Source organism: Fructobacillus cardui (assembly GCF_963580785.1).
In the GTDB taxonomy this organism is placed as follows: domain Bacteria; phylum Bacillota; class Bacilli; order Lactobacillales; family Lactobacillaceae; genus Fructobacillus; species Fructobacillus cardui.
Genome location: NZ_CAUZLS010000004.1, coordinates 1 through 115,343, shown reverse-complemented (window position 1 = coordinate 115,343; position 115,343 = coordinate 1). Strand labels below are relative to the sequence as shown.

112 protein-coding genes, 3 tRNA genes, 1 other RNA gene, 2 pseudogenes and 1 other annotated feature (1 of these 119 running past the window's edge) are annotated in these 115,343 nt (G+C 44.4%); of the genes and pseudogenes, 31 read left to right on the top strand and 87 right to left on the bottom strand.

Annotated elements, in window-relative coordinates; genetic code table 11:
* The 8 genes from AABI20_RS04995 to AABI20_RS04960 all read right to left on the bottom strand — a co-directional run.
* Nucleotides 1-44: the 5' end (the start) of a GNAT family N-acetyltransferase gene (locus AABI20_RS04995; protein WP_338345310.1), read on the bottom strand. It extends 433 nt beyond the left edge of the window; only the first 44 of its 477 coding nucleotides appear in the window; the start codon lies at nt 42-44; its stop codon lies beyond the left edge, outside the window.
* Entirely contained in the window at nt 34-585 is a 552-nt protein-coding gene (gene rimI, locus AABI20_RS04990; protein ID WP_047974669.1) for a ribosomal protein S18-alanine N-acetyltransferase, read from the bottom strand. The genes AABI20_RS04995 and rimI overlap by 11 nt, the downstream gene beginning before the upstream one ends.
* Nucleotides 569-1,354, bottom strand: a complete 786-nt coding sequence (gene tsaB, locus AABI20_RS04985; protein ID WP_047974668.1) for a tRNA (adenosine(37)-N6)-threonylcarbamoyltransferase complex dimerization subunit type 1 TsaB — start codon at nt 1,352-1,354, stop codon at nt 569-571. Before tsaB ends, rimI begins: the two co-directional genes overlap by 17 nt.
* Before the next feature lie 136 nt (nt 1,355-1,490).
* Nucleotides 1,491-1,760, bottom strand: a complete 270-nt coding sequence (locus AABI20_RS04980; protein ID WP_047974667.1) for a phosphocarrier protein HPr — start codon at nt 1,758-1,760, stop codon at nt 1,491-1,493.
* A gap of 82 nt (nt 1,761-1,842) precedes the next feature.
* On the bottom strand, nt 1,843-2,853 hold the full coding sequence (locus tag AABI20_RS04975) for an L-threonylcarbamoyladenylate synthase (protein WP_338346956.1): 1,011 nt from the start codon (nt 2,851-2,853) through the stop codon (nt 1,843-1,845).
* Nucleotides 2,850-3,785 carry a peptide chain release factor N(5)-glutamine methyltransferase gene (prmC, locus tag AABI20_RS04970; RefSeq protein ID WP_338346954.1) on the bottom strand — a complete coding sequence of 312 codons (936 nt, stop codon included), beginning with the start codon at nt 3,783-3,785 and terminating at the stop codon, nt 2,850-2,852. Before prmC ends, AABI20_RS04975 begins: the two co-directional genes overlap by 4 nt.
* Entirely contained in the window at nt 3,785-4,864 is a 1,080-nt protein-coding gene (gene prfA / locus AABI20_RS04965) for a peptide chain release factor 1 (protein WP_047974664.1), read from the bottom strand. Before prfA ends, prmC begins: the two co-directional genes overlap by 1 nt.
* Nucleotides 4,865-4,873: 9 nt before the next feature.
* Nucleotides 4,874-5,464: a thymidine kinase gene (locus AABI20_RS04960; protein WP_047974663.1), complete on the bottom strand. Its 591-nt coding sequence runs from the start codon at nt 5,462-5,464 to the stop codon at nt 4,874-4,876.
* A 140-nt stretch (nt 5,465-5,604) separates the two neighbouring features.
* Here AABI20_RS04960 and AABI20_RS04955 point away from each other — a divergent pair, with 140 nt between their 5' ends.
* A complete protein-coding gene (locus tag AABI20_RS04955; protein WP_338346953.1) occupies nt 5,605-6,963 on the top strand; it encodes a MurT ligase domain-containing protein in 1,359 nt (452 codons plus the stop codon).
* Entirely contained in the window at nt 6,963-7,694 is a 732-nt protein-coding gene (locus AABI20_RS04950) for a type 1 glutamine amidotransferase (protein ID WP_338345307.1), read from the top strand. Before AABI20_RS04955 ends, AABI20_RS04950 begins: the two co-directional genes overlap by 1 nt.
* A gap of 76 nt (nt 7,695-7,770) precedes the next feature.
* On the opposite strand, the gene AABI20_RS04945 is transcribed toward AABI20_RS04950, so the two are convergent.
* Nucleotides 7,771-9,615, bottom strand: a complete 1,845-nt coding sequence (locus AABI20_RS04945) for an APC family permease (protein ID WP_338346952.1) — start codon at nt 9,613-9,615, stop codon at nt 7,771-7,773.
* Between the two features lie 122 nt (nt 9,616-9,737).
* Nucleotides 9,738-10,481 (bottom strand): methylenetetrahydrofolate reductase, encoded by a 744-nt coding sequence (locus AABI20_RS04940; RefSeq protein WP_338346949.1) that lies wholly within the window; start codon nt 10,479-10,481, stop codon nt 9,738-9,740.
* Between the two features lie 108 nt (nt 10,482-10,589).
* Between AABI20_RS04940 and AABI20_RS04935 the strand changes: the two genes are divergently transcribed.
* On the top strand, nt 10,590-10,919 hold the full coding sequence (locus tag AABI20_RS04935) for a thioredoxin family protein (protein WP_047974658.1): 330 nt from the start codon (nt 10,590-10,592) through the stop codon (nt 10,917-10,919).
* A gap of 94 nt (nt 10,920-11,013) precedes the next feature.
* On the opposite strand, the gene AABI20_RS04930 is transcribed toward AABI20_RS04935, so the two are convergent.
* From AABI20_RS04930 to AABI20_RS04880, 11 genes are all read right to left on the bottom strand, one after another.
* Nucleotides 11,014-11,871 carry a S1C family serine protease gene (locus AABI20_RS04930; RefSeq protein ID WP_059393760.1) on the bottom strand — a complete coding sequence of 286 codons (858 nt, stop codon included), beginning with the start codon at nt 11,869-11,871 and terminating at the stop codon, nt 11,014-11,016.
* 43 nt (nt 11,872-11,914) lie between these two features.
* Nucleotides 11,915-13,231, bottom strand: a complete 1,317-nt coding sequence (locus AABI20_RS04925; protein WP_288846975.1) for a sensor histidine kinase — start codon at nt 13,229-13,231, stop codon at nt 11,915-11,917.
* Entirely contained in the window at nt 13,215-13,913 is a 699-nt protein-coding gene (locus AABI20_RS04920) for a response regulator transcription factor (RefSeq protein WP_047974655.1), read from the bottom strand. The genes AABI20_RS04925 and AABI20_RS04920 overlap by 17 nt, the downstream gene beginning before the upstream one ends.
* 199 nt (nt 13,914-14,112) lie before the next feature.
* Entirely contained in the window at nt 14,113-14,478 is a 366-nt protein-coding gene (locus AABI20_RS04915) for a type II toxin-antitoxin system PemK/MazF family toxin (protein ID WP_047974654.1), read from the bottom strand.
* A gap of 57 nt (nt 14,479-14,535) precedes the next feature.
* On the bottom strand, nt 14,536-15,684 hold the full coding sequence (alr, locus tag AABI20_RS04910; protein WP_338346948.1) for an alanine racemase: 1,149 nt from the start codon (nt 15,682-15,684) through the stop codon (nt 14,536-14,538).
* A 2-nt stretch (nt 15,685-15,686) separates the two neighbouring features.
* Nucleotides 15,687-16,091, bottom strand: a complete 405-nt coding sequence (acpS, locus tag AABI20_RS04905; protein ID WP_047974652.1) for a holo-ACP synthase — start codon at nt 16,089-16,091, stop codon at nt 15,687-15,689.
* 59 nt (nt 16,092-16,150) lie between these two features.
* On the bottom strand, nt 16,151-17,437 hold the full coding sequence (dltD, locus tag AABI20_RS04900; RefSeq protein WP_338346946.1) for a D-alanyl-lipoteichoic acid biosynthesis protein DltD: 1,287 nt from the start codon (nt 17,435-17,437) through the stop codon (nt 16,151-16,153).
* 6 nt (nt 17,438-17,443) lie between these two features.
* Complete coding sequence (dltC, locus tag AABI20_RS04895; RefSeq protein WP_047974650.1) at nt 17,444-17,680, bottom strand: D-alanine--poly(phosphoribitol) ligase subunit DltC; 237 nt, start codon at nt 17,678-17,680, stop codon at nt 17,444-17,446.
* A 15-nt stretch (nt 17,681-17,695) separates the two neighbouring features.
* Nucleotides 17,696-18,907, bottom strand: coding sequence for a D-alanyl-lipoteichoic acid biosynthesis protein DltB (dltB, locus tag AABI20_RS04890; protein WP_338346944.1), 1,212 nt, complete (start codon nt 18,905-18,907; stop codon nt 17,696-17,698).
* Complete coding sequence (gene dltA / locus AABI20_RS04885) at nt 18,900-20,429, bottom strand: D-alanine--poly(phosphoribitol) ligase subunit DltA (RefSeq protein WP_288846971.1); 1,530 nt, start codon at nt 20,427-20,429, stop codon at nt 18,900-18,902. Before dltA ends, dltB begins: the two co-directional genes overlap by 8 nt.
* A gap of 19 nt (nt 20,430-20,448) precedes the next feature.
* Nucleotides 20,449-20,589, bottom strand: a complete 141-nt coding sequence (locus AABI20_RS04880) for a teichoic acid D-Ala incorporation-associated protein DltX (protein WP_047974720.1) — start codon at nt 20,587-20,589, stop codon at nt 20,449-20,451.
* Nucleotides 20,590-20,737: 148 nt separating this feature from the next.
* Between AABI20_RS04880 and AABI20_RS04875 the strand changes: the two genes are divergently transcribed.
* From AABI20_RS04875 to AABI20_RS04850, 6 genes are all read left to right on the top strand, one after another.
* Complete coding sequence (locus AABI20_RS04875) at nt 20,738-21,955, top strand: hypothetical protein (RefSeq protein WP_288846969.1); 1,218 nt, start codon at nt 20,738-20,740, stop codon at nt 21,953-21,955.
* Entirely contained in the window at nt 21,948-22,832 is an 885-nt protein-coding gene (locus AABI20_RS04870; protein WP_047974646.1) for an alpha/beta hydrolase, read from the top strand. The genes AABI20_RS04875 and AABI20_RS04870 overlap by 8 nt, the downstream gene beginning before the upstream one ends.
* Nucleotides 22,833-22,871: 39 nt before the next feature.
* On the top strand, nt 22,872-23,837 hold the full coding sequence (locus AABI20_RS04865) for a TPM domain-containing protein (protein WP_338346941.1): 966 nt from the start codon (nt 22,872-22,874) through the stop codon (nt 23,835-23,837).
* Nucleotides 23,838-23,923: 86 nt separating this feature from the next.
* A complete protein-coding gene (locus AABI20_RS04860; protein ID WP_047974644.1) occupies nt 23,924-24,550 on the top strand; it encodes a LemA family protein in 627 nt (208 codons plus the stop codon).
* Between the two features lie 244 nt (nt 24,551-24,794).
* The gene (locus AABI20_RS04855; protein ID WP_288846965.1) at nt 24,795-25,850 is read left to right on the top strand and encodes an AEC family transporter; all 1,056 of its coding nucleotides are present in this window, start codon (nt 24,795-24,797) and stop codon (nt 25,848-25,850) included.
* A 206-nt stretch (nt 25,851-26,056) separates the two neighbouring features.
* Nucleotides 26,057-26,239, top strand: a complete 183-nt coding sequence (locus AABI20_RS04850; protein WP_059393772.1) for a hypothetical protein — start codon at nt 26,057-26,059, stop codon at nt 26,237-26,239.
* An 87-nt stretch (nt 26,240-26,326) separates the two neighbouring features.
* Here AABI20_RS04850 and AABI20_RS04845 read toward each other — a convergent pair whose 3' ends face one another.
* The 3 genes from AABI20_RS04845 to AABI20_RS04835 form a co-directional block, all read right to left on the bottom strand.
* On the bottom strand, nt 26,327-27,346 hold the full coding sequence (locus AABI20_RS04845) for a YdcF family protein (RefSeq protein WP_338346991.1): 1,020 nt from the start codon (nt 27,344-27,346) through the stop codon (nt 26,327-26,329).
* A gap of 153 nt (nt 27,347-27,499) precedes the next feature.
* A complete protein-coding gene (locus AABI20_RS04840; RefSeq protein ID WP_053068923.1) occupies nt 27,500-28,030 on the bottom strand; it encodes a DUF4811 domain-containing protein in 531 nt (176 codons plus the stop codon).
* A 2-nt stretch (nt 28,031-28,032) separates the two neighbouring features.
* On the bottom strand, nt 28,033-29,520 hold the full coding sequence (locus tag AABI20_RS04835; protein ID WP_288846962.1) for an MDR family MFS transporter: 1,488 nt from the start codon (nt 29,518-29,520) through the stop codon (nt 28,033-28,035).
* Between the two features lie 167 nt (nt 29,521-29,687).
* On the opposite strand from AABI20_RS04835, the gene AABI20_RS04830 reads away from it, so the two are divergent.
* Nucleotides 29,688-30,260, top strand: a complete 573-nt coding sequence (locus AABI20_RS04830; protein WP_288846961.1) for a TetR/AcrR family transcriptional regulator — start codon at nt 29,688-29,690, stop codon at nt 30,258-30,260.
* 202 nt (nt 30,261-30,462) lie between these two features.
* On the opposite strand, the gene AABI20_RS04825 is transcribed toward AABI20_RS04830, so the two are convergent.
* Nucleotides 30,463-31,332, bottom strand: a complete 870-nt coding sequence (locus AABI20_RS04825) for a LysR family transcriptional regulator (protein WP_338346935.1) — start codon at nt 31,330-31,332, stop codon at nt 30,463-30,465.
* A 98-nt stretch (nt 31,333-31,430) separates the two neighbouring features.
* Here AABI20_RS04825 and AABI20_RS04820 point away from each other — a divergent pair, with 98 nt between their 5' ends.
* Complete coding sequence (locus AABI20_RS04820) at nt 31,431-32,831, top strand: APC family permease (protein WP_047974638.1); 1,401 nt, start codon at nt 31,431-31,433, stop codon at nt 32,829-32,831.
* A gap of 45 nt (nt 32,832-32,876) precedes the next feature.
* Here the strand turns inward: AABI20_RS04820 and AABI20_RS04815 are convergent, their stop codons facing one another.
* Complete coding sequence (locus AABI20_RS04815) at nt 32,877-33,434, bottom strand: NAD(P)H-dependent oxidoreductase (RefSeq protein ID WP_338346932.1); 558 nt, start codon at nt 33,432-33,434, stop codon at nt 32,877-32,879.
* Nucleotides 33,435-34,022: 588 nt separating this feature from the next.
* Here AABI20_RS04815 and AABI20_RS04810 point away from each other — a divergent pair.
* From AABI20_RS04810 to AABI20_RS04785, 6 genes and pseudogenes are all read left to right on the top strand, one after another.
* Nucleotides 34,023-36,224 carry a glycosyltransferase family 39 protein gene (locus tag AABI20_RS04810; RefSeq protein WP_338346931.1) on the top strand — a complete coding sequence of 734 codons (2,202 nt, stop codon included), beginning with the start codon at nt 34,023-34,025 and terminating at the stop codon, nt 36,222-36,224.
* Between the two features lie 18 nt (nt 36,225-36,242).
* Complete coding sequence (locus AABI20_RS04805) at nt 36,243-37,310, top strand: glycosyltransferase family 2 protein (protein ID WP_338346929.1); 1,068 nt, start codon at nt 36,243-36,245, stop codon at nt 37,308-37,310.
* A 197-nt stretch (nt 37,311-37,507) separates the two neighbouring features.
* Nucleotides 37,508-37,759 (top strand) — a binding site (T-box leader).
* Between the two features lie 90 nt (nt 37,760-37,849).
* On the top strand, nt 37,850-38,323 hold the full coding sequence (locus AABI20_RS04800) for an S-ribosylhomocysteine lyase (protein WP_338346927.1): 474 nt from the start codon (nt 37,850-37,852) through the stop codon (nt 38,321-38,323).
* Nucleotides 38,324-38,395: 72 nt separating this feature from the next.
* Nucleotides 38,396-38,999: pseudogene (locus AABI20_RS04795) on the top strand (SDR family NAD(P)-dependent oxidoreductase).
* A gap of 61 nt (nt 39,000-39,060) precedes the next feature.
* Nucleotides 39,061-39,198 carry an SDR family oxidoreductase gene (locus AABI20_RS04790; RefSeq protein WP_338346923.1) on the top strand — a complete coding sequence of 46 codons (138 nt, stop codon included), beginning with the start codon at nt 39,061-39,063 and terminating at the stop codon, nt 39,196-39,198.
* A gap of 45 nt (nt 39,199-39,243) precedes the next feature.
* Complete coding sequence (locus AABI20_RS04785) at nt 39,244-39,723, top strand: MetQ/NlpA family ABC transporter substrate-binding protein (RefSeq protein ID WP_338346922.1); 480 nt, start codon at nt 39,244-39,246, stop codon at nt 39,721-39,723.
* Nucleotides 39,724-39,854: 131 nt separating this feature from the next.
* On the opposite strand, the gene AABI20_RS04780 is transcribed toward AABI20_RS04785, so the two are convergent.
* The 22 genes from AABI20_RS04780 to gap form a co-directional block, all read right to left on the bottom strand.
* Nucleotides 39,855-40,415 carry a restriction endonuclease subunit S gene (locus AABI20_RS04780; RefSeq protein WP_338346921.1) on the bottom strand — a complete coding sequence of 187 codons (561 nt, stop codon included), beginning with the start codon at nt 40,413-40,415 and terminating at the stop codon, nt 39,855-39,857.
* A 2-nt stretch (nt 40,416-40,417) separates the two neighbouring features.
* The gene (locus AABI20_RS04775) at nt 40,418-41,056 is read right to left on the bottom strand and encodes a restriction endonuclease subunit S (protein ID WP_479680649.1); all 639 of its coding nucleotides are present in this window, start codon (nt 41,054-41,056) and stop codon (nt 40,418-40,420) included.
* 86 nt (nt 41,057-41,142) lie between these two features.
* Entirely contained in the window at nt 41,143-43,185 is a 2,043-nt protein-coding gene (locus AABI20_RS04770; RefSeq protein ID WP_338346920.1) for an N-6 DNA methylase, read from the bottom strand.
* Nucleotides 43,186-43,455: 270 nt separating this feature from the next.
* Entirely contained in the window at nt 43,456-43,800 is a 345-nt protein-coding gene (locus AABI20_RS04765; protein ID WP_338346918.1) for a hypothetical protein, read from the bottom strand.
* A gap of 470 nt (nt 43,801-44,270) precedes the next feature.
* Nucleotides 44,271-44,627, bottom strand: a transfer-messenger RNA (tmRNA) gene (ssrA, locus tag AABI20_RS04760).
* A 59-nt stretch (nt 44,628-44,686) separates the two neighbouring features.
* Nucleotides 44,687-48,076 carry a bacterial Ig-like domain-containing protein gene (locus AABI20_RS04755; RefSeq protein WP_338346917.1) on the bottom strand — a complete coding sequence of 1,130 codons (3,390 nt, stop codon included), beginning with the start codon at nt 48,074-48,076 and terminating at the stop codon, nt 44,687-44,689.
* Nucleotides 48,077-48,398: 322 nt separating this feature from the next.
* Nucleotides 48,399-49,196 (bottom strand): carboxyltransferase subunit alpha, encoded by a 798-nt coding sequence (gene accA, locus AABI20_RS04750; protein ID WP_338346916.1) that lies wholly within the window; start codon nt 49,194-49,196, stop codon nt 48,399-48,401.
* Nucleotides 49,196-50,038: an acetyl-CoA carboxylase, carboxyltransferase subunit beta gene (gene accD / locus AABI20_RS04745; RefSeq protein ID WP_047974613.1), complete on the bottom strand. Its 843-nt coding sequence runs from the start codon at nt 50,036-50,038 to the stop codon at nt 49,196-49,198. Before accD ends, accA begins: the two co-directional genes overlap by 1 nt.
* Before the next feature lie 97 nt (nt 50,039-50,135).
* Entirely contained in the window at nt 50,136-51,518 is a 1,383-nt protein-coding gene (locus tag AABI20_RS04740) for an acetyl-CoA carboxylase biotin carboxylase subunit (protein ID WP_047974612.1), read from the bottom strand.
* Between the two features lies 1 nt (nt 51,519).
* Nucleotides 51,520-51,951, bottom strand: a complete 432-nt coding sequence (gene fabZ / locus AABI20_RS04735) for a 3-hydroxyacyl-ACP dehydratase FabZ (protein ID WP_047974611.1) — start codon at nt 51,949-51,951, stop codon at nt 51,520-51,522.
* Between the two features lie 80 nt (nt 51,952-52,031).
* Entirely contained in the window at nt 52,032-52,508 is a 477-nt protein-coding gene (gene accB / locus AABI20_RS04730) for an acetyl-CoA carboxylase biotin carboxyl carrier protein (RefSeq protein ID WP_047974610.1), read from the bottom strand.
* Between the two features lie 15 nt (nt 52,509-52,523).
* Nucleotides 52,524-53,774, bottom strand: a complete 1,251-nt coding sequence (gene fabF, locus AABI20_RS04725; RefSeq protein ID WP_047974609.1) for a beta-ketoacyl-ACP synthase II — start codon at nt 53,772-53,774, stop codon at nt 52,524-52,526.
* 46 nt (nt 53,775-53,820) lie between these two features.
* Nucleotides 53,821-54,549 carry a beta-ketoacyl-ACP reductase gene (locus tag AABI20_RS04720; protein WP_203618889.1) on the bottom strand — a complete coding sequence of 243 codons (729 nt, stop codon included), beginning with the start codon at nt 54,547-54,549 and terminating at the stop codon, nt 53,821-53,823.
* Nucleotides 54,550-54,555: 6 nt separating this feature from the next.
* Complete coding sequence (locus tag AABI20_RS04715; protein WP_338346914.1) at nt 54,556-55,497, bottom strand: ACP S-malonyltransferase; 942 nt, start codon at nt 55,495-55,497, stop codon at nt 54,556-54,558.
* 12 nt (nt 55,498-55,509) lie between these two features.
* Nucleotides 55,510-56,475, bottom strand: coding sequence for a DUF561 domain-containing protein (locus AABI20_RS04710; protein ID WP_047974606.1), 966 nt, complete (start codon nt 56,473-56,475; stop codon nt 55,510-55,512).
* A 58-nt stretch (nt 56,476-56,533) separates the two neighbouring features.
* Nucleotides 56,534-56,776 (bottom strand): acyl carrier protein, encoded by a 243-nt coding sequence (locus AABI20_RS04705; RefSeq protein ID WP_047974605.1) that lies wholly within the window; start codon nt 56,774-56,776, stop codon nt 56,534-56,536.
* 94 nt (nt 56,777-56,870) lie between these two features.
* Nucleotides 56,871-57,845, bottom strand: a complete 975-nt coding sequence (locus AABI20_RS04700) for a beta-ketoacyl-ACP synthase III (protein ID WP_047974604.1) — start codon at nt 57,843-57,845, stop codon at nt 56,871-56,873.
* 22 nt (nt 57,846-57,867) lie between these two features.
* Nucleotides 57,868-58,338, bottom strand: coding sequence for a MarR family winged helix-turn-helix transcriptional regulator (locus tag AABI20_RS04695; protein ID WP_047974603.1), 471 nt, complete (start codon nt 58,336-58,338; stop codon nt 57,868-57,870).
* Nucleotides 58,325-58,768 carry a 3-hydroxyacyl-ACP dehydratase FabZ gene (gene fabZ, locus AABI20_RS04690; RefSeq protein ID WP_047974602.1) on the bottom strand — a complete coding sequence of 148 codons (444 nt, stop codon included), beginning with the start codon at nt 58,766-58,768 and terminating at the stop codon, nt 58,325-58,327. The genes AABI20_RS04695 and fabZ (AABI20_RS04690) overlap by 14 nt, the downstream gene beginning before the upstream one ends.
* Nucleotides 58,769-59,006: 238 nt before the next feature.
* Complete coding sequence (locus tag AABI20_RS04685; RefSeq protein ID WP_338345229.1) at nt 59,007-59,819, bottom strand: metallophosphoesterase; 813 nt, start codon at nt 59,817-59,819, stop codon at nt 59,007-59,009.
* 148 nt (nt 59,820-59,967) lie between these two features.
* A complete protein-coding gene (locus AABI20_RS04680) occupies nt 59,968-62,064 on the bottom strand; it encodes a MucBP domain-containing protein (RefSeq protein WP_288846582.1) in 2,097 nt (698 codons plus the stop codon).
* A gap of 180 nt (nt 62,065-62,244) precedes the next feature.
* Complete coding sequence (gap, locus tag AABI20_RS04675) at nt 62,245-63,255, bottom strand: type I glyceraldehyde-3-phosphate dehydrogenase (RefSeq protein ID WP_047974598.1); 1,011 nt, start codon at nt 63,253-63,255, stop codon at nt 62,245-62,247.
* A gap of 216 nt (nt 63,256-63,471) precedes the next feature.
* On the opposite strand from gap, the gene AABI20_RS04670 reads away from it, so the two are divergent.
* From AABI20_RS04670 to pyrE, 4 genes are all read left to right on the top strand, one after another.
* Nucleotides 63,472-63,963, top strand: coding sequence for an ECF transporter S component (locus tag AABI20_RS04670; protein WP_288846579.1), 492 nt, complete (start codon nt 63,472-63,474; stop codon nt 63,961-63,963).
* A gap of 272 nt (nt 63,964-64,235) precedes the next feature.
* Nucleotides 64,236-65,570: a dihydrolipoyl dehydrogenase family protein gene (locus tag AABI20_RS04665; protein WP_338346912.1), complete on the top strand. Its 1,335-nt coding sequence runs from the start codon at nt 64,236-64,238 to the stop codon at nt 65,568-65,570.
* Nucleotides 65,571-65,787: 217 nt separating this feature from the next.
* On the top strand, nt 65,788-66,501 hold the full coding sequence (pyrF, locus tag AABI20_RS04660; RefSeq protein ID WP_338345224.1) for an orotidine-5'-phosphate decarboxylase: 714 nt from the start codon (nt 65,788-65,790) through the stop codon (nt 66,499-66,501).
* 47 nt (nt 66,502-66,548) lie between these two features.
* Nucleotides 66,549-67,184 (top strand): orotate phosphoribosyltransferase, encoded by a 636-nt coding sequence (gene pyrE, locus AABI20_RS04655; RefSeq protein WP_338346910.1) that lies wholly within the window; start codon nt 66,549-66,551, stop codon nt 67,182-67,184.
* A 123-nt stretch (nt 67,185-67,307) separates the two neighbouring features.
* Here pyrE and metG read toward each other — a convergent pair whose 3' ends face one another.
* Nucleotides 67,308-69,350, bottom strand: coding sequence for a methionine--tRNA ligase (gene metG / locus AABI20_RS04650; RefSeq protein WP_288846575.1), 2,043 nt, complete (start codon nt 69,348-69,350; stop codon nt 67,308-67,310).
* Nucleotides 69,351-69,785: 435 nt separating this feature from the next.
* Here metG and AABI20_RS04645 point away from each other — a divergent pair, with 435 nt between their 5' ends.
* The 4 genes from AABI20_RS04645 to AABI20_RS04630 are packed head-to-tail and all read left to right on the top strand — an operon-like array spanning nt 69,786 to nt 72,948.
* Complete coding sequence (locus AABI20_RS04645) at nt 69,786-70,577, top strand: transporter substrate-binding domain-containing protein (protein WP_047974591.1); 792 nt, start codon at nt 69,786-69,788, stop codon at nt 70,575-70,577.
* 27 nt (nt 70,578-70,604) lie between these two features.
* On the top strand, nt 70,605-71,303 hold the full coding sequence (locus AABI20_RS04640) for an amino acid ABC transporter permease (protein ID WP_338346906.1): 699 nt from the start codon (nt 70,605-70,607) through the stop codon (nt 71,301-71,303).
* On the top strand, nt 71,300-72,034 hold the full coding sequence (locus tag AABI20_RS04635) for an amino acid ABC transporter ATP-binding protein (RefSeq protein ID WP_338345219.1): 735 nt from the start codon (nt 71,300-71,302) through the stop codon (nt 72,032-72,034). The genes AABI20_RS04640 and AABI20_RS04635 overlap by 4 nt, the downstream gene beginning before the upstream one ends.
* Nucleotides 72,034-72,948, top strand: a complete 915-nt coding sequence (locus AABI20_RS04630) for a DNA/RNA non-specific endonuclease (RefSeq protein ID WP_047974588.1) — start codon at nt 72,034-72,036, stop codon at nt 72,946-72,948. The genes AABI20_RS04635 and AABI20_RS04630 overlap by 1 nt, the downstream gene beginning before the upstream one ends.
* 119 nt (nt 72,949-73,067) lie before the next feature.
* On the opposite strand, the gene AABI20_RS04625 is transcribed toward AABI20_RS04630, so the two are convergent.
* The 17 genes from AABI20_RS04625 to AABI20_RS04545 form a co-directional block, all read right to left on the bottom strand.
* Nucleotides 73,068-73,151: transfer RNA gene (locus AABI20_RS04625), tRNA-Leu, on the bottom strand.
* A gap of 82 nt (nt 73,152-73,233) precedes the next feature.
* Nucleotides 73,234-73,584, bottom strand: a complete 351-nt coding sequence (locus AABI20_RS04620; RefSeq protein WP_047974587.1) for an ArsR/SmtB family transcription factor — start codon at nt 73,582-73,584, stop codon at nt 73,234-73,236.
* Between the two features lie 7 nt (nt 73,585-73,591).
* Nucleotides 73,592-74,209: a cadmium resistance transporter gene (locus AABI20_RS04615; protein ID WP_047974586.1), complete on the bottom strand. Its 618-nt coding sequence runs from the start codon at nt 74,207-74,209 to the stop codon at nt 73,592-73,594.
* 118 nt (nt 74,210-74,327) lie between these two features.
* Nucleotides 74,328-74,789, bottom strand: a complete 462-nt coding sequence (locus AABI20_RS04610) for a universal stress protein (RefSeq protein ID WP_047974585.1) — start codon at nt 74,787-74,789, stop codon at nt 74,328-74,330.
* A 56-nt stretch (nt 74,790-74,845) separates the two neighbouring features.
* On the bottom strand, nt 74,846-76,234 hold the full coding sequence (locus tag AABI20_RS04605; RefSeq protein ID WP_047974584.1) for an Nramp family divalent metal transporter: 1,389 nt from the start codon (nt 76,232-76,234) through the stop codon (nt 74,846-74,848).
* A 451-nt stretch (nt 76,235-76,685) separates the two neighbouring features.
* Nucleotides 76,686-78,086: an Nramp family divalent metal transporter gene (locus AABI20_RS04600; protein ID WP_047974630.1), complete on the bottom strand. Its 1,401-nt coding sequence runs from the start codon at nt 78,084-78,086 to the stop codon at nt 76,686-76,688.
* Nucleotides 78,087-78,500: 414 nt separating this feature from the next.
* Entirely contained in the window at nt 78,501-79,514 is a 1,014-nt protein-coding gene (locus AABI20_RS04595; protein ID WP_338346902.1) for a cation diffusion facilitator family transporter, read from the bottom strand.
* Nucleotides 79,515-79,612: 98 nt separating this feature from the next.
* A complete protein-coding gene (locus tag AABI20_RS04590) occupies nt 79,613-80,335 on the bottom strand; it encodes an NAD-dependent protein deacylase (RefSeq protein ID WP_338346900.1) in 723 nt (240 codons plus the stop codon).
* Between the two features lie 26 nt (nt 80,336-80,361).
* On the bottom strand, nt 80,362-81,333 hold the full coding sequence (locus AABI20_RS04585; protein WP_338346897.1) for a nitrate ABC transporter ATPase: 972 nt from the start codon (nt 81,331-81,333) through the stop codon (nt 80,362-80,364).
* The gene (locus AABI20_RS04580) at nt 81,314-82,552 is read right to left on the bottom strand and encodes a hydroxymethylglutaryl-CoA reductase (RefSeq protein ID WP_338345206.1); all 1,239 of its coding nucleotides are present in this window, start codon (nt 82,550-82,552) and stop codon (nt 81,314-81,316) included. Before AABI20_RS04580 ends, AABI20_RS04585 begins: the two co-directional genes overlap by 20 nt.
* Nucleotides 82,545-83,489: a Ppx/GppA phosphatase family protein gene (locus AABI20_RS04575; protein WP_047974580.1), complete on the bottom strand. Its 945-nt coding sequence runs from the start codon at nt 83,487-83,489 to the stop codon at nt 82,545-82,547. Before AABI20_RS04575 ends, AABI20_RS04580 begins: the two co-directional genes overlap by 8 nt.
* Before the next feature lie 108 nt (nt 83,490-83,597).
* Nucleotides 83,598-84,761, bottom strand: coding sequence for an LCP family glycopolymer transferase (locus AABI20_RS04570; RefSeq protein ID WP_288846562.1), 1,164 nt, complete (start codon nt 84,759-84,761; stop codon nt 83,598-83,600).
* A gap of 210 nt (nt 84,762-84,971) precedes the next feature.
* Entirely contained in the window at nt 84,972-85,736 is a 765-nt protein-coding gene (locus AABI20_RS04565; RefSeq protein WP_248661688.1) for a CAP domain-containing protein, read from the bottom strand.
* Nucleotides 85,737-85,877: 141 nt separating this feature from the next.
* The gene (locus tag AABI20_RS04560) at nt 85,878-86,852 is read right to left on the bottom strand and encodes a beta-ketoacyl-ACP synthase III (protein WP_338345200.1); all 975 of its coding nucleotides are present in this window, start codon (nt 86,850-86,852) and stop codon (nt 85,878-85,880) included.
* 141 nt (nt 86,853-86,993) lie between these two features.
* The gene (locus AABI20_RS04555) at nt 86,994-89,675 is read right to left on the bottom strand and encodes a valine--tRNA ligase (RefSeq protein ID WP_288846557.1); all 2,682 of its coding nucleotides are present in this window, start codon (nt 89,673-89,675) and stop codon (nt 86,994-86,996) included.
* A gap of 309 nt (nt 89,676-89,984) precedes the next feature.
* Nucleotides 89,985-90,521 carry a hypothetical protein gene (locus tag AABI20_RS04550; protein ID WP_288846556.1) on the bottom strand — a complete coding sequence of 179 codons (537 nt, stop codon included), beginning with the start codon at nt 90,519-90,521 and terminating at the stop codon, nt 89,985-89,987.
* A gap of 283 nt (nt 90,522-90,804) precedes the next feature.
* A complete protein-coding gene (locus AABI20_RS04545) occupies nt 90,805-92,073 on the bottom strand; it encodes a NupC/NupG family nucleoside CNT transporter (protein ID WP_047974574.1) in 1,269 nt (422 codons plus the stop codon).
* A gap of 226 nt (nt 92,074-92,299) precedes the next feature.
* Between AABI20_RS04545 and pnuC the strand changes: the two genes are divergently transcribed.
* Entirely contained in the window at nt 92,300-93,067 is a 768-nt protein-coding gene (gene pnuC / locus AABI20_RS04540; protein WP_288846554.1) for a nicotinamide riboside transporter PnuC, read from the top strand.
* A gap of 77 nt (nt 93,068-93,144) precedes the next feature.
* Here pnuC and AABI20_RS04535 read toward each other — a convergent pair.
* From AABI20_RS04535 to AABI20_RS04505, 7 genes are all read right to left on the bottom strand, one after another.
* A tRNA-Asn gene (locus AABI20_RS04535) sits at nt 93,145-93,217 on the bottom strand.
* A gap of 193 nt (nt 93,218-93,410) precedes the next feature.
* Nucleotides 93,411-93,483, bottom strand: a tRNA-Asn gene (locus AABI20_RS04530).
* 101 nt (nt 93,484-93,584) lie between these two features.
* A complete protein-coding gene (locus AABI20_RS04525; protein WP_288846627.1) occupies nt 93,585-94,514 on the bottom strand; it encodes an L-lactate dehydrogenase in 930 nt (309 codons plus the stop codon).
* Nucleotides 94,515-94,593: 79 nt separating this feature from the next.
* Nucleotides 94,594-94,923 (bottom strand): AzlD domain-containing protein, encoded by a 330-nt coding sequence (locus AABI20_RS04520; RefSeq protein WP_288846553.1) that lies wholly within the window; start codon nt 94,921-94,923, stop codon nt 94,594-94,596.
* Nucleotides 94,910-95,617 carry an AzlC family ABC transporter permease gene (locus AABI20_RS04515; RefSeq protein ID WP_338346894.1) on the bottom strand — a complete coding sequence of 236 codons (708 nt, stop codon included), beginning with the start codon at nt 95,615-95,617 and terminating at the stop codon, nt 94,910-94,912. Before AABI20_RS04515 ends, AABI20_RS04520 begins: the two co-directional genes overlap by 14 nt.
* Nucleotides 95,618-95,726: 109 nt before the next feature.
* Nucleotides 95,727-96,059 (bottom strand): CHY zinc finger protein, encoded by a 333-nt coding sequence (locus AABI20_RS04510; RefSeq protein WP_235271948.1) that lies wholly within the window; start codon nt 96,057-96,059, stop codon nt 95,727-95,729.
* A complete protein-coding gene (locus AABI20_RS04505) occupies nt 96,052-96,609 on the bottom strand; it encodes an NADPH-dependent FMN reductase (RefSeq protein WP_338346892.1) in 558 nt (185 codons plus the stop codon). The genes AABI20_RS04510 and AABI20_RS04505 overlap by 8 nt, the downstream gene beginning before the upstream one ends.
* Nucleotides 96,610-97,115: 506 nt before the next feature.
* Here AABI20_RS04505 and AABI20_RS04500 point away from each other — a divergent pair.
* The 5 genes from AABI20_RS04500 to AABI20_RS04480 all read left to right on the top strand — a co-directional run bounded on the left by AABI20_RS04500 (nt 97,116) and on the right by AABI20_RS04480 (nt 102,769).
* Complete coding sequence (locus tag AABI20_RS04500; protein WP_338346890.1) at nt 97,116-98,258, top strand: 5-methyltetrahydropteroyltriglutamate--homocysteine S-methyltransferase; 1,143 nt, start codon at nt 97,116-97,118, stop codon at nt 98,256-98,258.
* A gap of 14 nt (nt 98,259-98,272) precedes the next feature.
* Nucleotides 98,273-99,913: a peptide ABC transporter substrate-binding protein gene (locus AABI20_RS04495; RefSeq protein WP_338346888.1), complete on the top strand. Its 1,641-nt coding sequence runs from the start codon at nt 98,273-98,275 to the stop codon at nt 99,911-99,913.
* A 70-nt stretch (nt 99,914-99,983) separates the two neighbouring features.
* Entirely contained in the window at nt 99,984-101,375 is a 1,392-nt protein-coding gene (locus tag AABI20_RS04490; RefSeq protein ID WP_338345181.1) for an amino acid permease, read from the top strand.
* Nucleotides 101,329-102,249, top strand: a complete 921-nt coding sequence (gene mmuM, locus AABI20_RS04485) for a homocysteine S-methyltransferase (protein WP_338345180.1) — start codon at nt 101,329-101,331, stop codon at nt 102,247-102,249. The genes AABI20_RS04490 and mmuM overlap by 47 nt, the downstream gene beginning before the upstream one ends.
* 88 nt (nt 102,250-102,337) lie before the next feature.
* The gene (locus AABI20_RS04480; protein WP_338346886.1) at nt 102,338-102,769 is read left to right on the top strand and encodes an arsenate reductase ArsC; all 432 of its coding nucleotides are present in this window, start codon (nt 102,338-102,340) and stop codon (nt 102,767-102,769) included.
* A 37-nt stretch (nt 102,770-102,806) separates the two neighbouring features.
* On the opposite strand, the gene AABI20_RS04475 is transcribed toward AABI20_RS04480, so the two are convergent.
* The 14 genes and pseudogenes from AABI20_RS04475 to AABI20_RS07590 all read right to left on the bottom strand — a co-directional run.
* Nucleotides 102,807-104,924, bottom strand: a complete 2,118-nt coding sequence (locus AABI20_RS04475; RefSeq protein WP_338345177.1) for a KUP/HAK/KT family potassium transporter — start codon at nt 104,922-104,924, stop codon at nt 102,807-102,809.
* A gap of 586 nt (nt 104,925-105,510) precedes the next feature.
* A complete protein-coding gene (locus AABI20_RS04470) occupies nt 105,511-105,738 on the bottom strand; it encodes a hypothetical protein (RefSeq protein WP_288846539.1) in 228 nt (75 codons plus the stop codon).
* Between the two features lie 24 nt (nt 105,739-105,762).
* Nucleotides 105,763-106,416 carry an amino acid ABC transporter permease gene (locus AABI20_RS04465; protein ID WP_288846538.1) on the bottom strand — a complete coding sequence of 218 codons (654 nt, stop codon included), beginning with the start codon at nt 106,414-106,416 and terminating at the stop codon, nt 105,763-105,765.
* Nucleotides 106,417-106,428: 12 nt separating this feature from the next.
* Nucleotides 106,429-107,070 (bottom strand): amino acid ABC transporter permease, encoded by a 642-nt coding sequence (locus tag AABI20_RS04460; protein ID WP_047974563.1) that lies wholly within the window; start codon nt 107,068-107,070, stop codon nt 106,429-106,431.
* Complete coding sequence (locus tag AABI20_RS04455; RefSeq protein ID WP_047974562.1) at nt 107,067-107,936, bottom strand: transporter substrate-binding domain-containing protein; 870 nt, start codon at nt 107,934-107,936, stop codon at nt 107,067-107,069. Before AABI20_RS04455 ends, AABI20_RS04460 begins: the two co-directional genes overlap by 4 nt.
* Before the next feature lie 46 nt (nt 107,937-107,982).
* Nucleotides 107,983-108,720 (bottom strand): amino acid ABC transporter ATP-binding protein, encoded by a 738-nt coding sequence (locus AABI20_RS04450; RefSeq protein WP_047974561.1) that lies wholly within the window; start codon nt 108,718-108,720, stop codon nt 107,983-107,985.
* Between the two features lie 241 nt (nt 108,721-108,961).
* Complete coding sequence (locus tag AABI20_RS04445) at nt 108,962-109,615, bottom strand: amino acid ABC transporter permease (protein ID WP_338346882.1); 654 nt, start codon at nt 109,613-109,615, stop codon at nt 108,962-108,964.
* A gap of 12 nt (nt 109,616-109,627) precedes the next feature.
* Nucleotides 109,628-110,269 (bottom strand): amino acid ABC transporter permease, encoded by a 642-nt coding sequence (locus tag AABI20_RS04440; protein WP_047974559.1) that lies wholly within the window; start codon nt 110,267-110,269, stop codon nt 109,628-109,630.
* Nucleotides 110,266-111,135, bottom strand: a complete 870-nt coding sequence (locus tag AABI20_RS04435) for a transporter substrate-binding domain-containing protein (RefSeq protein ID WP_047974558.1) — start codon at nt 111,133-111,135, stop codon at nt 110,266-110,268. Before AABI20_RS04435 ends, AABI20_RS04440 begins: the two co-directional genes overlap by 4 nt.
* 25 nt (nt 111,136-111,160) lie before the next feature.
* Entirely contained in the window at nt 111,161-111,898 is a 738-nt protein-coding gene (locus AABI20_RS04430) for an amino acid ABC transporter ATP-binding protein (protein WP_047974557.1), read from the bottom strand.
* Nucleotides 111,899-112,132: 234 nt separating this feature from the next.
* Nucleotides 112,133-112,666: a hypothetical protein gene (locus AABI20_RS04425; protein WP_288846534.1), complete on the bottom strand. Its 534-nt coding sequence runs from the start codon at nt 112,664-112,666 to the stop codon at nt 112,133-112,135.
* A gap of 252 nt (nt 112,667-112,918) precedes the next feature.
* Nucleotides 112,919-113,389 carry a DUF805 domain-containing protein gene (locus AABI20_RS04420; RefSeq protein ID WP_288846626.1) on the bottom strand — a complete coding sequence of 157 codons (471 nt, stop codon included), beginning with the start codon at nt 113,387-113,389 and terminating at the stop codon, nt 112,919-112,921.
* Nucleotides 113,390-113,506: 117 nt separating this feature from the next.
* Complete coding sequence (locus AABI20_RS04415; protein ID WP_338346880.1) at nt 113,507-114,754, bottom strand: DNA/RNA non-specific endonuclease; 1,248 nt, start codon at nt 114,752-114,754, stop codon at nt 113,507-113,509.
* 486 nt (nt 114,755-115,240) lie between these two features.
* Nucleotides 115,241-115,343: pseudogene (locus AABI20_RS07590) on the bottom strand (IS30 family transposase); the annotation flags it as partial.

The window sequence follows — 115,343 nt, the reverse complement described above, 5'->3', positions numbered from 1 at the left end:
TGGATTCTTAGACTATCATCGATTATTGCTGTTTTAATGTTCAAGGTCGAGCACCATTGAAATTGCATCTTCCTGGTTATCAATATAGTAATGTTCCAAAACATCCACAACCGTAAAACCATGACGGTCGTAGAGTGCCAAGGCACCAGTATTTGACCGTCTTGCTTCCAAGGAAAGCTCCTTTAAGCCGATTTCACGCGCAACTGCCTTCGCCGTGTTAATCAAATACGAGCCAACCTGTTGTCCCTGCCAAACCGGCAATACGGCGATATTGGCAATATGTAAATCAGAAACCAAATCACGCTTGACCAGAGCAATAAAGGCAATGACCTGGTCCTTTCTCAAAGCGACCAAGTATAATCGATCCTTTTCTTGGGTTAATTCATGGTAGAAATCGCGCGAAACCCAAGGGGCATAGCCATTGTAGACTGCCTCTTGAATCGCGACAAGTCCGGGAATATCAGAAACAGTTGCTACTCGTAATAATAATTCTTCCCCAGCTGCTTCAAAAGTCTCACCAGGAAAATCGACCAAGGTCTGGGCGACCGGCCGCGCTTTCAATCTTTTCTTAAACTTTAAAAACATAGGGTTTGTCCTGCCCGTCGTCTTGATGATTTTGTTCCCAGTTTAATTCCGCCTGGGTTTTTCTTAAGTACGATGGCGTCAAGTCATCGATATTTTCCACGGGGGTAGCCGTTTGCGCCAAGGCCAACAGCCCAGTCCCCGTTGGTAATGACTGGTCATGGTCCAAAATTGTGAGGGGCTGATTTGATAAGGCTTCTTCAATTGTATCTTGGAAATGTAAACCATCCCCAACCACAACTACCGGCTCGGCCACCTGGCTGACGAGGTCCAAGACCTCTTCTAATGGATAATGGCCATCTTCTAACACAACTGTATCGCCCAAATAAGCACCAGCGAAAACATTTTGATTGCGCGCATCAAAGAGAGCCAACACAACCGTGTCCTTGGTTAGCTTACCCGGATGAGGATTTTGCACCGTTGAATCCTCAGCTGCAAGAATGCCAGATTGCTGCTTCAATTGCACTTGCTTGGCCAAACTTTGCAAAGACGAAATCGCCAAGAGCGGCTTATTTAACGTGTCCGCTAAAACCTTGCCGACAGTCAGTCCAATTCGTAGGCCGGTGAAGGATCCCGGTCCCTTGGCAACAGCAATTTGATCAATATCTTGTACCGTTAACTCTTGAGCCGCCAGAAGCGACTTAATCGCTGGCAAAAGATCAATTGAATGATTTTTTGGTTTATCCGTTTGGAATGTGTCGAGTAATTGGCCGTCTTGGCCTAAGCCGACGAGCAGTGGTTGGTTACTTGTATCAATCACCAGAATATTCATGAAAGCCCTCCCGTGTCATCGACGCCAATTAACATCGATACTTTTCTTCATTTTACTAAAAATCATTCTTAATTCAAATAAAAAAAAGCCGCCAAAGTGCGACCTTTCGTCGAAAATAATCTAAAATCAGCTTTGGTTACTTAACCAAGCCCTCATCCTTCATGACCTTTGCCACTGCTGCCAAGGCATCCTTTGCATCGTCACCATCAGCCTTGATAGTCACGTCTGCACCATGGCCAACACCGAGTGACATCACACCCATGATTGACTTCAAATTAACTTCCTTGCCTTGGTATGACAAGGTAACTTCTGAAACAAACTTTGAAGCTGCCTGTACTAATAAAGTAGCTGGACGGGCATGAATCCCTGTCTCTGAAATGATGTTGAACTCTTGCGTTTCTGCCATAATATTCTCCTTTTTGGAAAAGTCTTTTATTCAGTTTTAGTTTATCAAAGCGCTTACAAAATAGCAAGGTAAATCTCTTTTATTACAGAGCAAATCGCTGGCCACCACTAGCTTTGCCTAACCGATTGTTATATGCCTTACCCAAATTGATGTCCGGCATCACCTGGGCATAAATTTTATTAACTGTACCTTTGTCATCAAAGTAGCGCAACCCAGCAAAGAGGTTTTCACTCGCACTGGCCAAATCAGCTCCTAGAGACCACGATGGCACGGTTTTTGGTAATTCTGCCAACAGCTCCTCTGAAGCCAAGACAGCGTCGCCCTCTACCAGGCTTTCCTTGAGGTCATTGAAATCCAATGGATCAAAGACAATCACTGGCTTATCTGGTGCATAATGCCGGTACTTCATCCCCGGAGCCTTTGGTGTTTCATCGGCCGCCAAGGACTTTTGACTAGTTCCATCGATGACTTGCTTGCCCAAGACCACTGTTAACATCTTTTGGCTAACGGCTCCCGTACGCAAAATGGTGGGCTCGGCCGCCGTTAAATCGATGACTGTTGATTCCAAGCCCACTTGGGTTGGACCATCATCCAAAACAGCAGCAATCTTCCCATCCATATCATGATGAACGTGTGCGGCCGTCGTTGGTGATGGCTTGCCAGAAAGGTTGGCAGATGGACCAACAATTGGGGTCCCCGCCTGGCGGATCATTGCCCGCGTTGCTTGGTTATCCGGCATGCGAACGGCCGCCGTTTGGAGGCCACCCGTCACCAGCATCGAAACTGCATTTTCCTTAATCGGTAAAATAATGGTCAACGAACCCGGCCAAAACGTGTTCATCAACTGTCTTGCTTGGTGAGAAACCTCAACGTAAGCGGACAATTGGCTCGCATCCCCAACCGTCATAATCAACGGATTATCGGCTGGCCGACCCTTTGCTGTAAAGACAGCTTGGACGGCTTCGTCGTTGGTAGCATCCGCGCCCAAACCATAAACTGTTTCAGTTGGAAAGGCAACCACCTCTCCCGCCTGAATCAGCGCTGCTGCCTCTGTGATATCTGTACTATTGTTTTGTAATTCTTTCGTTTTCATTTTTTTAACTGTACCCGGATCATCCGGTCAAGACCGGCTAAATCCTGCTTCAATGTCACTGTTGCTGTTGGTAATTGGTCTTGGAAGACCTTAGTTAACGCTTCGCCTTGATCATAGCCGATTTCAAAGTAGGCTACCCCGCCTGGCGTCAGCTGTTTTTCTAAGCCATGCGCCATTCGTTCATAGAGGGCTTTGCCACCATTTGGGGCGTACAAGGCCAAATCAGGCTCGAAGGCCACCACTGATTTATCCATTTCTTCCTGTCCATCCGGTCGGATATAAGGCGGGTTAGAAACGATAACGTCAAAGCGTTGGTCGGCCACCGCTGTAAAAAGGTCGGAATGCATCAAGCCAACGCGATTCGCCAATTCGAATTGGTGGCGGTTTTTCTTGGCCACTGCCAAAGCATCCAACGAAATATCAAGGCCAATTCCTCGAACGTCTGGTAACTCCTGAGCCAACGTCAAGATAATCGCGCCAGACCCTGTCCCAACGTCTAAAATGGTCGGGGCCTGCTCACCCTTAGCCTTCAAATCGCTCAAAACCCAGTCAACCAATAGTTCCGTTTCTGGACGGGGAATCAAGACCCGGTCATCAACCACGAACTCGCGACCATAAAAGGGTGCCTGCCCGAGAACATACTGGGCAGGAACGCCCTTGAGCAACTGGGCAATCCATGTTGGCCAGCGCTTGGTTAACCAGGAGTGCATTTGCCGGGTTAGGTTGGCCCGTAGCATCCCGTAGTTCACTTTCAAAGCGCCTGTTAAAAGAAAGTCAACGTTATCACTCGCCTCGTCTGCATCCAAACCGGCCGCCGCCAGTTCCTTGAGCGCCCACTTGCGCGCTTCTAAAAGTGAAATCTGAACCGTTTTTTCGGAGCCTGCCTGATTTGGGCGATGTGTCTGTTGCCAGTCAGTTTTTTCTTGTGTCATTATTGCTGATTTAACTCCGCCAGCTTAGCTGTTTGTTCGGCTAAGACCAAAGCATCAATGATTTCATCTAAGTCACCGGCAATAATCCGGTCCAACTTATTCAAAGTCAAGCCAATGCGGTGGTCTGTCACCCGGTTTTGTGGGTAGTTATAAGTTCGAATTCGTTCGGAACGAGCCCCAGATCCGACAGCAGTTTTCCGCTGTTCGGCATACTCCGCCTCGTTTTCCTGGGCAAAGTGGTCGTAAACACGGGCGTTCAAAATTTTCCAGGCCCGGGCTCGGTTTTGTTGCTGGGACCGTTCGTCTTGCATGGCCACCGTAATCCCTGTTGGTTCGTGGGTCAAGCGAATCGCTGAAGACGTCTTGTTAACGTGCTGACCACCGGCACCAGATGACCGGTAAACATCCTCACGGACATCTTTTGGATCAATTAATCCTTCTGCATCGACTTCTTCGAACTCTGGCATCACACCGACCGTAGCAGTTGAGGTGTGGATTCGGCCTTGTGTTTCCGTTGATGGCACTCGTTGCACACGGTGGGCACCCGATTCAAATTTCAACTTTGAATAAACGTTGTTACCAACAATCATCGCCACGACTTCCTTATAGCCACCAACTTCAGTTGTCGTTTCATCAACAATCTGCAATGACCAGCCCTGATTTTCGGCGTAACGGCGGTACATTCCTAGCAAATCAGCCGCAAACAAGGACGACTCATCCCCACCCGCAGCACCACGAATTTCCATAATGATGTTTTTATCATCGTTGGGGTCAGTGGGCAACATCAAGACCTTTAGCTTTTCCTCTAGTTCGGCCTTTTCAGGTTTGAGTGTCGCCAGATCTTCCTTGGCTAATTCACCCATTTCAGCATCCCCTAAGAGTTCTTCGGCCTCAAGCAAGTCGTTGACGACCTGTTGGTAGCGCTTGAATGTTTCAACCGTTTCGCGAATGCCACCCGCTTCTTTTGACAGCGCCATGTAATTCTTTGAATCGCTCATGACTTCGGGATCGGCTAGCATTTGATTCAATTCATCGTAATGGTCCACGACCGCTTGTAATTGTGAAAATATCGGATCCATCGTGTCTCCTTAATTATTTGGAATCATTTCTAAAATTGGGTGGTACCAATGTTTGCGGCAGGTTGGCAAGTAAGACTCATCCCCCCCGATTTGCACCTGGTTACCAGAATACTGCGGTTGGCCATTGGCAATTCGCAGTTGGGTCGTTGCCTTTTTACCACAAAACGAGCAAATCGTTTTCATCTCTTCAAGCTTATCGGCAGTCTCCAACAAGCGACGTGACCCTTCAAACAGGTGGTTAAAGGCATCCTGCTTGAGGCCAAAGGCCATCACAGGCAAGTTTAAATCATCGACTACGTAGGCCAATTGATCGACCTGATTCGCCCTTAAAAATTGCGCCTCATCAACCAAGACAGCCGCTAATTTATCGTTCTTGCGGGCCCTAATCATTTTATAGAGATTTTCATCCTCGGCCACAACCGTCGCTGGTCGCTTTAACCCAATTCGTGAGGCAATCACGCCAATCCCATCGCGGTCATCCACTAAGGGCGTTAGCAACAAGACCTCTTTGTCTTGAGATTCATAATTATGAGCGACTTTCAAAATTTCAATTGATTTGCCAGAGCCCATCGCCCCATATTCAAAGTACAGTTGTGCCACGTTTTCGCCTCACTTGTTCCATCTATTCTATCAATCTATTATAGCAATTTTTTAATCATAACTCGACTGCCTAGACCATTTTAGGGAAAATTCGCCAGGTGCATGGTAAAATAAGAGTTTAGAAAAAGGGGGACTTTTTTATGTCAGTAAAAAGTCAGTTAGCCAAATTTACGGCCAAAAGTAGTCATTTTTTGCTCCGCAACATCTTAAAGCGCGGTGGCACTTCTTTGCCCGGCAAGCTAGCCGTTAAGATTGATCCAGAAGTTTTACAGACCATTGAAAAAGAATTTGACCTAGTCATTGTCACGGGGACAAATGGAAAAACGTTGACAACCGCTTTGATTACCCGGGTTTTACGGGCCGGCGGTTACACAGTAGTGACCAACCCATCTGGTTCCAACATGGTCCAGGGAATTGTTGGTACGCTTCTAACAACAAAGGTGAAGCCATCACCCAATGGGAAAAAACCGGTTGCGGTCTTGGAGGTTGATGAAGCCAATGTTTTGTCTTTGGCAAAGGCCATTGAACCAAAATACTTTGTTCTCACCAACCTCTTCCGCGACCAACTCGACCGCTACGGTGAAATTTATTCCACTTACGATAAGATTATCGCCGGCATTAACCAGGCACCAAACGCAACGGTGATTACCAACGCTGATTCGCCCATCTTTGCTCGCGGTTCTTACTCAAATCAGCGGATTTATTATGGCTTTGACAACGTCAAGGAAGCTGATTTTAAAGACTTGAAAGCACCAACAAATACGGATGGCATCCTTTCCCCAACGGACAACTCCGTCCTCCACTATGACTTCATTACTTACGCGAACCTCGGCCGCTATTTTTCAACAACCGACGGTTTCAAGCGTCCCAAACTCGACTATGCTGTAACGGCATTAAACGAGTTAACACCAAAGTCTTCTGCCTTTGACCTCGATGGCATATCTTACAAGATTGCCATTGGTGGCCTCTACAACATCTACAATGCATTGGCAGCCTATGCTGTTGGCCGGACCTTTGATGTCAGCCCTGCAGATATTAAGAAGGCCTTTGAAGAAGATAAGCAGGTTTTCGGTCGCCAGGAATCACTTAATGTCGATGGCAAGGATGTCACGATTTTGCTCATCAAAAATCCCGTTGGGACAAACTCCGTTATCGATATGATGGAAACGGAAAAAGATCCCTTCACTTTAATTACGTTGCTCAATGCCAATTATGCGGATGGAATTGATACTTCTTGGATTTGGGACGCTGAATTCGAACGCCTCCATGACTCAAGATTAGCCTCCTTATCAACCGGCGGTGAACGCTACAAGGACATCACTGTCCGCTTGAAGATGGCCGGTTTTGACCTCGATGGCACCTACCAAAAGACGGAAGATATCCTAAAAGCAATCGACCAGGCACCAACTAAAAAGATTTATCTGGCCGCTACTTACACGGCGATGCTCCAAATTCGAGCCGTCTTAAAAAACCATGGTTACATTCAGGAGGAATATTAATGGCTGACTACACACTCGAACTAGCCCACCTCTACGGTGATTTAATGAACACCTATGGTGACTACGGTAACATCATTGCCCTGCGTTACTATGCCAAGCAAATTGGCGTCGACGTTGACGACCGCCTCGTTTCGCTCAATGAGGACTTCGATCCCAAAGCTTACGACTTTGTCCTCTTTGGCGGAGGCCAGGACTACGAAGAAACTATCGTGGCTAACGATTTGAAAGCCAAGGCTGATGGCCTAAAAGAATACATCGAAAACGATGGTCCACTTTTAGCCGTCTGCGGTGGTTTCCAGCTCCTAGGTCATTATATGGAAATGGCCGATGGGACCAAAGTCGATGGTATCGGGGTCATGGACCACTACACCACTAATATGACTGATGACCAGGTTAAAACCCTCAATGGTAGCCGACTAACTGGTAATATCGTCATCAAAAATAACGAAACCGGCGAAGAATACCACGGCTTTGAAAACCACCAGGGTCGGACATTCTTGGGCAAGGGTGAGAAGGCCTTGGGAACCGTCACCACCGGCCAAGGCAATAATGGCATGGACAAGACCGAGGGCGTGATTTATCACAACGTTTACGGTTCTTACTTCCACGGCCCAATCTTCACCCGTAATGGTAACCTGGCCAAGCGTGTCTTGGCAACAGCCTTGTCTCGTAAGTATCCAGACATTAATTGGCAAGCCAAGTTAAATCAAGTCCCTACCGAAACTTTCTAAAAATCAGCAATACAAAAGCCTCCAAAAATTTGGAGGCTTTTTTCACCAATCATCGCGATGATTGACTAGCTGATTTTTATTCTGAAAGATGATAATAATAGGTCGAAATCGAGATATTATCCATGGCCGATAAGGCTGCTCGCAACCGCAGTGAAGACTGATTATGCAAAATATTTTGCCAAGGCTTCTTCGGTACGAACTGTGGAATAATGACCGTTACCGAATGATTAATCTTTTCAGATTGATGCGAAACCTTGGTCACAAAGCCAACCACTGGCTTGACGATTGACCGGTAAGAAGAATGCACATCGACATAACGGACGTCTGGGAAATTAGCCGCAAACTGCTTAGCAATTTTTTCTTCCTTGGCAGGATTAATATCAAAGGAAACGTGCATGGCCACTACCTTGGTCGCAACGGATTGCGCATAGTCGATGGCCTCAGCCGTTACCTGCGTTAAGTTGGAAACAAGGACAATTGCTGTCGAGCCAGCATATTCTAGGTGCTTTTGTTCCTTTTGGTCGAGATACTGTAAACGTAATTGCTTGGAAACCGCATCGTAGTGCTTCCTAATTTTAAAGAATACGGTCAAGACCGCTGGCATGATAATCAAGTACGGCCAAACATGGGTTAATCGGGTCGCAAATAAGACGATGACCAAGGCAGCCGACATAAAGGCACCAAGGAAATTAATAGCCGCCTTCCCCCACCAAAAATTTGGCTTCAACCGCCACCAATGGATAATCATCCCCGACTGAGACAGCGTAAAAGGTACGAAAACCCCAACTGCATACAGCGGAATCAAGGCGTCGGTCGATCCATGAAAAATCACGGTCAAAATCATGGCCCCAAAGGACAACGACAAAATACCATTTGAATAGCCCAACCGGTCACCCTGGTCCATAAAGAGGTGTGGCAGGTACTTATCCTTGGCTAAGTTCACAGCCAAGACGGGGAAAGCCGAAAAGCCAGTATTGGCCGCCACTGCTAAAATCAGCGTTGTGGCTAATTGAACCAAATAAAAGCCTAGACCATGACCGCCATAGGTAATGTCGGCAATTTGCGACAAAACCGTCGAATGGCTGTTTGGCACAATGCCATACCAGTAAGACAAAAAAGTAATGCCCAAAAAGAAACTAGCCAAGATTAAGGCCATCATCGTCAAAGTGGCAGCCGCGTGTTTTTCCTTGGGTGCCTTAAAGTTTGGCACCGCATTTGAGATGGCTTCCACCCCTGTTAGTGAAGATGAACCGGATGAAAAGGCACGCAAAAAGAAGATGAGCGATAAAGCCGAAAAATCAGTGCCGATTTTTGCGGCAGCATGGTAGGCAATCGCCCCGGTTGCGGCCTGAAAGAGACCATAACCAACCGTCGCCGCCATAATGACGATAAAGAAGTAGACCGGAATCATCAAAAAGTTAGCCGATTCACGCAAACCACGAAGGTTTAAAGCAGTTAAAATCAGGATAATCACCAACGAAAGCGGAACAGCAAAAGGCAGCAAACTCGGGATAGCGGCTGTCATCGCATCAGCAGCAGCCGATGCCGACACCGCAACCGTTAACATATAGTCAACTAACAATGAGCCACCAGCTACGAGGCCAACCTTGGGGCCCCAATTCTTACTAGCAACCGTATAAGCACCACCACCGTTCGGATAGGCATGGATAATTTGCCGGTAAGACAAAACAATGGCCGCTAAGAGTAGCAAGATTAAGAGCGCAATCGGCAATTGCAGCCAAAGGGCCACTGCACCACCCGCTAGCAAAACCGCTGTAATCGATTCCGTCCCATAAGCAACGGATGAAAGGGCGTCAGATGATAGAAGGGCCAAGGCCTTGGACTTTGACAAAGCCTGGTCGGACGCTTCTAATGTTTTCAACGGTTTACCAATTACAAACCGCTTCACGTTTCTAAACATGGTTGTCTCCAAATCGTTGTAATCAAACCATTGTACCTTGGAATGAAGAAGAAAAATAGCCATTCATCATCTTTTTTTCCACGATTCAACCCTTCTGCGTCCAAAAGAGCCCTCCTAAGCACTTAAAAATTAGCAAAATAGTGAATCCCTGCCGCCTGGCCGTCAGTTAAATCTGCAACTAAACGGGCGCTGGCCAAATCAGGATTTTTTCGCCAATCATCAGGGACAGTCAGACGTAAGACTCGTTGAACCCAGTCAAGCTGATTTTGGCTGGGATAATGAAGGATACCCGCCACTAAGATCAAATCCGATCCGGCCATCTTCAAACCCTCTTGAACCGCCAAAAAGTTATCCACGTCAAAGAAGATTTGGCTAATCAAAACTTTCGCCCCAGCCCTGTCCTTAGCCAAAGCCTGGTTAACCACCCAGGCAACACCGTGGTTAGCAACCTGGTTGACGTCTAAAGTTGTCGCCAAGCTTAGCTTCGCTAACCCGGTTTGGCCAGTGGCCACTAGCAACTCTTGAGCTGATGAAAACCCATTGCTATCTGCCAGCTTATCCCCAGTCACCAGCAGAAAATTGTTTAATTCCAGGTCCAACAGGTGGTGAAAAGTTGATTTCACTTGGTCGGGCTGAACATCTTTAGCCCGAACGTGAACCATCACCGGTTTTTTCGTTGTCAGCTGAACTTTCGTTGCTGTCTTCAAAAGGGTCTGCCAATCGTGATCCGTTTGGCCTTGGTTGGCCAGGCTAAAATACTGTGCCTGATTTCGGGCACAGGCACTTTTCAAGCCATTTTTGATGGTTAATTCCTGTGAAATCACCGGTCCTCGATGGTCTTGGTAAAAATCAGTTACTGACTGCATTAGTTTTCCTTATTTTGCTTTCAAATAACGACACGATTACAACTAGGCCAATTTTCTTAATCCTGATTTTCATGCTATAATAGATGAAAAATAACGGAGGTCAATCCCATGTACCAACCTGAAAAACACACAAACGAAGAAATTCAAACCTTTATTGACCAACCCGGCCGGCAGCTAATGTTCTTATCTGCCGACTGGTGTGGTGATTGCAAGGTCATCAAACCTTTCGTTCAAGGAATCAAGGATGAAGTTTCTAAGACAGCTGGTTGGATTGACGCCGACCGCGATGACAACTTGGACCTAGCAACAAGCTATGGTTTACGAGGTATTCCTTCTTTTGTCCTCTTTGTTGATGGCAAGAAGGTTGACCAAATTGGTCACGGAGAACGCCTAACACCAAAGCAAGTAACTGACTGGTATGAAGGAACCCTTCAATAAGTCAACTTCATTCTAACAAAAAACCAAGCCAAAAGGCTTGGTTTTCTTTTTAATCATTTTTAACTGCTCAGTACTAACTAGTATGGAGCAGTTTTTATTTAATAAAAGCAGCCACCGTATTAGCTGGAATAGCAAAGCCCATTCCTTCAATATTGGTATCAGCAGCACCAGCCGAAATCTTGGCTGAACTAATGCCGACGACCTCCCCATCCAAATTAATTAAGGCCCCACCTGAATTACCAGGGTTAATGGCCGCATCTGTTTGGATAACTTGGACGTTTTGATTATTGGTCTGTGAAATTGCTAGCATCCGGTTTGGTGACGAAATAATACCCTTCGTCATCGTTGAGGCATAGGCTGCTCCCAATGGCGATCCAAGAGCCAGCACCTGTTGACCGGACTTCAAAGACGAGCTATCCGCTAGCTTAGCAACCTGCTTAAAGGCGGTTGACTTCACGCGAATCAAGGCTAAATCCTTGGCCGTATCTGTTTTAATAACAGTTGCTTCGGCCTTTTGACCGTTAGCATCAACGACCTGGATGGCTGCTGAACCTTCAATCACGTGGTTATTCGTCACGATATCAGCAGTATCCTTTCCAATCTTAACAACAACGCCTGATCCCTGGGCTGCTGTCTCATAATCGGTCTGCTGCTTATCCTTTGTTTGGTCATCAAAGGCTGATGCACCATCGCTTAGTGAAGCTGATTTTTGTAAATTCTGCACCGTCACGACGGCATCTTTAACTTTGTTGTACGCACTAGTTGCCTGATCATTGCTTGTATAGGCAGTTTTGGCCACCGTTGCCGTCCCGGCAGCATTTGTATGGGTGGCTTGTGCCAACTGACTTTGATACCAAGATCCTGGTGAGGAACTAAACCACACCAGCAATGCTCCGATTACAAAGGCAGCCACTATCATAGTAGTAAAAGCGTGTACTCTTTTACGAATCATCCAGCAACTTTCCTTTCAATATTTTCTGATTTTTACACCACACTTAAAGTGGAAGGGTCACCTTAAAAATTGTTCCCTTTGGTTCATTATCGCTTACGGTTATCTTACCATTATGGGCAGCAACTATCCATTCTGCAATGGAAAGACCCAAACCAGTACCACCAGTTTCCCGGTTTCCAGTTTTATCCTCGCGGTAAAAGCGGTCAAAAATATGCTTTTTCGCATCAGCTGAAATGCCCCGGCCAGTGTCGGCAACCGAAAGTGCTAAACGTTTTTTCTCAATCGCAGCCGAAACTGTCACGGTAGCACCATCGTCCGAATACTTGAGTGCGTTATCCATTAACAGTACCAATAATTGGTGAATCCGTTTTTGATCAATTTCGACTTCCTGACGAACAGCATTGTGGATAACCACCTTTTTGTCGGAAATTTCCCCCATTTCAACGTAGGGGGACAAAATTTGCTTCAAGAACTGCCCGACATCAGTTTTTTCCCTTTCAATCTTGGTCATGTTTGACCCGGTTTTCGCCAAGGTTAACATATTATTGGTTAAGGAATTTAACCGTCTGACTTCCGATAGCGACAGGATAATGGCTTCGGACTGCTGACGAATTGTATTATCCGGCTTGGTCAGCATCGTTTCCAGCTTCCCTTGAATAACCGACATCGGTGTCCGCAATTCGTGGGCAGCGTTATTAACGAAGTCTTGTTGCTGATCCCAGGCCTTTAAGATTGGCTTCATACTTTGTCGTGCAATAAAGAAGGCAAAGAACAAGGCAAAGATAAAGGCCGAAACAAAGGACCAAACCATCACGTCCTGGAATTTTTTCAAATTCAACACAGTATCCGTGACATCAACAAAGACGTAACCATAGGTAGCCGATTTCAAACCTTGGCCATCTGGTACTAAGACCGTGTTCGGCTTGAATTTAACGGCTTGAATTCGCAGATATGTCTTATTAACGTGAACTGTCCTGGGTGCTAAGTTCAAATCACCGGTATCAAACTTCAGACCAAAACGCCTCGTTAAGACATTTTTGGAACCATTATTATTTGTCTGATTTTCAATTTCCTTCCCCTTGTCATCATAGTACAAGAAGTTTCCACGAAAATCTTCTGGCATATGACGCATAGAGTCAGCCGTCAGCATCTTTTGCTTAGCAGAGACGCCTTCATCCAACCAATTATTCCGTTGATAGTATTCCACATACTGGTTAATGACCTTGTCAGAGCTATCGTAAATCGTGAAGGTATAAACCCAAAAAATGACCCCGGCCAAAAAGCCAAAAATGACCATTAGACCCAAGGCCAACGTTGAGAAATTATCAATTTGTTGTTTGCGATTAATCAGTCTTGGCATCCGGTACCTCGAGTATAAAACCAATGTTACGGAGCGTCTTAATTAGCCCTCCCTGGCCAACTGCCTCAAGTTTTCGGCGCAGATTATTCAAATAAATATTGACCACATTAATCGTGGTATCAGAATCGATTCCCCAAACACGATCAAAAATTTGGTCACGGGTCACGATGATATTCTTGTTTTGACCCAAATAGGTCAAAATATCGAATTCCTTCCCAACTAATTTAACACTTTGACCGTGAACCTGGACACCACGATTTTCTAAGTTAATCGTTAGTTCACCGACCGTAATCGTGTTATCTTCGGAATAGACACCCGTTCGACGCAAGAGCGCCTTTACTCGAACCAATAATTCTTCCCGGTGGAAAGGCTTGGTCAAATAGTCATCGGCCCCAACGTTGAAGCCTTCAATTTTATCGTCCAAAGATGCCTTCGCCGTTAAAATCAGAACAGGGGTATCCACTTTGTCATCCCGTAGGTTCTTGATGATTTCCAGGCCATTTTCACCCGGCAACATCAAATCAGAAATAATTAAATCGTAAGGAACTTCTTTTCCTTCATATTCACCATCTTGGCCATCCGTCACCGCTGTGACATCGGCAAAGTCTTCCAAAAAGCCGACAATATTATCGGCCAGATTCTTATCATCTTCAATTAACAAGATTTTAATCGCTTTGGCCATAGTCCTTCTCCTTTGGGGCAGTCAGTGCCCGTTAAAATGTCTTATCAGTAATATTACTTTAGCAACAACAGATTAAGGTCATATTAAAAGGCCTTTACCATGGTCTAGCGAAGATGATGCCCACGTTAATCAGGCTAACAAGCGATAATCATTGCTAACGGTGGTTGACGCCTGCTAAAAGGCAATCATCTAAAAAATTTTAGGCCAAGCCAATACTAATTTTCAAGGCCTTTGCCACCGCCTTCATCAAACCATCTTGCTGGTCAATGTGGGCAATGCGGTCGCGCAAACGGTGCTTATCGATGGTTCTGATTTGTTCGGCTAAAATAATGGAATCCCGTTTAATACCGCTAATTGCCGCCGGTAGTGAAATATGTGTCGGCAACTTGGGCTTAGCCATCTTGGAAGTAATGGCAACCACAATCGTGGTTGGGGCGTTCATGTTGCCCATATCATTTTGTACCACTAAAACTGGGCGTAAGCCGGACTGTTCGGAGCCAATACCCTGTTTTAAATCGGCATAAAAAACATCGCCACGGCGAACGTTTTCATAATCTGCTGTCATGTCTATCCTCTTATGTATGGGCAATTTGCCCTATTTTGTCACTTCATATACTCATTGTTACGCTTGTTCATCTTCAATGATACGTGGAATTCGTGACCCGATTCCAGTGAGCACTTCATGCGGGATACTTTGACCATATTCAGCCAGTTCCTCAATACTGATTTTTCCTTGGCCATCTTGACCAAATAGAATCACATCCGTATTGATTGGAACAGGCTTACTCAATGAAACAATAATTTGATCCATTGTGACCCGGCCAAGGACTCGCTCTTTATGACCGTTGACCAAAACGGTCATACCCGCAAGCGTTCGATGATAACCGTCGGCATAGCCAATCGGCACTGTTCCAACCCACTGGTCTTCTTGTGCTACATAGGTTGCTCCGTAGGAAACTGCCTCACCAGCCAACAGCTGATGAACACCCCAAATTTTAGCTTTAAAGGTCGCTACCGGTTGCAATGGCAGGTCAGTTTTCTTGGCTGGATAGGCCGGATTATAACCATAAAGGGCCGAACCAACGCGAATCGTTTCGGTTGGAATTTCATCAAAATGGAAGAGTGCCGAACCAGAGTTCGCAACATGCCAGTACTTGGAATCAATATCCAAGGCCGTAACCTGTGCTAAGAAATCAGCCTTCTGCTGGTCATAGTAAGCCTGGTTTTGGTCATCTGCCGTAGCAAAGTGCGTGAAAACCCCCGCCAGTTCAAAGGCATCCTCACCCATGACGAACTGATACATCGATGACAAATCAGCCTTCGTCTTGGCACCCATTCGACCCATGCCGGTATCAATCGCCAGATGGACTCGCAAAGGTGGCAGTGACCTTTCGCTAGCTTGTAAAAGGTCTCTTGCAGCCAGTAACCAATCCAGGTTGCCAACAGCCGGTGCGAGATAGTTTTCCGCCATCACTGGTGCCAAATCAACGTTTTGTACGCCAAGGAGGACAATCTGGTCACTTTTTTTCGGTAAAACCTGACGGACGGAAAGTCCTTCATCGACCGTTGCCACAGCAAAGTCGTGAACGTCTGCTTGACTCGCCAAAACTGTCGCGGCCCATTTGGCACCATGCCCATAGGCATTGGCCTTAATAACGGCAATTAAGCGCTTGGCTTTTGCGTGAGCCATAATTGTTTTGGCATTTTGAACCAGCGCTGCTGCTGAAACGAAGAGTGCCGCTCCTCGCCTAGAAAATGGATCATCATTCATGTCTATTTCTCTTTTCTACCAATAAAATGAGCCGTGAGGCGTTGTAACCAGCCAACTCTTTCAATCGTAACAACTGTGCTAACGTAGTCGCCACTATGGGTAATGGCAACTTCAATTCGATTTTTTTGTCCAACAACCTTCATAATTGGTCGGCCTGATTTGGCATTAAGGATTGAAATATCCTGCCAAGACACATCGCGGCCAATCCCGGTCCCCAATGCCTTGGCATAGGCTTCCTTGGCTGAAAAACGACCCGCAACAAACTCTAAGTAATGCTTGCCCGTCCGCTTTTGAACCGCCTCTTGCTCAGCTGGCGTTAAGATTGTCGACAAGAAGTTTGGTCGTCTAGACAATACGCCTTCAATTCGGCTAATGGACTCCATGTCGTTTCCGATTCCGATAATCATACCTCCATTTTATCAAAAAAAAAGAGAATCAACACAGAATGTGTCAATCCTCTAACTTTTTATGAAAAGGTTTGTAGTTCTTGATCTTGTGGCTTAAAGTTCTGCCATTCCTTTGACAAGAAGTTGTTGTTGATCTTGTAGTCGTTATCCTGGTACTTACCAGACAAGAATGGATTCAAATACTGATCTAATGCCAGCCAACCACGCCAACCAATGTGAATGGTATCCTGCATGAAGAAGTCCTCCCCACCACGGCGTGACAAATCAGCAATGTTGTTAAAGCCTTGGCTTTGCAACTGATACTTAATCTTATCAACCGCCTGGTAGTACATCTTATCTGACAAACCAGTGTAAGCAGCCCAACGTTGATTAACAGGTGTAATGACGAATTCGACATCAGTATGGTTCTTGGCAAAGTTTTCCAAAACCGCCTGAAAGTATGCGTATTCAACTGATTGACGGTAGTCATAGTTGACCTGAGCATCCTTGAGCATCTTCTGGTCAGCCCAAACACGAGTACGATAGAACGAGTTCTTAATCCTAAAGCGGTTTGAACCGGTGTTCTTTTCACCCTGTTCAAAACCAATTTGGTTCAAAGTTTGCTCTTGATACTGGTTAGGCAAGTCCTTAGCATACTTCATCACTTGGTTCTTGTAGTTATGGCTTGTTTCAAAGTTTGAGAACAAGGCATCCTGTCGTGACAAAATCTTATGCTGGAAGCGCAAGGCTGATTTATCAGCTGAACTTGGACCCTGACCATCTTCTACGCTGTGTAACAGCCGGTTAAACATCGGCTTGTCACGCACCAAAGACTGCTTCAACACGGCCTGGGCCATAAATTGATCAGTTTGGCTTGGTTTGTCCATGTTCAACAACCAATCAACCACTTGTAGTGGTGAATAGAAGATTGAGAACGCATCCGTTGAGCCGGTCTTGGTGAACCACTGTGGTGAAATCACAAAGACTGCCTTCTTATGACCCAAGGCTTTGGGCATCTCTTGCATATTCAAGAAATGAACCATTGATTCAGATCCCGCCTTACCCAGCATAAATGGTCGATAAGAACGGTTATACTTTTCAGCCAAAACAGATGGATGCAAAGAATCAAAACGAGATAATTCTGATGAACCAAAGAAAGGAATATAATTTACTTTTTTGTCACTAAAGGCAGCGTCTTTAACCGCTTCCCCTTTAACGATTTGGCTTGAGAAAGAAACAGAAGCTTCTCTCAAGTCCTGCTGACTATAATGATTCAGCGGGAATGGCAGAAAAAAGACCAGGCCGATAAGTGCCAGTGCTGCAAGCACCGGGCCAAAGATCTGCCACAATTTTTTCTTGTTAGTCATGAGGTTTTATCCCAACAATGATTCTACTTTAGCAATAATCTTATTTGCTGTGTCCCAGTCTTCACGGTTAAATTCTGAAACGGGTGCTTGAATACCGAACTTGTTTTCCAGGTCCAACAACAATTCAACAGTAGCCATTGAATCCAACAACCCTGAATCAAATAGGTTTTCGTCCATTTGTGAAGACAAGTCTTCCCCAATGATGTTGTTCAAAACTTCTAATACGCCTGCTTTTACGTCCATTATATTTCTCCTCTATTAGTGGTGGAACCAGAACTTATCTAAGAATCCACAGAATACCAAGAATGTTAACATCACGAAGTTGAAGGTCAAGAAGATGGCGAACAATTCCGTGAATTTGTTATGTGGGATTTGGTCACGATGCTTCTTTTTAAAGCGCAACCAGGCGTCGTTGACAATCATTCCCGTTCCATGCAGCAAAGCATAAACGATATAATACCATGTCAATCCATGCCAAAGACCCATGACCATCATGTTGACCAAATAGCCAACATTTGAAACAGTCGTCCGGCTCTTAATCCACTTCTTACGCATCACCATGAAGGAGAAACGCATGAAGACGAAGTCTCGGAACCAAAATGACAACGACATATGCCAACGATTCCAAAAGTCCTTGATGTTATGGGCCCGGTAAGGTTGGTTAAAGTTTATTGGTGACTTAATCCCCATAACATATGATGTAGCTATGGCAAAGCGAGAATAACCCGCAAAGTCAAAGAACAAATACATACCATAGGAATAGGCCACACCAATCAACCACCAGGAAAAGCCGTGATGGTTGTCGCCCATTGCCAAACTTTGAAAGAATGGATAGACGATTTGACCGAAATAATAAGACAAGATGAACTTGTAGACAAAGCCTAAGAAGTAAGACTTGACTGCGTAGCTCAGCATGTCAATGTAGTCCGTTCGCTCTGGCACCGAACCAGCATCGCCGGCAAAGCGCGTGTAACGATCAATTGGACCTGATGACAGGGTTGGCATAAAGAGCATGAAGCGCAAAAACATGATTGGCTGAAACTCTTTAATGGCACCATCCCGCGTCTCAATAATCATCCCTGTTGAGCGAAAAGTCAAATAAGAAATTCCTAAGAAACCAAGCAGAGTGAACTCAGGCTTGAAAACGCCAATGGCACCGAAGCGCACCATTGTAATTGGCAAAATTGACAATGCTACCATTAAGTAGAAAACCCAGTTAGCATTCTTTGTTTTACGATAAGCCGAATAAAAGGACACGAGACAGAACTGCCAGATACTATAAACTAGTATCGCAATTCCCTGGTTCACATAGTGACCAGTATCGAAAATGAAAAAGATAAAAGCCAAAGAGACCAAAATCTCATACCAGACAAAGCGCTTACCAAAGTAAAGGCCAATTGCCAGTGGCGCTAAAGCCACTAGAAGGTAAAAGAAATAGGTCGGATCGGCATAGGGTTGTAGATTAGGCATTGCCATTCACCTCAGCAATCAGGCCCTTTAAGTTTACCTTACCATTTGGTGTCAAAGGCATGGCATCGCGGTAGATAAACCGTGATGGCATCATGTACGGCATGATGATGTCCTTTAAATCAGCCTTAATAGCGTTCGTCAAATCCATTGGCTTTTCAAAGTCGTTCTTCTTTGGAACAACAATGGCCAACAGTTGCTTAACTTCGCCATCTGCATCGTAGCGAGGAACGGCAGCAGCCTGTTCAACCCACTGAGACTTCAAGAAGTGCTGAGCGACTTCTTCCAATTCGATTCGGAAACCATGCAACTTGATTTGGAAGTCCACACGACCCTTGTAGTGCAACAAGCCGTCTTTGTCCATGTAACCCAAGTCACCAGTCTTATATCCTGGTTGACCGTCAACCGTTAAGAAAGCGGCCTTCGTCTTTTCAGGGTTGTTTAAGTAACCCTTTGAAACGGCTGCACCAGACAAAACAATTTCACCTGGTTCATCAATTGGCAAGACCGTTCCGTCTTGATCCATGATGGTTGCTTTCATTTCAGGTTGCATGTAACCGATTGGCAACTTGTCGTACTTGGCCAAAACTGCGTCCGTGATTTCAATGGCTGATACGGCAACAGTTGCTTCCGTTGGTCCGTAAGTATTGAAGATTCGGGCATCTGGGAAACGTTCGCGCAACTTCTTAGAAGTTGTTGCTGTCAAAACTTCTCCACAGAACAAGAACTTCTTCAAGCGAGGGTAATTTTCTTGCTTAAAATCCGGACTCAATAAAGCAACGTTGGCAAATGAAGGTGTTGAAACCCACAAGTCCAAGTCCATTTCTGGCAAAACCGTAAAGAGTTGCTTGAAGTCATCGGCAATTTCTTTTGACAATGGCTTCATCACGCCACCCATCAACAGTGAACCACCCCATGACATAACAGAAACGTCAAATGAGAATGGCGTCTGTGTCAAGACATTGTCACCATGATGCAAATCAAATTCATCAGAGAAAAGCCAGTTCAAATAAGACAAGGCGTTCTTATGTGAAATCTGAACACCCTTTGGCTTACCAGTCGTACCAGAAGTAAAGATAATGTAGTAATTATCATCGCCCAAAACCGGATGCGTTAACTCGTATGACTTCTTAGCAGTAAAGGCTGCTTGCAATTCTTCGCCCTGGAAGACAGGAACAGAATCGATTGGCAATGGCAATTCATCCAAAGCAATCACTGCTGAGGGTTGACCAATTTCCAAGATGTTTTCGATTCGATCCTTGGCAGAGTCCTTGTCAACCGGCGCATAGGCGTGGCCTGATTTTACAGCAGCTAAGAAAGCAGCTACCATTTCAAATTGGTGACCACCAAAAACCATAATTGGTGACTTGTCAGGCAAGTTTTGCTCATCTAAGTAGGCGGCCAACGAGTCAGAGTATGACTTCAAATCGCCGTAAGTATAAGTATGGCCCAAGCCATCGTAGGCAATCGCATCAGGATTTTCTACTGCATAGGCATCAATATTTTTGTAAATGTTATCAATCATTTGTCGCTTCCTCTTTATTTTAGAATTCGTTATAAATGAAGTGGCCCCCGGTGACACCGGAATAGCCGTACAGATAAATCAAGGCTAAAATGATTAAAAAATAAGCCAGGGTTCTGACAATAAATGTCACCCAGGGCTTGCTTAGAAAACGCTTGAACATCGCGTGACGCCCCCAAAATTGTTCGGTTAGTGTTATAATTATTGGCATATTACCAGTGGTATCTAGTAAAACACTTTTACTATTATAGCACAATATCTTTTCTTGCAATACCACCCCAAATCTGGGGGAAGTCTGGAGGCACTTGTACATGTTTGCAAAGATCCTAGCAAAGGTTCAACAATGGGATCGAGCTTGGGTAGGTCTTTCACCTATCAAAAATCTTTTTTCTTCCTTTAAGCAAGTATTACCTTTGGTAATCATTGATGTTTATTGGCGCTTGATTACTCGATTATTTTTAGACCCTGGCGCTTTATTCGCCACTATTTTCCATTACAAAATCCACTTTTTTAGCAATCCACAATTTTCACAAGGAGTCGGCAATGTCTTAGACTACCTAGTTGTCGCCTTTACGATTGCTCTATGGACAAAAAAGTATTTAACGGAAAAGCTTTCCGACAAGCGCGATCCAATCTTGCCGGTCACCGTTAACTTTGGTCTGGTCTTAGTTCAGACCTTTTTCACCGTTTCCAACCAGGGACAGTTGACTATCCATCTTGGACTGTGTTTACTAGTGGCCTATCTCATTAATCTGACCTACTTAGCGCTAACCAAGATTACGAAAAATCGGTTGCAAGACATGGGCTTTGCCTATCTTAGTTGGGCAGCCATCGTCTCAGTTATCGTCGTGACTATCACCTCATTCATGCCCAACATTGTGACCCAGGGGACTTACACCACCTTCTTTTCATCTAATTTTTTCGCGCATTATTATTCTTTGGCATTGGTTGCTGTTTTGGCACCAATTATGCTTGTTTTAGGAATCAGTATCCCCTTGGACTTATCAACTAGCGCGACCGATTTAGCCCAGGTGAACACAAACCTGAATGCCGTTTATCAATCAGTGATGGCCACCCTGCCACAACCACAAAATCCCTATTCTGTTTTGACCGCTTCGGCCATGATTGGTGGCGTTGGGGCAACTTTGGGGCTGGCATTCATCCTTATTTTTGCAAAAGGTAAAAAGACAAGACGACTTGGATTTTGGTCTTTGTTACCAACTTTATTTGATAGCAACCGTATTTTAGCCTATGGTGTGCCCTTGTACTTCCGGCCACTGACATTGGTACCGATGATTTTGAGTTCCCTTTTTGGTTCACTTTCAGCTAGTGTCGCCATTAAGCTTGATTTTATCCGGCCAACCGTCTTTAGTGCGCCAAATGGTACGCCTCACTTATTGCTTGGTTTCATGGCCAGTCAAACCCCATGGCGGTCATTAATCTTGGCCATCTTTGTCCTGATTGGCTCAATTTTGATCTACTGGCCATTTGTGAAAGACATGGTTAAAAGGGAGGCAGAGCATGACTAAAAGTACAAAATTCATGCTGGTCCTGACGGTCTTGTTGACCGTTGTCATTGCCCTTTTTGGTCGTGTTTGGATGCTTTCTGAGCACCAAAATGACCGGGCAATTCAAAAATCACGGATGGAACCCGTCATTTTTGTCCCTGGTTCCAGCGCAACTGTCAGACGGTTTGATGATCTCTTTGCCACAATCAATTCAGAAGACCGCGATAAAGGCACCCACTCTGTCTTGAAGGTCCAGGTCAATTACGATGGTAGCCTCACTTATTCTGGTCACGTTGATAGTTCTAACCGTCGGCCTTTTATTGTTGTTGGCTTTGAACGTAACCAAGATAATTATCCAACCATCCAAGCCGACTCAGAGGCGCTATCGAAAGTCATGACTGACTTGCAAACTCGTTACCACTTCCGGAGCTTTTCAGCCGTTGGTCACTCAAACGGTGGCTTGATTTGGACAGATTATTTGGAAAATTACTATAGTTCAACCAACTTCCACATTCGGACGTTGATGACTTTGGGAACACCCTTCAATTTCTCTGAAACCTCAACAACACGACAAACAACCATGCTTTCGGATATGATTGATGGCGCAAGTAGCCTGCCTAGTGATTTGGTCGTCTACTCGGTTGCCGGTTCAGAAGATTACACCGATGACGGTACGGTTCCCGTCCAATCCGTTCTTTCCGGTAAGTATATTTTCCAAAAGAATGTTGCTAAGTACACCCAAACAACAGTTTCGGGTGATAATGCCGGGCATTCCAAGTTACCGGAAAATCCTGAAGTGATTAACCTGATTCGTGAACTTGTCCTACAAAATCCAAATGATGGTTCCAAACTAACACCAAAAAAAGCCAAGAGTATTAGCGATGGCTTTAGCCGCTAACCGCTCATCAAGCATTTTGCTTCGTCAACTGGAGGTCTTATGATGGTTTTGCTAAAAAATAAAATTGGGCTAACCACCATTAGCCTACTGGCCCTTTTCTTCCTGGGATTACACTTTCAAACAGCTCAGGCAGAAGACCCAAACAAAATTGAACCCAGCTCAAACTTTGTTGTCACTGATAATGCCAATGTGCTTTCAGATCAAACCAAGCAAGTTATTTTAAAGCAGGAACAAACGTTTAAAAAGACCAAGGAACAGCCCCAAGTAGCAGTTTTAACTGTCAACAATACCGATGGCCAATCAATCCGCGACTTCACTAACGATTTAACCATGCGCTCGGTTTGGCACGCTGGTAAAAAAGGGCAAGATAATGGCGTTATTATTGTCTTTGCCAAGAATAACGGCGAAAATAATGTCCGCGTGGTCACAGGAACTGGTGCTGAATCCGTTCTACCAGATGGTAAAATTTATCAGCTCCTACAAGCTAACCAGCAGGAGTTAAAATCTTCGGACCCAACAGCGATTGATCGAGGGATTCGCAATCTCTTTTTACAGGTTGAAAAGACGCTACCAGCAACACCAACAAGTGGTAAGCAAAGCGCCTCAACAACCAGTGCAGTGATTAGCTTTGGCTTAGTCGCCATTCTGGCTCTCGTTATTTTCTTAGTTTGGTCCAAGATGCGTCGTTTTAGGGATGGTAACACGTCTTATTATCGCGGCGGTAATGGCAATACACACTACTTCAATCAATCACCAAATGGGCCGCAGCGTGGCCACAGTTCAGGCCTGAATTGGTTCCTAGGAGGATTGTTACTTTCAAACCTCTTCTCGGGTCCAAGACGCCATTTTGACGATGACCATTACGATCACTACGATGATTTCGGTAGTGGCTTTGGTGGCGGATCCGATTTTGATGGATCTGACTTCGGTGGTGGGTCTGATTCCGGTGGTGGGTCTGATTCCGGTGGTGGCGGTGACTTTGGTGGCGGTGGATCTGATTTCTAAAGACTGACTATGGTTGCGCCAGGATACAATCCCCGCTACAATATTTCTAATAGCGTCAAGCTAAACAACGATAAAGGATACGAATCATGACAATCATTAATGAAAAGACGCCCTTTTACAAGAAACGCGGTTGGCAAATTACGGCGATTATCGCCTTGGTCCTCATCATTCTCATTGGCGGCTTTATTTCTTCTGCCAATGGCTTGTCCCGCAAGGAACAGGATGTTGATGCTGCCACTGGTGGTATTCAAACCGCGTTGCAAAACCGCGCCGATTTGATTCCAAATCTGGTCAATGCTGTTAAGGGGGCCCAAGGACAGGAATCTACGATTTACGGTAAGATTGCTGATGCCAGAACCCAATACAATCAAGCAAAGCAAAGCTATGCAAATGCCAATGATCAAGACCAAAAGACAACGGCCATGCAAAATCAGGATAAGGCTTTCAATCTGATGGTTTCGACGATTAACGAAAACTATCCTGATTTGAAGTCCTCTGACCAAATTCAAACTTTGATGGTCCAACTCGAAGGTGTTAACAACCGTGTGACCTACGAGCGTAAGGTATATAATAAGGCTGTCCAAGACTACAATAACAAAGTTGTGTCATTCCCTAGTTCTTTAGTGGCATCTATGACAAACCATCATAAGTTCAACTACTTCACTGCAGACAGTACTGCCCAACAAAATCCAACCGTTAACTTCAGTAAATAATCTTGAAGAAGACAGCAGAAAGCCCCAACCAGTAATGGTTGGGGCTATTTTGTCTCTCATAAAGAATACTATTATTATACAAGAACTTCGATAATCGAACAATCTTTTTGGCCATTTCTTTTATTTCATTTTGTTACAATTCTGTAAGTTAATTTTTCTAACTAGAGAATTGTTCCAATCTAATTTTAATGATAGACTAATAAATAAATCGTTTGTCGCCACAAGTTGGCACTGGGAGGTATAAATGTTGATTAGCTCTGCTCTTGAAAAAACGCTTACCAACACTTCGATTATCGCTGCGATTGTCGAAACCTTAGGGACCATCCTCTTAGGGTTTTGGCTGCGTAAGCGGCGAACCCTTAGCCAAGATGCCGTCAAAACTTTGACGAGCATTACCATGACAATCGCCCTGCCCCTCTTAGCTTTTACAGCTTTTCTGACGCCGCTAAATCATCAAACCCTCGTCCAAAGTATGGATGTTCTGATTTGGGGCTTGATTATCTACGTCATTTTGATTGTCACGATGCCCTTTTTATACGGTCGATACGACAAAGACCAACGCGACGTTTTAGGTGTCTTAACCGCCTTTGGATCAACAACATTCTTTGGTATGCCAATCGCCGGTGCTGTCTATGGCGCTAAGGGGATAATGTATGCTTCCGTTTTCAATATTGGCTATCGTATCTTCTTGTACTCCTACGCCTACATCAAAATGTCCGGGGAGCAGCTACGCGGTGAACATATCAAAAAGATGCTTGTTAATCCGATTGTCATTGCGACCTTCCTTGGTCTGATTCTCTGGGTTAGTCAAAACTGGATGCCTCAAATCAGTATCAGCACTGCCGGTAAAACTAGTCAGGTGGCCTTCTACCGCCTCGATGTGACCGTCCCTTGGCTCTTTGCCTGGATGAAGCTGTTAGCCGGCCTAGCTTCACCATTAGCCTGGTTAGCCATTGGAGCCAACTTGGCTCAGATGCCCTTCACAGATGCCATTAAAAACCACACTGCCTGGTACTATTCCTTTAATAAAGTCATTATCGTCCCAATCATCATGGCTGCCATTGCCATCTTGGCAAATACTACCCATATTTTGCCCGTTGACCAAGTGGCCATGGCGACAATGGTCATTATGATGGCGACCCCCGTTGCCACCGTGGCAGTCAACTACGCCATGGCCTTTAATCATCAAAGTTTACTGGCGGCCAATACCTCGCTGATTTCGACAATTTCAGCCACAGTGGTCTTACCGCTCTGGATTATCATTGTGCAATTTTTAGGCGAATTGCCCGTCTTCAAATAACAAAATAGCAAAAAAGAACCATTATCATGGCTAATCATCAAATTAATCACCTTTGGTGGTCAAAGCATCATCGTCGCTAACCGGCTGTGTTCAGGGCGATTGTTCTGATGATAACAAAAACAACAGGTTGGGCAGATTGTCTCTTTTTCAATCGACCATTAATCGGTATAATGGTCCTTATTGAGGAGTTGAAAGGAGCCAAAATCATGGCCATTGTTGGATTACTCGTCGTCGCCTTTGCTTTATTAATCATCTTATTTGCGGCCGCTCACGGCTGGAAACTGTTCCGTCAAGGAGACGTCAGCATGCTCCCACTACTTGGAATTGCTGCCTTCCTTTTTCTAATCGGGCTCATCTTTATTATTTATAATTTGATGACGCTTCACTAATTTAAGAAAATCAGATTCAAACTAGCCCCAATCATAACGCTACTAAAAACGATAGCCACTGACCAGAGATCAGTAACTATCGTTTTTTTAAAAGGCAATCAAATAAGCAAGAAAGGCCTCAACGACCAAAAGCAAAAAGGTAATTAAACGGTAATAGGAAAGAATTCCGACGTATTCTCGAATCAAGGCCGTTGGCAAAAAGTACAAAGAAGTTGGCGCCCCAATTCCCTGAGCCGAAAAACCAATCCGTTTGGAATACAGACTAGCCCGCATAACATGGTAATTGCTGGTTGAAAAAAGAATCTGCGGTTGACCAGTACGACCTGATTTTTCCCAGTCTGTTAAAATCTTTTCCTTTGAAAACATAAAATTCTCAAAGGTATTGCGCGATTTATCCTCCAGGATAATATCTTTTTCCGGCACACCAACTTCGAGCAAATACTTCCGCATAGCATCTGCTTCAGATGTACTTTCATCAGACCCCTGTCCTCCGGAAACCACAAACTTTGGGCGTTTTCCTTCTTCGGCCTGACGGTAATAGGCCAAGGCCCGATCCACTCGACTCTGGAGCAACGGCATGACCCGCCCACTATGGATGTAGCTACCCAGCACAATGATGTACTCAGCCTTCTTCGTCGCTGGCAATACCTGGTACAAAAGTGAATAACCCAGGTAACTGAGAAACAGCAAGAAGAAAGTATTGCAGACGAGCAGTCCCAGTGTATAGCAGAAGAAAAGAAAACGACCATGAACTTCCCCAATCAAAAAGAGCAAATAAAAATCAATGCCCATCGTGACTGCCAAGAAGAGCGCTAATTTAGCGGTAAAACTCTTCCCTTCCTTATGGGAAATAATATTAGTATTGCGCGCCAGCCAAAAAATAGCGAAGGCAATCACCGCAATTGGCAATAAGATGACTAAGACATTCATCACCGGTATCTGTTTGTCTAAGACATAACCAGCTAACTTCAAATAAAGCGCTATTACCGTCAGCAGCAACGAAAAAATCAGTAAACTTCCAAAAATGAAGTTCCGCTTATCAATGGCAACGGCGACGACTGCCACGACCACAAGAGCTAATAATAAATTAATGAATGGTGTCAGCATTTCAGCCACCCTCTTTACACTTTTATTTCAATTATAACAGAAATTAATGGCAAAATAGAAAAAGCACCCGGAAAGCAGAATCCGAGTGCTTGGAGAGAAGAATAAATTAAGCAGAAATGTATTTTTTAAGCGTAAGTTAACTTTAAGCGTCAGTTACTTAAGGACAACTTGCCAGCTAGTAGGCACTTCTAGAGTGTGTACTTCCTTGACCAAGTTATCTTCTTTATTTTGCTTGAACAACCACTTGTAAGTATGGTTCTTGTAAACCCACTTCGTTGTCACCGTCTTAACCTGGGCAGTTTGAACATCAGCCTTCGTATAAGTAGCTGATTGCTTAACTGATTTGACAATGTCACTTGTATCTGGCGCAAAGTGAGCAGTTGCTTCCTTGTCCGTTGCTTGGTCCTTATAGACCAAAACGTAGTCGTCAGTACCAATCTTCTTAGCAGCAGCCATGCCGACAGGCATCTGAGCCGGTGCAGCAGAGTAAACTTGCTTGGTAGCAACCGTTGTCTCCTTCTTCATCCCATAATGAGAATCCATGTTAGCAGCCAACAAAAAGATTGATGCAATCATCGCTAATGAGAAGATTGTCCCAAAAGTGGCCTTCAAGGCCTTTGATGAAATCAGGAACCAACTAGCAGCAGCTAAGGCAACAAAAATCGGAATAATTACCAAAATCATGATTATGCTTCCTCCTTGTCTTGCTTAATAAAGAATGACAAGATGAAGCCGAGAACGGCGAAACTAAGACTGATCATAAAGGCAATCTTGAAGCCGTCCAAGGAAGCATCCAGCATCTTGCTTGCATAACGCAATGGTTCTGTAAGCTTCATATGGTTACTTGGTGTGTTGTTGTTGATAACGTTTTGAACAACTGAAGTCAACAAGGCAACCACAACAGAGTTAGCAATCTGACGCAAAGTGTTGTTAGCAGCAGTACCGTGAGATGTCTTTTCATCAGGCAAAGCGGCCATGGCCTTAGTTGTCATTGGCATCATCGCCATGGCAATTCCGGCCATTCGAACACCGTACAAGACACTAATAATAATGGTTGGTGTTTCAGGGGTTAAGAACAAGAATGGGAAAGTTCCCAAACCAAGGATGGCAAAACCAACCATGCCTAAGGCCTTGGCGCCAACCTTGTTATACAAGGCTCCAGAAATGGCACTGAAGACACCCATCAACAAGGCTCCCCAAAGCAAAGTCAATCCAGAATCAAAGGCTGACAAGCCACGAACGTTTTGTAAGTACGTTGGCAACATCATTTCGACACCGAACATGGCCATCATGGCCAAGATTCCAACGATAGATGGAATGGTAAAGTCCTTCGTCAAGAAGACCTTAACATCCAAGAATGGGTTTGACAATTTTAACTGACGCCAAACGAAGACAACGATGAGCAAAACACCTGCAAAAATTGGCAAGAGAACGTTTGGCACGTTCCCCCAACCGTGTGAACCAACGTTGGTGAAGCCCCACAAGAAGAGACCAAAACCAATCGTTGAAAGAATCAATGACAAGAAATCCAACTTAACCTTCTTAGTTGGAATGACGTTCTTCATTAAGAATGGTGTCAAGACCAAGGCGATTCCAGTGATAATCAAAGGAATCAAGAAAGTTGAACGCCAGCTATCTGACAAGGTGAAGCCCAAAATCGTGTGATCTTGCTTCAAAATCCAACCTGACAAAGTTGGGCCGATGGCTGGGACCATTCCAATAACCAATCCCATCGCACCCATGGCTGCGCCTCGTTCTTTAGGCTCATACATGTTCAAGATAACGATTTGCATCATTGGCATCATGATTCCAAAGGCCATGGCTGAAATAATCCGGCCAACAATGAAAATCCACCAAGATCCACTATTTTCTGGTGTGGACATCGTCACCAAGACACCAATAAAGAGTAATCCATAGGCAACCATGTGTAAGATTTTGGTTGGAATTCGGTTAGCTAGGTAAGCTGACAATGGCACCATCATCCCGTTAAAGAGAAGGAACCATGTCGTTGCTTGTTGAGCTGTCGACAAGTTAATGTCGAAAGCCTTCATTAGGGAAGGAATGGCCGTCCCCAATGATGTCTGCATCAACGCACCGGCGGCCATTGCAATCATCATGACCACAACGACGAGTGTTCGATTGTAAGTTCGAGTATTTGTTTGAACTGCTTCCATCGTTATTTCCTTTCATGGTACAATTTGTACCAGTTGCTTTGTGGAACATAGTGTAACAGTTAGATTTAACTGAGTCAACCTGTTTCACTAAATTTATTTATTTGCTATAATGTTCTTAGAAAAAAGGAATTTAATCACAAAACGACACTTGTCGTGGAGGAACCTAGATGAAATTTGGCCAACAAGAAAATATCCGAGTTAAGCAACAAATTGTGGACGGCTTTTTTGAGCAATTAAAGGAACAGCCTTTCTCAGAAATCCGCGTTGCACAACTCATTAAATCAGCTGGGGTCGCGCGCGTCAGCTACTATCGCAACTTTGACAGCATTGAAGATATTTTGACCTTTTACTTAACCTGCTTGGTTACCCAGCACCACGAGCAAGAAAAAAAGAGCCCGATTCCCCATAATCGCACCCGGGAAACCATGAAAATGCGCTTCACTACTGCTTTCGTTGCTTTCAAAAATCAAGAAGAGCGCTTTATGCTATTAATCGACCGAGGGCTTTCCAGCCATATTTATGAATTCTTTGTAGATTTTGGTGAAATTATCAAGGCGAAGCATCCGGAAAAGAAGAATCACTTTACTTATAAGCACATCTTTGTTTTTGGTGCCTCCTTTCACGTGATGATGGCTTGGTTGCAAAACGGGGCCAAGGAAAGTCCAGAAGAAATGGCTGATTTTTTGGTCAATACGTTGCCGGATAGTTTTTTCGATAATCAAAAATCCGTAAAAGAATAAACCAATATTTTTTTCTATCAGAAGCCAAACTTATCAAAAATGTTGGCTTCTTTTTTTGCACCTTTAAAGCCACAATAGTCCACAAAAAAGCACCCGGAAAGCAGAACCCGAGTGCTGTTAGAGATGTATTTGAAGACATATTGTGAAAGATAACGCTAATTTAATGAGAAACAAAAAGAAGATTTTCCAGCGCACGCCACTTTTAAATCAGTTCTTGCTGGTTGGCCGTTAAAAAGTCCATAAAATACTGACTGGCAATTGGCAGTGCTTCTTTCTCCCGGTAAGCGATTGCCACCGGGCGCTTGACCTGTGGCAAAACTGATTTTGTCACCACGTTAAAATTAGTTCGACTAGCCACTAACTCAGATAACATACTGATACCTAAGCCCGCCTCAACCATGGCCATAATCGTGTAATCGTCTTGGATACGGTAGCGAACATTGGGCGTTAGGCCAACCTTGCGAAAAGCCTCAAGTGGTTCGCTATAGCCCCCACCTTCGACTAAAATAAAGGGCTCTGCTGTCAAAGATTCGATCGGCACTCGGTCTAATTTTACCAGTGGGTGATTCGCCGGAAGAAAGGCCTTCATCTCGGTGGTATGGATAACTCGCTTAGCCAAGCCATCCCCATAGTCGGCCGTCATGAGGCCAAAATCAACGGTCCCATCCTGAATCCAATTCACAATGGTTCCATAATCACCTTGATGCAAAACAAATTCAATCGCCGGGTAGCGTTCTTGGAACCGTTTAAAGAGGTCTGGCAGCCAGTAACAACTAACACTCGTAATCGCACCAATTCGAACAGTCCCCGTTTCAAGACCTCGAATTGCCCCCGCCGTTTCTTGCAAGATTTGGTATTGGCGCAACGACCGCTCAATATAGGGATAGAGCTTTTCGCCTTCTGGGGTCAGTTGAACACCTTGACGCGAACGCTTTAACAATTGAATGCCAAACTCATTTTCAAGGCTGGCCACCATCTGGCTGACCGAGGACTGCGTATACCCCAACGCTTTTGCAGCTTTAGTGAAGCTATTCATCTGGAGAATTTTTTCTAAAACTAGTAAATGGTTCATCAATCGTTTTTCCTAATACAACTATATGATTTATTAATTGTACTTATCATATCATTTCTTCTATAGTAAAAAAGCTAGAAAGAAATATTTGAGGTATCATTATGAACATTTTCAAAAAAGAATCAGTCGCTAATTTTCTAAGCGCTGATGCTCGTCTCCAAAAAACATTAACCGCCAAGGACTTGATTGCCCTTGGCATTGGTGCCGTGATTGGTACCGGTATTTTCATCCTACCCGGTCACGAAGCTGCCAGTCATGCTGGCCCGGCCGTCGCCATTGCCTTTTTAATCGCCGCCCTCGTCTCTGGTTTGGTCGGCATGGCCTACGCGGAGTTTTCTTCCGCCATGCCGATTGCCGGTTCAGCCTACTCCTTTGGTTCCGTTATCTACGGGGAATTTGTTGGCTGGATCTTAGGATGGTCACTGATTTTAGAGTATTTTTTAGCTGTTTCAGCAGAAGCAACTGGCTTTGCGGCCTACTTTAATCACAATATTTTAGCAAGCTTTGGTCTTAACCTGCCAAAGGCCCTGCAGGCCAGCCCAATGGAAGGCGGTTTGATTAACTTCACCGCCGTCGCGATTGTCTTGATTATTGCCGGAATTCTCATGATGGGAACCGAATTATCAAAGAAAGTCGAAAACTTTGCCGTCATTGTCAAAGTAGCCATTATCATTCTCTTTATTATTGTTGGCTTTTTTTATGTCAAGACCAGTAACTACGTGCCTTTTTATCCAAAAGAGTTTCACAGTGTTCCCTTTGGGATGGGTGGCATCTTCACGGCAGCGGCAACGGTTTTCTTTGCCTTTATTGGTTTTGATGCCCTCGCATCCAATTCAGCCGAAACCATTAACCCCGGTAAAAACGTCATTAAAGGCATTTTGGGAACCGTCATTATTGCCGTGATTCTCTACGTCGCCTTTTCCCTAGTTTTGACCGGTATCGTCAACTACAAAGAGCTAAATGTCGATGACCCCGCCGCCTACGCACTTCAGGTGGTCCATCTGACTGCCTGGAATAAACTCATTACGATTGGCGCCCTCTTTGGGATTTTTACCGCAATGGTCACGATGTTTATTGGTGGGTCACGCCTCGTTTATGCCCTTGGGCGCGACGGTCTTTTACCTAAAAAATTAGGTCAGGTGAGCCAAAAGCATGCAGTCCCAACCAATGCCGTTTTAATTGCAACCGTGGTCCAAGCAGTTTTTGCTGGGCTCGTTCCACTGACTCAATTGGCTTCCCTGATTAACGCCGGAACATTGATTGCCTTTACCTTTATCTCTTTTGGTATTTTAAAACTCCGTCGTCGATCAGATATTCAAAATACCGGTTTCAAAATGCCCTGGTATCCATTTCTGCCAATTTTGGCCGGACTGTGCAGTATTTTCTTTATTGTGATGCTGCCAGACATTACCAAGGTTTCTGTCGGTATTTGGCTCTTGATTGGCATTGCCGTCTATTTCACCTACAGTGTCCGTCACTCCAACCTACAAAATCAGTAACAGAAAAGGGACTTGCGTCCATCAACGCAAATCCCTTTTTTTAATTTAATCAATTGTTGCCGCACACCTTTCAATGTATGCTTCGCGGTCTTTTTGTGTCACACCTGAATCCATGTGGCCCAAAACATAAGCTTTGTTCAACTTAATTCCTGTGTAAGCAAAGATTCCTAACTTGTAACGGCTGACGACATTACCAAACATCTTGTAGTACCAGCCCCCAAAATTAGAACTCGTAAAGACGTCCGCCTTCTTGCCCGTCAAGTGCTTAACGATTTTACCGTTACGACGGTTATAGGCAAAGCCAGGAGTGAAGACACGGTCGATCATCCCCTTCAAAACGGATGGTTCTGCTGACCACCAAACAGGGAAGAAGAATGAAATTCGATCCGCCCAGGCAATCTTTTCTTGGACTGCCTTGGGGAAACTTTCATCTTCCATATGTTGACGGTAGCCATAGCGTAAGACGCTATCAAAATCAGCGGTCGCTAGGTCCACAATTTGGACTTCATGGCCCTTTTCTTTTGCCACCGCTGCAAAGTTCATTGCATTAGCATGAGTGAATGATTCTTGGTCAGGGTGACCCTGAATAATAAGCATTTTCATGGTGTTTTTCCTTTTCGGTTGGGATACCCACTCGGGTATTCGTTATTGCGCCATATAACCCGTATTATACTATCTTTTCGGCAAACGATTTTTATTAAATACAACCATCATGGCCGCTTCCTTACTGACTTTAAAAAAATTTTGGACTGTACGGACACATCTTGACAATTTTTGGTCAAAAGTCCATACTTCTTTACAAGAATACCGGAGGCGTAAAAATGACTCAAACATGGTTTCTCAACCACTTGACTCCCCTTGTTAGTGGCCGTCTGATGGCCAACGCAAAACGGCTATCTGCTGTCCATGTTTCTGCTATTTCCAAGACAAAAACGCCTGCAGACTGCTTTTTTATGATGTTTGCTGTCCGATTCTTATTTCCTGTTATGCAGCTTAATCAAGGCCAAACTTTGGGCTTTTGCTATCAGTGTTAGAGACTGTCAATTTTTTGATGGTCTTTTTATTTTTTCATTTATCCAACAGCGGATTTTGATTCGTTGGATATTTTAATATTCACTTGATACTCACTTAATCTTGATATAGCGCTTTAGGCCTACACTATTTTTATTCGAACGAAGGAGGTCCTCGCTTTTGCGATCAAAAAGGATATACAAACTTGATTGGTACCTTGTCGGCATACTGATTCTCAGCGCTATTTTATATGGCTGGGGTATCTGGGATGCAGGCAGTGCCAACAGTTTCTACACTGCAGCCATCACTTCCATGACAAAGTCATGGTCAAACTTCTGGTACGGGGCATTTGACCCAGCCGGTTTCATCACAGTGGATAAGCCACCTGTAGCGCTTTGGTTCATGGCCATTTCCGCTAAAATCTTCGGCGTTCACGGTTGGTCTGTTGTCCTCCCAAGTGTTTTGGCTGGAATTGCCTCCGTTTACCTGATGTATCGTCTCTTAGCACCAAAGTTTGGTGTCTGGGCTGGACGGACGGCCGCATTATTCATGACATTGACGCCCACTGTTGTTGCCAACAGCCGGACAAACAACATGGATGCCATCTTAGTCCTCTTCCTTCTGTTAGCGGTCTTCACATTACAAAAGGCTGTGAACAAGAGGAATGTCTGGTTAGTCATGTTGAGCTTTGCTCTGATTGGTGTTTCCTTTAACATCAAGATGCTCCAAGCCTTCATGATTTTACCAGCCATGTTCGCCTACTACATTGTTGCCATCAAGATTCCTTGGAAAAAGAAGATTGGCTGGTTGGGACTCGCACTCGTTTCCCTTTCCGTCTTCACCTTGGCCTACCCAATGGCAGTTGATTCAGCAAGCAAGAGTTCGCGTCCTTATATTGGTAGTTCTCAGACTAATTCCTTGATGGAATTGGCCTTTGGCTACAACGGGACCCAGCGTTTACTTGGGCAATCAACTGGTACTGGTGGGACATTCTCTGGTATGGGAACAACTAAGACTTCTAAGTCTTCAAAATCCGCAACTGGAACGAACCAAATGGGCCAGGCTCCGACTACAGGAACTGGTACAACTGGTCAGACCGCTAATGGTCAAAATCAGACCGGAACACAAACTGGTCAGACAACAAACGGTACTGCACCAACTGGCCAAGCTCCAACCGGTATGAATGGCAAGAAGCCAACCGGTAAGATGGGCAAGATGACTGGTCAGCCTGGTGGTAAGACTGGTAAACATGGCGGTATGGGTGGTGCTGGAAGTGCCTTTGCCATTGGTTCTATCGGACCATTCCGTCTCTTCCAGTCAGATCTTGGTTCTCAAATAGGTTGGTACCTCCCATTAGCCTTCCTTGGCCTTATTGCTGGTTGGCTTGGCTTCCGCAAGCGCGGTAGCAAGTGGTACCACGTTTCAAGTGAACAAGAAGAAGTTCTCCTCTGGGCCGGCTGGTTCGTCCCTGTTTACGGCTTCTTCTCAGTCGCTTCATTCTTCCACCCTTATTACACCATCATGTTGGCCCCAGCCATTGCCGCCTTGACGGCTATCGGTGTCGCTGCCGTTGCCAAGATGATGAAAGTCGATGCCAACAGTGAAGATGAAACCGTTGACAAGACACAGCCATTCGTTGCTCGTATCATGCTTAGTGTTGCCGTGATTGCCACGCTACTCCTACAAGCTTATTACGTTTCTTCTTATTACCCAGTGATTACCGGTATCCTGATTGTACTGGCCGTTGCCCTCGGTGTCTGGTGGCTCTTCCCACAAAAGACAGCAATCAAAGCAAAGATTATTGCCACAGCTGTTTCAGTCTTGACAATGGGTGCCTTCTGGGCAGCCACACCAACCATCACCCATACTTCAGCAGCTATTCCAGCTGCAGGTCCATCCCTCTTCAGTCGTGGTGGTACCGATATGGGTGGCACTGTGAACAAGAAGCTCTTAGCCTATACCGAAAAGCACCAAGGTTCCGCTAAGTACCTCTTTGCCACAACCGATTCAAACTCAGCTTCTGGTTACATTATCAAATCAGGAAAGGCTGTCATGGCTCTTGGTGGTTATAATGGTACTGATCCAACGATGACTTTTAAGCAATTTAAGCAACTCGTTAAGGATGGTAAGTTGAAGTACTTCGTCCTTGGTTCCCGTAGCAAGAGTTCTGATGGTCAAATCAAGAAGATTCTGGCCTGGGTAAAGGAAAAGGGTACAGTTGTCACTTATGACTCAAGTTCAAAGTCTACAACGACAGCTGCTAGCCAAACAACAGCGACAACCGCTGGTGGTCCAACTGCAGGTGGCATGACAGCTGGTGGTCCAACGGGAATGGGTGGCTCTTCAAGTTCTACTCTGTATGATTTGTCCTCAATTTATTAAGACGAAAGGAGTCCAATTATGTTGACACGTTCAAAAATCCCACGGTTAGGGTTAATCCTACCAGCTTATAACGAAGAAGAAGTTCTTCCAACCACGCTGAACGTCCTCCAAGGGATTAAAGCAAGCTTGGTTGAACAGATGTTCGTCAGCGAAGATAGCTTCATTATGATTGTTGATGATGGTTCAGCTGATAAGACTTGGTCAATTATCCAACAGCAAGAACGACAAAACTCCGACATTATCGGCGTTAAGTTGTCCAAAAACTTTGGTCACCAACCAGCTCTCTTGGCCGGTATGACCGAAAGTAGCAAGCTCGCGGATATCATGATTACCCTTGATGCCGACATGCAGGACAATCCGGACGTCATTAAACAAATGGTCGAAAAGTACTTAGAAGGCAATGAAGTCGTCTATGCCGTGCGCTCCAGCCGCCAAACCGATACTTGGTTCAAGCGTAATTCAGCGCTAGCCTTTTACAAGCTTGCTGGCTGGTTAGGGGTCAAAATGGTGCCCAACCACGCTGATTTCCGCTTAATGAGTAAAGTTGCCGTGAAGGCCCTCCTCAAAATGCCAGAACGCAACGTCTTCCTCAGGGCGATGGTTCCCTTAGTTGGTTTCCAATCCGCTAAGGTCTACTACGAGCGTGGTGAACGTCAAGCCGGGGAGTCCAAATACCCATTACAAAAGATGTTCTCCTTTGCCATCGATGGGATCACCAGTTTTAGTATCCAACCAATCCGCTTGCTCCTTCACCTAGGAATTCTCGTCCTCGGAATTGCCGGTGTCGAAATTGCCTATACAGTTTTTGAAAAAATTGTCGGTAATCCAACTGCCGGTTGGTCATCATTGATGATTTCCATCTGGTTACTCGGCGGTTTGAATCTGATTGCTTTGGGTGTTGTCGGCACTTACATCGGTAAAATCTTTACCGAAGTCAAGCACCGCCCACTCTTCCAGATTGAGCGTGAGGATGGCTACCCTGTGGCAGAAGACCAACTCACAAAAGTAAGTCCAATGCCACAATCAGAAGAAACACAAGACTATGAAACTGATTACCAGGTTGTTCACCAAGTGATTAGTCGCTAAGTGATTGGTTAGTCTGGGCTTGGCTTAATCAACAAACTTCCCCTCAAAAGGATGCCGCTAACAATCATGTTAGCGGCATTCTTTTTTGTTTTTAGGGATGATTGATTTTAATTTTTAAAATCATTTTTAAAAGCGTTCAGGAAAATAAATTAAAAAAGTATTGAAAAATGAGAAAAGTGTCCGTAAACTCTAATAAAAAGTTGATGTTGAAGAGATAAGTAAGCTTTAGCGGCAAATGATAGAGAGCTGACATTTGGTGAAAGTCGGTTTTGCTTAGAAGTTGAAAATGGTCTTGGAGTCGTGTAACGTGGTGAGTTTTATCAAAATCAGCCGCGTTCGGGTGCGCCCGTTACCGCGTTAGAGTATCTCATTTTTTGACGTACTTGTTAAGTGACTAGCAGCGATGCTAGCCAGAATCCGGGTGGTAACACGATTGAATCGTCCCGTAGTCTTTTGTGACTACTGGATTTTTTTATTGTCCTGTATCCAAAACAGCAACAAATACTAAGAAGTCCCGTTTTATCAAAGGAGAAAAAACAATGGCAGAAGTTGAAAGTTTTACATTAGATCACACAGCAGTTAAGGCCCCTTACGTTCGTTTGATTGCCGCCGAACATGGCAACCAGGGCGACATGATTTCTAATTTTGATGTACGCTTGGTCCAGCCAAACGAAAATGCTATCCCCACGGCCGGACTGCACACGATTGAACACCTCCTCGATGGCCTTTTGCGCGACCACTTAGCCAGTGTCATCGACTGTTCCCCATTTGGTTGCCGGACTGGTTTCCACTTGATTACCTGGGGTAAGCCATCAACGGAGGACGTTGCCATTGCCCTCAAAGAATCTTTAGCAGAAATCAGAGATACCATCGAATGGCAAGACGTTCAGGGCACGGACAAGTTTAGCTGTGGTAACTACAAGGACCACTCCCTATTCTCAGCCAAAAAGTGGTCCGCCGAAATATTAGACCAAGGGATCACTTCTGACCTGGATGTTCGACATGTTGTCTAAGAAACTAATAAAAAGCCAACCCAGAAAACGCTGACACCAAAAAATCACCCCCAGCTCAGCTAGCAAATTTGGATGACCCTCAGTGGCCAGTCAGGAGGACAAGATGAGTCAAAGAGTTGCCATTATCACGGGACCGACCACGGTATCGGCGCTGCGATTGCCAAGCGACTGGCACAGGAAAACTTCAAGGTTGGCGTGGCCGAAATTAACCAACAAACAGCCGAAAAAACGGCGGCCGAGATCAACCAAAATCAGGTCGCTAACGCTAAAGCCTATGTTCTAGATGTTGCCCAGTGCGACCAAGTTTTCGCCCTCCACCACCAAGTCGTTCAAGACCTGGGTGAGATTGATGTTTTCGTTAATAATGCCGGCGTCGCCTATATCGAAACGATTGTTGACAGTGACCCAAGGGAAGTCGAGCGGCTCTTCGACGTCAACCTCAAGGGCACCTACTGGGGCATCCAAGCAGCAGCTAGCCAATTCCAACTTCAGGGACACGGGGGCAAAATTATCAATGCCGCTTCCCTGGCGTCCGGAAAGCTCTACCCTGCAAAGTGCCTATTCGGCTTCAAAGTTTGCAATTCGCGGACTTGGTCAATCGGCGGCGAAGGAATTAACCAAGGATCATATCACGGTTAATGCCTATGATCCTGGCATCGTGATTCCCCTTACGTGACTACATCAATACTAAAACAACCAGTATCGAAGGAAACACTCCCGCGGCACAGCGACAAAGCGTGATTGATGAAATCGCTTTGGGACGGGCCGCCACATCAGAAGATGTGGCCGATATCGTTTCCTTTTTGGCATCCGACCAAGCCAATTACATCACCGGTCAATCAATTTTGATTGATGGTGGCATGCGCTACCACTGATTTCATTGAAAAATCAGTTCGTTGAACCCAACAAGGAGTGAATAAATGTCTAGAAAATCAAAGTTTATCACCAGTTTCGTGATTTTAATCCTGGCTCTGCTGGCCGCCTTTTCTTTCTTCCACGCTTCCGCCCAAGATAAAAACAGTAAAAATATTACTGTTGGTGCCGTTGATTCCGATGCCAAGGCCTGGCAATACATCGCCAAGTCCGATGCAGCCAAGAGGGCGGGATTAAAAATCACCATCAAAACTTTTACCGATGGCGTTTCCCTCAACCAAGCCACCGCCGATGGCACCATTGATTTCAACGCCTCCCAATCCTATGCCTACTACGTCGCTTATAACCAGACACATAAGTCAAGTAAGCTTGCAGTGCTCGGCAATACCTATTTGGAACCGATGGGTATTTACTCTGGTCAATATCACAAGTTAACCTACCTTAAAATTTTAAAAATTGAATTTTTACATAAGGCGACGATATGTATGTGCTCTCTTCATCAAACGAACAGGGGCGGGGGTATCTAACGTTTTAATTCGTTTTACGTCAACTTATACTAACGATAAATAAAAACGCTCAAATCACCTTATATAGGCGATTTATAAACCAAACAAAAAAAGCCATACCTATTTTGGCATGACCTAAAATATATTTTTGACTAGTCAGAATTCACAACATCCCTTGTCGCTTCAATCTGTTTGTCTTTCCAATTTACTACGCCACGAATCACCAGCTTTTCAATAGCTCTAATATAGATGCTCATTAACCGGTAATCAGGCTCCCTAGATTCTATTTTTTTTGGTAATTGTATTACTAAACTTTTTGCACGCGTACTGCGTAATTTACGTCCGTAATCATAAATTCCATACAACGATTTATTTATGCTTGCTGTATAAAATAACATAGTCATTTTATCTACAGATACTTTTTCATTCCAATAGGCACCAGTATCATCTCCCATTCCATACTTATAAGGACGATAAAAGGCAGATCCAAAAATATCAATAGTTATGCTGTTAGCTGGAAATTGCCTAACATCGTTCCCAATAAATTTAGAAATACCTGTATTAGTTGTACCTGACATAACAAACGGAAGGTTACCTTTTACTTGATCATCCTTTCTAAGTCGTTTTCCTTGCACAATATTGTCAAATAAATAATCTAGCCTATACTCAGTCCAGAAAATATCACTGTTAGAATTATTAGAATCATTGTTCAATCTTACTGCTCTGCTCTGCTCTGCTCTGCTCTGCTCTGCTCTGCTCTGCTCTGCTCTGCTCTGCTCTGCTCTGCTCTGCTCTGCTCTGCATTATGCGCTCTAAACTTATTTAATACACGCTTTTCTTCATCATTCAAAACATAATTATTGAGTCCAGTAGCAATTAAGTAAGCCTCAAGCTCCTTGATGCGTTCAGCCTCAAGCTCCTTGATGTAGGCCTCCATATAATCGAAAGCAAGTAAGCCATTTTTATCAACTGGTAATGTTATTTTTTCCCCCTTGATACGTTCCCAACCAGCCTTATTTGTCCAACTAAAATTAAACCTGATAGATTTCTGCAGTGCACCCACAAGATACAAATAAACCATATCTGAAGGCTTTGATTCATCTATCAAATCAATAACATAAGCATCTTGTAGTACCGTAAAGGGATGAGTTTGGTAGAACATTGCACCGGTATTCGCACCATTTGCAGAAACCGATATTACATTTTTAAAAACAGTAGCACCAGCCTCTGGCACATAATTATTTAATCCCTGATTAAGGATACCTGCCGTTAGTGCTGGTAGTGTGTTCAAATCAGTTGGCTGTTTAGGAAGATCTTTAGTTTTATAATTTAATCGCTTATGTTTTAACTTTATGAATAAGTCAGAAATAACAAAATCTGTTTCTATGACATTTGAATACTTAGCCCTAACTCTTTTCTCAATATCCGAATTAGGGCTTGTTAAAAATCCTGGTTTTCACCTTTCAAAATTTGAGAGACTTCCCAACTTAAGTAGTCACTAACCGTTTTCTTAAAGTCTGCTTCGGTTGGTGTGGTATCAATCTTCTTGTTATAGTTCCAGTCCTTACCACTTTCAGGGTCAATAGTGTCTTTATAGTAATTATCCCCCTCAGTAAAATAATCTGTTTTCTTAGAGCGATCTAAGATAATATCCAAGACTTCTTGGTAATGGCCCTTGGCATCATTGGTATTAAACAAATTTGTTTTCGCCTTCTTACGATTAGTTCTTGTATAGCCATCTTCTCGTAAGTCGATAAAATAAACATTGTCATCGGCCTTGTGAGGCTTTCCGACTTCAAACAGATAAATCGAGGTTTGCACACTGGCCTTGAACAGGTCAATTGGCATTTTGATACTTGCCTTCAATTTATTATTTTTGAGAATACGTTTGTTTATCTCAGTAGCTTTACCACTTCCAGCACTATCCTGAATAATCACAGCACCAAAGCCCTTTTTTTGCTTGTTAAAAGCCTTCTCCACAAAAATCATACCGTTTCCTTCGGCAGAGTATGGAGGGTTCAACAAGAATACATCAGCAGGGAAAGGGTCTTCGTTATAAGCGTACTTACCTTCATAACTAGTTAAAGAATTATCGTTAACAATATTAGAAGATCCATCCCCCATGAGAATCATGTTTAAGACGGCCAAGATGTAAACATTAGGCAATAACTCAACACCCAGTAATTGCTTAGTCTTGATATTTTCAATCTTTTCATATTGTTTAGTTAAGTCATTGGCATAGTTAATATGAGCGTCCCCAATCATAATATTCATGGCAGAAATCAAAAAGCCACCCGATCCAAGAGCCCAGTCCCAAACATAGCTATCCTGATTAACCTGTGCTAATTGTGCCATGAAATTTGTAATATACCTTGGTGTTAAGACAACGTCGTTTGCTCCTCCATCGGGAACATCGACCCAAGCATTCATGACATTAAACAACTTACCAGTAAAGTCATTAATACCCGTAACATCATAAATCGGAATTAACTTGTCATAAATCTCTTGGTAAATGGTTTTGAGCGGTGTTTGTAGTTCATTAGCTGACTTTTTATTTAAGTTACTATTAACGAAGTTAGGTTGTAGATAATCTAAAATTTGCTTCTGCTTGGGCACTGGTAAGTCACGCTCTTTTAAGAAGTTACGTACCTTAGTTAATATCTTTTCACCGTCAGTATTGCCTTCTTCCATTGACCCCGTCAAATCACTAGGATTTAGTCGGGTAATCTTCCAGTCACCCTGCCTGTCTTGTACCCCAACAGCGGCCATCAAAGACCCCGCTACAATGTTGATTCGCTGACTAGGGATAATCTGTTGCTCATCATGAATCTTCTGATTTAATTCTTGCAAAACAGCTTCAATTTTAGCGTCATCACGAATTAGTCTTTGTTCCAGTTCCCGAGGATCTAGTTGGACGTCTGCCAGCTTTTGAAAAAGGTAGCGCTTTTCAGTAGGGTTATTTTTCAAAAAATCAAAATTACTGTAACTACCTAAATAGATTGGTAGCTCGGGGTCTTTCTGATTCAAGACGTAACACTTAATTTCATAAGTAACAATTCCGGTACTATCTTTAGTTCCATTAACACCAATAGCTAATGCCTCTGGGTAATCAGTACCCTTTAGTGCATTCATAGCATAGTAACTAGCACCATTAACTGCATATTTTGAAATGGCGCTCTTATAATCAAAATCACCGCCATTTCCACGAAGAACAACTAACTCTTGTTTATCTAACTTTTCTAACTTCCCTTTTGATCCCTTATACTCAATGAAAGCAGGAATGGTTTTATCGCCATTAGAAAGAATAACCGTGTAATCTGGTCTTCCTCCGCCCTCACCGCCTAACTTTGATGAATTGCCTTTTAATGTTTCATCAATGCGTGGATCAACACTTTCATTTTCAGAAGCAATGTTTTGCCATCCCAAAGCCCGTATTTGTGCATCTCCCCATTGCTTCACGGTTGTTTCAATACTTGCTACCATTTTTTCACCATCTAACTTTCAAAGAATGAATATACATTCTTTAATTTTGCCACATTTTAACTGATTAGAACTTTTAAATAAAATGTTTAAAAGTAATTTAACTATTGATTGGGTAGAAAAACTTTCGAGAGTACCTTCACTAAAAACATAAATAAAAGCGTCCATTTTATACGTTATATGACATTTTACTTATCTATCCATGAAATTCATCGTTTTCAAGTAAAAAGTCCCATACGGGCTTTATATGGCTTATTTATAAAAGATGCTGTTTTAGTTAATCTGTTTAATTCGTTCTGGCTGTTCTATCGACTTGGCCAATCTGTTCAGTTCGTTGTTGACCTCTTGGATCTTAGCAGTAGGCGCTACAATGTTGTAACACTCGCCAAATGGCTTACGGTACTTATAATGATCGTGCTCCATCTTGATAATTTCAGGGGACAGCGTGGCGGTATATTCATCAAACACCCTTCGTACTTCTATCCAAAAGTTATAGTTTTCTTCCGCATAGCGACTACTAAAGTGTCCGCCCTCTTCCTGCTTCCGGTATTCAAGCCCTTTTAAAGCCCAATCAGCATATCCAGTAAAGTAGTGACCGATTATGTGCCTTTGCTTCATGTCATCCCCCATAAATGCTTTTAAGGAAATTATACAGGATATACACATAGACCTGACGCACTGATTCGGTGCACCAGCGTACTTGCAAACACGGTTGTTAATAGGTGCGTGGATGCAACCACACAGCAAATATAAAGTAACGTTGACTATGTACATTGTCCACTACTGGACAACCTGACCAGCATTGGGAGATTTCACTTTCTGCCACAACTGGCAGACGTTTCAGCGTTGAGTTTGTTGACAGTCTCAAGTACCAAATCAGTACCGCAGGTCTGACTATCCGATTTTTCCGCTACTTTGGCAAATAAAAAACGGCTCAAAGGCCGTTACATTGCTAGGACGCAAGTTTATTTTATCCTCTACTTTTTCCGCTACTTTTGTTGATTGTCAGTGACGTTCAGTGACGTCCAAAAAATCAAAATAGCTTAAGACTGGGATTTTTGACGCCTCTTGACGTCTCCTGATATTACCAATGGACTCGAGGGGAGTCGAACCCCTGTCCAAGCCGACCGCCACACTAGCGTCTACATTCATAGGGCAATGATTAATACCACAGCCAAAGCAGTCATTGTCCAGAACTTGACTCTGACTGGGAACCTAATTGATTTAAACTTAACCGTGCAGGCATCACCATTAAGCCGATCTGACCATTTATTAAACCAAGACCACCATGTCAGCCTAACAATCTTGGCTACGAATCACTGGTTTTTAGGCAGCGACAGCGTAAGAGTTATTGTTTTTTGCAGTTAAATGTCTGCCCGCTTTACGCCCGGATGGCGGAATGCAGCTAATGCTCGTAACAGCCTGTCGAATTCCAAGACGAGCCCAAAACAAAAAGCCGAGGAAAACCCCTCAGCTTCTATTATAGCAAAAACTTCATCGAGTATCAGTCAATTCCGTTTTTCTTGTTGCGCTTCATCAGTAAAATCAGTCCAAAGGTTGCCGAAATCATTCCTATTGCAAGCGCTTCTAGATTATTCGAACGTATTTGATGCTTACCTGTTTGTGGTAATACACTTGGTGTTTTTGGTGTAGCATTTACCAAATAGTCAGACACATTAACCTGACTAGGAACCACATTAGCTGTATTCGTTCCTGAATCCTGATTTGTCACGTGACCATTACTACTTGTCGTTGTTCCTGAACCCTGATTTGTATTGGATGTTGACGTATCATCCCCTGAAACAGTGACCGTTACTTTTTGAGTATAGACATTACCACTACCATCTGTATAAGAATAAGTGATTGGGTAGGTTCCAGGCTTTGTGGTATCAACATTACCGGTAACGGTAACTTTGCTAAAGTCTACAGGTTGACCAGTTGCATCCGTTGCACCTGAGAAGTTGTCTGCAGGAGTCCACTTTGTATTTGGCCCAGCAATCAAGGTAGTATCTTTAGCTGCCACACCACCTTTGCTGGCAACAACCGTCACATTAATTGTCTTTGTAAAAGGAGTCCCCTGGCTATCCGTGTAAGTATAAGTGATTGGATAAACCCCTGGCGTTTTGGCGTCAACTGTTCCCGACGTTTGAACTTGAGAAAAATCAACCGAATTACCGTGTTCATCAGTAGCAGTCAAGAAATTATCTTTTGCTGACCACTGAGCCGTAGGGCCGGCAACAATCGTACTATCAGCAGCATTAATACTTCCTTGGCTAGCCAACACGGTGATTGTAGCAGGAGTACTATGATAGTGCCTTTGCTGATCAGTATAGCTATATGTGACTTGGTAAGTACCAGGCTTTTGCGTATTTACGCTGCCAGAAACCTGGACTTGGTCAATTGACAGTGGCTTGCCATCGGCATCAATCCCCGTTTGCAAATTATCGCTTGGCTGCCATGTTGTCTTTAGTCCGGCAATTAAAGTACTGTTTTTCGCTTGTAGCTGTGTCTGATTATCTTCAACGGTAACATTTGCGACTACGTTGAAGGACTTTCCTTGACCATCCGTATAGCTATAGGTAACTGGGTAAACGCCAAGCTTGCTGGTATCGACATCCCCAGAAACACTGATTTTACTAATATCGACTGGATTGCCATATTCGTCCTTAGCAGCCGTTACATTATCAGCTGGTTTCCAACTGTCATTAACAAAAATAGTGCTATCTTTAACAGTCAAAGCGCTCTGATTATTAATAACCGTCACAGTCACTGGCTGCGAATATGGATTACCGCTAGCATCCGTGTAGCTATAGGTAAGCGGATATACTCCCGGTGCGCTGGTGTCAACACTGCCCGAAACTTGGACCTTACTCAAATCAAGTACGTTGCCGTTTTCATCAGTAGCACTGACAACGTTGTCACTTGTATTCCACTTCGAGTTGACAAAGATTGTGCTACTCTTGGCCACCAAACTACTCTTTTCTTGCACCACGGTGACATTGGCCGTCTTTGTAACAGTCTTGCCACTTGTATCGGTATAAGTATAGGTAATTGGGTAGATTCCTGGGTCCGTAGTCTTCACCGAACCACTAACCTGAACTTTACTCAAATCAACAGCTGAGCCATTTTGATCCACAGCACTCAAAAAGTTTTGGCTAGCGAACCATTGTACCCTAGGACCAGCAACAATCGTGCTGTCTTGGACGTTCAGTGTCGTCTGGCCAAGAATTTTATCATAAACAACGTTATAGACAAGTTGACCAGAATCATTATTAACCGTCGTTGAGTCAAAATAAGTTGGTTGACTGCCTTCAATGGTATAGCCAGCAATGGTTGGTGCCGTTACTGCAGCAAAGTTATTACTATTAGCTCCACTGGCCAGCTGCCAATCCGTATACGTTGGTTGACCATTGACTAACGTTCCCTGACGGCGATAAATGGCCGACTGGACGGTTGATGAGGCAATCTTATTGCCACTTTTATCAACATAGTTGATTGTTCGCGAAATTGTGTTATTCTGTGCTGGGTCAAAAGTAAATGAATCAACCGAAACAGTTTGCAAGTTGGTAGCTATTCCAGTTGATGCTCCAATTGATAGTGCTAATGGATCTTGGAAATCGGTCACCGGAATAGTAAATGTTTGGCCCAGGTAATTCAGTCCCATATGTCCATTTCCGTCATAGGTTACCGTAAATGGTATGTCCTGACCTGCTACATTGTATTTGGCAGGATCCAAGTCTAAAAAGCCGCCATCGTAGCGAAAATTACTATCTTGTCCAGTTTGGTCAACATCGCTGTGGAAGCCGGAAACATAAGAGTCACCCTTACCATCCCTGTGGTCACCAGCATTAAGTGTCCAGGTATCAAAAATAAAGCCAGTTGAGGTTGGCAGCCCCATGACACTAATTCCGCCACCCACAGAACCAATTTGCCCAACAGATCCATGGTGAAAGGCAATTCCAATCCCGTCACCGCCCTGAGCACGTTGCAACTTGTTACCTAGGTTAATCTTTCCGTTCAACACGAAAGCATCATTAGCGTTAATTTTGGTATTAAGAGTAATATTACCTTCAACGAAATCCTTATTAGTCGTTAAAATAGCAGTGTTTGTATTAGTATCATAGGTTGCCGCGCCATTGATTTTAAACCACTTCAAAAAATTATCCTTAGTAACTGTCACTGACAAATGATCATTGGTTACCGGTTGGGTTGTGCCTTGAGTCAAATTAGCACCCAATAAGGCAGCATTACTCGTTGCAGAATCCGTCGCTTGGCGCAAATTCAGTGTTTGTTCTGTAGCTTGACTTTGACTGCCTTGATTGCTGCCACTGGTTGTATCAGTGGTGCTTCCAGTTTTTTGGCTTTGTGACTGAGTAGCGCTACTAGTGCTGGTACTTTGTGATTGCGTGGCACTTTCAGTGCTGGTACTTTGTGACTGATTGTTATTGGCTGTCGAACTGCTTGTATTATTTGCAGCCTGGCTCTGATTTTGAGCAGTCGTTGCCTCCTGTGACGTCGCCGTTTGCTGCTTGCTTTGGCCACTAGCACTAACTGACGTTTGTTGTGTACTGGCGCTTTGTGATGCGACACTTTGATTATTAGTGCTTGTCGAATTTAGTCCTTGCGCAGCAGTACTCTGAGGCTTTAGTCCCTGCGCAACCGAGCTTTGACTATCTGTGCTCTGATTATTTGTTATCTGTGAACTAGCAGTCTGACTTTGTTGACTTGTGGACTCATTTGTATCTGTTGTTTTTTCTATTGTTTGAGAACTAGAAACATCATCGGCTTGAGCCTGCTGAAGAGCGCCTTCTACGGCCACCATACTAACACCCACTAAAGCTGTTACCCATAATTTCTTAGCCTTATATAATTTGTATGTTTGTTTTTTGTTCATAGCTCAGTCTCCCTTTAGGGAAAATAATAACATTTTTATTTTTATATTTTAATTGCATTTCTTTTTAATTACTTTTAATGAAGATGTATTCTAATTTAATATTTAGGACAAAAATTGTCCTTCTGATTATTTGGTCTATATTTTAATAATGCGGTACACGATTGATTTAGTCGCTGGGTGAGCCAAGAATAATTCAGTAAAAAAGCCCAGTACTGATAGTACCAAGCTGGTTAGTTTACATAAAAAAACGCCGTAACCAGAAATTAAATATCGCTTCTCTTTCTCGCGACAAATTTCCCATTACAGGCGTTTTATTTTTTATTTAGAAAGCCCGAAAACGCTTCCGCCGTTGTTGAATCAACTCATCGTCAGATAGTGTCTGCAATTCCTGAATTTCACTCGACAACTTTTCCTTCATGCCGTTAAAAATCTTGCCATGATTATGACCTTCTGGAATCACCAGGTCAATCACATTTTCCTTCAGCAAATCAGCAGCCGTCAAGCCCATGATGCCAGCAGCTTCATTTGATCGCTTGGCATCCTTCCACAAAATAGAAGCAAAGCCTTCGGGTGACAAAATTGAATATGTGGCATTTTCAAACATCCACACTTGGTCAGCTGTGCCCAAGGCCAAGGCACCACCGGAACCACCTTCACCATAGATAATGGAGATGATTGGAACTGGCAACTTCATTGACTTTAAAATTGACTGAGCAATTGCTTCCCCTTGGCCCAAGGCTTCAGCGTCCTTACCAGGAAAGGCACCAGGTGTATTGATAAAGGTCACAATTGGACGGTGGAACTTTGCTGCTTGTTCCATCAATCGTTGCGCCTTCCGGTAGCCCCAAGGCTGAGGTGACCCGTTTCGCTTAGACAACTTATCGTTGATATCCGTTCCCTTATCAATGGCAATCACAGTAACGGGCTGGCCGTTTAATCGTGCCAAACCACCAATAACTGATTTGTCATCGCCATAAAGGCGGTCGCCATGTAACTCAATGAAATCGTCAAAGATGCCATTGATTAATTCGCGTGCCATAAAGCGGTCTTCGCGGGACTTCTTCACCACTTCAGCTGGATCGATTTCTTTTTTAAACAATGTCTTGATAAATTCGAACATTATTCAGCCTCCTGTTGATGTAGTGACACAATATTGGCAATCATGCCAGCCATGTCTTGGCGAGGAACAATCTTGTCAACAAAGCCGTTTTCCAAGAGCGTTTCTACTCGTTGGAAGTCCTTTGGTAACTTTTCATGAATCGTTGATTCAATCACACGAGCACCAGCGAAACCAACCAGGGCGTGTGGTTCAGCCAATGTAACGTCACCCTGCATTGCAAAGGAAGCAGTCACACCACCTGTCGTTGGATCGGTCAGCACAACTAAGTACAACAAGCCAGCTTCCTGATGGGCGGCAACTGCCGCTGATACCTTAGCCATCTGCATCAAGGAATTAATTCCTTCTTGCATTCGCGCCCCACCAGAAGCCGTAAACATCACGACTGGCAAGCGGTTTTCTGTGGCATACTCGAAGAGACGGGTAATCTTTTCGCCGGTCATTGAACCCAATGAGGCCATCATAAAGTAAGCGTCCATGATGCCCAGGGCAACCTTTTCGCCTTCAATCGTGGCCGTCCCAGTCAAAACAGACTCGTTCATCTCAGTTTGCTTCTTAGCCCGGGCTAATTTTTCCTCATAGCCAGGGAAATCAGAATGATCAATCGTCAAGTCAGCGTTCATCTCGACAAAGTCTTCCGTTAACAGAGCAACCCGTTCGTGCGCCTGCAAACGGAAACCGTAATTACACTTTGGACAAACGCGGTATGGTCCCAGTTCCTTGTTGTAAATCTGTTCGCCACAGTATGGGCAAGCCAGAAAGAGGCCATCAGGAATCCGATCCTTAATGGCATCGGTCACCTTAATCTTATTTTGTTCAGGTTTTTTTGAATTAAATAAATCCATATTATTTTGGGCTCTGCCCTTTCCCCCTCATCACTGTTTGGGCCTAAAGTTTCTTAAGCAAGTGAAAGCCGCTCAAAGGCGGCTTTCGTCAAGAAATTTATTCACCAGCTTGTTCAGCCAGTTTTTCTTCCCACTTTGGCATAAATGTATCTTCAAGATACTTCGTTCCAAAGTTATCTGTTAAGACGTTTTCATCCAGCAACATGGCCTTTTGGAAAGTCTGTGATGTAGAAACACCAACTAAGGAAGTTTCATCCACCATTCGTTCCAATTTTGCTAAGGCTTCCCCACGCGTTTCATCATGGGCAATCAGCTTCGCAATCATTGAATCATAGAACGGCTGGATGGTGTCGCCATTGTAAAGGGCTGAATCGATTCGAACCCCTGGTCCACCAGTTGGCAAGAAGACAAAGTCAACTTTTCCAGCACTAGGGGCAAAATTAGCTTCTGGTTTTTCAGCCGTCAACCGCATTTCAACGGCGTGACCGCTGATTTGAACGTCAGCTTGCTTTAACTTCAATTCTTCACCGGCAGCAACTTCAACCTGCAAGCGAACCAAATCCAAGCCTGTCACCATTTCAGTGACTGGGTGCTCAACCTGAATTCGAGTGTTCATTTCCATGAAGTAGAACTTACCTTCTTGGTCTTGAAGGAATTCAATCGTTCCAGTATTTTCATAGTCAATCGCATTCACGGCCTTTGTGACAATGTCCATCAGCTCTTCACGCATTGTTGGTGTCACGGAAGCGGCTGGTGATTCTTCCATCACCTTTTGGTTCCGACGTTGCAAAGAACAGTTTCGTTCTGGCAAGCAAATCACGTTGCCAAATTGATCACGAATCACCTGCATTTCGATATGGCGGACATCCGTCATCACCTTTTCGATGTACATATGGTCATCACCATATGACAACTGAGCTTCGCTTTGAGCGTTGATAAAGTTTTCTGCTAGCTCACCTTCTGAGTAAACAAAGCGCATTCCCTTACCACCACCACCGGCAGCAGCCTTCAGCAACAATGGGAATCCCGTCTTTTTCGAAACTTCAATGGCTTCGTCGACGTTATGAATATAGCCATCAGAACCAGGAATTACCGGAACGCCTGCCTTGGTCATTTCTGCTCGAGCGTGTTCCTTGTTTCCCATCAAATCGATTGTTTCAGGACGAGGGCCAATCCACTTAATGTTGACATCGCCGACCATTTCGGCAAATAGGGCGTTTTCTGATAAGAACCCATAACCTGGGTGAATTGCTTCAGCACCCGTTAATAGGGCTGCTGTCACAACATTTTTCATGTTTAGGTAAGAATCAGCAGGCTTTGGGCCACCAACACAGATGGCCTCGTCTGCTACTTGAACGTGCAAAGAATCCTTGTCAGCCGTTGAATAAATCGCAACCGTTTGGATACTCATTTCCTTCAACGTCCGGATAATCCGCACGGCGATTTCACCACGATTGGCTACCAATACTTTTTTAAACATCTTAATCTCCAACAATAAATGTCAATTCAGCGGTTGTAGCCTTCTTACCATTCACCCAGGCAATTCCTTTTCCTGAACCAACAGGGCCACGCAAACGATCCAAAACGACCTCTAAGCGCAATTGGTCACCAGGACGAACCATTTGACGGTAGCGAGCCTTCTTGATACCACCAAAGTAAGCTGTCTTACCCTTGAACTCAGGCATTGAAAGCAAAGCAACAGCACCAGCTTGGGCCAATGCCTCAACGGTCAAAGCACCTGGGAAAGTTGGGTTACCAGGGAAGTGTCCTTGGAAAATTTCTTCGTTAATTGAAATGTTCTTGATAGCCACGCAGCGCTCACCAGGTACTAATTCCTCAACCGTGTCCAACATCAACATTGGGTAACGATGTGGAAGAATTTCTTGAATTTCCTTTGTGTTCAATTGGGTCATAGCTCTTCTCCTTTTAGCTGTCTATGTATATCCAAGCAATGCTTGGACAAGACGATCGGCCGAAATAGCCGTCTAATCTCTTAATCAGTTGTGACACGGTAAAGTGGCTTATCAAAATCAACCACTTCTTCGTTATCAACCAAAACTTCAGCAATGGTACCAGAAACGTCTGACTTGATTTCAGTCATCAACTTCATGGCTTCAATGATAGCAACCGTTTCGCCCTTCTCGACGTGGTCGCCAACATTCTTAAAGTTTGATTCACCTGGCTTTGGTTGGAGATACACCGTTCCGACCATTGGTGCCTTGATTTCTTTTCCGGCAGCTGCTGGTGCAGCTACTTCAGGCGCAGAGGCCTGGGCTGCTGGCTCTTGGTTCACAACAGGTTGCGCTGCGGGTGCACTTGGCGCTACTGGCGCTGGTGTGCTACCGCCTTGAACCTGTTCGTTCTTAGACAAGTGCAATGAAAATTCACCATCTTGGATGTAAACATCGCGCAGGGTAGACTTTTCCAAGTCTGCCATCAATTCACGAATTTCTTTGACATTTAAATTCATTATTGAACTTCCCTCTTACCACTTCTTGAAGACAACAGCTGCGTTATGACCACCAAAACCATAGTTAGCAGACAAAACATATTCAGGAGCCGTATTCTTGTTCGTTTCGTTAACCAAGTTCACCAACTTTGTGTGCTCATCTGGTTCATCAAAGCCAACGTTAACTGGCAATTGACCACGGTCGATAGCACCAACAGAAGCAACGGCTTCGATGGCACCGGCGGCACCCAAAAGGTGACCCGTCATGCCCTTCGTTGATGAAACCAAGACAGAGTTTGGACCAAAGACAGAAGCAACGGCTTCGGCTTCACCTGAATCGTTTGCACCGGTAGCAGTACCGTGGGCATTCAAATAAGTAACGTCTTCTGGCTTGATATCAGCATCCTTCAAGGCTGCCTTCATTGCCCGAGCAGCTCCTTCACCATCAGGGGCAGGAGAAGTCATGTGGTAAGCATCTGATGATGCACCGTATCCAACCACTTCAGCCAAGATGTTGGCACCACGAGCTTCAGCATGTTCCAAGGACTCCAATACAAGGATTCCTGAACCTTCACCCAAGACAAAACCGTGACGGTTCTTGTCAAATGGCTTTGAAGCTTGTGCAGGGTCTTCTTCCTTTGACAAAGCAGTCAAAGCGGCGAAACCAGCAATTCCAATTTCGTTGACAGTCGCTTCTGAACCACCAGTCAACATCACGTCTTCACGACCCGATTGGATACGCCAGAAGGCTTCACCAATGGCGTTCGTAGCTGAGGCACAAGCCGTTACGACTGTGAAGTTCACGCCACGAGCACCGAAGCGCAATGAAACGTTTCCTGAAACCATGTTCGGAATTGATTCCGGGACGAACAATGGTGAAACGCGTTGTGGTCCCTTTTCGTGCATCTTAATCACTTGTTCTTGGATAGTTGTCAAACCACCAATTCCATTTCCCAAGATAACACCAAAACGTTCTGAATTAGCAACCTTTGACTTTGCTTCTGAACCTTCATCAGGCAACAAACCTGCTTGGTCCAAGGCTTGGTAAGAAGCATCAATAGCATACTGTGAGAACAAGTCCAACTTACGTGCATCACGCTTTCCAACGCGCAAAGCTGGATCAAAACCGTCAACCTGTCCGGCAACTGAAATACCAGTTTCAGTTGCATCAAACTTCGTGATTGGCTTAATTCCTAATTTTTCATCAAAAAGGCCATCCAAGAAGGTCTTTGTATCGTTTCCTAATGGGGTAACAGCCCCCATCCCAGTAATTACGACTCGTGTCATTGTCGCTTCCTTTCTAATCTCAGTAACTTAAAATGAACGATGATTATTAAATATAAAGGCCACCGTCAACGGTAATCGTTTGTCCAGTCATGTAGTCATTGCCGGCTAAGAATAGCGCAACATCGGCCACATCATCAATTGAACCAAACCGTGACAAAGGAATCTCATTCAAGATGGCTTCACGCGCCTTGTCTGACAAGGCATCCGTCATATCCGAAATAATCATCCCAGGGGCGATGGCGTTTACGCGGATATTGCGCTTCGCCCCTTCCTTAGCCAAAGACTTTGTCAAACCAATGATACCAGCCTTTGAAGCGGCATAATTAGCTTGACCAACATTGCCCATTTGGCCAACAACAGAAGCCATGTTCAAAATCACACCATGCTTTTGTCGGATCATCTTCTTAAAGACGGGTTGCGTCACGTTGAACGTTCCGTTCAAGTTTGTGTTCACAACCTGGGCAAAATCAGCTGGACTCATCCCCATTACTAACTGATCCTTGGTAATCCCGGCGTTGTTCACCAAGATATCAATACCTTCAAAGCCTTCTTGCTTGTACAAGTCTTTGAAAGTTGCTTCAACTGTTTCAGCATCAGCAACGTCAAATTGCAACGTCATTGGCTTTTGCTTGAAGGAGTTGATGACTTCTTCTTTAATAGCAGAACGACCATGCAAGATAACACGGGCGCCCGCATTGTCAAAGGCGTGGGCAACGGCTAAGCCGATTCCTCGTGATGACCCAGTTACCAAAACGGTTTGATTAGTAAAGTCCATGGATTCTTATCCTTTCTCTGCGTTGATGGCATCAACGATTTTTTGATAGGAAGCAAAGTCCGTCACCGTATACTTGGTAACTTCCTTTGGCGCAATTTTCTTCGCAAATTTTACGAGGGTAGCAGCAGGACCGATTTCAACCAAAGTATCAACTCCGGCATCCACGATTTCCTGCAAGCATTGTGCAAAGTAGGTTGGCGAAACAATCTGCTTCGTCAAGGTATCCTTGACGGTTGCAGCTGTAAAGGCTTGCTTCGTCGTGTTGGAATAAACAGGATAAGCCCCTGCACCAAATCCTTCTCCTGCCAAGCGCGTTGCCATCTTTTCAGAGGCTTCGTTTAGCAATGGCGTATGGAAGGCACCAACAACTGGTAACTCAACCTGCTTTTTCACACCGGCTTCTGTCAATGCCTCAACAGCCTGGTCAACATCGGCTTTGACACCGCCAATAACCAGTTGTGAAAAGGTATTAAAATTAGCTGGGTAAACTTGTAGGCCCTTTTTTTGCAAACCTTCAACAACCTCAACAATCATATCTTGGTTATCATCCAAAACCGCAACCATCTTGCCAGGGTTCTTGTCGCCAACCTCTTGCATGTATTGACCACGATCTTTAACCAAAGCGATTGCCTGTTCAAAGGTCAGAATGCCATTGGCAACCAAGGCTGGATATTCACCTAACGAAAGGCCCAAACCAGCAACCACATTCGTTAAGCCAGCACCCTTTAATGATGCAGCTAAGGCTGCATCCATTGCCACAATGGCTGGTTGTGCGTACTGTGTTTGTCGAATTTTTTCTTCGTCTTGGTCTAACTCATTTAAGTCATAGCCCAAGATGGCAGAAGCTTTATCAATATAAGCCTTGTAGCCCGGCAAGTTTTCATAGAGGTCAGCCCCCATGCCCGCTTGCTGTGATCCCTGACCGTTGAATAGCAGTCCTACTTTCATTAGAAACCTCGCTTATTTTGCCTTGTTTTCAATGCCCATGATGTCCGTTGCTTGTGCCCAAATTTCGGCCAAGATTTCAGCAACAGGCTTTTCATCATTGACCATTCCTGAAATTTGTCCAGCCATGAAGGCCCCACCGTTCTTGTCACCATCGACAACGGCGGCACGCAAGGTCCCTGATTCAAGCTTTTCAACTGTTTCGTAATCAGGCTCTGGCTTACCGATTTCTTCTACTTCGCGCTTCACGTATTCCTTGGCCATCTTGTTCTTCAAGACACGGACACGTGAACCAACAATGTTACCAGTGATAATCGTATCAATATCACGGGCCTTCAAGACCTTGGCCTTGTAGTTTGGGTGAACTTCAGACTCAGTCGCCGTCAAGAAACGAGTTCCCATCTGAACCCCTGAGGCACCCAAGGCAAAGGCAGCGGCAACACCACGGCCATCACCGATTCCACCAGCGGCAATAACGGGAATATCAACGGCATCAACAACTTGTGGTACCAAAGCCATTGTTGTCATTTGACCAATGTGACCACCTGATTCCATTCCTTCGGCAACTACAGCGTCAACACCCTTACGTTGCATCATCTTGGCCATTGAAACAGATGGGACAACAGGGATAACCGTTACGCCTGCGGCATGCAATTCTTCCAAGAATGGTGATGGATCACCTGCACCAGTAGCCACAACCTTCACGCCTTCTTCCAAAATCACATCGAAGACTTCACGAATATGACGAGACATCAACATCACGTTGACCCCAAAAGGCTTGTCCGTTAATTCCTTGGCACGACGAACTTCACGACGAACTTCGTCACCATGCCAGTAACCAGTTCCAATAAAACCAAGTCCACCAGCTTCAGATACAGCGGCAGCTAAGGCACCTGTACCGGCCCAAGTCATCCCACCTTCAACGAGTGGGTACTTCATCCCTAATTTATCAAAAATGGGGTTGTCAATTTTAAATGTCATAATCTCTGCCTCTTTATTTTATCTATCTGTATGTATGCGGTTAAAAACCGCTTGATGCTTACTTCTTGTCAAGTTGGTCCTTGATCTTGTTAACCAAGTCTTGAACAGTCTTAACTTCTTCAGTTTCTTCCAACTTGATGTCGAAGTCGTCTTCGACACGGTTCAAAACTTCGAACAAGTCCAATGAATCAGCATCGATGTCATCAGTCATGTTAGTAGTCAATGAAACTTCTGAATCTTCCAAATCGAATTGGTCGATCAAAATTTCCTTAACCTTGTCAAAAATTTCTTCGTTAGTCATGAGCATGCTCTCCTATATAGATGTTCGTATTGCAATACGTTGGATTTTTACGGTGCAGTCTACTACACCGCAATTCTGATTTTTTATTTTTTAGTTAAAGTTGCCAAATTTGGACGCCAATCGCCAGACCGCCGCCAAAGCCGACAAAGGCAATCTTCATGCCGGGCTTAATCTGACCACTGCGACGCAATTCGTCGAGCAGGATGGCCGTTGAACCGGCCGATGTGTTGCCATATTCTTCCATGTTTGTTGGGAACTTGTCCATTGGTTGGCCAAAGTTTTTCGCCATGGATTCGACGATGCGCTTGTTGGCCTGGTGAGCCAAGTAAAAGTCAACGTCGTCGGCTTCAAGTCCAGCCTTTTCCAAAGCCTTCTTCATCACCTTAGGCACTTCACGCGTGGCAAAGCTATAAACGCTCCGACCCTCCTGGTGGAAGTATGGATCGAGTGGTGAAATCTCACCAGCAAAGGCATTCTTGTTGGCGAAGCGGCCAGTCAAGATTGCTTGACCGCGGTCACCAAATGACCGCAATTCTTCTGCAATCAAGCCAGCCGGTTCGTCTGTCTTCTCAAGCAAAACACCACCAGCGCCATCACCGAATAAGACAGAAACCGTCCGGTCTTTCCAGTCAACCAGCTTTGACAGCACTTCCGCTCCAATAAACATCCCCTTCTGGTAACGACCAGATGAAAGAAAAGAAGAGGCAACGGACATGCCGTAAACGAAGCCAGAACAAGCCGCATTCAAGTCAAAAGCAAAAGCGTTTGGTGCTTCAATATTCCCTTGCACAATCGCAGCTGTATGAGGCGAAAGGGCATCGGGTGACATCGTCCCCACGATAATAAAGTCCAAATCAGCGGCACCCCAACCTGATTGTTCCAATAACTTTTTGGCAACACTCGTTGCCAAGTCTGATGTATTCTCAGTTGTCACAACGTGACGTTGGTGAATACCAGTCCGTGGGTAAATCCATTCATCACTGGTATCCATCAATTCCGTTAGTTCATCATTTGTCACCACTCGTTCTGGCACTTGCATCGCCGTGGTGACAATCTTAATGTTTTCCATAATTTTTCACAATCCCGTTCGCCTAACTATCAATTAAGGCCTTCAAGTAAGCTTGTAAGTTATGTACCGCCCGTTCCATCGCTAACGCTTCTTCAATGGACATATCGTCCAACAAAGCCTTGGTTACCTTAAAGTGAAACGCTTGGTGCGCCCGGTATAAGATTCGCCCTTGATGGGTCAAACCTAATTTCACCACCCGCTTATCTTCCTTTGATCGACGACGCTCGACATACCCCTTATCAACTAAGCGATCGATGGCCGTGGTCATCGCACTTGGACTCAGGTGGACAGCCTTAGCCACCTGCGAGGCAGTTTTTTCCTCGTACATGGAGATAGCATAAATCGTGTGCACTTCTTTGACCGTCAAGGCCGAAAAGGGGCTCTGCTTGAGCTCATACTCCTCCACCCAAACAACATTGGCAAACATCTCCATCAAATCATGATTGATTTGCTTGATGTTGACCTGCTGGTTAGCCAGCTCAGTTTTGCTCATCAGGTGCCACCACGAACATTAGTTCCGCGCTGGTTGCGACCTTATCATTGACCTTAGCCGTGACCATAACGGTCCCCATGTTCTCTCGAACCTTGCCAAATGTAACATGTAACTTCAAAACATCACCAGGAACAACCATCTTCTTGAACTTGGCATCATTGATACCTGTCATGTAGGCTGTCTTGCCTTTAAATTGTGGTGATGACAAAATCAAGATTGACGCTGCTTGCGCCAATGACTCAATAATCAAGACACCGGGCATCACTGGGTTACCAGGAAAATGTCCTTGGAAGAATTGTTCGTTAATCGTCACGTTCTTAACAGCAACGATTGATTCGTCAGGAACCATTTCTTCAACGTAGTCCATATAGATGATTGGGTAACGGTTTGGAATGAGGTCCATAATTTCAGTCGTAGTCAGTACTGGCATTAGGGTTTCCTTTCTTAATGGCCGAGAATGGCCCTAGTTAACTTCAATTCACAATAAAAACAGTCTAACAGTTAATATTTCGATAGTCAAACTATTAGCGTTTCTCAACTCATTTTAACACTTTCTACCTATATTAATTATTAAAAATCAGCCCTTTCACAGCCTCGTACTGTAATGCCCGACATAGTGTGAGAGAGATACTTATTCCACATTTCATTTCGAAATCGTTTGATTGCCCTCAAACGTCGAGAACAATCAAACGATTTTGCCACTCCGTCATAAAGTCATGACTAAACCATTCTTTGACTCGACGAGTCCGATAACCAACCGAAGCGTTATAAAAGGTCGTTTGCTGAATGGGCAACGCCTGCACATGAAGGTGCAAGTGGCCAGAAATGGCAGCCTGAACCTGATTGACCACCGCTAAATCGCCAACGGCCTGGCTGCCTAGAAAGGACCGCAGCACATCCAGCCGTTCCATGCGAAACGGCATTTGATCAATAAAGGCCTGTTCCTGGGCAAAATGGTTAATTAAGATTGGAGTTTTCCCCACCTTCTTTGCTTCTTTGATATCCTGTTTCATCTGATTTAAGTTAATGGCCAACCTTTCTGGATCGGTCATCGGCTGTTCAATCCGTCGATCATACCAAAATTCACGCTTGAAGCGTGTGATTTCCGCAACACTATGCTGGTTTTGGTCAAAACTATAATCATACCAGCCATTATTACCAATCAAACGGGCCGAACCCACATCAAGAGTCTTATGGTGGAAATAAAGGTCATCCACCGGACTTTCCAACTCCTGGTAACTGACCCCCGCCCCCATTTCATGATTGCCGGCCAAAAAGCGGATTGCCGTGGCCGGCCCTAACCGTCGCTGCAAGTCGCGGGCAAAGTCTAATGTCTTATCAAAGCGATTAAACAGATCCCCGGCAATGACATAAACCTCAATCTGATTTTTTTGCAGGTAGGCGGCTTGTTGCTCCAGTGCCCACTCGTTTTCAACCTTATTTAAATCCAAATGATTATCTGACGAAATAGCAACTTGCATCTTGGCCCTCATGTTCTTCTTGTTCGTATAACCCAGTCTACCACGAGAGCACAAGCAAGGTCGGTTACAAGAGGCTGATTTTGCAGTGGTTCAGTCAAAAAGAGCGCCCGTAAAGCACGGGTGCTCTTTTTGATTTAATATTATCATCTTACTTTTTGTTCTTGCCTAGTGCGAAAAAGTACACCGCTGAAGACAAACCCAAAGCTGCCAAAGCAAAAGCGTCCTTGTCACTCTCATGCTGCTTGCCTGTTTGTGGCAAAACTGATGATGCCTGTGAAACAGATGAAGGTGTCACAGCTGTCACTGTTTGATCTGGTTGGACTAATGCACTCGGATTGTCCACCGGTGCCACTGAGCTAGTCTGTACTGGAACACTGGCACTCACTAATTCATGTTGACTCGTACTGGTTGAGGTACTTGCACTTGTTGATGCACTGGCACTAGCTGACTCAGACTGGCTCGTACTGGTTGATGCACTGGTGCTTGCTGATTCACTAGCACTTTCCGATCCACCCCCATTATTAGAAGGTGTGGTACTAGTTGATGGATCAGGAGTAGGGTTCGTGTTCGTCGTATTAGCCTTATAAACATAAGTATACGTCGCATCATCCTTGCTATACGTACCATTGACACTGTATGAACCATCGCTATTCTTCACAGCCCCTTCGGGTAGCTTGTTCTCGTCTAGAGTATAGCCATCAATCGATAAGCTATCTGCCGAAAAGTTATCTTTAGTCATAAAGCCAAGGGTATCATCATTTGGTGCTAATTGATTGCCATTTTCATCCACGTAACGCGTTGTGACCATCGTCTGACCACTCGCAGTATTGTGTAGAATTGCATTAGTGTAAACAGGCGTTTTCTTATCATAGAAACCCTTGTTATCAGAAAAAGTAATATCGTAGCGAACCTGTTGATTGTCGTTATTAGGATTAATCGCTTTAAAATTACTTAAAACAGTAAATGGGAAATAAACATTTCCCTGGCCATCCCCATACTTGCTTTCCATTTGTGCGATCACATCGTCAGAAACACTGGCATATTGAGACTTAATTACGTGCTCAAATTGGTCTTTCGTTAACTTATAATATTGCGAAGGGCCATAATTAATAATTACTTTCAATTCATTATCTGATACACGTACCACTGAATACTGATTAGCTGCAGGTTGACCCCCGTCAACCTTGCTTGTCCACGCAACCTGTGCACCCCCAACCGCATTTGAGGTGCTACCATTATTACTTGCTGCCTGATCGGTCCAACCCGCTTCCTCGGTCGCTGGTCCGTAGCCACTAGCTGATGCCAAATGAGGCCAGAAATAGCCACCATCTTCGATATAGACCGGTGTCACCTTTCCCTGAGAAGAGGCTGTTGCCTTAATATCGATTGTTTGAATATAATCTTTTCCGTCATTTAGAATAACTGGCTGAGTAAAGGGCAGTCCATCTGTATTCGTAATCGTTGTCCGCGCTGAAACACCACTTGAACTCACATCAGCAACGTTACCCTTCATCTGCTGTGGCGTATTATTTTCCTGGTAGTTTGCTTGTGTTGGCTTAGCAGCCCAGGAATAGGTATGTGTTTGATCCGCCACCGTTTCGCTAATGGATAAATCAGTGCCATTGCCAGCGGACTTTGGAAAAACTGATCCAGAAACCGTATTAAAGTTCAAAGTAATCTGATGAGCACGACTGGAGTCATAGCTAGATCCATTCAAGGGCAATCGAATCGTTTGACTAGCCGCATCATAAGAGACACTAGTTGATAATACCGATTTCGTTGCACTTTCGATAACCTGACTATTAAAATTTGACACGCTAAAAGTCTGCATATCTGGCTGATTAGCGATATTGGTCGAAAGTGGGATGCTGATGGTATCACCTTGCTTCAGAGTCTGATTGGCATTGATTGTAAAGGTCACCGAAGAAGTGCCACCATTGCCACGCAATGAATCAAAAGTCCCGGTTGGAATTTGTTGTCCGTCTTGGTATGACCACGTAATACTATCGGTCTTCACAATTCCTTCTTTGGCTAAATCAGTATAATTAAAAGTTTGTACCTGATTGTTAGTCTGAGTGGATGCATTTCCATCAGCAAAAGCCGGTGTGGTCAACCCCTCACTAGCAAAAGTAAGGCCACCAGCAACGGCAAAAGCTGATATTGAAAGCACTACCCAATTCTTCTTGACTTTTTTCAGAACCTTACGTTTGTTAACTTTCGTCAATTGCATCTTGTTATACTTCATGAAAATAGCCCTCCATTTCAACTAATGAATCATCATCATTTTAAAACTTCTCCTTGTTAACTCGAGAACATTGTATCAAATATATTTCTTTATGTACACATTTGTTTCTATTGTATCTGTTTAAATTAGATTGTTTGCACAAAAAAAGAACGCCGAAGCGTTCTTCCTTTATATAAATGATTATACGTTTGCAAAGTGCAACAAAGTACGGATCATGTTTGAAGTGAAACCGTATTCGTTGTCGTACCATGAAACAGTCTTAACCAATTGCTTGTCACCGGCTTCAACGATTTGTGTTTGAGTAGCATCGAAAGTAGCACCGTGAGTGTCACCAATGATGTCTGATGAAACAATTTCGTCTTCATTGTAACCAAATGAGTCAGATGAAGCTGCCTTCATAGCTGCGTTGATTTCGTCTGCTGAAACCTTCTTTGACAAAACAGAAGTCAATTCAGTAACAGAGCCATCAACAACGGCAACACGTTGTGCGTGACCGTCAACCTTACCCTTCAATTCTGGAACAACAAGGCCAATAGCCTTAGCAGCACCAGTTGAGTGAGGGATAGTGTTTACTGAAGCAGTACGGTTTGAACGGAACTTCTTTGACTTAGGTCCATCCAAAATCATTTGAGTTGAAGTAAAGGCGTGGATAGTAGTCATCGTTGCCACTTCAACACCAAATTGGTCTTGCAATACACGAGCCATTGGAGCCAATGACTGTGTAGTACATGAACCAGCTGAAACGATCTTGTCGTCAGCCTTCAAGATGTCTTGGTTTACACCATAAACAACAGTTGGTACATCACCAGCTGGAGCTGAGATCAAAACCTTCTTAGCACCTGCGTCCAAGTGGGCTTGTGACTTTTCGGCTGAAGTATAGAAACCAGTAGCTTCCAATACATATTCAACACCATCGTTCTTAACCCAAGGAATGTTCTTTGCATCGCGTTCTGCATAAACAGTGTAATGCTTACCGTTAACCACGATACCAGTTTCATCAGCAGAAACTTCAGCATCCAAAGTTCCATGAGTTGAGTCATACTTCAACAAGTATGCCAACATTGATGGGCTAGTCAAATCGTTGATGGCTGCAACTTCAACATCAGCTGCTGAGTCGCCAAGTTCCAAGATACGACGGAATGCCAAACGACCAATCCGACCGAATCCATTAATACCAATCTTCACAGTCATGTGTGTAGACCTCCAATTAATTTTTTGACTTATGTCAACAAGGACATTATAACACAAAGGCTAGAAACCAGTGCAAGTGTTCACTAGAAATTGTTTGAAAAATTAACCATACCATTTCCTGATTTTGTCGGATAACTGAAAGAAAACTGTCTTTTTTATTCATTGAAATCCTTGCTATAATATTCCTATTATTATGAAATACATGGAGAGATGATTATGAATAAATACTTTACTACCAAAACCATCACGACTTTGGCCGTGATTACTGCTTTAAACCTCGCCCTTTCTTATGTGGTGCGAATTCCAACGCCAGGTGGCTATGTCAACTTAGTGGAAGCCGGCATTTTCTTAGTGGCGCTATTGGGTAGTGCCCGTTCAGGAATGATTGTTGGTGGTTTATCCGGTTTGCTCTTGGATCTTTTAGCTGGCTATGCTGCCTGGGCTCCCTTCTCCTTGGTCATTCACGGCTTAGAGGGTTACTTGGCTGGATTGATTGGCGCTAAGAAATCAGTGATGAGCCAAACGATTGCCGTTATCGTGGCTTCCTTTGTCATGGTTGTCGGCTACTTCTTTGCCACAGCCTTCCTTTCACACAGCTGGGCGACAGGCTTTGCTTCGATCATCGGTAACATAGCCCAATGTGCCTTTGGTCTAATCATTGCCCTAGTCGTTCGTCCCGCTTTGTCAAAACGCCTGGCCTTAAACTAATTGACGCAAGACAAGAAGCAACAAAAATAAAAAGCCTTGACCAACTGATGAAAACCAAAGATTAGGATAACGAAACTATGGGGCCATCTACTAACGTTGGTATGGGCTTTTTTCTTTACTCTTTATCTTTATCTTTACAGACCCTTTTTCTTTATTGAGATCATGAGTTGAACATGTAAAGAAAACGACAATTTGGTATAGTTTAAATTTCATTTCCAAAAGAAACTGTGAGATAATCGTATTAAGCTTTCAACTTAGGAGGAATCTAGAAAATGACAGCATACGATTACGACGTTTTGTACCTCGGGGCCGGCCACGGTGCCTTTGATGGTGCACCGCTTTTGGCTCAGGCCGGTAAAACAGTCGCCTTTGTCGAAAAAGAAAAGGTCGGCGGAACTTGTCCAAACTGGGGTTGCAATGCCAAAGTTATCCTGGAAAACGCAGTTTCCTTACAACGTGAATTACGTGCTTCAAACGGCATTGTTTCAGGTAGCGGCGACATTGACTGGACCAAGAACATGGCCCGTAAAAAGGAAATCATCGCCATCTTCCCAAAGGCCATCCAAGGCGGGATGGAAGAATTGGGCATCAAGTTCTACTTCGGTGCTGGTCGCTTAGCCGACGCCCACACTGTGACAATCGGTGATCAAACCGTTACAGCCGAAAACATCGTGATTGCCACTGGTATGCACTCCAATCGCTTGGACATCCCCGGTGCTGAGTACCTTCATGATTCAAAGGACTTCCTGTCATTAGACCAGGCGCCCGACAAAATGGTCATTATTGGGGCAGGCTATATCGGCCTCGAAAGCGCAGCAATGATGAACGCTGCAGGCGTTGCCGTCACTGTTATTCTCCGTTCTGACCGCGCTTTACCTGAATTTAACCAACGCTATAGTGATGCCTTGGTGCAAGCCCTTGAAAAACAAGGCATTACATTCGTCAAGAATAGCCAAACTGAAAGTGTCGAACAAGTTACTTCTGGCTTTGCCGTTAAAACTTCAACCGGTACCTATGAAGCCGATTACGTCATGGATGCTACCGGTCGCACACCAAACACTGCCGACCTTGGTCTGGAAGATCTGGGAATCGAATTCGACAAGGCCGGGATTACGGTTAACGAATACCTCCAAACAGCCGTGCCGAATATTTATGCAACCGGTGACGTAGTGAAGAAGGCCCAACCAAAGTTGACCCCAACGGCAACATTTGAGTCCCAGTATGTTGCCAAGCGCCTCTTAGGCCAAGATGACAAAGTCATCAACTATCCAGCCATCGGGACAACGGTCTTCACGACCCCTCGTTTAGCCCAAGCCGGCGTAACACTCGATGAAGCTGCCGCTCACCCTGACCAATATGATGTCGTTGAAAAGGATGTCATGGATGACTGGTATCGCATGGTCGACTATGAAAAAGAAGGCCACCTTTCATTGATTTATGACAAGGAAAAGCACTTGGTTGGTGCAATCGAAATTTCAGAACATGCAGAGGATGTTATTAACGCCCTCTTGCCTGCCATTGAATTCGCGTACACACCAGCACAACTCAGTCGTTTGGTGACAATTTTCCCAACCATTGGTTATTCTGCCATCGGCGACCTCCTTTAAAATCAGGACTGATTTTGAAACCCAAAGGAAACACTCCTTCGGACTTGTTTTAAAATAAATTTGTCGAAAGCCGGCAGATAGTTTATACTTTCATTAGTCATTAATTGGTTCAGAGAAGCCAGATGATTAAATTACGCTTAATTTTTAACACAATAAGACTATTCTCTGAACTTTTTTAGGGAATAGTCTTTTTTCTTGCCCATGAAGGAGAGTAACCATGGAAAAACCACTAATGATTGCCTTGGACTTTGACGACTTAGCCGCCGTCACAGCCTTTTTAGATCGTTTTCCCGACCCCAGTCAATTAACCGTCAAGGTCGGGATGGAGCTCTTCTACCAAGCTGGGCCAGCCATTATCACTGATTTGAAAAAGCGCGGTTGCGAGATTTTCTTAGATCTTAAGCTCTTTGATATCCCCAACACCGTCCGACAGGCAATGGCTCAAATCGGCCAACTCGGCGTTGACTACGTGACCGTTCATTCACTGGGTGGGTCTGCCATGTTGAAAGCTGCCAAGGAAGGTTTGAAAATCGGTGCAGCAAAGGCTAGCGTCAACATGCCTGCCCTCCTGGCAGTCACGGAGCTAACTTCTATTTCTGATGAAGTCCTGAAAAACGAACAGCACGCGGCCCTGCCAATGCAGGACCAGGTCTTGGCCTTAGCCCAAATGGCGGACCAGGCCGGCTGCGACGGCGTTATCTGCTCCGCCTTGGAGTTGACAACACTCAACGCCCATTTGCGTCCTGATTTTCTCTTCGTTGTCCCCGGCATTCGCATGCAAGAAGACCAAACGGGTGACCAGGTGCGCGTTGCTAGTCCCGATCAAGCAGCTGCGGATGGTGCCAAGGCCATCGTCGTTGGCCGGCCAATTACCAAGGCAAGCGACCCAGTTGCTGCTTGGCTCCGCTACCAAAGTGCTTGGCAAAACTAATTTTTACCAACAAAAAGCCATTAAAGAAAGAATGAAAGGTTTTACCAATGACAGTTTCAACTGAAGCAATTCTCCAAGATTTAATCGATCACAAAATCGTCCAATTGAAGGTCGACGACACCTTTACCTTCGCCTCTGGCATCCAGTCACCAATTTATACCGACTTGCGCCTAACGATTTCTTATCCAAAAACACGCCACGCCATCGCAAAAGCCTTAGCTGCATTGATTAAGGAGCAATACCCTCAAGTATCAGTGATTGCCGGTGTTGCCACTGCCGGCATCCCCCAAGCAGCCCTGGTTGCTGCCGAATTAGACTTACCAATGGTTTATGTTCGTTCCAAGCCAAAAGACCATGGTACCGGTCGCCAAGTCGAAGGTGTTATCCAAGCAGATAACCAAGTGGTCTTGATTGATGACCTGATTTCGACTGGTGGATCCGTTCTTGGCGCTGCAAAAGCCGTCAAAAACGAAGGTTTCAACGTGGCCGGTGTGGTTTCCATCTTCTCGTATGGTTTCCCCGATGCTGACAAGAACTTCCAAGAGGCTGGCTTTGCCTTTGCTCCACTTTTGACTTATACCGGTTTAATCAAGTTATTGGCCAACCAGAAAGTGATTAGTGATGAAGACCATACCCGCCTAGCCAAGTGGCACCAAGACCCATGGGCTTGGCCATTGAAGTAAGGCTTTATTCCTAGGTGGCTAGCGCTTTCACCATGCCGCACTACTAACATTTTTCGTACCCAGCGTTTCTTCAAACAAACAAAAAAAGGTGGTTGCTCACGCAACCGCCTTTTTTACTGATTTTTATTCAATTCCTGAGCCAGGTTCAATGATTTCTGGCAAAACCGAAACGGTCACAATGCCGTTCTTTTCGGCAGAAAGAATCATTCCTTCTGATAACTCGCCAGCCATCTTCCGTGGTGCCATATTGGCCACGATTGCCACTGTCTTGCCTAACAAGACTTCAGGCTCTGGGTACCATTGACGAATTCCCGACAAAATCTGACGCGGCTTGTCAGAACCATCATCCAAAGTGAACTTAATCAACTTCTTTGACTTTTCCACAAATTCAGCAGCCGTAATCTTAGCCGCCAAAATTTCGACCTTATCAAAATCGTCGTACTCAATCAAATCCTTATGTTGGATTTCTTCGCTCACTTCTTGCTCCTTTGCGCCCTGCTTAGCGGCTTCTTTGACTGCCCGGCCCTTACCCTTGGTATCCTTTGAAACCAATGAAGCAATGTAGGCAACCTCTTCTTCCACGTCCAAACGAGGGAAGATTGGTTCACCCTTGGCAACCACCTTCGTACCGGCTGGCACTTGATCGATGGCAAGATCAACCAAAGAAACGCCCTTTTCAGGGTAATCTAAGCCAAGTTGGGCAAACATTTGTCGTGGCGCATCCGTCATGACCGGTTGCAACATCGCTGCAACTGCACGGAGTGCTCCAGCCAAGTGAGCCAAGACGGATTGCAAAGCTGCCTTCGCGTCTTCGTCTTCGCCTGACTGCTTAGCCAAAACCCAAGGTTCCGTTTCATCGATGTACTTGTTGGCACGACGAACAACACCCCAAACAGCTTCAAGCGCATCCGCTGTATGAACAGCACTCAAGTGTTGGTTGTATTCTGTAATCTGCTTTTCAACAACCAAGTCCAAGTCTTCATCAAAATCAGTCTTACCGGTTGTAAAGGCTGGAATCACACCATCTTCATACTTATTAATCATGGCCACCGTTCGATTCAAGAGGTTTCCCAAATCATTAGCCAAATCAAAGTTCACGCGTGATACAAAGTCTTCGGGTGAGAAGACCCCATCGTTGCCAAATGGCATTGAACGCAACAGGTAGTAACGAACAGCATCCAAACCATAACGGGCCGTTAAGTCTTCAGGATAAATCACGTTTCCCTTTGACTTTGACATCTTGCCATCCTTCATCACCAGCCAACCGTGGCCAATGATTTCCTTTGGCAATTCCAAACCAAGCGCATGCAACATGATTGGCCAGTAAATAATATGGAAACGGACAATTTCCTTTCCAACCAATTGCACATTAGCCGGCCAAAACTTCTTCAAAAGTGAATCATCAGCTGAATCGTAACCCAAGGCAGTAATATAGTTAGCTAAGGCGTCAATCCAAACATAAATGACGTGGCGTTCATCACCTGGAACGGGAACACCCCAGTTTGAAGAAGTTCGCGTTACAGCCAAGTCTTCCAAGCCCGGCAAAATGAAGTTTTGCAACATTTCATTCATTCGTGCATGTGGTTGGACAAAATCAGGATGTGACTTGTAGTAATCAACCAACCAGTCAGCATACTTGGACATCTTGAAGAAGTATGATTCTTCTTGAATCTTTTCAACTTCATGACCAGAAGGTGCCTTACCACCAATCATCTTACCGTTTTCGTCACGGTAAACTTCAGCCAACTGTGATTCCGTGAAATACTCTTCATCGGAAACAGAGTACCAACCTTCGTATTGGCCCTTGTAGATGTCACCCTGATCCAGCAATTGCTGGAAGATCTTTTGGACAGCCTTTTCGTGACCTTCATCAGTCGTTCGAATAAACTTATCATATGAAATGCCCATCAATGACCACAGGTCCTTGATGTCCTTAATCATCTTGTCCAAGTATTCGATTTCACTTGTACCGGCCTCGTTCGCTTTCTTTTGAATCTTTTCCCCGTGTTCATCGGTTCCAGTCAAAAAGAAGACGTCTTCATCCAAAAGACGATGGTAACGAGCAGCGGCATCCGCCAAAACTGTCGTATAAGTATTTCCCAATTGTAACTTTCCCGATGGATAGTAAATTGGGGTTGTGATATAAAATGTTTTCTTGTCTGACATATGAGTCCTTTCTGGTCAAATGATGACCGATACCATGTTTTCATTATAGCAAAAGCCGGCTAGCCCGACTAGGTGGCCAAACCAGCATTCAGTCAGACTTTCCAGTAAACCATTTTGGAAAAATCAGCAATAAAAGCCGAACAATCGCTTTTAACCGACTATTTTGAAAGTAAACCAATTTTGTCTTTTTTAGCAAAATCAGTTCAATTCTGTTGACAAAGTTTTCTTGTCCCGTTACACTGATAGAAAGAAATCGGAGAAGATTAATGTTAGCTAAAAACTTAACTAACAACCCAAACATGACTGCGGTAAAGTGTTACTTACCGCTTTTTTAGGGTGGGTCTATCTGATTTACAGACGTAAAAACCGCCCTTGGTGTACACTAGGGGCGGTTTTATTTTGCACTGTTTTACCTATTTGAGGAGAAGAAGTAAGATGAATAAGAAAGTTTTGATTTTACTGGCCGGGATTATCGTGGTCATCGGCGCTATCTTTGGTTTTGCCCAGCTAAACCAACCAAAAAAAGATGAGACCATCAAGCCAGGAACCTTAACCGTTGGTCTAGAAGGAACCTACGCACCATTTTCTTACCATGATGACTCTGGTAAGTTAGTTGGCTACGAAGTCGACATGGCCAAGGCTATCGGTAAGAAATTGAACATGAAGGTTACTTTCGTTCAAACAAAGTGGGATTCTTTGATTGCCGGTCTTGGCTCAGACCGCTACGATGCCGTGATTAACAACATCGGTATCCGTCCCGACCGTGAAAAGAATTACCGAATGTCAGAACCTTACCTCTACTCAAAGTCAGTTTTGATTAAGCGTAGCGGTGAAACTGATTTGAATTCATTGGCTGACATCAAGGGTAAGACAATGGCCCAGTCATTGACATCGAACTACGGCCAAGTGGCCCAACAAAAGGGTGCCAACATCAAGGCCGTTGCCGGTATCGTTGAAGCCATGAACTTGATTACAACGAACCGCGCCGATGGTTCTTTGAATGACCAAGGTGCCTTTGCCGCTTGGAAGAAGGCTAATCCAGACGCTGATTTGACCACAGTTGATATTTCAAAGGATATCCAATCTGTACCAACCGGTGTTTTGATGAACAAGAAGAACGCTGCTTTGCAAAAGGACATGAACAAGGCCATCTCTGAGTTAAAGAAGGATGGTACCTTGACAAAGCTTTCTAAGAAGTACTTTGGTATGGACTTGAGCCACGACTAATTAATAAAAGTAAAGAGGAACTCTTTCATGACAGATTTTATCGATCTGGCAATCAAATACTTGCCAAGACTGTTAGTGGCGGCTTTTCAATACACCCTGCCGTTGACGGCCATTTCCTTCTTCTTTGGAATTATCTTTGCCATCACGACCGCTTTGATTCGCGTTGCCAAGGCACCGCAGAACGATTGGGCTGATGCCGCTTTGAAAATTTTAAAGGGTGTTGCCGCCACCTATGTCTGGTTTTTCCGGTCAACGCCAATGTTGGTACAATTGTTCATTGTTTTCTACGGCTTGCCAAATGCCCACATTGCCCTGTTCCAATCAGCTTGGGTTTCGGCCATCACGGTCTTTTCTCTGAACACCGGGGCCTATGCTTCCGAATCCATTCGAGCAGCTATCTCATCGGTCTCCGAGGTTCAAAAGCAGGCAGCCGAGTCACTTGGAATGACAACCACGCAGGTTTACCTCTACGTTGTCTTGCCACAGGCGGCCCGCATTTCAATTCCGCCGTTGTCGAACTCGCTGATTTCTTTGTTAAAAGACACGTCACTGGCATCCGTGATTACAATTGTGGAAATGTTTTACCTGTCCCAGCAAATTGCCGCAACGAACTATAAGGTCCTTTCGATGTACATCCTCGTAGCCATGGTCTATGCCCTCTTTACGTCGATTCTCTCGATTGGCCAACACTACCTAGAAAAGTATACATCGAGGTTTGCCCAATGATTAAAGTTGAAAATTTAAGCAAAAAGTACCCCGATAAAAATGCCCTCGATGACATTTCCGTCACCTTCCCGGCTGAGGAAACAACGGCCATTGTCGGTCCTTCTGGTTCTGGAAAATCAACTCTCCTGCACTCACTCAATTTGCTTGAGCGACCAACGAGCGGCCGGCTGATCGTCGATGAACTTGACCTAAATTTGAATAAGACCCTCACCAAGGCGCAAGTTCTCGATGTCCGAAAGCACTTCGGCATGGTCTTTCAAGAAAAAGCCCTCTTTACTCATTTAACAGTCCTCAAAAATTTAACTGAAGGACCCACTAAGGTTAAAAAAATCAGCCAAGACCAAGCTTTGGAAAAGGCCCATGCCTTACTCAAGCAGTTCAATATGGAAGAGTTAGCCAATCGCTATCCCTACCAGTTGTCTGGTGGACAACAACAACGAGTAGCCATCTTAAGAGCGCTAGCAATGGAGCCCCAATACCTTCTCTTAGACGAGCCCACCTCTGCCTTGGACCCTGAGCTAGAAGCCCAAGTTCTACGTGTTCTGCGCGAATTAGCCCAAAAAGAAACCTCCATGATTATCGTCACCCACAACATGGCCTTTGCCCAACAAGTGGCCGATAAAATTGTCTTTATCGACAATGGTCACGTTGGCTATGATGGCAAAACCGAGGATTTCTTCCATTCAACTGACCCACGGATCAAACAATTCTTAGGAGCAATGACTTTCTAATGACAAAAAAAAGTTCTTATAAGCGGCGGCCCAACCGGCCCAAGCACTTTGGTTCGGCCGTCACAGCCTTAATTCTGGTTGTGGCGGCTTTGTCGTTCTTACCAGGTAAAAATGGCCATAATCAAAGTTACCAAAAGACAAACACAAATACCGCGAGCCAAAGCCTGAATAGGTCAAAGAGTGTCCCTCGGCCTGCTGCCACGACTAATTCCGACCAAGATCTTTTAAAGATTAAATGGGACGGCACGCTCGACGGTGATATCGTCCACATTAACCAAAATCAGGCCACCTTTACCAGCCAGGAATTACAACAGACCTTCCCAGCTCAAAGCGGTAACAAGTTACGACCAACCAACGGTTTAGCCTTATCCGCCCTTGATTCGCTAGGTCGGTCCGGCCAAGCAAACTTTGTTGCTACTAAAGCTAGCATGGACACAGTCACTAAGCGGCCCGCCCGCATTCCCGAAAGTGTTCGCCCTTCTGGTTGGTACATCAACGACCACTTTACAGGAAGTGTCTGGGTTGGCGGCTACCATAAAAATCCACAGGTGAACCTTGGCGGTAGCAAACAAGCTCTTTGGAATAAGTCCCATATCGTTGGCTACCAATTCTTCGGAATGGCCACCATGGTGACCGAAAATATGACAACGGGAACTCGGGTCGAAAACGCCTATCCCGGGCAATTGGTACCCGAAGATGATATCCGCAATGCATTGAAAACCAACCCTAATATTAGCATTCGCGGCCAGGTCACACCGCTTTATAATGGCACCGACCGACTGCCACAGGGTGTCCATTATATGGCCAAATCAGTTGAAGACAACGGCAAGACTTTAAACCTGAATTACTGGATTTTTAACGTCGAGCCTGGTGTTACCATCAACTACCAGACCGGCGATGCCCAAGTAAACTAATCAATAATTGAATTACAATCAAAAGACCGCAACTCATGATGACATGGTTGCGGTCTTTCTCTTTGATTATTTGGGTAAGAAAAAAACAGCTAACTTTGTTAGCTGTTTGCTCTCATGAATGCCCTCGGTGGGAGTCGAACCCACACGGTGTTGCCACCACTGGATTTTGAGTCCAGCGCGTCTGCCAATTCCGCCACAAGGGCATTTGCTGTATTTCACAACTATATTAGTATATCAACGGCAGACAGATCTGTCAATAAAAATATGCATTTTCTTTGATTAATTTTATTGACGATTTTTCTTGGTTTCAGCTTGCTCTTCAGCCACCGCTTCAGCGTGGCTCATTTGCCGCAAAACGTGGTCCACGTGATGCTCGGCATTATTGAGTAAGGTTAAGATATGGGAATCGTTCAGCTGGTAGTAGACGGACCGCCCTACTTTTTCCACCGTCACGACTTGCGCCTCTCGCAGCATTTGTAGCTGATGAGAAACGGCAGACTGCTCCATCGAGAGCTGGTCCACGATTTCAGAAACCGAACAAGGCTTCTCGCGCAACAGGGCTAAAATCGCCAGACGCCTTTCCGACCCCAGCAATTTGAAAATTATACTCAATTCATGTTGGACATCTTTTTTCATATCCCTATTATAACAAGGAAAGTAAATGTGTCACTGTTCCAGCATCAAATAAAATGTAAATACCCAGGGCCACATAGACTAGCAATTGCATTAAATCACCATAGCGTTCAAAAAGATCTTGAACCTTCTGCACCTTCGCCAATCGGTAAGCCGAAAAAATGCAAATTGTCAAAATTGCTGTAAACATCAAAAAGATGATTGGTAAGGCTGCCCAATTAGCTAGCGAGAAATAAGGAATGTAGAGCGCTAAGTTATCGGCACCACAGCCAGCAATGGTCATCAAAATGACCGTCAAAACAATCCGCTGATTGGGCGTTTCTTGGACCTTGGTAATAAAAGCCTCACCCTCCTCTTCTTCCTCATTTGAGAAATAATTTTTTACACCGATAGCAACCGGCACCAGACCCAGGAGACCTAAAATCCACTCAGCTGGTATTTGTTTTAGCACCCCACCAATCAGCAAAGCTGCCCCAACTAAAAGAGCATTGCCGAGGTAGGCGCCAAGAATGATCGGCCGCACCTGCGACTTCTTGCGAAAAGTGGCAAACAGTAAAACTAAAATTACAAAGTAGTCAGATGTTGTTCCTAAATATGAAAAAAATCCTGTGATCAATGTCGCTGTCATCAGCTGCTCCTTTTATATGAATAACTTTTCATAAGTTCTGTTTTAGTATAACATGAAAAGTTATTCATGTATAGAAGACAAAAAAACTGATAGCCATTAGCTACCAGTTTTTAACTAATTAATCCTTAACGATCAAAACAGAAATCTTAGCGTTGCGGGCAATGTAAGCAGCCTGTGAACCGATTGATTCAAAGAAGCCTTCATGTGAGTGAGCCCCAACTACGATCAAATCAGCCCCAACCTGTGGTGCGATTTCATCATTCAAGATTTCACCAGCCTTGATACCATCATCGAAGACAACCTTCACGTTCTTCAAACCTTTTGAAAGTGCGTAATCACGGTACTTAGCCAGATTGTTTTCCAATTCTTGACGCTTTTCCTTGATGAAGTCTAAGTGCAAAGCGGAAATCGTTGACAAATCACCCATTTCCAAAATTGTTGCAATAATTAATTGTGCATCATCTTCACGGGCTTGGTGAATCGCGTTCGACAAGGCGTGATAGCCTTGTTCTGATTCATCAACACCAACAAGAATTGTCTTAAATTGCTTTGGTTCTACATCTAATTTTAATTCAGCCATTATTTGCCTCCAGTGAATGCTAGAACATCGTTACGACTTCGTTTATCTTGACTGATTTATCCGAAGTATTGTGGGAAGAATTGGTCAAGAACCAACCAAATGTTGATGGCAGTCAAGACAGCAAAACAAATCCAACCAGTCCAAGTAATCCACTTACTGTTAGCATATTCGCCCATAATCTTCTTTGAAGAAGTAAAGTAGATTAATGGTGCCATTGAGAATGGCAGGGCAATTGACAAGAAGACCTGTGTGGCAGTAATCAGGTTATCTAACTGGGCCTCGTTACCACCGTAAATAATGGTAATAGCCAAAACTGGAACCAAGGCGATTCCACGGGTAATAACACGACGGAGCCACATTGGCACACGCAAGTGCAAGAAACCTTCCATGATAATTTCACCAGTCAAAGTACCAGTGATCGTTGAGTTTTGTCCAGAAGCCAACAAGGCAAGGGCAAACAACGTTGACAAGATTGGTGATGCAATTGCACCGGCAATCTTTGAGTCACCCAAGGCGTTGTACATTGCCTTAAACGAATCCAATTCTTGAGCATGTCCGAAGAACAAAGCAGCACCAACAACCAAAAGCAAAGTGTTAACCACAAAGGCCAACGTCAATTGGATGTTTGAGTCCCAAGTCATCAAACGCACAGCATCATGAACTTCTTCTGGGTTTTCGTGATCAACCTTACGAGTTTGTGAGATTGATGAGTGCAAGTACAAGTTGTGTGGCATAACCGTGGCACCAATGATACCAGCAGTCAAGATCAAAGGACTTTGCAAGCCCTTAAGTGATTCAGGTGAAATTACCTTTGGTTGTGGCACGTAGCCATAGAACAATGATGCCCAGTCAGGCTTTGACAAGATTGTTAAGTAAATGAAGACAACCAAGATGGTCATAATCAAAGTCATAACAATCGCTTCAATTTTGCGGAAACCAAACTTCATCAGCATCAACAGCAAGATAACATCAAAGGCCGTCAAGAACACTGTGACCAAAAGTGGCCAACCAAAGAGCAAGTTCAAGGCGATGGCACCACCGACAACTTCGGCAATATCCGTCGCAATCAGCGCTAACTCCGTCATAATCCAGAGTGAGTAGCGGCCAAACTTGTTCGTCCGGTTTCCAGTAGCCTGAGCCAAATCTTCTTGCTTGACAATACCCAACTTACCAGCCATGTATTGCAAAAGCATCGCAATCAGTGAAGAAATCAAAACAATTGACAGCAACAAGTAGTGGTAAGAAGCACCACCGGCTACTGACGTGACCCAGTTACCTGGATCCATGTAACCAACGGCAACCAGGGCCCCAGGTCCTGAGAAAGCCATCAAACGCCGCCAGAAAGGGGCGCCCTTTGGCACTTCAATTGTGCCGTTTACTTCTTCCAAACTCTTATCGCCCGTGTGTTCGATAAGAGAATGGCTCTTCTTTACGGGATTATCCATAATATCTCTCCTTCGGAATTCTCCTTAGGGACGAAGCAATCAAATTCTCACTCGAAAAAAATGACCAAAGCAAAAAGGGCAGTCTGCCACCCTGACCTCATTGAAATTTAGGCAGACTGGTCCGTCTACCACGTGTTGTTTTTTTCAAGTGCTAAATAATTTTCATAAAGGATTTCATTCAACTTGGTTGTTGAAAGCTTATGAAAGCTACTTAACTCAATAACTTCTTCCTAAGTCTATAGTAAATATTACACCTGACAATTCTAAGGTCAAGTGATATTTTTGTAATGTTGCAAACCTATTGCAACATTTTTGGCCAAAAGGCTTTTATACCAAGGCTTAACGAATAACAATGATTTAAAATTCACTTAATCTTTTTGTGGTTTCCTCTGATTTTTCACAATAAAAACAGGAATTATTCTAAATTAAATCAGAATCATTGTCGTTTTTCCTAACCAAACCACTGACCCATTTGTTCCAAAACCAGCCAAATATTAATCACAGTTAGAACAATAAAGCAGAGCCAACCTATGACGGTCACGCTCTTTTTATTCACAAACTGCCCCATGATTTTCTTTGAGGAAGTGAAATACAGGAGCGGTGCCATCGAAAATGGCAAAACAACGGAGAGAAAAACTTGTGTCCCAGTAATCAAAGCATCCAAATCATGCTCGTTACCTCCATACAAAACAGCAATAGCAATCACTGGTATGAGCGCGACGCCACGTGTAATTACGCGACGCAACCACATCGGAATCTTAAAGTGTAAGAAACCTTCCATGATGATTTCACCGGCTAAGGTACCAGTAATGGTTGAATTTTGTCCGGATGCCAGCAGCGCAACCGCAAACAGCGTTGAGAGAAATGGCGATGCGATTGCACCCGCCATTTGCTGATTTTGTAGAGCTAAGTACATGCCCTTGAATGATGCCAATTCGTTGGCATGGCCATAAAAGAGAGCCGCTCCAACGATTAAAAGCAAAGCATTGACGATAAAGGCTAAGGTCAACTGGCCGTTTGAATCCCAGGCCATCCACTTAATCGCCTCTTTAACTTCGGCAGGATTGTCCTTATCAACTTGGCGGGTCTGAACAATCGATGAATGTAAGTAAAGGTTGTGCGGTGTCACCGTGGCACCAATAATGCCTGCCGTCAAGAACAATGGGCTCGACAATCCGTGGATTGCCTGCGTCGAAAGGACTTCTTTTTGTGGCAGTAAGCCACCAAATACGCCTGCCAAATCAGGTTTTGATAAGAAAACCAAATATAAGCAAACAAATAAAATCGTTAAAATCAGGGTCATGACAATCGCTTCAATTTTACGAAAGCCGAACTTCATCAGCCCTAGCAATAAGATGACATCAAAGGCCGTCATGATGACGGTCAGCAAGAGCGGCCAGCCAAAGAGCAAGTTTAAGGCAATCGCCCCACCAACTACTTCGGCAATATCTGTTGCGATCAAGGCAAGCTCCGTGATGAACCAGAGAAAATATCGTGTCGCCTTCTTCGTTCTTTTAGCCGTTGCCTGTGCTAAATCTTCTTGGGTTACAATCCCTAATTTACCAGCCAAATACTGTAACAGCATACCAATAGCAGCTGACAGCATCACGACCGACATCAAGAGATAGTGGTAGGATGCCCCACCCTGAACGGATGTCACCCAATTGCCAGGGTCCATATAGCCGACAGCGATTAATGCGCCCGGCCCTGAAAATGCGAGGAGGCGGCGCCAGAACGAACCGGACTTCGGGACGGCAATTGTACCGTTCACCTGTTCCAAGCTTTTATTCTGAGTGCCGCCTTGCATGAGCAATGCGCCATGTGGCTGATTATCTGCGGTTTGTTGTACCATCATGATAATGATTCTCCTTTGGAAAGTTAGATTCCTCAGGAAGGTGTCAAACGAATTAGATTGTCTTGAAAATCATCATTTTCTTTTCGCGCCAGTATAAATATAATAAATGCCGAAAGGCCAACAATTTTTTGGCCGAAAAAGATGCAAGTGCTAAATAATTTTCATAACGTCCGCCAAGCACAAACTTGAAGTCTTATGAAAGCTAGTTAACCCGATTGATCTTCCTAAGTTCTCGTTAATCATACACTGGTGAGCGCTCAGGTCAACCCTAAAATGATTTTTCAGCCAGGTAGTGATTCAAATTTCAAAAGAAAAACGCCGTAACAACAGTCATTTTGGCGTTTTATCTCTTTTATTAAATTTTACCTTCACTCAAGGCTTCATCGGATAAATCAGCCCAATCGACCACCCTTAAATCACATTACAATTTTCTTTGTGCTCGGCCGCTTCTAATTGAATTGTGACGTGTTGAATGGCAAAATCAGCTTTCAAATCACCCTCAATTCGAGTTAAAAATTCCTGGCCGTGGTCGTCATCAAAGACGTAATCATCAACGGATAAATGGACCGTCAACGCCGTTTCGGTAGTTGAAAGTGGCCAGATATGCAAGTCGTGCATGGCCAACACCCCTTCTTGGTTGACCAAATACTCGCTGATGGCAACCTCATTAACTGTCTCCGGTACCGCGTTAATCGCCAGGTTGACCGTTTCACGCATGACTGGCCAAGCAGAAGCCAAGATAATGACCCCAATAATTAACGATACAATTGGATCAATCAGCTGCCAACCAGTTAGGTCAATCAGCCAACCAGCTAAGATGACACCAATTGAAACCCCGGCATCCGATAATAAGTGTAGATAAGCTGTTTTTGCATTTAAATCCTGGCCATGCTGGTGGCCATGTTCATCGGGCGTACCCGAAATCTTAAACAAAAGAGCTGTTGACAAGTTCACCACAATTCCAATTGCCGCCACAATGGTGATAATTGTCCCATTTGTATGAACTTGTCCCGGGGCAATTAAGTCGCGGACCCCTTCAATAAAAATCGTTCCAACCGCAAAAAGCAACAAAATCATATTAAAAATTGAAGCTAGAATCGATACATTATGCCAGCCATACGTCTTCTTTTTAGTCGCCTTAATCGCAAAAACGAGGACCGCTAACCAGGCAATGACCAGCGCTAACACATCCGAAAGATTGTGAAAGGCATCGGCAAACAAGGCTGTTGAGTGGGCAATTTTCGCAAAGACTAACTCACTTAAAACAAAAATCAAATTAACGGTAATCCCGATAATATAGGGCTTTTGTGATAACTGTTGCGGTGCTGCATGCCCATGATGATGTTCGTGCGTTTCTTGTTGACTCGGTGTTCTTGGTGCATGAACAGCGGCATTTTGCCGGTTGTCTCCTTGATCATTCGTCATAAAACTTCCTCCTGAAAAACATATTAATCTTTTTTCATATAAAATACAAATAAAAACCTTCGTCTTGAAGACAAAGGTTTAAAATAACTCATTTACTTTCATTCAGAGGCGGTCTTAACCGTCAGTTCTTCAAAGAACTGACCCGCATCCCCCACAATTTGCTCAACCTGACTCGGCACCGGGATAGCAGTCAAATTAACCGCCATTAACTTTGCCGCTGGGTTGGCATAAGCCAAAAGTCCGGCAAAGGGATAGACTCGAAAGGACGTCCCAACAACGACGACCAAATCAGCCTGCTGTACCCAGGAAATCGTTTCTTCAACGTGCTTTGGTTGCTCCCCATAGAAGGTAATATCCGGCCTGATTTTGGCGTGGTCAGACGACCGATACAGACTTTTTTGGTACTCGGCCAACGTTACCTTAGCGCCATCTTTAGGAACATACAAGTCGTAAAGCGAGCCGTGAAAACGAATCAGTCGGTCTTTTTGGGCACCGGCAGCAATATCCAAATCATCAATATTCTGAGTAATAATGCGGCCACGGCCAACCTTAGTGAAAGCTGCCATCTTTTCATGAATAAAGTTTGGCTTAGCAGCTGGAAAATACAGATTTTCCTGCATAAATTTGTACTGAATTTCTGGGATTTCAGCAAAGGCCTGGTCGGACAAAAGATACTCCGGCGCAAGGTCGAGTCCCTGATAAACACCATTTTTTGATCGATAATCTGGAATACCAGAAAGGGTCGAAACCCCTGCTCCGGTCATAAAAACAATCGATTTTGCTTGATCAAAATTTTCTTGAATTGCTGGGCTAACAAGCATTGTCTCCCCCTCCTTCAATCACAATGTTACTGACGCAAAATATATGGCAAGGCCAACTTCGTTAATAGTTCCTTGACAGATGTTTGGTATAGTTCGGTGAAAAACTTTGGTCGATCAGCCTCATCCTTTGGTGGCGTCACCACAAAAGTATTTTGGTGGTCTTGCTTGCCAACACCAACAAAAGCCGTTTCCTTCGTTTGGAAATCAGTCATTTCGGAATGGAAGACTTCATAGAGGTTAGCAACCGGTCCATCCAACTGGCGTTGTGACAAAACGGGCGTCAAAGTCACGTACTGGTTAGCGTTGACCGTTGGCAATTCTAATTCGGTCAAGCTTTCATCCATTCCCGTAAACAAACGCACCATTTGCTTACGGATTTGTCGGGAATCCTTCAAATTAGCCGCCAAAATTGGTGCAACTAATTTCTCCCCCTGGGCAGTGGCCCGTGGATAATCCTCTTTTAACGTTGCGAAAGCGTCCGCTGCCAAATCAGACAAGCCAGCCTTATCAGCAGCTACCAAAAAGACTTGCGCGTCCAAAACCGTTAACAAGCGGAAGAGGTCCTCGCCGTCGACATTAGCAGTCTCAACCGACAATTCATCCTTAACGCCGGCCAAGAAAGCCGTCACAGTATCCGCTGTTAAGAAACCTTGTTTCGCCAATTCTTGATAAGTAATGGCATGCAGAACAGTTCGATGCAGGCGTGTCGCAATCGTAATTAACTGTTGGTCCAAATCCTCATCATTAAAGGTCAAAGCGAAATAAATCTGTGGTGTAATGCCATTTAAGGTCAAAACTAACTGTAAGAGTTCATTTCCCAGGACAAAATCAGCTTCCGTCTGGTCGGGCACTTCAATCAACAGGCGGTCTGCCAAAGCAGACTGTTCGGCACGGTCCATGCGGAGCAGCCCATCTTGGTTCTGCCCCACGCGGGTCATCACGGTACCAGGATAGACCTGATTTGCCTGCTCTAAGAGCTCATTTAACTTCGGATTCATGGTGACGCAGTTCTCCTAATAACTTTTTTGCATTTTCTTCGTTAATTGCTGGTGCCTTGGTTAATTTCTTAGACAACGGCACGATTTCATCTGTCTTTGCACCGACTGAAATGGCCAGTAACCGAGCTTGCATCCGCATATGTCCGGCCTGAATGCCCTCACCAGCAATCGCTTTTAAGGCAGCCAGGTTGGAGCTAAGGCCGACAGACAAAACAATTTTCTTCATTTCATCCAATGTGGGATTGCCCAATAGGGCTAAATTATCTTGTGCTTTAGTAAGACCGGCAATGGCCCCACCAACACGACCAAGGTTCAATGGTAGAGAAAACTCCCCTTCCAGGAATTCATGGTCATCGCTCACCCGCCAGTTGGTTAAGGCCTGGTATTGACCGGTCCGACTGGCATAGGCATGGCCTGCGGCTTCAACCGCGCGCCAATCGTTTCCAAGGGCCAAAACAACGGCGGATAAACCATTAAAGATGCCCTTATTTTCAGTGACTGCCCGGTCAGGGTCAACTTTGGCAAAATCAGCTAGGTCAACGATCCGCTGTGCAGCGTCAAAGCCACCTAGCGCTGTCACCGGCACACGACCAGTGACACTCACAACACTTTGGTGACCTGCATTAGTCAAAATTGCCCCTAAAATTTGGTCATCAAAGGGTTCAAAGATCAATCGAATACTCTCCAAAATGGTGTTAACGGCATTGGCCCCCATCGACTGGCTCGTATCCACTAAAATATCAAGGCTTGCTCGATGTCCACTAACATGGCGGAGGTTAATGCTCCGTAAACCACCACCACGACGATAGAGACTTGGTTTGGCCTCTTCGGCTGCCTGGAAAATTTCATATTCGTTGGCAGTTACAAAGGACTGTAGCTGCTCAAAATCAATGTGTTCAAAGAGAATCTGACCGCCCAGAATTGCCTGGCTGGTACCAGCACTCTTAAAACCACCACCCATCTTAAACAAGTGGGCACCGTTGTTAGCCGCTGCGATGACGGATGGTTCTTCAGTAACCATTGGCACTTGATAGGGCTGGTTATCCAAGACTAAATGCCGAACCATTCCCTCTGGCAAGGAAAAATCAGTCAAATAATTCTCAACTAAATCCTGGTGTGCGACCTCTTGGTCTTTTACGAACCGCGCCATCAATTCTTCTGGCAAGTTCAATAAGTCAAGTCGTTCTTCTGGCGTTAATTCGTAAAATTTTTTAGTCATTGATTTGCTCTTTTTCCTCAAACAGGCTTTCGATTAGGCCTTCACGGACACCAGATTCTGAAAAGATGACCTGGGGGGCGTTTAAAACACTAATCAGGTTCAATACCGGCAACAGGCCCGATATGATAATATCGGCCCGGTTTTTCTCTAAGCCGGCGAGGTGTTCCCGCTCAGTTCGAGACATCTGAGCAATTTGATGAAAAATTTCGCCAACCTGGTTAGCCGGCATCATAAACCCATGAAGGGCTTTCGGATGGTAAACCAATTCTTTTTCTTCAGCCATCTTTGCTAATGACCGATTTGCCCCACCTAAAAGAATGACGGGCAGATTTTGACAGTCATCGATAAAGTGCAATTTGCGATAAGTGGACTGAATATCCGCATTCGCCTGTCGAATATTGGCTTCATCAATGGTGTCAGCCAAATGATAGCGTTCAGAAAGGTTAACCGCACCAAATGGCACGGAAACCTCGGCTAACGCCTGGCCATTTTTGAAGGGAATTAATTCGACCGATGCGCCACCAGTATCTAGAATGATACCATTCAGCACATCTGGCAATGCTTCTCTGACGCCGAGAAAATCGTAGTGGGCCTCTTCTTGGCCGGTCAAGACTCGAAAGCTGATTTTCGCTTCGTCTTTGACCCGCTCTAGGAATTCTGCTTGATTTTTGGCAGAACGCACTGCTGCCGTTGTGATGGCGTAGACCTCGCTAACTTCATAGTCGTCAATTTTTTGTCGATATTTTTGCAAGACTTTGATGGTCCGCACAATTGGCTCCTCTTGTAACATCAGATCGCGCCCCATGTTTTGTGAAAGCCTTGTGTCTTCCTTTACACGTAAAATCTCCGTATAGGTTTCATTTGGATGTAACTGTTCGATCACTAACCGCGTCGAGTTACTGCCCAAGTCGATAATGGCAATTTTCTTATCTTGCATATCAGACCCCAATCGTTTGATTATTACCCAGTATAACACGAATAATCAGAAAGAAAAAAGCCAGCCACGGCGTTTTATCACCGCGAGCTGACTTCTGTATTCAAAGATTTATTGAACTAATTTTTCATCAATTTGTGCTAGAGCATAGGCTGCTGAACGCAACTGATCGGATGGCACATCACTAGCAAACTGGGAACCGGTTTCCTTATGTTTCAAACCAAGCTGAGACCTTAAGAGATTGGTTATCCGTTGCTTTTCAGAGGTTGGCACCATTTGGTAAGAAACACCCTCGTACATCACGCCCTCACCTTGCAAATGGTCAGAAACTTGGTTCTTCACAGCGCCACGGTACTTCTGAGCAATTTTAACAATGTCGTTAAAGGACAAATCAGTCTGAGCATTCTTTGAAATTGCCTTAACGAAACTTGGATCAATCAACGTCTTGACGTTCACTGCCTTCTTTAGCATTGCTTCCAATACCAAGCGTTGGCGCTGTTGACGACCATAATCACCCTGCGGATCATCATAGCGCATCCGTGAAAAGGCCAAGGCGGCATCACCGTCCATCACTGTCTTACTTGCTGACCAAGTCACACCGTTATCGGTTGACTTCTCGTAAGAAGTAGAACCCTTGTGGAAACGATACAAATCAGGGCCATAATCATGAGCTGTTGCTTGACTATATTGGAAAGAAAGTGGGGATTTAACTGAAACACCGCCAACCTTCTTAACCAAGGTTTCCAAGCCCTTCATATTAACTAGCGCATAAGTATCAATTGGCACGTTTAAGTAGTTTTGAACAGCCTTCATGGAAGCACCAACGCCATCCAAACTATAAGCAGCATTTAACTTCTGGGGGAAGGTATCCTCATCACCTGGAATTGCTGTCATAATATCACGTGGAATTGAAACCATTGTGACCTTATTTTCCGTTGGGTTAACGGTGGCTACCATCATTGAATCACTCAAACCTGTTCGATCACGATCAAGTTCTCCAGTATCAGTTCCCAAAATCAAAATTGAGAATGACTTGCCCTGGGCAATCAAACTTGAAACATCTCGGGTCTTTGAAATTTTAGCCGATTTTTGAATTGAATCAATGGAACCTTTATATTCGCTATAGAGGTAAGCACCCCATCCGATTACACCAACCACGATGGCAAGTAGGATATATAAAATCCAACGTTTCACGCGACTCTTCTTTTTCTTTGTTTGACGGACTTCATCAAACCGCCGTTGCCGTGAAAATTCATTATTATTTTGATCTGCCATAAGAACTTCGACACTCCATTTTTTTCGCCGTATTTGCGCGCTTCCTGGCTGCGCTCTCATGTTTCCCTATCTTACCACAAATGTAGTTGAATCAATAAAATATGGAGCTATCTGTCTACTTACTACCCACATTTAACTTTTTCTTAAACAAAAAAACACCTACATACTAATGTAAGTGTTTTAGTTTAAATTAAGATTAATCGGTTAAGATTAGCCAGCGATACCAACGATAGTACCGTCAACGATTCCAAATCCAACCTTTGTGAAGCTGGCGTTCATCAACCAGTTACGGTGAGCTGGTGCAGCAATCATACCAGTTTCGTTGTACCATGCATCAACAACTTGGCTTGGAGCCCAGTCGATTGCAACAACTTCAGGTCCAGCAACTTGTTGCATGTGACCAGTTGGCAAACCACCGTTTGCAACAGCGTTTTCAGCACGTGATTGTGCACGAGCAGCCAATGAAGCATCGTATGATACAGGTGCCAAGCCAGCAGCTGCACGCTTAGCGTTCATAGCGTTGATGATTGTTTGAACTGAACCGCTAGCACCAGCTGAGTAAGTGCTGTAGTTAGCTGAAGATGAAGTAGTAGCAGCTTGTGCCTGAGTGTTTGTGTTTGTAGTAGCTTGTGTTTGAGTAGTTGCTGAAGAAGCAGTAGCAGCTGCGGCAGCAGCAGTACCCGCTGTTTCTGTCTGAGCAGTTGCCGTAGTTGTGTTAGCAGCTGCGGCTGCGGCTGTCCCAGCAGCGGTACCATCAGTCTTGATGATGTCACCAACAAAAATCAAGTTAACGTTTTGAATGTTGTTCTTTGAAGCCAAATCATCAACAGTCGTGTTGTTGTTGGCAGCGATTTGTGACAAGGTATCCCCTGCCTTAACAGTAATATCGTTGGCTGAAGCAACTGCTCCGGCACCTGCAAACGCAGCTGCACCAGCCACCGTCGCTAAAATAGTTTTGGTAATATTATTCTTCATGAGAGACATCTCCATTTTTTCTGCTTATGTTTGATTAGTAAGTGCTTAACTTACGCTTAATCTATATATTCATTTTAGACACTGGTTATTGCTGGCCTCTTTCTGTAATGTTACACAGGCATTACATTTGACTCTTTTGAATTACAAAGAACCCTTATAGAGCAAAGATCCATAGGTAAAACCTGCTCCAAAGCCAGTCAACAAGACCTTTTTCTCTGCTAAATCCGCACTTTCTCGTAACTGGTCAAAGGCCATCGCAATCCCTGCGGAGGACGAATTACCATACTTTTCGACATTCGTGATGAACTTTGCCATTGGTTGATTCAAGGCTTCAGCCACCTTCTCAATCATCCTCAGGTTTGCTTGGTGCAAAATCACATAGTCCACATCATCAATTGTTAAGTCTTGGTCTGCCAAGAATTGTTGAATATGGTTTGGAATCAAAGTGGTCACTTCTTGATAAACCATCCGTCCTTCCTGAAAAAAGGCATCAATCTTTGGATAGTTGTCGGCGCTCAAAGATGTTAATGGCTCGATTCGACCGGAATGAACAACATCTGCATCTCCTATCGTGTGCAAATCAGTGGCCAAAACTTCGCCTTGTTCGCTAGGAGCTAGCAAAACAGCTCCAGCACCATCGCCAAAGAAAACGGTACTCGTTCGATCACGGAAATCCATCATCTTCGAGTTCACTTCAGCAGCAATCACCAAGCCATACCGGTATTGCCCAGTCTTCATAAAGTTATCGGCCGTCGTCAAACCAAAGACAAAGCCGGCACAAGCAGTTGATAGATCAAAGCCAAAGGCCTTTTCGGCTCCTAAATTACGTTGCACCAAAGCTGCCGTTGAAGGTGCCAGTCCATCCGGGGTAAAAGTGGTTACAATGATAAAATCAACTTCTTCGGCCGAAACACCGGCTTTCTTTAGTGCTTGTTGGGCCGCCTTCGTTGCCAAATCAGACGTATTTTCCCCCTGTAAAGAGACATGCCGTTCCTGTATTCCGGTGTGACTGACAATCCATTCGTCCGAAGTATCAATCACTTTCGCCAAGTCATCGTTCGTGACAACATCTTCTGGCACATAATGACCACTGGCGATTATTTTACTTCCAAACATATTATTACCTATATAAATAAAACCAATCCATCTTGGAACTTCGTCAATATGTGTAAATCGTCTTACTAATTTACACGGCTCATATTAACCTAACATAAAATCCCCACCAAAGGTGAGGATTTTTATTACTATTCGCCTATTTTACCCTTGCGCTTGTAAATCAGCAATGCGCTTTTGAGTTGAAGCAAGCTTTTCTTCCCAGTCAGCAAGCTTCTCACGTTCGGCAGCAACAACCTTTTCAGGCGCCGAATTGACAAACTTTTCGTTTGAAAGCTTACCATTGGCACGAGCAACTTCCTTTTGGAACTTATCAGCTTCACCTTGCAGGCGACTGATTTCCGCTTCAATATCAATCAAACCAGCCAATGGGACATAAACTTCCGCACCAGTGATGACCTGTGACATGGCCAATTGCGGCACAGTCACGTCCATATCAATCGTCAATGATTCTGGCTTGACAAAACGATCGATATAGTCCGCATTTTCATTAAAGATTGACTTCAATGCTGGATCCGTGACCTTGATAATCACGTTGATTGGCTTTGACATTGGTGCTTTTGCTTCGGCGCGGATGTTACGAACAGCAACAATCAAATCTTGCAAAGACTTGAAGGAGGCCGCTGCTTCAGCATTTGCCAAAGATTCTTGGTAAACAGGATAAGCTTGGATGCCGAGGTGTTCGTCCTTGCCCTTTTGTTGTGGCATTTCTTGCCAGATGGCTTCAGAGACAAACGGCATGATTGGTTGGAGCAAGCGCAACGTTTGATCCAAGACAGAGGCTAAGGTCTGTTGAACGGCTGTCTTATCCCCATCACCGTTCAATGACTCCTTAGTCATTTCAACGTACCAATCAGCCAAATCAGACCAGATGAAGTTGTACAAATCACGACCAGCTTCACCAAACTCAAACTTCTCGAAGTTTTCAGAAACTTCCTTAACCGTCGCGTTCAAGCGGTCCAAAATCCATTGGTCGGCTAGCGTCTGTTGGTCCTTAGCTGGTACTTCGGCCTTCGTATCATCATCAAGGTTCATAATCACATAGCGAGCAACGTTCCAAATCTTGTTAATGAAGTTCCAGGCCGCATCCATCTTTTCATAAGTAAAGCGGACGTCTTGACCAGGTGTTGAACCAGTTGCCAGGAACCAACGTAAGGCATCGGCACCATACTTTTCAATCACATCCATTGGGTCGACACCGTTACCCAATGACTTTGACATCTTGCGACCTTCACCATCACGAATCAAGCCGTGAATCAAGACGTTCTTAAATGGTCGTTCGCCAGTAAACTCTTTTCCTTGGAACATCATTCGGGCAACCCAGAAGAAGATAATATCATAACCCGTTACCAAGGTATTCGTTGGATAATACTTAGCATAATCGCCATCTAAGTCGTTTGGCCAGCCCATCGTTGAAAATGGCCAAAGGGCTGAGGAGAACCAAGTATCCAAAACATCTGGATCACGTTCCCAATCAGCGCCAGGCGCCTCTGTCCCAACGTACATTTCTTCTTGGTCCGTCCCCTTGTTCTTATACCAGGCTGGAATCTGGTGGCCCCACCAGAGTTGACGAGAAATCACCCAGTCGCGGATGTTTTCCATCCAACGAGTAAAGGTATCTTCAAAACGACCAGGAACAAAGTTCACCTTTTCGTCAGCATTTTGCTGCATGGCCAAAATTTGCTTAGCCAATGGCTCCATTTTAACGAACCACTGTGTTGAAAGACGTGATTCGATTTGAACACCTGTCCGTTCAGAGTGGCCAACTGAGTGAACCAGTGGTTCTACTTCAAGCATGAACCCTTGTTCTTGCAAATCAGCGACCATGGCTTTACGGCCTTCGAAACGATCAAGGCCAACATACTTGCCGGCGTTTTCGTTCAAATGAGCATCTTCTGTCATCGTGTTGATGCGTTCCAAATCATGACGGTTTCCGACTTGGAAATCGTTTGGATCGTGGGCTGGCGTAATCTTAACCATTCCAGTTCCAAAGTCTTTTTCAACATATTCATCAGCGATAATTGGAATCTCACGGTTAACAAGCGGTACCTTAACCGTCTTGCCAATCAAATCCTTGTAGCGTTCGTCTGATGGATGAACAGCAACGGCAACGTCTCCGAACATCGTTTCTGGACGCGTTGTAGCAATTTCGATATAGTCCTTACCATTCAACGTTGTACCATCCGTAAATGGATACTTGACGTGGTAGAAGGCACCCTCATCATCTTGATAAATGACTTCAATATCAGACAAAGCTGTTCGAGCCTGTGGGTCCCAGTTGATAATGTATTCACCACGGTAAATCAGTCCCTTGTTGTACAAGTCGATAAAGACCTTATTAACCGCCTGATTTAACCCTTCATCTAGCGTAAAGCGTTCGCGGCTATAGTCCAATGACAAGCCCATCTTACCCCATTGTTGCTTGATGGTTGAGGCATATTCATTTTTCCAATCCCAAACTTGTTCAACAAACTTTTCACGACCCAAGTCATAGCGGGAAACGCCTTGGTCGCGCAAACGTTGTTCCACCTTTGCTTGGGTGGCGATACCAGCGTGATCCATTCCTGGCAACCACAAAGTGTCAAACCCTTGCATCCGCTTTTGGCGAATTAACATATCCTGCAAAGTCGTGTCCCAGGCATGACCGAGGTGCAACTTACCGGTAACGTTTGGTGGTGGAATCACCACTGAGTAAGGTTCTGGTTCTTGACCCTGAATGGCCTGATTTGCTTCTGGTGCAAACAAATCATTATCCAACCAGTCTTGGTAACGACCAGCCTCAACGGCTGTTGGATCGTACTTGGTTGACATTTCAACTTCACGCATAGCAAATCTCCTTTAATAGTAATGTGGCCTGTGGTCCAAAATAAAAAGCGTCCTAATCTTTCGATTAGGACGCTTACACGTGGTACCACCTAAATTGCTATCAACAATTTTGATAGCCACTCATTCATTAACATTTTTAACGCCAAAGCAACCTTCCACATTAACAGTCCTAGTTTTCACCACCCACTAGGTCTCTCACAGCTGCGCTTGTGTACTCCTCATTAGCTTTTCTAAGTGTACAAAGGACCATGAAAATAGTCAAGCTAATTTTACACTAAAAAACCTGGGCGAGCGCCCAGGTTCAAAATTTTAGTGATTTGTTTGTGTCGTATTTTGGTTAGTGTTAGTGTTGGTATTTGTATTTTGATTGGTTTGTGTGCTTTGATTCGTCTGCGTACTTTGACTACTCTGTGATGACGATTGTTGTTTATCCAGAATTGATTGCGACATCGCTGCCCGTGATGATGAATCTGCGGCAGCCTTCGCGTTCGCAGCATCTTGTGCTGCCTTTGAGGATGCTGCAGCTGCTGCAGAAGATTGTGCAGCTGCTAATGCAGCTGAATTAGATGCCGCCGTGTTATTAGTTGAGCTTGAAGACGTTGTTGTATCGTCTGTATCGTCAGAATCAGATGATGACGAATCACCAAAGTCGTAAGTATGCTTCTTAGACGATGAGTACGAAATATCCGGTGTTGGTGTATCACTTGATTTCTTAGATGAAGCTGACCCAATCATGTAAAAGGCCACCCCACCGACAATCAAAACGAGAATTAACCAAAACCACCATTGCTTATAAAATCGACGCTTACGGCTATCCGTCTTCCGCCGTTGAGAACGAGATAACATAAATAGAACCTTCCTTTGCCAGTAACCATTTTCCGTAAAATCCGCTCTTTTTATCTAAACACTTTGGGATTAAATCGAAATATAACAGCTGAAATGATTCGGCCGTCCTTGGCTATCCTGTACTTGACATTGCTACTAATCATCAAACAAATAGCTACTGTTTGTCTGAAAATTTCTGGCTAGCTAAACTAGCTTCACTTTTTCATTTTAGCAGGCTTTTGTGAAAAGAGCCAATTTTCAGCAAAAGAAAAAGCACCCTTCCGGGTGCTTTTGAAACAAAATTTTACCAAACAAAGAGTCCAACCATTGCTGCTGAGAATAATGAAACCAAAATTCCAGACAACAACAAGTAAACAACGTTCTTAGCAATTACTTCGTTCTTTTCCTTGTTAACCAAGCCCTTGAAGGCTCCGATAATCATACCGATTGTTGACAAGTTAGCAAATGACGTCAAGAAGACTGTCAAAACTGCCTTGTAATGCGGTGCATAGTGGGCAATTTCACCGGTTACCTTACCCATGACAACGAATTCATTGGTAACCAACTTTGTTCCCATGAACTGTGCCAAATCAAAGGCTGTTTGGTTGCCGAAGCCCATTAACCAAGCAAATGGGAACATGACGATTCCCAAGATGTGTTCCAATGACAACCAAGGGTTAACCCAAGCCAAAATCTTGTCAACAAGAGCGGCCAAGGCAACGAAGGCAATCACGTTGGCAGCGATAATCAAGATCAACTTACCAGCGCCCAAAATTGAATCGCCCAAGAATGAGAAGAATGGTTCACGTGCTGGCTTTTCAGCCTTTTCGATTTCTTCTTGTGCTAATTCTTGTGAACCAGATTCAGCGTTTTCAGCTGCAGGAGCATTTGCTCCAATCGTTGCAATCGTATCTTCTGCTTCTGTCACTTCAACAGGGTTCAAAATTGACGTCACAATCAAAGCGTTTAAGACATTGATTGGCACAGCAGTCAAGATATACTGTGCGGGCATCATTTGCATATAAGAACCAAGGATTGAAGCCGTCACACAAGACATTGACATCATCGCCAACGTCAAGTTACGTGAAGCCTTCATCTGGTTCAATTGGATACCAGAAACCGCGAGTGCTTCCGTGTTTCCTAAAAACATCATTTCAACTGAGAAAAATGATTCGAACTTAGGTTGACCGGAAAGCTTTGACAAACCACGACCAACCCACTTAATAATAAATGGCAAGACCCCGATATAAGTCAAAATGTCGAACAATGGTACAACCAAGAGGATTGGCAACAACGCTGAAACAACGAAGTTTGATGGCAAAGCCATCCCAGTTGGCTTCAAAGCAAAGTCGATTCCAGCGCTGGCAGCAGAAATCAAGCTGTCAAAGCCAGAAGCGGCTCCTTTGACGATGGTCCGACCCAATGGGAAGCCTGTCAAAAGCCAAGCTAAGACCAAGTTGGTGACAACCATGATTGAAACCGACTTCCAATTAATGGCTGAACGGTTTTTTGAAAACAAGACGGCCAAGGCGATAAACACCAAAAGACCGATGATGTTGATGAACAAATACATGATGTGATACTCCCTTAAATTTAAAAATCACGGTTTCTTCAAACATATTAATTATAGCACGCAAAGGGCGTCTCCGCCCCGTCCTAAAGCGATTTAATTTTCATTTAAATCGAACATTTCCACAAAATCAGTTGATACGTTCGCCTTTTTCAGGCGTATACTAGGGCGGTTACAAACCGGTGCGTTGCTTCCGTCACGGCACCTAAAAAACAATAAGGAGAAAACAATGATGGAAAATGTACAGAACAAGACGAGCTTTTGGCTGATTTTTAAGGAGACAATGGCTCCTAAACGGATCATACAAGATTTGGTCAGCCTCAGTAAGATGACCAAGGCGCTCTTATTATTGATGATTGTTGCCCAAATCGCCACCTTTTTAATCGGTGGCAGCTTTAATGGGATGGCCTGGTTGGCCGTCTCAACTGGCGTTAGTTCATTGATTAACCTCGCCCTAGTCGACCAGGGGAAACAAAGCAATTACTTCTGGGGGTTAATTGGGACAGCAACATGGATGGTCGTCGCCCTTTTTTCAAGAACTTATGGTGACTTCACCTCCCAGGGATTCGCCTTTATTATGCAGTTCATAGGTATTGCGGCCTGGGCCCGCTATCGTGGTAGCGTTGAGGAAGAGCTCCCTTCCCGTAAATTAACGTTGCACACCGCCCTCATCACAACTTTAATCACACTTGTTTCCTATATCACTGTCGTTACTTTTTCAAAGCATTTTAACGGTCTGCAAATTTATCTTGATTCAGCTGTTCTTCCATTAAACATTGTTGGCCAGATTCTGATGACCTATGGTTTCCGTTCTCAATGGATTGCCTGGTTAGTTTCTGACGTGATCCAGGTTATTGTCTGGTTCCGTAATATCTTTTTGATTCATGATGCCTATGCCAGTTCCATGTTTGTCTTGCAGGTTATTATCTTAATTAACGCCCTCTACGGAACTTGGTATTGGTACAAGAAGGCCAAGCCCGGCAAACCTTCCTTATAAATCGGTTTTCAACATCACGCACGTAAAAAGACGGCGGTTGCTTTTATGCAACCACCGTCTTTTTACTTTACCCACTACTGCCCCAGCTGGACTCGAACCAGCGACCCTCGCATTAACAGTGCGGCGTTCTACCAACTGAACTACGGAGCAATTAATTACCATACGTTCATAATACATAACGTCCAACACTTAGTCAAGCCTTTTATGATAAATTTTTAATTTATCATTCATCTATTTTTGAGAACTATTCTGAAAAACGATTCTTGCCAATATTTTATATTCTAATTTATAAAATAAAAAAGTGTTGGTTGTCAAATGACAACCAACACTGATTTGGCTAGGACTGCCCCAGCTGGACTCGAACCAGCGACCCTCGCATTAACAGTGCGGCGTTCTACCAACTGAACTACGGAGCAATTAATTACCATACGTTTATAATACATAACGTCTAATAATTAGTCAAGCCTTTTATTAAAATTATTTAATTTTTAGAACCATTATCGGTGTAAACGCCGTTCTAATGCGCAACAACCTTTTCAAATTGAGTTTGAATCGAGTCTGCTGATTTCTGTAAATTAGCCAACTCTTCTTCCGTCAAATCCAATTGTGAGTAGGCAACAACCCCCTCACGACCGACAATAGCAGGATAAGAAAGATAAGAGGCAAATTCAGGACGCTTATGAGAAACGGGCATTTCCGTCTTCGCATCCTGAACGACTGTCTTGGCCAAACGAATGGCAGCCGTCGCAATTCCATAAGAAGTGTAGCCTTTACCATCAAAGACGGTATAGCCACCGACCACAGAGTCCTTTTCAATCGCAGCCAAGTCAACCCCTTTTTCAGCCGCTAATTTGGTAATTGGTTGTCCCTGCAAAGAAACCGTTGACCAAGCCGTAAACTGTGAGTTTCCGTGTTCACCCAGGTTATAACCCGCAACCGAACGTGGATCAACATTGAAGGCCGAACCGACTGCCCGGTGCATCCGCGCTGTATCCAAAAGTGTTCCCGTTCCAAGCACTTTTTCCTTCGGATAACCAGTTTCTGCCTGGTAAACAGCAGCAATCGCATCACAAGGATTAGTAATAACCACCAAGACCCCTGAAAAATCAGTAGCCTTCAACTTAGCTGAAACTTCTTTCACCTGCTCAACGTTGTGTGGCAATTCAATAAAGCGGTCATGTTCGACGTTATCGTATTGCAATTCAATCTTACCGATGGCTGAAATAATGACATCTGCATCCCCCAATGCTTGGTAGTCATTAACAGTCACAGAAAAACTATTGTTCAAATTCGTTTTGGCATCTTCAAAATCCAAAGCATCTGCTTGGACTTTTTTCTCGTTTTTATCAATGAAGACGTATTCATCCGCTACGCCTTCAGCAATCAAACCATGTGCCACCGTTGAACCAACATGGCCCATTCCAATAATTCCAATTTTTCGCATCAACATTTCCCCTTTTCTGTTGTTGTGCCAATGATAATCATTCAAAACACGGCCGTCAAGGTTTTTATGAGAAAAATTTAATTTAAGATCCAATTAAGTTTAAGACTGCAAACGAAAGAACCCCAACCACTACCGTCAACAAGAGATTTTTCGTTACCATAGCCGTCGCCACCGTTGGTAAAGAAGCCCATAAATTGGGCCAATTGATGCTAGGAAGGTGTCCTATATGCTGCACAAATAAACTTTCAAACCACAGACCAGCCATGATGGTGATTGGCACAAAGCTTAAAAATTCGAGAACTCCTTCCGGTAAATCAAATTTTTTCAGCATGATAAAGGGAGATATCCGCGATACCCAGGTCACGAGGCCACAGGCAATGATTGTTAATAGCATATAGTTAGTCAAAGACACGTTTCATCACCATCCCAAATAAGCAGCCGCAGATTGTCACCAGTAAAACAACAAAATTCTTTGGTACAAAAATCAAAAAGAGGTAAATCAGCACCAACACAAAGACAACCACAGCTGCTTGTAAGGCCAACTTAATCGTCTTATCCGAACTGATTTGCGCTATTAAGAGGCCAATAAACATGGCCGTAATGGCAAAGTCCAGGCCGAATTTGCTCGGATCCGTTACTAGTCCGCCCAAAACCGCACCCAAGAAAGTGCCTAACAACCAACTCACATACGAGACCAAGTTGACCGTGTTAAACCAAGGAAAGCTAAGCCGGTTTTGACTAACATTCACCTTACTCATCCCCAATGCAAAGCTTTCATCCGTCACAAAAGTTCCCAGCCAAATATTCCGCCAGAGCGAATAACGGTTAAAATAGGGAGCTAGCGTCATGCTCATCAGAATCATCCGCGCATTAACCAGAAAAACTGCAAAGGCAATGGCCACTATTGAACTGTGAGAGCCAACCATCGTGACCAAGACAAACTGAGCCGAACCACCATAATCAATCGCTGAAATCAATACAATCAACCAAGTACTCAGACCCGCGGCTTTGGCCACAATCCCAAAAGCCATACTAATCCCAATGTAACCAAAAACAGTCGGTAAGGCATCTCGCCAGCCAGCCCGAGAGGTTAAGGTATCATCCATCCCACTTCCTCTTTTCATCTTTTTTTAATCTTTTCCCTTAGAAAGTTATTATAGGGGAAGCCACCATGACTGTCCAGATTGCCAAAAAGCAGACAAAATAAAAAACCACTCAGCAGAAATACCGGTCTTCGTGGATTTCGCAACGTGGGTTAAAGGATGCTAAACAGTTCAGGCAGGCACCCATCTTATATTCTTGATAAGTTAATTCTTGACCGCAATGCCCGCAGAGAACTGCTGGCTCAGCTGAATTTTTGGCCATCGGCACAAAGTGGTGGTCTTCTAATGCATCATGGCACTGGTAGCAGGCAAAATATTCTTCACATTGAGCGCAACGAAGACCCACAATATCAACATCCGAATGGTAATGGGCACAGGTCCCAGTAGCACCAATGTCAATGCCAACCATTGCCACTTGTTTGGCACCAAAAAAGCGTTTATTCATGGTTATGCAACTCATTTTGAAAGGCTGACCGCAACAAAGTCACCTGATCCTGGTATGGCGACAGCAGTTCAGCAAGTTCGGTCGCCGGCATTTCCTCCGTTACCTGGCCAACTGCCAGGTTCAAGCGAAGATTAACGGGCAAGCGGTTAACCTTCACGCCCTGCAAAACCAGTGAAAAGGCCAAATCACCCTGAAAGCCACCGTGGCCACCAAAGAAAACGGTCGCAACCGGTAGCCCCCGCCACTCGGCATAGAGGGTATCAATCGCATTCTTCAAAACAGCAGGATAACCCCAATTATACTGGGGTGCCACGAATACCACCCCATCATAACTTTTAATTTGCTTCGACCAATCAATCGTGGACTGATTTTGATAATGGCTCTCAGACGGTAGCTCGGGTTCATCCAAAAATGGCAAAGCAACGGTCGCTAGGTCGACTACTTCAGCTTTCATCTCTTGGTTACTCAACACAGGAGCCAACCAATAAGCTAAGCGCCGACTAACACTCTTTGTTCGATTACTTCCAACAATCACAGCAATTTTTTTCATTTTTTCTCCAGTAATTTGAGAGCCTCCTTAAAAATAAAAAGTCCCATTTACGAGATCAACAAAGTCCATTACAAAAGAGCTCTCGTGGCTTTTTGTCTTGGTGCTTATTATAAACTTTTGAACCTACATAAAAAATAAATTTTAAATTCACCGTTGACTCATATTTTTTTAATGCTATACTCATAACCAAGATAACAACTGCAGTGATTGGATGAGTAATCCGCAAGCGATTCTACAGAAAACCGTGATTTGATGAGACACGGTGGATTGGCTACGGATGAAAATGGTCCAGGAGCGGTTCATAGTGCGGCGAGTCCTCTGCGATAAGCTGGCTACGGTTAACAACCGTTATCATGTTGCGATATAGCCCCCATTGGTGTATCGACTAAGGCTGGTCATAAGACCAGTGAAGTAGAGTGGTACAGCGTTTACATGCGCCTCTAGGTTCAGATTTAAAAATCTAAACCTAGAGGCGCTTTTTAATGTCTAGAAAAAGGAGAAGAGACATGACAGAAACAGCAGTAGCAACATTGACCAAGGCCCCCGTTCATTTTGATATCGTGGGTTCATTCTTACGACCAGCCCGCTTGAAGCAAGCCCAACAAGACTTTGCCGACGGCAACATCGCCAAAGCTGATTTGACTAAAATTCAAGATGAAGAAATCAAAGACCTCGTCGACAAGGAAGTCAAGGCCGGCCTCCACTACGTTTCAGATGGTGAATTCCGTCGTCACTGGTGGCACTTGGACACCTTCTGGGGTTTTGAAGGTATTAAAAAGACAAATGTCGCCCACGGCTACCTTTTCCACGATATTGAAACGCGAGCCGAATCAGCCCAAATTGACGGCAAAATCCGCTTCACAAAGGACCATCCTGATTTGCAGGCGTTCTTATACTTGAAGGAAATCACCAAGGATTTGGACGTTATCCCCCGTCAAAGCATCCCCTCTCCAGCTCAGGCCTATGCTGAGTTGGTTCGCGGTGAGGAAAACATTGCTGTTTTGAAGGAGTTTTACCCAAATCACGAAGACCTTATCATTGATTTGACCACTGCCTATCACGACCTTTACCTAGCCCTCTATGAAGCTGGTTGTCGTGACATCAAGTTAGATGACTGTACTTGGGGTATGCTCTCCGATACTGATTTTTGGGCAGAACAAAACATTGACCAAAAGGGCGTTGATGAACTGCAAGCAGAATACCTGAAGATCAATAACCTGTCATTAGAAAACTTGCCAGAAGACCTCCGTGTTAGCACACACGTTTGCCGTGGAAACTATGCTTCTACTTGGGCCGCAACTGGTGGCTATGATGCCGTTGCCGATACCTTGTTTGCTCAGGAAAACGTCGAATCCTTCTACTTGGAATTCGATGACGACCGTTCTGGTGACTTTGCACCACTGGCAAAGGTTCCTGCCGGCAAGGAAGTTGTTTTGGGCTTGGTAACTTCAAAGAAGCCTGAACTAGAAGACCCTCAAGTTTTGATTGACCGGGTCAAGGAAGCTAGCCAATACGTTCCTTTGGAAAACTTGGCTTTGAGTACACAATGTGGTTTCGCCTCTACTGAAGAAGGTAATCACCTAACAGAAGATGAACAATGGGCCAAGATTAAATTAGTTGTCGACACGGCCGAAAAAATTTGGGGATAGGCGGGCACTAATTCATGAAGCAATGGCAAAAATGGACGGCAGCAGCCGCCCTGGTAGTGGTTGTCGGTGGAGGACTGGCAACCTTTAATCATTTCAAAACGAACGCCTCTAAGGAAGACTCCGTTCTGAATTACTCTTTAGATAGCGATATCCAAACGCTTGATATCTCAAAGAGTTCGGACCAATACTCCACCACCATCTTGGGTAACACCGAATCGAACTTGCTGCGACTGAATGCCAAGGGCGAACCAGTTCCTGATTTGGCCAAGTCCTACAGCGTTTCAAGCGACGGCCTCACCTACACCGTCCAGTTACGGTCTGGGTTGAAATGGTCGGACGGCTCTGCCCTAACAGCCAAAGACTTTGTCTACTCCTGGCAACGGTTAGCCGATCCAAAGACCGGTTCCCAATACGCCTACCTGACCTCAGGTGTGAAAAATGCCGACGATATCATGGCGGGCAAAAAGCCAGTATCATCATTGGGCGTGACGGCCCAGGGCGATACGTTGACCTTTAAGCTTGAAAAGCCAATGCAGCAATTCAAGTACTTGCTGAGTTTCGCCCAGTTAATGCCACAAAAGGAATCCTACGTCAAAGACCAAGGTTCTCATTACGGTACCACCGCGAAAAATCAGATTTACTCTGGCCCCTATAAGTTGGAGGGTTGGAATGGAACCAACGAGTCCTTCAAGATGGTCAAGAACCCCGATTACTGGGACGCGAAAAACGTCAAAACCAAGCAGGTTAACTGGCAGGTTATCAAAAACCCAGAAAGTGCCATCAAACTTTATCAGCAAGGCAAAATTGATCGCGCAAAAATCTACGGTACACCAGAAATTTACGAAGCCAATAAGAATAATAAGGCGGCAACAACGACACCACTGGCTGTTTCTTCCTACCTCGAATACAATCAGGCCAAGAATCCATTCTTAGCAAATCAAAAGATTCGTCAGGCGCTGAACCTGGCCACCAATCGCCAAGCATTGGCTGATCAGGCCAGTGGTGGTACTCGTTACGCCGCAACAGGTCTAGTGCCAAAGAACTTGGTCAAGGCCACGAACGGCCAAGACCTGGCCAGCTACGTTAACCCTGGCTACAAATACGATCCAACGCAAGCCAAGAAGCTCTTTAAGGAAGGTCTTCAAGAAGTTAATAAGGGCAAGATGAACGTGACGATTGAAACCGATGCCGATGCAGTCGTTTCCAAGAGTACCGTTGATTACCTCAAGCAGGCTTGGGAATCAACCTTTGGCTCCGACATCTCTGTCACGGAAAAGATTGTGCCAATTAAGCAGCGGATGCAAGATGCCCAGAATGGTAACTTCGATATCACCTTAACCAACTGGACCGGTGATTACCAAGATGGTGTCAGCTACTATAACATGTTCAAGACGCCAACAACTGGTACTAATAGTGGCCAATTCAAGAATGATGCCTTTACAGCCGCTGTTAATCAAGCGGAAAATCAGGATGCCAATAAGCCGGCAGCCCGAGACGCTGATTTCAAGAAGGCTGAAGCCGCTTTGAAGGACCAAGCAAACTTGAACCCATTGTATTCATGGAAGCGTATTATCCTGAATCGACCAAATGTGAAGGGTGTTGTCTTGAACCCAACCGGTCTGCAGCTGGACTTGACCCACGCTTACCGCGACTAACCCTTGGTAAATCATTTAACCAATTTATTCTAGGAGCAACATTATTAAAACAGCAGAGCAAAACCAATCGATGAACACCAACCAGCTGATTGCACTGTCACTGGGTGGCGTGATTGGGACCGGGATTTTTATGAGTCCCGGTTATTTCATTAAAAGTGCCGGTGCCATCGGAACGGTGATTGCCTACCTGATTGGAGCCGTTCTCGTTTGCCTGGTCATGCAGTGCCTTAGTGAACTATCTGTTCACCAGCCAACCACGGGTGCCTTCCACGATTACGCCAACCAGTATATCAATCCCGGCGTCGGCTTCGTTGTCGCCTGGTTATACTGGCTCACCTGGACCATTGCATTAGGATCTAACCTGTTAACGATGGGCGTCTTAATGCAACGTTGGTTTCCGCAAGAACCAACATGGCTCTGGTGTCTCTTCTTTGGCCTCATCATGTTCATTTTGAACATTGGCAACCTTTCTTGGTTCTCCAAGAGTGAATCCATCACTTCCTGGGTCAAAACGTTTGCCCTCCTCTTCTTTATCGTTATTGGCTTTTTAATGGTCACAAGGATAATTCCTGGTCACCATATTCAAACCGCCGCTAACTTTGGCGAATTAACTAAGAATGGGTGGTTCCCACACGGAATCGGACCGATTTTAGCCACCATTTTGACCGCTAATTTCGCCTATTCTGGGGCAGAAATGATTGGTGTTGCCGCCGGTGAAACCAAGAATCCAGAAAAAGCCATTCCAAAGGCCAGTCGCAGAACCCTTCTTTTGCTCATTACGCTCTTTATTGGTGCCATCTTAATCATGGGTGCCCTCTTGGCACCTTCCGATAACGCCCTGGCAACGAGCCCCTTTGTGGCCATCTTGGGCCAAGCCGGCATTCCTGGCGCTGCTGATATCATGAACGCGATTTTAATTATCACGCTGTTCTCAGCTTCAAACGCTGGTGTCTTTGCCGCCTCACGGATGATTTGGTCACTAGCCGATAAGGGTGAAATTTCCCCTAAGTTCGGTAAGTTAAGTCGTCATGGTCTTCCGGTTTACGGCTTAATCCTAACAATGGCCGGCGGTGCCTTGTCCCTCCTCTCCAGTATTTACGCAGCACAAACGCTCTATTTAGCCCTCAACGCTCTTTCAGCCTTTGCCGTTGTTGCTGTTTGGATTGTGATTGCCTGGGCGCAGTTGAACTTCCGTAAACAGTACCAAAAAGAGCACGATATCAAGGACCTGAAATATAGGGCACCCCTTTATCCGTTAACGCCAATTGTCGTCATTGTCGCCTGCCTCGCTTCCATTATTGGCATCGGCTTTGATTCCAACCAACGGATTGCCCTGATTATCGGCGTTCCCTTTTCACTCTTTTTGTACGGTTACTACCAAATTTTTCAAGCTAAAAGTAAAGGACAATATCACCATGAATTTTCACGATTGGGCCAAACAACAGAAGACGATTTTATTTGATAGTTCAATGGGACTTGGACTGAGCAACCAGGGCTTCGATACGAATAACCCCCTCTGGACAGCAAAAGCGCTGATTACGGACCCCGATAAGGTCTACCAAGTTCACCTCGATTTTTTTAATGCCGGATCCAACATCACCACGACTGATTCTTACCAAGCATCAACCGCTGGTTTTGCCAAGCAGGGTCTGGGACGAGACGAGGCTGAAAAACTAATCAAGCAGTCCGTTGCCTTGGCAGAAAAAGCCAGCTTTGATAGCACTAGCCAGCAAGATAAGTGGGTGGCCGGCAATATCGGCCCCTACGGTGCCTATCTCGCCAACGGCGCCGAATATACCGGTGATTATAGTGATATTACGGATGGCGATTTAAAGGCCTTCCATGAAGATCGGCTTAAGTGGCTGGTTGAGGCTGGTAGTGATTTGATTGCCATCCAGACAGTTCCTAGCTTTGCTGAAATCAAGGTGCTCTGCCAACTGTTAAATCAGTACCCAGATGTTGACGTCCTCTTTACCTGTTCGTTAAAGGACAGTCAGCACATCAGTGATGGCACTGATTTACGGGAAGTGCAGGCTGTATTGGAAGCACAAGAAAACGTTATCGCTTATGGCTTTAACTGCTTTAAGCCCGAATTCACTGAAGATGCGTTGGACTATGTAATAGCAACTGCCACAACCGATAAAGCGATTGCTGTCGCTCCCAATGCTGGTGCCGACTATGACCCCGTCACGAAGACCTGGGGCGAGCCAAACGAAAAAATCTTTTCGGAAAAAGCACCAAGCTGGCGTCGTCACGGCGCTTCGTGGATTAGTGGTTGCTGCGAGATGATTCCCGCAGAGTTGAAGAAAGTTCGCACTGCCCTCTTTGAAAGATGATTACCTTTGAGAAAGCCCGTTCAGTTGAGCGGGCTTTTTTGACCCAAATTTTGTATAATCTAAATACGATAATTTTTGGAGAAATGCTATGCAACTTTATTTTTTATGCACTGGTAACTCATCACGTAGCCAGTTTGCCGAGGCTTACGCCCGCTACTATGCACCGGCCGATTGGCTAATCAAAAGTGCCGGGACAAATCCCCATGGAGTCCATCCCAAGACCATCGAGGGCTTAAATCAGGAGGGCTTTGATACCAGTCGTCTAACATCAGATGCCATTGATGATGATTTTTTAAACTCAGCCGACTACGTCGTAACACTTTGCGGTGATGCGCGCGACAATTGTCCAATTACTCCGGATTCCGTCCAAAAAGTGCACTTCCCATTAGGAGACCCTGCTAGGGTAACCGGTTCCGATGAAGAAATTACTGCTTTTTTCAAAGAAACCGCTGCAGAAATCAAGCAATTAATGCAGACATTCATCACTGATATACAAAAAACGCCTAAGGACAACTTCTGAAGAAGCCCCCTAGGCGTTTTTACTAGCTAAAATTATTTTATTCGTGATGGTGATCATCGTGGCGGTGAGGGTGTTCATCCCCATCTTGACGACGCTTCTTATCGATTGGGTTCACCGGATCATCGATGCGGCGGTTCCACCGATCCATCTTTGGCATCTGATTTTTAACTTCCAATTGCCGTAGCTTCGAAACGGTTTTATGTTCAATAAAGAGCGGCACAACTTCCTCAACCGTATCACTCAAACGCAAGCGATAGAAGTAACGGAGGTGGACAGAGTGGGATTGCAACCAAATGCGGCCACCGATTAAGAACCGGTCCCATGATGAAATCTTGGAGACAGCCTTCAAATCCGTATAGTAGTTATTGGTAATCACGTACTTAAAGTCACCAATACTCCGGTTCTTATCCAGTCCGTAGCGAATCTTTTGTGGTTCCAGTACACCCTGCTTAACCAAAACCTTGGCAATTTGGTGAATGTAGTATTCAACTTGTGGGTCAACCTTGAAACCAAGATTCAAAACGACTCGAACCATATTTTGGCTACCCATCAAATCAACCGAATAGCTCTTTTCGTATGGGTTAATGGATTCACGAATCGTGACGAACCAGTAAACCTTGGCCCGCTTTGGCCGAGCCCCCAAGAGCGAGTAGATGACTGATTTCTTAATTTGATAATCGTCATGAACGTTAACAATATAAACCAGGTTCTTCGCCATCAATGGCTCTTCTGAGTCGTTAGACAACTGCATCAACTGACGGCGGTAGTCTTTCAAGGACAAATAATCGTTGTTATAAGACAGTGCTTCGCGGCGCTTGTTTCCATAGAACCAGAAAACCATCACCGACAAAATCAGCAACATCAAGATCACCGTGAAGTATCCACCGTGAATGAACTTACCAAGACTGGCAATCAAGAAGAGCGTTTCCAGCAATCCGAATGGAACGGCAAACAAAATTGCCAGGCTTGTACGGGTCTTAAAGCGGATAAACTCGAACAGCAACGTCGTTGTCATCAACATCGTAACTGTAATGGCCAGACCATAGGCTGATTCCATGTTATGAGAAGTCTGGAAAAGCACAACCACAACTACACCGGCAACAAAGAGCATCCAGTTGACAATTGAGATATACATTTGACCGCGGAAATCGTTTGGATAAGTAATCCGCAACCGGGGCATAATCTTCAGCGAGATGGCTTCTGATACCAGAGTAAAGGCACCTGTAATCAAAGCCTGTGAAGCAATGACGGCTGCGATTGTACTCAAGATAACGCCGACCAGTCGCCACTGGTTTGGCAAGATATCAAAGAAGAGGTTCAAGTTTGAACCACTCGCATTGTGCATAATCACCCATGCACCTTGCCCCATATAGTTCAAAACCAATGTGACATACACAAATGGCCAACTCAAATAAATATTGCGCTTACCAACGTGGCCCATATCCGAATACAGTGCTTCGGCACCGGTTGTGGCCAAGAAGATATTTCCTAAAATAAAAATACCTAGGCGGTTATCCGGACTAAATAGCGTTTGTATGGCGTAAACAGGGGAAAGGGCCTTTAAAATCTCTGGATATTGAATGACTTGTAACAGGCCAAAGAAACCAATAAAGGTAAACCAAATGAGCATCATTGGACCAAACATTCGGCCAATTTTGGTTGTCCCCTTTCTTTGCAGAGTAAAGACGACCAACAAAATCGTCAGCACCACCGGCACAACGAAGTCAATTCCCGTTGGGAACATCAGGGAACCAAACTTTTGCCCCTCTAGCCCTTCCACAGCAGACGTGACCGTCACAGCCGGGGTCAAAGCCCCATCGGCCAGCAGAGCTGCCCCACCGACCATGGCCGGGATGATGAGCCACTTCATGTTGCGATTACGGACCTTACTATACAGGGAGAAGATACCACCTTCACCGTGGTTATCCGCCTGCAGGGCAATTAAGACATACTTAATCGTCGTAATTAACATCAAAGTCCAAAAAACAAGGGAAATTGACCCAATTACCAAGTTCTTCATATTGTCGGTATGTGCATTGCCGGCAATAATAGCATTCATGGTATATAGTGGGGACGTTCCAATGTCACCATAGACAATGCCTAAGGCGATCAGGAAGCCACCGTACTTTAACCGCTTCTTTGCTGAATCCGTCATTTCTTCTCTCCTATAAAATTAGTCATTGACGGTCACTTTCTTCATGACTTTTGAGTGCCTCAAAGAACTAATCTAATTTAGATAAAAGTATTTTTTCAATCTATTTTCTTGGTTTTCAAATCGTTTTTCCAACATCAGAAGCACTTTTGTCGCGCAACTTTTTTTCTACCAATCAAAGGAGAGTTTAACTCGCTTGGAAAGAATATACAAGGAAAAATAATGCTTTTCATTAGTTCATTTTTACCACTATTTTACTTTTATTTCAACAAGCACTAATTTAGAAGCAAAGTATCAGCATTTAATGGCGCAAATGCGGTACTGACAGGTAAGCGGTTATATTAAATTCATTTCGAAAATATCAATCCTATCAGGCCAGCTTGAGCATCATCTTACTTGCATCGGTACTGAACTGCGACAAACCTAGCCTACCTGTCAACATCAAAAAGCCAATAGCTACTAGAACAACCACTGTCAGCTCACCCAAAAATAAAAGACACCACCGTCATCATGGGAAGCACTGTCTTTTAACTCAGATAGTAGCACATGGATCAGGTGATGTCTTTTTTGATGCTAACAGTAATCGCTCTTAGTCATTATCGAAGTTATCACGAGCAGCTTGCGCCCATACTTCATCGACCATATTGTTTAGACCACGCTGGTCCCCAGCGATGCTTTTTTGAACAGCCAAACTCACATCCGATGCAAAGGCGGCTGGTGACTTCATATGATTAACCACAGCAAAGGTCATCAACACAGCAAAAAAAGCTGAGGCCACAGCAGCAATAATCTTTGATTTTTTCTTTGGATCGAACATAAACAACTGTCCTCTTGTCGTGTTTTAAGCTAATTTTTTGTCAAACCACTTAGCGATTAATGAAAAACCATAGTTTAGCAAGAAGTATACCACCGTCAAGACCACAAGAACAGGAATAATGTAATTCGTATTCTGCGCGTAGACGATTTGACCCCGGTACGTCATTTCAGCCAGCACAATTCCGGATGCCAAACTCGTGTCCTTCACCAAAGAAATCAGCTGTGAAATAATTGGCGGAATCATCTTCTTATAGGCCTGCGGCAGCACGATGTGCCACATTGTCTGCATGTTGGACAAGCCGTTTGCCCGTGCGCCTTCAAATTGACCGCGGTCAACCGCTTCCAGTCCACCACGAACAATTTCAGCCAACATGGCCGACTCAAAGAAAGTCATCGCTGCCACAGTCGCCCAAAAGATTGGCAAGTGGATGCCTAATTGTGGCAAGGCAAAGTAAGTAAAGAAGATAATCAGCAACAGTGGCAAGTTACGGACAATGTTGTTCAACGTGCCAACAAATGATGAAAAGAATGGAATCTTTTCAAATTGAATAATCCCCACAATGGAACCAAACAGCAGACTCAAGACAACCGAAATGGCTGAAACGCCAACGGTAATGCCTAAGCCGCCAAGCAGGTAGCCCATGTTCGCTGAGGTAAAAGCGTTAAAAAATTCAGACATGACCTTTCCTCCTTAGGCTTTCTTCTTCAACTTGGTTTCCAAGTGTTGAACGTAGTAACTCAGTGGCATCGTAATCACCAAATAGAAGACACCAATAATGATGTACGTCGTAAAGGTATCAAAGGATGAAGCCGCCACTAAGTTACCCTGGTACATTAAGTCCAAACCACCAACAAAGGCTAAAATGGAGGAATTCTTGACCAGATTGATAAACTGATTTCCCAATGAAGGAATCGCCACCTTAAAGGCCTGGGGTAAAATAATCACCCGCATAGCCTGGTTAAAGGTCAACCCGTTTGCACGGGCCCCCTCCATTTGGCCAGCTTCAATCGACAGAATGCCGGCACGAACCGATTCAGCGATAAAGGCGGACGTGTACAGGGTCAAACCGACCGTTCCGGCAACAAAACCAGTCATCTTAATCACCTTCGCTACTGCCAAATACAGGAAAAGCGTGATAATCAAGAGTGGAATATTCCGGAAAACCTGAACATAGATATTGCCAATGATGCGACCGGTCTTCGAAGATGAGACCTGCATAATGGCAAACAGGGTTCCCAAAACTAGTGAACCAATTAGGGCAATAATACTTGCTAAAAGCGTGTGCCCAAATCCTTGGACAAACACTGAAAAATATTGATTTAAAAGGCTCATTTGTTTACCTCCAAATCATGCCAATCCAAGCCAGGAACGTTATGGAACCACTTTTCAACCAAACGGTTGTACGTGCCATTTTCCTGCAAAGTCTTCAAAGCGCGGTTGGCCTGCTTTGTCATTGGCTTTTGGTTATGGTCAAAGGCCATTCCGTAAGGTGCCTTGGTGAAGACCCCACCAACAAGGTGGTAGTCTGGATTTTCGGTCGCCAAACCATAAAGGATGGCATTATCCGTTGACAGTGCCTGTCCCTGTCCTGATTTCAAAGCCTGCATCGCAGAAGCGTAGTCCTGCAAAGCAATAATCTTAGCCTTGGGCGCATACTTCTTCGTTTCTTGGGCGGCGGTTGTTCCGACAACGACCAACACCGTGTACTTCGGATCGTTCATATCCTTGACGGATTGAATGCCAGAGTCCTTTTTAACCAATAATGACTGACCGGCGTTAAAGTAAACGTTGGTAAAGTCAACGATTTTCGCTCTTTCTGGCGTAATCGTCATCGTGGAAATCAGCCCATCGATGTTCGTATTTTTCAGCAACTGAATCCGCGAAGCGGAAGATACTGGCACAAAGGCTGCTGAAAGTTTCGTATTGGTTTGTTTAGCAATCTGGGCGGTCATCGCCTTTGCCAAATCAATTTCAAAACCGGCCGGTTGGGCAGTTTTAGTATCCATCAGGCCAAAAAGTTTCGTATCGGCTTTAACACCCCAGGTAATTTGCCCCTTCCTTTCAACCCGGGCCAGGGTATCTTGGTGCGTTTTGTTTTTGTCAATCGTCACGCTGGCCCAAAAAGCCCCCAGCAAAATCAGGGCAGCCAAAACCAGCGAAGCAATGATTCCAAAACGGCGTTTTCTAATCTTTTCCATACGCTTTGTCTAACTAAGTTAATTTAGCTAGACCCTTCCTTCCATTTTAGTGATGTTCTACCTGGCTCAAGAACTTCTTGGCCCGTGGTTCTGTTGGGTTCTCAAAGAAAGCTTCCGTTGAACTATCTTCTAAGATTCGGCCATCGGCCATAAAAATCACCCGATCAGCGACCGCCTTGGCGAAACTCATTTCATGAGTCACCACCAGCAAGGTCATATCGGAATCGCGCGCAATATCACGCATGACATCCAGCACATCCCCAATCATTTCAGGATCCAAGGCGGAAGTTGGCTCATCAAACAGCAAAGCCTTTGGCTTCATTGCCAATGAACGAGCGATTGCCACTCGTTGCTTCTGGCCTCCTGATAACGCTGCCGGCATGCTATTCGCCTTATCTGCTAAACCAACCTGCTCTAACAATTCCATGGCAATCCGCTTGTTCTCGGCTTCATCGCGGTGCAAAACCAAGCGTGGTGCCAGCATAATATTTTCCAAAACCGTCTTGTTGTTGTAGAGGTTAAAGTGCTGGAAAACCATCCCAACGTTCTTACGAATCTTATTAATATCCGTCTTGGGGTCATGCAGGTCAAACCCATCAACCAACAATTGTCCCTCTTCGATTTCTTCCAAACCATTGATTGTGCGAATCAAGGTTGACTTTCCGGAACCGGAAGGGCCAATGAGGACCACCGTTTCACCCGCGTCAATTTTCAAGTTCACATCGTGTAAGGCATGAAAATCCCCGTAGTACTTTTGTACATCTTTGAATTCAATCATTGACATCGCTTTTCTCCTCACAAAAAAGTCGCCTCTTCCTAACTGCAGGAAAAGGCGTTAAGATTAATACGTACATTTTACCATTTATAGCCCCTCTACGTTAGGTATTTTGACTAAAAGACTTGAAATCGACCTAGTTCTACTAGTTAATTGCTAAGTTGCCGAACTAAAGACAACTAATTTGTCCAAAAGAAAAAACGATCCACTCAAAAGTGAATCGTTTTCTTCATATATAATAGGCAAACAATTATGCCAACTTGTGATCAAACCACTTGGCAATCAATGACAAGCCGTAGTTTAACAGGAAGTAAACCAAGGTCATCACGACCAAGACGGGCACGATGAAATTCGTGTTTTGTGCGTAGATAATTTGGCCACGGTAAGTCAATTCCGCAAGAACAATTCCGGATGCCAAACTCGTATCCTTCACTAAGGAAATCAGTTGCGAGATAATTGGCGGAATCATCTTCTTATAGGCTTGTGGCAACACAATATGCCACATCGTCTGCATGTTCGTCAAACCATTGGCACGGGCCCCTTCAAACTGGCCCGCATCAACAGCTTCCAAACCACCACGGACAATTTCAGCCAACATTGCCGACTGGAAAACCGTCATGGCCACGACCGTTGCCCAAAAAATTGGCAAGTGCAGGCCTAATTGTGGCAAAGCAAAGTAGGTAAAGAAAATAATTAACAACAACGGCAAGTTACGGACGATGTTGTTGATTGTTCCAACGAAACTTGAGAAGTAAGGAATCTTTTCAAAGAAAACAATTCCAATAATGGAACCAAAAATCAGACTCAAAACAACCGAGATGATTGAGACCCCAACGGTAATCCCTAGACCGCCCATCAGGTAGCCGAGGTTTGCCTCTGTAAAGGCACTAAAAAATCCTGACATTCTGCGGCCTCCTTATGCGTTCTTCTTCAATTTATGTTCAAGGTGTTGGATGTAGTAACTGAGTGGCAAGGTGATTACCAGATAGAAGAGTCCAATGATAATGTAAGTCGTAAAGGTATCAAAGGAGTTCGCTGCCACGATGTTTCCTTGGTACATCAAGTCCAATCCACCGACAAAGGCCAAAATTGATGAGTTCTTAACTAAGTTAATAAACTGATTTCCTAATGACGGAATCGCCACCTTGAAGGCCTGAGGTAAGATAATGACCCGCATTGCCTGACCAAACGTCAATCCGTTTGCTCGTGCCCCTTCCATCTGGCCAGCTTCTATGGAAAGAATACCAGCTCGGACAGATTCAGCAATAAAGGCTGACGTATACAGCGTCAAGGCAATTGTTCCAGCCGTAAACCCAGTCATCTTAATCACTTTCGCTACCGCGAGGTAGAAGAAGAGTGTAATAATCAACAAAGGAATATTTCGGAAAACCTGGACATAAATATTACCAATCGAGCGGGCCGTTCTTGAATTCGTGACCTGCATAATCGCAAAAATTGTTCCTAAAATCAGTGATCCCACCAAGGCAAAGATACTAGCCAACAGGGTGTGACCAAATCCTTGGAGGAAAACCGAGAAATTTTGTTCAAACAAACTCATTCGTGCACCTCCAAATCATGCCAATCCAAACCTGGCACCTGACCGAACCACTTCTTAATCAACTGGTTGTAGACACCGTTCTTCTTCATGGTGTTAATTGCCTGATTGACTTGATCAACCATTGGCTTTTGATCATGGTCAAAGGCTGCCCCGTAAGGACCGTTGGTCAACGTACCACCAACAACCTGGTAGTCTGGGTTTTCCGTGGCCAAACCATACAAAATCGCGTTATCGGTTGAGATTGCTTGTCCTTGACCAGCCTTCAATGCCTGCATGGCAGAAGCATAGTCTTGTAAGGCAATCGTCTTGGCCTTCGGTGCAAACTTTTTAATGTTTTGAGCTGCGGTTGTTCCGACAACGACCAAAACAGTCTTGCTTGGGTCGTTCAAATCATTGACAGACTTAATACCTGAATCCTTCTTAACTAACAGTGACTGACCCGCTGGGAAATATGGTTGACTGAAATCAACAATCTTTGCCCGTTCTGGGGTAATCGTCATCACACCGAAGACCCCATCAATATTGGTGTTCTTCAGTAATTGAATCTTAGAAGCAGTTGAAACCGTCACGAAGGATGGTGTCAACTTTTCGCCGATTTGCTTACCAATTTGCTTGGTGACAGCCTTGGCCATATCGACATCGAATCCTTCAGATTGACCAGTCTTCGTGTCCATCAAACCAAACAGCTTCGTATCAGCCTTGGTTCCCCAAACAATTTTCCCACTCTTCTTTACTCGAGTGAGGGTATCTTGGTGCTTGGCATTATGTGCAACCGTTTGTTGCGCCCAAAATAGACCAAGGACAATGGCCAGGGCTAAAATAATAGTCGCGATTAAGCCAAAGCGCCGCTTCTTTGCTTTTTCCATAAAGCAATTCCCCTTTCCCGTCTTCTTAGTGGTGTTCCACCTGGCTTAAGAACTTCTTCGCCCGCGGTTCTCGAGGATTTTCAAAGAAACTAGCTGTCGAATTATCTTCCAAAATGCGACCGTCAGCCATAAAGATCACCCGGTCGGCCACTGCCTTGGCAAAGCCCATTTCGTGCGTCACAACCAACAAAGTCATGGATGAATCCTTGGCAATATCACGCATCACATCCAAAACATCTCCAATCATTTCGGGGTCCAATGCAGAAGTTGGTTCATCGAACAAGAGTGCCTTTGGCTTCATTGCCAAAGACCGGGCAATGGCGATTCGTTGCTTTTGACCACCTGATAAGGCAGATGGCATGTTATTGGCCTTATCAGCCAAACCAACTTTTTCAAGCAATTCCATTGCGATTCGCTTGTTTTCGGCCTCTTCACGGCCCAAAACTAGACGCGGTGCCAACATGATGTTCTCCAACGCTGTTTTGTTGTTATACAAATTAAAGTGTTGGAAGACCATCCCGACATCCCGACGGATCTTATTAATGTCGGTTTTGGGGTCGTGGAGGTCTTGACCATCCACAATCAACTGCCCGTCTTCGATTTCTTCTAAACCGTTGACGGTTCGAATCAAGGTCGACTTTCCTGACCCAGAAGGGCCAATTAAGACAACAGTCTCACCAGCATCAATTTTTAAATTGATGTCGTGGAGGGCATGAAAGTCACCATAGTACTTTTGTACATTTTTGAATTCGATCATTGACATCGTTTTTCTCCTTGCAACATTTATTCTAGTCGACCGTAAGTGGGCCAAGCTTATTTCCATCTTACGGGTCAACGTCCTATAAACTGACAAACTTTGTTAGCTAACATAACAAAAGAATGAAAAAAGCTTAAGGTTTTTCTTATATTGACCACCTAAAAACAAACAAAAAGAGCAAAAGAAGACAAACGTTCTGCTTTTACTCTAAAATAATTCACCTGATTTTCAACCTTGTCGTTAGGCCCGGTGACCCGTTTCCAATCTATCTTCCATTTTTTCAATTAATGGTTCGACAGGGAACCGATTTCTGAGGTAATCAAAAATGGCTAAGATAATTGGTCGAACAATCAAGAAGAAAATCGGTACAGCAACAAAGAACGTTTTGACCCAATTCATCAAGTAACCTGGCAAGAATTGTGGGTAAAGACGATGGTACATTTCGGTCAGCCAGAGCATCATGATGGAAACATTAAGCATCATCACAGTCAATGGGACCGTGTAACTTTCGGACAAATGATTTTTAATAAATTTCGGATAATGCTTATGAAGCCGCATGGTAATTGGCAGGGTCACAAACGTTCGCAGGCAATAAATAAAGACCACAATAACGGGGTACATGAGCCAAACGCGTTCTAGCTTCTGTTCAGAAAAACCAAAACGAATAACAGTATTATATGTGGACATGATGGCAACCATCACGATTGGAAAAACCCAAGCAAGGGTATTAGGGTGGTGCAAAAGCTTATGTAAAAATTTGGATAACGATTTCATCTAATAATTTTCCTTTCATTTATTATTTTTCCACCAAAAAAATCAGCCTGGGCGACCCGATGGCAACCCTAGCTGATTCAACGGCAGGAAATGTCAAAGCACTTATATTTCAACCATAACAGAAAACCTGACATTTGTCTAAATTTGTTAATGTTTCTATCTTACTAGCAATAAATTATAAACTAAAAAAGCAATTCAGAATTGGAATTGCTTTCTCAAAGTTGTATCAATTGATGTTATTGTCGGCAAGCTTTAGCGCTGATTTTTACCAATCATTCGAACGTTTGCTAACTTATCGGTTGGAAAGACTAAGATCAACAGAATCAATAAGGACACGATATCGTTCAACACCCCGGTGGAACCAAAAGCATCAGACAAGATATCGATGGCAAAAACAATCCAAACCAGGACGGCATTCAACCCTGTATCTCGAATACGTCGGACTTCCAACGATAGCGAAGGAATTAAAATAGCCAAAAAAACCAATGTTGAGACAACTAGCCAAAGGATTAGACCACCCGACAAGGTCGTTAACCAATGCCAAATATTCATTTTTTCATTAGCTGGTGACAGGCCGGCAAAAACAGCCATAATCACAGTCGCAATTACCCAAAGAATTGCCAAAATGCCGCCAAGTAAAACCATCCACCAATATTCGGCCCTAGTCGCAGTACCGGTAAAATTAAAATAGTTTTTCCAAAAGCTTTTGAAAGAAGCCCCCATAGTCATTTGTGTTGTTCTCCTTCTCTTTTCCTATTAATTGCTATTGTACGCAAAGTCAGATAGCCACGCAAGATGGCATAGTGTTGAATAGGGGAAGTTCTTCTGCTTCGTTTCCAATCACTGCTTTAACGAAAGACGTTTCCCCAGAGCCTTTGCCTGTGCCTCAGTCATTGTAATGATGTTTGCCTTATTAGTGCGAGCCGGCATTGAATCGGTACTGTACCAGTAAACATCTGACTTACCACCACCAGTAACATAAACGATTCTATCGGATCCGCCACCATTTTCTTGATTAGAAGACTGGGCTGGTTGGGAAGTCGAGGCAGCAGGCTGTGATGATGATGCCGCTGGAGCGGCTGGTTGCGTTGCAGCAGCCGTACTTTGTTCCTGCTTCTTTTCCTGGTTTTCGCTTGACTTACTACTACTGGTCTTATTTTCCTTGGCTCCAGTGCCACTACCGGCTTTGGGCACTGTATTTGTTGCCCGCCCACTAGCATAATCAATTGTCCCGTTTGGTGTCACATTATCAAGAACAACATGAGTAACTCCGTTACTATCAGTGGACTCTTTACCTGATCCTAGTTGAATCGTAAGTGCCTTACCGGAGCTATCTAAGCCGACATAATCCAATTTTACTTGTCGAGGGATCAGTTCATCCCCCTGGTAAATTGGTGTTACTTGGTAGTCTAGCCAATAGTTGGGGTGGTTAGCCAACCAAGAGTCAAGACGATTTTCATAGAAAAGCATCGAATCCTGGTTACTATCGTTCATTCCCTTATAATTACCAGCATTCATCCAAGCCGTTTCTGGTACTAAGTTTTTGGGTTCATCATTCAAACCGCTAAATTGGTAACCAACCAAATGACCTCGGTTCATTACCCAAGCCTGCTTGGTTCCATCACCATAATAAAATTTAAAGTTGTGCCACCCGACCGGGTTGTACTTTAATTTTGCTGGCCGTTTAACTTTTGGCTCATCCTTATCCTGCAATTGAATATGAGAATAAGTTGCTCGACCCAATCGATCCAAGTCACCCATGACCATTTGCCGCTTGCCGGTAAATGTTAAGAGGCCACTATCCGTTTGCTGTTTTTGGTCAACATTGGCACTTGAACTTTGAGTAGCTGTGGCACTACTTGAAGTAGCAGCCGATTTTTTTGACTGCGATGCTCTTATAGCTGATTTTTTCGCCTTTGGCTTGTCATCCGCCTGTGATTGATCGGCAGGTGTCGTTACTCCAGCAATCATAAAGAAGGCCAGCGTTGCCACTAGTAACCACTTACCTCGCTTTTGCAGTTTCAACCCCGCCCGCTTATCCTTCACCCATTCGACCATTAGCCAAATCAGGGATACGAAAAATAGCATTACAAAAAATCCATTCATGGTTTCTCCCTCGCTCTTAGCGTGTTTTTGCGCACGTTGTTCAAGTTAATGGAAGAAAATACTAAATTTATTGATTATATTTTCTTAGCAATTAAAGACGTTGCTAAAAAATTCTCTCTAGTACCTCTACCTTCACCCAATTCAAACGTTAGACATTTAGATATTAATTTATACCTTTTTCTATTTTACAGTATTTTTTTCTAATGTGTATCAGTGCATAAATATTCAAAGAGGCTGTAATAAAAAGTAATTTTATATCGACTAACGCATGACAAATTTATCAACCAGCATTTACCCCGGCATTATTTGATTAATTGATTGGATGAGGAAATTTTAGGTTTTGTCTCCTCCTGTCGATTAAACATTCGTTCAAAAACCCTATAATCAACAAAAGCACACCTTCAACTTTTACAGTGTAATTCAAGAAAGGGCTAAATCCTCCACAACATCTTGATTAATAAAGGCAGATTACAAGTTTAATTCGAACGCATCCGTAAAAACTTCCAATGGTGTTTGATAATGATGTAATTTCATGGGCCGCTTGTTAATGAGTTCAACCGCCTCATATAAT

Coding starts and splice junctions, on each gene's coding strand:
- rimI (WP_047974669.1), bottom strand. CDS start 585: ATGTTTTTAAAGTTTAAGAAAAGATTGAAAGCGCGGCCGGTCGCCCAG.
- tsaB (WP_047974668.1), bottom strand. CDS start 1,354: ATGAATATTCTGGTGATTGATACAAGTAACCAACCACTGCTCGTCGGC.
- AABI20_RS04980 (WP_047974667.1), bottom strand. CDS start 1,760: ATGGCAGAAACGCAAGAGTTCAACATCATTTCAGAGACAGGGATTCAT.
- AABI20_RS04975 (WP_338346956.1), bottom strand. CDS start 2,853: ATGAAAACGAAAGAATTACAAAACAATAGTACAGATATCACAGAGGCA.
- prmC (WP_338346954.1), bottom strand. CDS start 3,785: ATGACACAAGAAAAAACTGACTGGCAACAGACACATCGCCCAAATCAG.
- prfA (WP_047974664.1), bottom strand. CDS start 4,864: ATGGATCCGATATTTTCACAATTACAAGCGGTCGTGGACCATTACGAT.
- AABI20_RS04955 (WP_338346953.1), top strand. CDS start 5,605: ATGTCAGTAAAAAGTCAGTTAGCCAAATTTACGGCCAAAAGTAGTCAT.
- AABI20_RS04950 (WP_338345307.1), top strand. CDS start 6,963: ATGGCTGACTACACACTCGAACTAGCCCACCTCTACGGTGATTTAATG.
- AABI20_RS04945 (WP_338346952.1), bottom strand. CDS start 9,615: ATGTTTAGAAACGTGAAGCGGTTTGTAATTGGTAAACCGTTGAAAACA.
- AABI20_RS04940 (WP_338346949.1), bottom strand. CDS start 10,481: ATGCAGTCAGTAACTGATTTTTACCAAGACCATCGAGGACCGGTGATT.
- AABI20_RS04935 (WP_047974658.1), top strand. CDS start 10,590: ATGTACCAACCTGAAAAACACACAAACGAAGAAATTCAAACCTTTATT.
- AABI20_RS04930 (WP_059393760.1), bottom strand. CDS start 11,871: ATGATTCGTAAAAGAGTACACGCTTTTACTACTATGATAGTGGCTGCC.
- AABI20_RS04925 (WP_288846975.1), bottom strand. CDS start 13,231: ATGCCAAGACTGATTAATCGCAAACAACAAATTGATAATTTCTCAACG.
- AABI20_RS04920 (WP_047974655.1), bottom strand. CDS start 13,913: ATGGCCAAAGCGATTAAAATCTTGTTAATTGAAGATGATAAGAATCTG.
- AABI20_RS04915 (WP_047974654.1), bottom strand. CDS start 14,478: ATGACAGCAGATTATGAAAACGTTCGCCGTGGCGATGTTTTTTATGCC.
- alr (WP_338346948.1), bottom strand. CDS start 15,684: ATGAATGATGATCCATTTTCTAGGCGAGGAGCGGCACTCTTCGTTTCA.
- acpS (WP_047974652.1), bottom strand. CDS start 16,091: ATGATTATCGGAATCGGAAACGACATGGAGTCCATTAGCCGAATTGAA.
- dltD (WP_338346946.1), bottom strand. CDS start 17,437: ATGACTAACAAGAAAAAATTGTGGCAGATCTTTGGCCCGGTGCTTGCA.
- dltC (WP_047974650.1), bottom strand. CDS start 17,680: ATGGACGTAAAAGCAGGCGTATTAGAAGTTTTGAACAACATCATTGGG.
- dltB (WP_338346944.1), bottom strand. CDS start 18,907: ATGCCTAATCTACAACCCTATGCCGATCCGACCTATTTCTTTTACCTT.
- dltA (WP_288846971.1), bottom strand. CDS start 20,429: ATGATTGATAACATTTACAAAAATATTGATGCCTATGCAGTAGAAAAT.
- AABI20_RS04880 (WP_047974720.1), bottom strand. CDS start 20,589: ATGTTCAAGCGTTTTCTAAGCAAGCCCTGGGTGACATTTATTGTCAGA.
- AABI20_RS04875 (WP_288846969.1), top strand. CDS start 20,738: ATGTTTGCAAAGATCCTAGCAAAGGTTCAACAATGGGATCGAGCTTGG.
- AABI20_RS04870 (WP_047974646.1), top strand. CDS start 21,948: ATGACTAAAAGTACAAAATTCATGCTGGTCCTGACGGTCTTGTTGACC.
- AABI20_RS04865 (WP_338346941.1), top strand. CDS start 22,872: ATGATGGTTTTGCTAAAAAATAAAATTGGGCTAACCACCATTAGCCTA.
- AABI20_RS04860 (WP_047974644.1), top strand. CDS start 23,924: ATGACAATCATTAATGAAAAGACGCCCTTTTACAAGAAACGCGGTTGG.
- AABI20_RS04855 (WP_288846965.1), top strand. CDS start 24,795: ATGTTGATTAGCTCTGCTCTTGAAAAAACGCTTACCAACACTTCGATT.
- AABI20_RS04850 (WP_059393772.1), top strand. CDS start 26,057: ATGGCCATTGTTGGATTACTCGTCGTCGCCTTTGCTTTATTAATCATC.
- AABI20_RS04845 (WP_338346991.1), bottom strand. CDS start 27,346: ATGCTGACACCATTCATTAATTTATTATTAGCTCTTGTGGTCGTGGCA.
- AABI20_RS04840 (WP_053068923.1), bottom strand. CDS start 28,030: ATGATTTTGGTAATTATTCCGATTTTTGTTGCCTTAGCTGCTGCTAGT.
- AABI20_RS04835 (WP_288846962.1), bottom strand. CDS start 29,520: ATGGAAGCAGTTCAAACAAATACTCGAACTTACAATCGAACACTCGTC.
- AABI20_RS04830 (WP_288846961.1), top strand. CDS start 29,688: ATGAAATTTGGCCAACAAGAAAATATCCGAGTTAAGCAACAAATTGTG.
- AABI20_RS04825 (WP_338346935.1), bottom strand. CDS start 31,332: ATGAACCATTTACTAGTTTTAGAAAAAATTCTCCAGATGAATAGCTTC.
- AABI20_RS04815 (WP_338346932.1), bottom strand. CDS start 33,434: ATGAAAATGCTTATTATTCAGGGTCACCCTGACCAAGAATCATTCACT.
- AABI20_RS04805 (WP_338346929.1), top strand. CDS start 36,243: ATGTTGACACGTTCAAAAATCCCACGGTTAGGGTTAATCCTACCAGCT.
- AABI20_RS04800 (WP_338346927.1), top strand. CDS start 37,850: ATGGCAGAAGTTGAAAGTTTTACATTAGATCACACAGCAGTTAAGGCC.
- AABI20_RS04785 (WP_338346922.1), top strand. CDS start 39,244: ATGTCTAGAAAATCAAAGTTTATCACCAGTTTCGTGATTTTAATCCTG.
- AABI20_RS04770 (WP_338346920.1), bottom strand. CDS start 43,185: ATGGTAGCAAGTATTGAAACAACCGTGAAGCAATGGGGAGATGCACAA.
- AABI20_RS04765 (WP_338346918.1), bottom strand. CDS start 43,800: ATGAAGCAAAGGCACATAATCGGTCACTACTTTACTGGATATGCTGAT.
- AABI20_RS04755 (WP_338346917.1), bottom strand. CDS start 48,076: ATGAACAAAAAACAAACATACAAATTATATAAGGCTAAGAAATTATGG.
- accA (WP_338346916.1), bottom strand. CDS start 49,196: ATGTTCGAATTTATCAAGACATTGTTTAAAAAAGAAATCGATCCAGCT.
- accD (WP_047974613.1), bottom strand. CDS start 50,038: ATGGATTTATTTAATTCAAAAAAACCTGAACAAAATAAGATTAAGGTG.
- AABI20_RS04740 (WP_047974612.1), bottom strand. CDS start 51,518: ATGTTTAAAAAAGTATTGGTAGCCAATCGTGGTGAAATCGCCGTGCGG.
- fabZ (WP_047974611.1), bottom strand. CDS start 51,951: ATGACCCAATTGAACACAAAGGAAATTCAAGAAATTCTTCCACATCGT.
- accB (WP_047974610.1), bottom strand. CDS start 52,508: ATGAATTTAAATGTCAAAGAAATTCGTGAATTGATGGCAGACTTGGAA.
- fabF (WP_047974609.1), bottom strand. CDS start 53,774: ATGACACGAGTCGTAATTACTGGGATGGGGGCTGTTACCCCATTAGGA.
- AABI20_RS04720 (WP_203618889.1), bottom strand. CDS start 54,549: ATGGACTTTACTAATCAAACCGTTTTGGTAACTGGGTCATCACGAGGA.
- AABI20_RS04715 (WP_338346914.1), bottom strand. CDS start 55,497: ATGAAAGTAGGACTGCTATTCAACGGTCAGGGATCACAGCAAGCGGGC.
- AABI20_RS04710 (WP_047974606.1), bottom strand. CDS start 56,475: ATGACATTTAAAATTGACAACCCCATTTTTGATAAATTAGGGATGAAG.
- AABI20_RS04705 (WP_047974605.1), bottom strand. CDS start 56,776: ATGACTAACGAAGAAATTTTTGACAAGGTTAAGGAAATTTTGATCGAC.
- AABI20_RS04700 (WP_047974604.1), bottom strand. CDS start 57,845: ATGGAAAACATTAAGATTGTCACCACGGCGATGCAAGTGCCAGAACGA.
- AABI20_RS04695 (WP_047974603.1), bottom strand. CDS start 58,338: ATGAGCAAAACTGAGCTGGCTAACCAGCAGGTCAACATCAAGCAAATC.
- fabZ (WP_047974602.1), bottom strand. CDS start 58,768: ATGCCAGTACTGACTACGACTGAAATTATGGACCTCATTCCAAACCGT.
- AABI20_RS04685 (WP_338345229.1), bottom strand. CDS start 59,819: ATGCAAGTTGCTATTTCGTCAGATAATCATTTGGATTTAAATAAGGTT.
- AABI20_RS04680 (WP_288846582.1), bottom strand. CDS start 62,064: ATGAAGTATAACAAGATGCAATTGACGAAAGTTAACAAACGTAAGGTT.
- gap (WP_047974598.1), bottom strand. CDS start 63,255: ATGACTGTGAAGATTGGTATTAATGGATTCGGTCGGATTGGTCGTTTG.
- AABI20_RS04670 (WP_288846579.1), top strand. CDS start 63,472: ATGAATAAATACTTTACTACCAAAACCATCACGACTTTGGCCGTGATT.
- AABI20_RS04665 (WP_338346912.1), top strand. CDS start 64,236: ATGACAGCATACGATTACGACGTTTTGTACCTCGGGGCCGGCCACGGT.
- pyrF (WP_338345224.1), top strand. CDS start 65,788: ATGGAAAAACCACTAATGATTGCCTTGGACTTTGACGACTTAGCCGCC.
- pyrE (WP_338346910.1), top strand. CDS start 66,549: ATGACAGTTTCAACTGAAGCAATTCTCCAAGATTTAATCGATCACAAA.
- metG (WP_288846575.1), bottom strand. CDS start 69,350: ATGTCAGACAAGAAAACATTTTATATCACAACCCCAATTTACTATCCA.
- AABI20_RS04645 (WP_047974591.1), top strand. CDS start 69,786: ATGAATAAGAAAGTTTTGATTTTACTGGCCGGGATTATCGTGGTCATC.
- AABI20_RS04640 (WP_338346906.1), top strand. CDS start 70,605: ATGACAGATTTTATCGATCTGGCAATCAAATACTTGCCAAGACTGTTA.
- AABI20_RS04635 (WP_338345219.1), top strand. CDS start 71,300: ATGATTAAAGTTGAAAATTTAAGCAAAAAGTACCCCGATAAAAATGCC.
- AABI20_RS04630 (WP_047974588.1), top strand. CDS start 72,034: ATGACAAAAAAAAGTTCTTATAAGCGGCGGCCCAACCGGCCCAAGCAC.
- AABI20_RS04620 (WP_047974587.1), bottom strand. CDS start 73,584: ATGAAAAAAGATGTCCAACATGAATTGAGTATAATTTTCAAATTGCTG.
- AABI20_RS04615 (WP_047974586.1), bottom strand. CDS start 74,209: ATGACAGCGACATTGATCACAGGATTTTTTTCATATTTAGGAACAACA.
- AABI20_RS04610 (WP_047974585.1), bottom strand. CDS start 74,789: ATGGCTGAATTAAAATTAGATGTAGAACCAAAGCAATTTAAGACAATT.
- AABI20_RS04605 (WP_047974584.1), bottom strand. CDS start 76,234: ATGGATAATCCCGTAAAGAAGAGCCATTCTCTTATCGAACACACGGGC.
- AABI20_RS04600 (WP_047974630.1), bottom strand. CDS start 78,086: ATGGTACAACAAACCGCAGATAATCAGCCACATGGCGCATTGCTCATG.
- AABI20_RS04595 (WP_338346902.1), bottom strand. CDS start 79,514: ATGACGAATGATCAAGGAGACAACCGGCAAAATGCCGCTGTTCATGCA.
- AABI20_RS04590 (WP_338346900.1), bottom strand. CDS start 80,335: ATGCTTGTTAGCCCAGCAATTCAAGAAAATTTTGATCAAGCAAAATCG.
- AABI20_RS04585 (WP_338346897.1), bottom strand. CDS start 81,333: ATGAATCCGAAGTTAAATGAGCTCTTAGAGCAGGCAAATCAGGTCTAT.
- AABI20_RS04580 (WP_338345206.1), bottom strand. CDS start 82,552: ATGACTAAAAAATTTTACGAATTAACGCCAGAAGAACGACTTGACTTA.
- AABI20_RS04575 (WP_047974580.1), bottom strand. CDS start 83,489: ATGCAAGATAAGAAAATTGCCATTATCGACTTGGGCAGTAACTCGACG.
- AABI20_RS04570 (WP_288846562.1), bottom strand. CDS start 84,761: ATGGCAGATCAAAATAATAATGAATTTTCACGGCAACGGCGGTTTGAT.
- AABI20_RS04565 (WP_248661688.1), bottom strand. CDS start 85,736: ATGAAGAATAATATTACCAAAACTATTTTAGCGACGGTGGCTGGTGCA.
- AABI20_RS04560 (WP_338345200.1), bottom strand. CDS start 86,852: ATGTTTGGAAGTAAAATAATCGCCAGTGGTCATTATGTGCCAGAAGAT.
- AABI20_RS04555 (WP_288846557.1), bottom strand. CDS start 89,675: ATGCGTGAAGTTGAAATGTCAACCAAGTACGATCCAACAGCCGTTGAG.
- AABI20_RS04550 (WP_288846556.1), bottom strand. CDS start 90,521: ATGTTATCTCGTTCTCAACGGCGGAAGACGGATAGCCGTAAGCGTCGA.
- AABI20_RS04545 (WP_047974574.1), bottom strand. CDS start 92,073: ATGTATTTGTTCATCAACATCATCGGTCTTTTGGTGTTTATCGCCTTG.
- pnuC (WP_288846554.1), top strand. CDS start 92,300: ATGATGGAAAATGTACAGAACAAGACGAGCTTTTGGCTGATTTTTAAG.
- AABI20_RS04515 (WP_338346894.1), bottom strand. CDS start 95,617: ATGGATGATACCTTAACCTCTCGGGCTGGCTGGCGAGATGCCTTACCG.
- AABI20_RS04510 (WP_235271948.1), bottom strand. CDS start 96,059: ATGAATAAACGCTTTTTTGGTGCCAAACAAGTGGCAATGGTTGGCATT.
- AABI20_RS04505 (WP_338346892.1), bottom strand. CDS start 96,609: ATGAAAAAAATTGCTGTGATTGTTGGAAGTAATCGAACAAAGAGTGTT.
- AABI20_RS04500 (WP_338346890.1), top strand. CDS start 97,116: ATGACAGAAACAGCAGTAGCAACATTGACCAAGGCCCCCGTTCATTTT.
- AABI20_RS04495 (WP_338346888.1), top strand. CDS start 98,273: ATGAAGCAATGGCAAAAATGGACGGCAGCAGCCGCCCTGGTAGTGGTT.
- AABI20_RS04490 (WP_338345181.1), top strand. CDS start 99,984: ATGAACACCAACCAGCTGATTGCACTGTCACTGGGTGGCGTGATTGGG.
- mmuM (WP_338345180.1), top strand. CDS start 101,329: ATGAATTTTCACGATTGGGCCAAACAACAGAAGACGATTTTATTTGAT.
- AABI20_RS04480 (WP_338346886.1), top strand. CDS start 102,338: ATGCAACTTTATTTTTTATGCACTGGTAACTCATCACGTAGCCAGTTT.
- AABI20_RS04475 (WP_338345177.1), bottom strand. CDS start 104,924: ATGACGGATTCAGCAAAGAAGCGGTTAAAGTACGGTGGCTTCCTGATC.
- AABI20_RS04470 (WP_288846539.1), bottom strand. CDS start 105,738: ATGTTCGATCCAAAGAAAAAATCAAAGATTATTGCTGCTGTGGCCTCA.
- AABI20_RS04465 (WP_288846538.1), bottom strand. CDS start 106,416: ATGTCTGAATTTTTTAACGCTTTTACCTCAGCGAACATGGGCTACCTG.
- AABI20_RS04460 (WP_047974563.1), bottom strand. CDS start 107,070: ATGAGCCTTTTAAATCAATATTTTTCAGTGTTTGTCCAAGGATTTGGG.
- AABI20_RS04455 (WP_047974562.1), bottom strand. CDS start 107,936: ATGGAAAAGATTAGAAAACGCCGTTTTGGAATCATTGCTTCGCTGGTT.
- AABI20_RS04450 (WP_047974561.1), bottom strand. CDS start 108,720: ATGTCAATGATTGAATTCAAAGATGTACAAAAGTACTACGGGGATTTT.
- AABI20_RS04445 (WP_338346882.1), bottom strand. CDS start 109,615: ATGTCAGGATTTTTTAGTGCCTTTACAGAGGCAAACCTCGGCTACCTG.
- AABI20_RS04440 (WP_047974559.1), bottom strand. CDS start 110,269: ATGAGTTTGTTTGAACAAAATTTCTCGGTTTTCCTCCAAGGATTTGGT.
- AABI20_RS04435 (WP_047974558.1), bottom strand. CDS start 111,135: ATGGAAAAAGCAAAGAAGCGGCGCTTTGGCTTAATCGCGACTATTATT.
- AABI20_RS04430 (WP_047974557.1), bottom strand. CDS start 111,898: ATGTCAATGATCGAATTCAAAAATGTACAAAAGTACTATGGTGACTTT.
- AABI20_RS04425 (WP_288846534.1), bottom strand. CDS start 112,666: ATGAAATCGTTATCCAAATTTTTACATAAGCTTTTGCACCACCCTAAT.
- AABI20_RS04420 (WP_288846626.1), bottom strand. CDS start 113,389: ATGGGGGCTTCTTTCAAAAGCTTTTGGAAAAACTATTTTAATTTTACC.
- AABI20_RS04415 (WP_338346880.1), bottom strand. CDS start 114,754: ATGCTATTTTTCGTATCCCTGATTTGGCTAATGGTCGAATGGGTGAAG.